The organism is Jeongeupia naejangsanensis, assembly GCF_016865585.1.
GTDB classification, from domain to species: domain Bacteria; phylum Pseudomonadota; class Gammaproteobacteria; order Burkholderiales; family Chitinibacteraceae; genus Jeongeupia; species Jeongeupia naejangsanensis.
Map to the genome: position 1 here is coordinate 1 of NZ_JAESND010000007.1, position 115,343 is coordinate 115,343.

Annotated in this window: 87 protein-coding genes and 2 tRNA genes (1 of these 89 running past the window's edge); 49 read left to right on the forward strand and 40 right to left on the reverse strand. The window is 64.1% G+C overall.

Annotation, left to right across the window (positions count from 1 at the left end; genetic code table 11):
- Window positions 1–241: 241 nt before the first annotated feature.
- The 6 genes from JMJ54_RS13450 (at window position 242) to trhP (ending at window position 9,958) form a co-directional block, all read left to right on the forward strand.
- Window positions 242–3,997 (forward strand): nitrate reductase subunit alpha, encoded by a 3,756-nt coding sequence (locus JMJ54_RS13450; RefSeq protein WP_203539075.1) that lies wholly within the window; start codon window positions 242–244, stop codon window positions 3,995–3,997.
- Window positions 3,994–5,553, forward strand: a complete 1,560-nt coding sequence (narH, locus tag JMJ54_RS13455; protein WP_203539076.1) for a nitrate reductase subunit beta — start codon at window positions 3,994–3,996, stop codon at window positions 5,551–5,553. The genes JMJ54_RS13450 and narH overlap by 4 nt, the downstream gene beginning before the upstream one ends.
- Window positions 5,554–5,564: 11 nt before the next feature.
- Window positions 5,565–6,221 (forward strand): nitrate reductase molybdenum cofactor assembly chaperone, encoded by a 657-nt coding sequence (gene narJ, locus JMJ54_RS13460; protein WP_203539077.1) that lies wholly within the window; start codon window positions 5,565–5,567, stop codon window positions 6,219–6,221.
- A 38-nt stretch (window positions 6,222–6,259) separates the two neighbouring features.
- Window positions 6,260–6,985: a respiratory nitrate reductase subunit gamma gene (gene narI / locus JMJ54_RS13465; protein WP_203539078.1), complete on the forward strand. Its 726-nt coding sequence runs from the start codon at window positions 6,260–6,262 to the stop codon at window positions 6,983–6,985.
- Complete coding sequence (locus JMJ54_RS13470) at window positions 6,982–7,719, forward strand: peptidylprolyl isomerase (protein WP_203539079.1); 738 nt, start codon at window positions 6,982–6,984, stop codon at window positions 7,717–7,719. Before narI ends, JMJ54_RS13470 begins: the two co-directional genes overlap by 4 nt.
- 877 nt (window positions 7,720–8,596) lie before the next feature.
- Window positions 8,597–9,958, forward strand: coding sequence for a prephenate-dependent tRNA uridine(34) hydroxylase TrhP (gene trhP, locus JMJ54_RS13475; protein WP_203539080.1), 1,362 nt, complete (start codon window positions 8,597–8,599; stop codon window positions 9,956–9,958).
- On the opposite strand, the gene JMJ54_RS13480 is transcribed toward trhP, so the two are convergent.
- A complete protein-coding gene (locus tag JMJ54_RS13480; protein ID WP_203539081.1) occupies window positions 9,955–11,364 on the reverse strand; it encodes an aminotransferase-like domain-containing protein in 1,410 nt (469 codons plus the stop codon). The genes trhP and JMJ54_RS13480 overlap by 4 nt on opposite strands.
- 147 nt (window positions 11,365–11,511) lie before the next feature.
- Here JMJ54_RS13480 and JMJ54_RS13485 point away from each other — a divergent pair, with 147 nt between their 5' ends.
- The 4 genes from JMJ54_RS13485 (at window position 11,512) to ccoG (ending at window position 15,561) form a co-directional block, all read left to right on the forward strand.
- Window positions 11,512–12,939 carry a cytochrome ubiquinol oxidase subunit I gene (locus JMJ54_RS13485; protein ID WP_275411113.1) on the forward strand — a complete coding sequence of 476 codons (1,428 nt, stop codon included), beginning with the start codon at window positions 11,512–11,514 and terminating at the stop codon, window positions 12,937–12,939.
- The gene (cydB, locus tag JMJ54_RS13490) at window positions 12,936–13,940 is read left to right on the forward strand and encodes a cytochrome d ubiquinol oxidase subunit II (protein WP_203539082.1); all 1,005 of its coding nucleotides are present in this window, start codon (window positions 12,936–12,938) and stop codon (window positions 13,938–13,940) included. Before JMJ54_RS13485 ends, cydB begins: the two co-directional genes overlap by 4 nt.
- On the forward strand, window positions 13,940–14,068 hold the full coding sequence (locus tag JMJ54_RS13495) for a DUF2474 family protein (RefSeq protein ID WP_203539248.1): 129 nt from the start codon (window positions 13,940–13,942) through the stop codon (window positions 14,066–14,068). The genes cydB and JMJ54_RS13495 overlap by 1 nt, the downstream gene beginning before the upstream one ends.
- A 71-nt stretch (window positions 14,069–14,139) precedes the next feature.
- Window positions 14,140–15,561 carry a cytochrome c oxidase accessory protein CcoG gene (gene ccoG, locus JMJ54_RS13500; RefSeq protein ID WP_203539083.1) on the forward strand — a complete coding sequence of 474 codons (1,422 nt, stop codon included), beginning with the start codon at window positions 14,140–14,142 and terminating at the stop codon, window positions 15,559–15,561.
- Between the two features lie 146 nt (window positions 15,562–15,707).
- Here ccoG and JMJ54_RS13505 read toward each other — a convergent pair whose 3' ends face one another.
- The 3 genes from JMJ54_RS13505 to JMJ54_RS13515 all read right to left on the reverse strand — a co-directional run bounded on the left by JMJ54_RS13505 (window position 15,708) and on the right by JMJ54_RS13515 (window position 19,308).
- Window positions 15,708–16,811 (reverse strand): AI-2E family transporter, encoded by a 1,104-nt coding sequence (locus tag JMJ54_RS13505; RefSeq protein WP_203539084.1) that lies wholly within the window; start codon window positions 16,809–16,811, stop codon window positions 15,708–15,710.
- Between the two features lie 266 nt (window positions 16,812–17,077).
- Window positions 17,078–17,554 (reverse strand): hypothetical protein, encoded by a 477-nt coding sequence (locus JMJ54_RS13510; RefSeq protein WP_203539085.1) that lies wholly within the window; start codon window positions 17,552–17,554, stop codon window positions 17,078–17,080.
- Window positions 17,555–18,018: 464 nt separating this feature from the next.
- On the reverse strand, window positions 18,019–19,308 hold the full coding sequence (locus JMJ54_RS13515) for an OmpP1/FadL family transporter (protein ID WP_203539086.1): 1,290 nt from the start codon (window positions 19,306–19,308) through the stop codon (window positions 18,019–18,021).
- Between the two features lie 993 nt (window positions 19,309–20,301).
- Here JMJ54_RS13515 and JMJ54_RS13520 point away from each other — a divergent pair.
- From JMJ54_RS13520 to JMJ54_RS19565, 5 genes are read left to right on the forward strand one after another with little or no spacing between them, the layout of a single operon-like run.
- A complete protein-coding gene (locus JMJ54_RS13520; protein ID WP_203539087.1) occupies window positions 20,302–31,587 on the forward strand; it encodes a cadherin-like domain-containing protein in 11,286 nt (3,761 codons plus the stop codon).
- A gap of 2 nt (window positions 31,588–31,589) precedes the next feature.
- Window positions 31,590–33,134, forward strand: a complete 1,545-nt coding sequence (locus tag JMJ54_RS13525; protein WP_203539088.1) for a TolC family protein — start codon at window positions 31,590–31,592, stop codon at window positions 33,132–33,134.
- A complete protein-coding gene (locus JMJ54_RS13530; RefSeq protein ID WP_203539089.1) occupies window positions 33,124–33,867 on the forward strand; it encodes an efflux RND transporter periplasmic adaptor subunit in 744 nt (247 codons plus the stop codon). The genes JMJ54_RS13525 and JMJ54_RS13530 overlap by 11 nt, the downstream gene beginning before the upstream one ends.
- Entirely contained in the window at window positions 33,864–35,207 is a 1,344-nt protein-coding gene (locus tag JMJ54_RS13535; RefSeq protein ID WP_203539090.1) for an efflux RND transporter periplasmic adaptor subunit, read from the forward strand. The genes JMJ54_RS13530 and JMJ54_RS13535 overlap by 4 nt, the downstream gene beginning before the upstream one ends.
- Window positions 35,204–37,297, forward strand: a complete 2,094-nt coding sequence (locus tag JMJ54_RS19565) for a site-2 protease family protein (RefSeq protein ID WP_203539091.1) — start codon at window positions 35,204–35,206, stop codon at window positions 37,295–37,297. The genes JMJ54_RS13535 and JMJ54_RS19565 overlap by 4 nt, the downstream gene beginning before the upstream one ends.
- A gap of 452 nt (window positions 37,298–37,749) precedes the next feature.
- Here JMJ54_RS19565 and JMJ54_RS13545 read toward each other — a convergent pair.
- Window positions 37,750–37,839 (reverse strand) — tRNA-Ser (locus JMJ54_RS13545).
- 111 nt (window positions 37,840–37,950) lie between these two features.
- Between JMJ54_RS13545 and mltF the strand changes: the two genes are divergently transcribed.
- Both mltF and gltX read left to right on the forward strand, forming a co-directional pair.
- Window positions 37,951–39,420 (forward strand): membrane-bound lytic murein transglycosylase MltF, encoded by a 1,470-nt coding sequence (gene mltF / locus JMJ54_RS13550; RefSeq protein WP_275411114.1) that lies wholly within the window; start codon window positions 37,951–37,953, stop codon window positions 39,418–39,420.
- Between the two features lie 117 nt (window positions 39,421–39,537).
- Window positions 39,538–40,944: a glutamate--tRNA ligase gene (gltX, locus tag JMJ54_RS13555; RefSeq protein WP_203539093.1), complete on the forward strand. Its 1,407-nt coding sequence runs from the start codon at window positions 39,538–39,540 to the stop codon at window positions 40,942–40,944.
- A gap of 6 nt (window positions 40,945–40,950) precedes the next feature.
- On the opposite strand, the gene JMJ54_RS13560 is transcribed toward gltX, so the two are convergent.
- Entirely contained in the window at window positions 40,951–41,445 is a 495-nt protein-coding gene (locus JMJ54_RS13560; RefSeq protein ID WP_203539094.1) for a superoxide dismutase family protein, read from the reverse strand.
- Between the two features lie 81 nt (window positions 41,446–41,526).
- On the opposite strand from JMJ54_RS13560, the gene nagZ reads away from it, so the two are divergent.
- Together nagZ and JMJ54_RS13570 are read left to right on the forward strand one after the other, a co-directional pair.
- Entirely contained in the window at window positions 41,527–43,050 is a 1,524-nt protein-coding gene (gene nagZ / locus JMJ54_RS13565) for a beta-N-acetylhexosaminidase (protein ID WP_203539095.1), read from the forward strand.
- Window positions 43,051–43,397: 347 nt separating this feature from the next.
- Entirely contained in the window at window positions 43,398–43,874 is a 477-nt protein-coding gene (locus JMJ54_RS13570; RefSeq protein ID WP_203539096.1) for a hypothetical protein, read from the forward strand.
- A 48-nt stretch (window positions 43,875–43,922) separates the two neighbouring features.
- Here the strand turns inward: JMJ54_RS13570 and JMJ54_RS13575 are convergent, their stop codons facing one another.
- The 13 genes from JMJ54_RS13575 to JMJ54_RS13635 form a co-directional block, all read right to left on the reverse strand.
- Window positions 43,923–45,314, reverse strand: a complete 1,392-nt coding sequence (locus JMJ54_RS13575) for an MATE family efflux transporter (RefSeq protein WP_203539097.1) — start codon at window positions 45,312–45,314, stop codon at window positions 43,923–43,925.
- A 174-nt stretch (window positions 45,315–45,488) separates the two neighbouring features.
- Window positions 45,489–46,355: a helix-turn-helix domain-containing protein gene (locus JMJ54_RS13580; RefSeq protein WP_203539098.1), complete on the reverse strand. Its 867-nt coding sequence runs from the start codon at window positions 46,353–46,355 to the stop codon at window positions 45,489–45,491.
- Between the two features lie 155 nt (window positions 46,356–46,510).
- A complete protein-coding gene (locus JMJ54_RS13585; RefSeq protein WP_203539099.1) occupies window positions 46,511–48,292 on the reverse strand; it encodes a glycoside hydrolase family 19 protein in 1,782 nt (593 codons plus the stop codon).
- A 457-nt stretch (window positions 48,293–48,749) separates the two neighbouring features.
- Window positions 48,750–50,048 carry a 3-phosphoshikimate 1-carboxyvinyltransferase gene (gene aroA / locus JMJ54_RS13590; protein ID WP_203539100.1) on the reverse strand — a complete coding sequence of 433 codons (1,299 nt, stop codon included), beginning with the start codon at window positions 50,046–50,048 and terminating at the stop codon, window positions 48,750–48,752.
- 224 nt (window positions 50,049–50,272) lie between these two features.
- Window positions 50,273–53,053 (reverse strand): ImpA family metalloprotease, encoded by a 2,781-nt coding sequence (locus tag JMJ54_RS13595; RefSeq protein WP_203539101.1) that lies wholly within the window; start codon window positions 53,051–53,053, stop codon window positions 50,273–50,275.
- A 383-nt stretch (window positions 53,054–53,436) separates the two neighbouring features.
- Window positions 53,437–54,117 (reverse strand): anti-sigma factor, encoded by a 681-nt coding sequence (locus tag JMJ54_RS13600; protein ID WP_203539102.1) that lies wholly within the window; start codon window positions 54,115–54,117, stop codon window positions 53,437–53,439.
- On the reverse strand, window positions 54,114–54,659 hold the full coding sequence (locus tag JMJ54_RS13605) for an RNA polymerase sigma factor (RefSeq protein ID WP_203539103.1): 546 nt from the start codon (window positions 54,657–54,659) through the stop codon (window positions 54,114–54,116). The genes JMJ54_RS13600 and JMJ54_RS13605 overlap by 4 nt, the downstream gene beginning before the upstream one ends.
- Window positions 54,660–54,742: 83 nt before the next feature.
- Complete coding sequence (waaF, locus tag JMJ54_RS13610) at window positions 54,743–55,765, reverse strand: lipopolysaccharide heptosyltransferase II (protein WP_203539104.1); 1,023 nt, start codon at window positions 55,763–55,765, stop codon at window positions 54,743–54,745.
- 2 nt (window positions 55,766–55,767) lie between these two features.
- Window positions 55,768–56,127, reverse strand: a complete 360-nt coding sequence (locus JMJ54_RS13615; RefSeq protein WP_203539105.1) for a cupin domain-containing protein — start codon at window positions 56,125–56,127, stop codon at window positions 55,768–55,770.
- A gap of 204 nt (window positions 56,128–56,331) precedes the next feature.
- Entirely contained in the window at window positions 56,332–56,532 is a 201-nt protein-coding gene (locus JMJ54_RS13620) for a zinc-finger domain-containing protein (RefSeq protein ID WP_203539106.1), read from the reverse strand.
- 15 nt (window positions 56,533–56,547) lie between these two features.
- Complete coding sequence (locus JMJ54_RS13625; protein WP_203539107.1) at window positions 56,548–57,468, reverse strand: branched-chain amino acid transaminase; 921 nt, start codon at window positions 57,466–57,468, stop codon at window positions 56,548–56,550.
- A 79-nt stretch (window positions 57,469–57,547) separates the two neighbouring features.
- The gene (locus tag JMJ54_RS13630) at window positions 57,548–58,333 is read right to left on the reverse strand and encodes a sulfite exporter TauE/SafE family protein (protein WP_203539108.1); all 786 of its coding nucleotides are present in this window, start codon (window positions 58,331–58,333) and stop codon (window positions 57,548–57,550) included.
- 43 nt (window positions 58,334–58,376) lie between these two features.
- Entirely contained in the window at window positions 58,377–59,249 is an 873-nt protein-coding gene (locus JMJ54_RS13635; protein ID WP_203539109.1) for an MBL fold metallo-hydrolase, read from the reverse strand.
- A 90-nt stretch (window positions 59,250–59,339) separates the two neighbouring features.
- Between JMJ54_RS13635 and JMJ54_RS13640 the strand changes: the two genes are divergently transcribed.
- Genes JMJ54_RS13640 through JMJ54_RS13650 form a run of 3 tightly spaced genes read left to right on the forward strand, consistent with a single transcriptional unit; the run spans window position 59,340 to window position 60,512 of the window.
- Window positions 59,340–59,666, forward strand: coding sequence for an ArsR/SmtB family transcription factor (locus JMJ54_RS13640; RefSeq protein ID WP_203539110.1), 327 nt, complete (start codon window positions 59,340–59,342; stop codon window positions 59,664–59,666).
- Window positions 59,663–60,097: a YeeE/YedE family protein gene (locus JMJ54_RS13645; protein ID WP_203539111.1), complete on the forward strand. Its 435-nt coding sequence runs from the start codon at window positions 59,663–59,665 to the stop codon at window positions 60,095–60,097. The genes JMJ54_RS13640 and JMJ54_RS13645 overlap by 4 nt, the downstream gene beginning before the upstream one ends.
- A 1-nt stretch (window position 60,098) precedes the next feature.
- Window positions 60,099–60,512: a DUF6691 family protein gene (locus tag JMJ54_RS13650; protein ID WP_203539112.1), complete on the forward strand. Its 414-nt coding sequence runs from the start codon at window positions 60,099–60,101 to the stop codon at window positions 60,510–60,512.
- 47 nt (window positions 60,513–60,559) lie between these two features.
- Here JMJ54_RS13650 and cdd read toward each other — a convergent pair whose 3' ends face one another.
- A complete protein-coding gene (cdd, locus tag JMJ54_RS13655) occupies window positions 60,560–61,132 on the reverse strand; it encodes a cytidine deaminase (protein WP_308438010.1) in 573 nt (190 codons plus the stop codon).
- Complete coding sequence (rlmD, locus tag JMJ54_RS13660; protein WP_203539114.1) at window positions 61,123–62,655, reverse strand: 23S rRNA (uracil(1939)-C(5))-methyltransferase RlmD; 1,533 nt, start codon at window positions 62,653–62,655, stop codon at window positions 61,123–61,125. Before rlmD ends, cdd begins: the two co-directional genes overlap by 10 nt.
- 114 nt (window positions 62,656–62,769) lie before the next feature.
- Between rlmD and JMJ54_RS13665 the strand changes: the two genes are divergently transcribed.
- Together JMJ54_RS13665 and JMJ54_RS13670 are read left to right on the forward strand one after the other, a co-directional pair.
- On the forward strand, window positions 62,770–65,373 hold the full coding sequence (locus tag JMJ54_RS13665; protein ID WP_203539115.1) for a GAF domain-containing hybrid sensor histidine kinase/response regulator: 2,604 nt from the start codon (window positions 62,770–62,772) through the stop codon (window positions 65,371–65,373).
- A gap of 71 nt (window positions 65,374–65,444) precedes the next feature.
- Window positions 65,445–66,347, forward strand: a complete 903-nt coding sequence (locus JMJ54_RS13670) for a polysaccharide deacetylase family protein (protein WP_203539116.1) — start codon at window positions 65,445–65,447, stop codon at window positions 66,345–66,347.
- A 40-nt stretch (window positions 66,348–66,387) separates the two neighbouring features.
- On the opposite strand, the gene JMJ54_RS13675 is transcribed toward JMJ54_RS13670, so the two are convergent.
- Window positions 66,388–66,645, reverse strand: a complete 258-nt coding sequence (locus JMJ54_RS13675) for a DUF3862 domain-containing protein (RefSeq protein WP_203539117.1) — start codon at window positions 66,643–66,645, stop codon at window positions 66,388–66,390.
- A 153-nt stretch (window positions 66,646–66,798) separates the two neighbouring features.
- On the opposite strand from JMJ54_RS13675, the gene ggt reads away from it, so the two are divergent.
- Window positions 66,799–68,532 carry a gamma-glutamyltransferase gene (gene ggt / locus JMJ54_RS13680; protein ID WP_203539118.1) on the forward strand — a complete coding sequence of 578 codons (1,734 nt, stop codon included), beginning with the start codon at window positions 66,799–66,801 and terminating at the stop codon, window positions 68,530–68,532.
- A gap of 11 nt (window positions 68,533–68,543) precedes the next feature.
- Here the strand turns inward: ggt and JMJ54_RS13685 are convergent, their stop codons facing one another.
- From JMJ54_RS13685 to map, 3 genes are read right to left on the reverse strand one after another with little or no spacing between them, the layout of a single operon-like run.
- The gene (locus JMJ54_RS13685) at window positions 68,544–68,729 is read right to left on the reverse strand and encodes a hypothetical protein (protein ID WP_203539119.1); all 186 of its coding nucleotides are present in this window, start codon (window positions 68,727–68,729) and stop codon (window positions 68,544–68,546) included.
- 11 nt (window positions 68,730–68,740) lie between these two features.
- Window positions 68,741–69,187, reverse strand: coding sequence for a GNAT family N-acetyltransferase (locus tag JMJ54_RS13690; protein WP_203539120.1), 447 nt, complete (start codon window positions 69,185–69,187; stop codon window positions 68,741–68,743).
- Window positions 69,172–69,936 (reverse strand): type I methionyl aminopeptidase, encoded by a 765-nt coding sequence (map, locus tag JMJ54_RS13695; protein ID WP_203539121.1) that lies wholly within the window; start codon window positions 69,934–69,936, stop codon window positions 69,172–69,174. Before map ends, JMJ54_RS13690 begins: the two co-directional genes overlap by 16 nt.
- Window positions 69,937–70,116: 180 nt before the next feature.
- Here map and JMJ54_RS13700 point away from each other — a divergent pair, with 180 nt between their 5' ends.
- The 4 genes from JMJ54_RS13700 (at window position 70,117) to JMJ54_RS13715 (ending at window position 74,509) form a co-directional block, all read left to right on the forward strand.
- Window positions 70,117–71,133 carry a lactonase family protein gene (locus JMJ54_RS13700; protein ID WP_203539122.1) on the forward strand — a complete coding sequence of 339 codons (1,017 nt, stop codon included), beginning with the start codon at window positions 70,117–70,119 and terminating at the stop codon, window positions 71,131–71,133.
- Between the two features lie 11 nt (window positions 71,134–71,144).
- Window positions 71,145–72,011 carry an RNA polymerase sigma-70 factor gene (locus tag JMJ54_RS13705; RefSeq protein WP_308438005.1) on the forward strand — a complete coding sequence of 289 codons (867 nt, stop codon included), beginning with the start codon at window positions 71,145–71,147 and terminating at the stop codon, window positions 72,009–72,011.
- Between the two features lie 91 nt (window positions 72,012–72,102).
- Complete coding sequence (locus tag JMJ54_RS13710) at window positions 72,103–72,549, forward strand: carboxymuconolactone decarboxylase family protein (RefSeq protein ID WP_203539123.1); 447 nt, start codon at window positions 72,103–72,105, stop codon at window positions 72,547–72,549.
- A 163-nt stretch (window positions 72,550–72,712) separates the two neighbouring features.
- Window positions 72,713–74,509: a hypothetical protein gene (locus tag JMJ54_RS13715; protein WP_203539124.1), complete on the forward strand. Its 1,797-nt coding sequence runs from the start codon at window positions 72,713–72,715 to the stop codon at window positions 74,507–74,509.
- Between the two features lie 54 nt (window positions 74,510–74,563).
- Here JMJ54_RS13715 and JMJ54_RS13720 read toward each other — a convergent pair whose 3' ends face one another.
- Both JMJ54_RS13720 and purL read right to left on the reverse strand, forming a co-directional pair.
- Complete coding sequence (locus JMJ54_RS13720) at window positions 74,564–74,851, reverse strand: GNAT family N-acetyltransferase (protein WP_203539125.1); 288 nt, start codon at window positions 74,849–74,851, stop codon at window positions 74,564–74,566.
- A 104-nt stretch (window positions 74,852–74,955) separates the two neighbouring features.
- Window positions 74,956–78,903: a phosphoribosylformylglycinamidine synthase gene (purL, locus tag JMJ54_RS13725; RefSeq protein WP_203539126.1), complete on the reverse strand. Its 3,948-nt coding sequence runs from the start codon at window positions 78,901–78,903 to the stop codon at window positions 74,956–74,958.
- Between the two features lie 224 nt (window positions 78,904–79,127).
- On the opposite strand from purL, the gene JMJ54_RS13730 reads away from it, so the two are divergent.
- Window positions 79,128–81,632 carry a beta-N-acetylhexosaminidase gene (locus tag JMJ54_RS13730; RefSeq protein ID WP_203539127.1) on the forward strand — a complete coding sequence of 835 codons (2,505 nt, stop codon included), beginning with the start codon at window positions 79,128–79,130 and terminating at the stop codon, window positions 81,630–81,632.
- A gap of 92 nt (window positions 81,633–81,724) precedes the next feature.
- Here the strand turns inward: JMJ54_RS13730 and JMJ54_RS13735 are convergent, their stop codons facing one another.
- Together JMJ54_RS13735 and JMJ54_RS13740 are read right to left on the reverse strand one after the other, a co-directional pair.
- The gene (locus tag JMJ54_RS13735) at window positions 81,725–82,228 is read right to left on the reverse strand and encodes a hypothetical protein (RefSeq protein WP_203539128.1); all 504 of its coding nucleotides are present in this window, start codon (window positions 82,226–82,228) and stop codon (window positions 81,725–81,727) included.
- A gap of 93 nt (window positions 82,229–82,321) precedes the next feature.
- A complete protein-coding gene (locus JMJ54_RS13740; protein ID WP_203539129.1) occupies window positions 82,322–83,224 on the reverse strand; it encodes an ankyrin repeat domain-containing protein in 903 nt (300 codons plus the stop codon).
- Window positions 83,225–83,419: 195 nt separating this feature from the next.
- Here JMJ54_RS13740 and JMJ54_RS13745 point away from each other — a divergent pair.
- The 7 genes from JMJ54_RS13745 to JMJ54_RS13775 all read left to right on the forward strand — a co-directional run bounded on the left by JMJ54_RS13745 (window position 83,420) and on the right by JMJ54_RS13775 (window position 88,385).
- A tRNA-Leu gene (locus JMJ54_RS13745) sits at window positions 83,420–83,504 on the forward strand.
- Between the two features lie 106 nt (window positions 83,505–83,610).
- The gene (locus tag JMJ54_RS13750; protein WP_203539130.1) at window positions 83,611–84,054 is read left to right on the forward strand and encodes a PilZ domain-containing protein; all 444 of its coding nucleotides are present in this window, start codon (window positions 83,611–83,613) and stop codon (window positions 84,052–84,054) included.
- A gap of 38 nt (window positions 84,055–84,092) precedes the next feature.
- Window positions 84,093–85,541: a sensor histidine kinase gene (locus tag JMJ54_RS13755; RefSeq protein ID WP_203539131.1), complete on the forward strand. Its 1,449-nt coding sequence runs from the start codon at window positions 84,093–84,095 to the stop codon at window positions 85,539–85,541.
- The gene (locus tag JMJ54_RS13760; RefSeq protein WP_203539132.1) at window positions 85,519–86,070 is read left to right on the forward strand and encodes a hypothetical protein; all 552 of its coding nucleotides are present in this window, start codon (window positions 85,519–85,521) and stop codon (window positions 86,068–86,070) included. The genes JMJ54_RS13755 and JMJ54_RS13760 overlap by 23 nt, the downstream gene beginning before the upstream one ends.
- A complete protein-coding gene (locus JMJ54_RS13765) occupies window positions 86,067–87,425 on the forward strand; it encodes a sigma 54-interacting transcriptional regulator (protein WP_203539133.1) in 1,359 nt (452 codons plus the stop codon). Before JMJ54_RS13760 ends, JMJ54_RS13765 begins: the two co-directional genes overlap by 4 nt.
- A gap of 240 nt (window positions 87,426–87,665) precedes the next feature.
- Window positions 87,666–88,007, forward strand: a complete 342-nt coding sequence (locus JMJ54_RS13770; protein WP_203539134.1) for a BON domain-containing protein — start codon at window positions 87,666–87,668, stop codon at window positions 88,005–88,007.
- Between the two features lie 60 nt (window positions 88,008–88,067).
- Entirely contained in the window at window positions 88,068–88,385 is a 318-nt protein-coding gene (locus JMJ54_RS13775; protein ID WP_203539135.1) for a BON domain-containing protein, read from the forward strand.
- Window positions 88,386–88,544: 159 nt separating this feature from the next.
- Here the strand turns inward: JMJ54_RS13775 and htpG are convergent, their stop codons facing one another.
- Both htpG and JMJ54_RS13785 read right to left on the reverse strand, forming a co-directional pair.
- Window positions 88,545–90,437, reverse strand: coding sequence for a molecular chaperone HtpG (gene htpG, locus JMJ54_RS13780; RefSeq protein WP_203539136.1), 1,893 nt, complete (start codon window positions 90,435–90,437; stop codon window positions 88,545–88,547).
- 184 nt (window positions 90,438–90,621) lie between these two features.
- The gene (locus JMJ54_RS13785; RefSeq protein ID WP_203539137.1) at window positions 90,622–91,767 is read right to left on the reverse strand and encodes a porin; all 1,146 of its coding nucleotides are present in this window, start codon (window positions 91,765–91,767) and stop codon (window positions 90,622–90,624) included.
- A gap of 224 nt (window positions 91,768–91,991) precedes the next feature.
- Between JMJ54_RS13785 and JMJ54_RS13790 the strand changes: the two genes are divergently transcribed.
- The gene (locus JMJ54_RS13790) at window positions 91,992–92,771 is read left to right on the forward strand and encodes a ParA family protein (protein WP_203539138.1); all 780 of its coding nucleotides are present in this window, start codon (window positions 91,992–91,994) and stop codon (window positions 92,769–92,771) included.
- Between the two features lie 42 nt (window positions 92,772–92,813).
- The gene (locus tag JMJ54_RS13795; RefSeq protein WP_203539139.1) at window positions 92,814–93,713 is read left to right on the forward strand and encodes a response regulator; all 900 of its coding nucleotides are present in this window, start codon (window positions 92,814–92,816) and stop codon (window positions 93,711–93,713) included.
- Between the two features lie 74 nt (window positions 93,714–93,787).
- On the opposite strand, the gene JMJ54_RS13800 is transcribed toward JMJ54_RS13795, so the two are convergent.
- Both JMJ54_RS13800 and JMJ54_RS13805 read right to left on the reverse strand, forming a co-directional pair.
- Window positions 93,788–94,576: an MOSC domain-containing protein gene (locus tag JMJ54_RS13800; protein WP_203539140.1), complete on the reverse strand. Its 789-nt coding sequence runs from the start codon at window positions 94,574–94,576 to the stop codon at window positions 93,788–93,790.
- A 32-nt stretch (window positions 94,577–94,608) separates the two neighbouring features.
- Entirely contained in the window at window positions 94,609–96,906 is a 2,298-nt protein-coding gene (locus JMJ54_RS13805; protein WP_203539141.1) for a DNA internalization-related competence protein ComEC/Rec2, read from the reverse strand.
- 57 nt (window positions 96,907–96,963) lie between these two features.
- Here JMJ54_RS13805 and JMJ54_RS13810 point away from each other — a divergent pair, with 57 nt between their 5' ends.
- From JMJ54_RS13810 to JMJ54_RS13830, 5 genes are all read left to right on the forward strand, one after another.
- Entirely contained in the window at window positions 96,964–98,136 is a 1,173-nt protein-coding gene (locus JMJ54_RS13810) for a UbiH/UbiF family hydroxylase (protein WP_203539142.1), read from the forward strand.
- Between the two features lie 41 nt (window positions 98,137–98,177).
- Window positions 98,178–98,912: a DsbC family protein gene (locus JMJ54_RS13815; protein ID WP_203539143.1), complete on the forward strand. Its 735-nt coding sequence runs from the start codon at window positions 98,178–98,180 to the stop codon at window positions 98,910–98,912.
- A gap of 241 nt (window positions 98,913–99,153) precedes the next feature.
- On the forward strand, window positions 99,154–99,495 hold the full coding sequence (locus JMJ54_RS13820) for a hypothetical protein (RefSeq protein WP_203539144.1): 342 nt from the start codon (window positions 99,154–99,156) through the stop codon (window positions 99,493–99,495).
- Complete coding sequence (locus JMJ54_RS13825) at window positions 99,496–99,960, forward strand: DUF805 domain-containing protein (RefSeq protein WP_203539145.1); 465 nt, start codon at window positions 99,496–99,498, stop codon at window positions 99,958–99,960.
- 302 nt (window positions 99,961–100,262) lie between these two features.
- Window positions 100,263–100,790 (forward strand): hypothetical protein, encoded by a 528-nt coding sequence (locus JMJ54_RS13830; RefSeq protein ID WP_203539146.1) that lies wholly within the window; start codon window positions 100,263–100,265, stop codon window positions 100,788–100,790.
- A gap of 115 nt (window positions 100,791–100,905) precedes the next feature.
- Here JMJ54_RS13830 and JMJ54_RS13835 read toward each other — a convergent pair whose 3' ends face one another.
- Entirely contained in the window at window positions 100,906–101,616 is a 711-nt protein-coding gene (locus JMJ54_RS13835) for a MarC family protein (RefSeq protein WP_189462138.1), read from the reverse strand.
- Between the two features lie 199 nt (window positions 101,617–101,815).
- Between JMJ54_RS13835 and JMJ54_RS13840 the strand changes: the two genes are divergently transcribed.
- On the forward strand, window positions 101,816–105,454 hold the full coding sequence (locus tag JMJ54_RS13840; RefSeq protein ID WP_203539147.1) for a phosphocholine-specific phospholipase C: 3,639 nt from the start codon (window positions 101,816–101,818) through the stop codon (window positions 105,452–105,454).
- A 55-nt stretch (window positions 105,455–105,509) separates the two neighbouring features.
- Here the strand turns inward: JMJ54_RS13840 and JMJ54_RS13845 are convergent, their stop codons facing one another.
- On the reverse strand, window positions 105,510–105,857 hold the full coding sequence (locus JMJ54_RS13845; protein ID WP_203539148.1) for a GFA family protein: 348 nt from the start codon (window positions 105,855–105,857) through the stop codon (window positions 105,510–105,512).
- A 238-nt stretch (window positions 105,858–106,095) separates the two neighbouring features.
- Between JMJ54_RS13845 and JMJ54_RS13850 the strand changes: the two genes are divergently transcribed.
- Window positions 106,096–107,706: a methyl-accepting chemotaxis protein gene (locus tag JMJ54_RS13850; RefSeq protein WP_203539149.1), complete on the forward strand. Its 1,611-nt coding sequence runs from the start codon at window positions 106,096–106,098 to the stop codon at window positions 107,704–107,706.
- Window positions 107,707–107,774: 68 nt separating this feature from the next.
- On the opposite strand, the gene JMJ54_RS13855 is transcribed toward JMJ54_RS13850, so the two are convergent.
- Window positions 107,775–108,116, reverse strand: coding sequence for a zinc ribbon domain-containing protein YjdM (locus JMJ54_RS13855; protein ID WP_203539150.1), 342 nt, complete (start codon window positions 108,114–108,116; stop codon window positions 107,775–107,777).
- A 221-nt stretch (window positions 108,117–108,337) separates the two neighbouring features.
- Between JMJ54_RS13855 and JMJ54_RS13860 the strand changes: the two genes are divergently transcribed.
- The gene (locus JMJ54_RS13860; protein WP_203539151.1) at window positions 108,338–109,042 is read left to right on the forward strand and encodes a hypothetical protein; all 705 of its coding nucleotides are present in this window, start codon (window positions 108,338–108,340) and stop codon (window positions 109,040–109,042) included.
- Between the two features lie 45 nt (window positions 109,043–109,087).
- Entirely contained in the window at window positions 109,088–109,483 is a 396-nt protein-coding gene (locus JMJ54_RS13865; RefSeq protein WP_203539152.1) for a DUF3224 domain-containing protein, read from the forward strand.
- 27 nt (window positions 109,484–109,510) lie between these two features.
- Here JMJ54_RS13865 and JMJ54_RS13870 read toward each other — a convergent pair whose 3' ends face one another.
- The 4 genes from JMJ54_RS13870 to JMJ54_RS13885 form a co-directional block, all read right to left on the reverse strand.
- The gene (locus JMJ54_RS13870; RefSeq protein ID WP_203539153.1) at window positions 109,511–110,698 is read right to left on the reverse strand and encodes a M20 metallopeptidase family protein; all 1,188 of its coding nucleotides are present in this window, start codon (window positions 110,696–110,698) and stop codon (window positions 109,511–109,513) included.
- A gap of 77 nt (window positions 110,699–110,775) precedes the next feature.
- Window positions 110,776–111,813 (reverse strand): aldo/keto reductase, encoded by a 1,038-nt coding sequence (locus JMJ54_RS13875; RefSeq protein WP_203539154.1) that lies wholly within the window; start codon window positions 111,811–111,813, stop codon window positions 110,776–110,778.
- A 66-nt stretch (window positions 111,814–111,879) separates the two neighbouring features.
- Window positions 111,880–112,803, reverse strand: coding sequence for a TraB/GumN family protein (locus JMJ54_RS13880; RefSeq protein ID WP_203539155.1), 924 nt, complete (start codon window positions 112,801–112,803; stop codon window positions 111,880–111,882).
- 97 nt (window positions 112,804–112,900) lie between these two features.
- Entirely contained in the window at window positions 112,901–113,428 is a 528-nt protein-coding gene (locus tag JMJ54_RS13885) for a hypothetical protein (protein ID WP_203539156.1), read from the reverse strand.
- A 214-nt stretch (window positions 113,429–113,642) separates the two neighbouring features.
- Between JMJ54_RS13885 and dagR the strand changes: the two genes are divergently transcribed.
- Window positions 113,643–115,343, forward strand: partial view of a transcriptional regulator DagR gene (gene dagR, locus JMJ54_RS13890; protein WP_203539157.1) — the 5' portion only. It continues 1,113 nt past the right edge of the window; the window shows 1,701 of its 2,814 coding nt (coding positions 1–1,701); it begins with the start codon at window positions 113,643–113,645; its stop codon lies beyond the right edge, outside the window.

Here is a 115,343-nt window from a genome sequence, read left to right on the forward strand (position 1 = left end):
CCGAACAGGACCGTGAAACGACTCAGCGCCGATGATAGTGCGGGTTCCCGTGTGAAAGTAGGTCATCGCCAGACTCCCAATGCAAACCCCCTGCAGCTACGCTGCAGGGGGTTTTTGCTTTGAGGTGCCGCGTGGGCGCATCGATGACTCATTCCTTGGTTTCTCTTCGATCTGCAACTAGCTTATAGATATTGTGGCCGGTGCCTAGACGGGTGCTGGTACGCGAATGCAGGGGAAAACAATGAGTCATTTTCTTGACCGTTTGAGCTTCTTCACGCTGACGCGCGAGGCCTATGCCGGTGGACATGGCGAGCTTCGTGCCGAGGATCGTACCTGGGAGGAGGCCTACCGGCTTCGATGGCAGCATGACAAGATCGTCCGATCGACGCATGGCGTGAACTGCACCGGCTCCTGTAGCTGGAAAATCTACGTCAAGGGCGGCATCGTTACCTGGGAAACCCAGCAGACCGACTATCCGCGTACCCGCCCGGGCATGCCCAACCACGAGCCCCGCGGCTGTTCACGCGGCGCTTCGTACAGCTGGTATCTCTACAGTGCCAACCGGCTGAAGTATCCGATGATTCGTGGTCGGCTGATGCGGCTTTGGCGCGAGGCCCGCAAGAGCATGGCACCGGTCGATGCCTGGCAGTCCATCGTCGCCGATCAAGAGAAAACGCAAGAGTACAAATCGATTCGCGGTCGTGGCGGGTTTGTTCGCGCCAGCTGGGAGGAGGCGACCGAGCTGGTTGCTGCAGCAAACATCCATACCATCAAGACCTATGGCCCTGACCGGATCATCGGTTTCTCTCCGATTCCGGCGATGTCGATGGTCAGTTACGCGGCCGGCAGCCGTTACCTGAGCCTGATCGGCGGTACCTTGATGTCGTTCTACGACTGGTACTGCGATCTGCCGCCTGCCAGTCCGCAAACTTGGGGCGAGCAGACCGATGTGCCCGAGTCGGCCGACTGGTACAACTCGGCCTTCATCATTGCCTGGGGGTCAAACGTGCCCCAGACGCGAACCCCCGACGCCCATTTCTTTGTCGAGGCACGGTACAACGGCACAAAGATCGTGGCCATCACGCCCGACTATTCCGAGGTCGCCAAGCTCTCGGACATCTGGCTGCATCCGAAGCAGGGCACTGATGCGGCGCTCGGCATGGCAATGGGGCATGTGATTCTGAAAGAGTACTTTGTCGATCGACAGGTCGAGTACTTCGACGACTACTGTCGCCGGCTGACCGATCTGCCGATGCTGGTGCTGCTGAAGAAAGAGGGTGATCGCCTCGTTGCCGACCGATTTTTGCGCGCCTCCGATTTTGCCGATGCGCTTGGGCAGGCCAACAATCCCGAATGGAAAACGGTCGCCTTCGACGGGACGGGCGGACGCTATGTTGCCCCGCAAGGCGCAATCGGCTATCGCTGGGGGCAGCAGGTCGAGGGCGATCTGGGCAAGTGGAATCTGGAGCAAAAGGATGGCGCCGGTGGCAACGATATCCGGCTGGCACTGAGCCTGATTGCCACACGGGACGATATCGCTTCGGTCGCTTTTCCCTACTTCGGTGGCCAGGCGCCGGCCGACTTTACTGCCAACGAGCAAGGCGGTGCGATCCTGTACCGGCATGTGCCGGTGCGGCGCCTGGCGCTGAAGACCGGCGATGTGGTGGTGGCCACCGTTTTCGATCTGATGTGTGCGCACTACGGTGTCGATCGCGGCTTGGGTGGCGAAGCGGCAACCTCGTTTGACGACAATATCGCTTATACGCCAGCGTGGCAGCAAAGCATTACCGGTGTGCCGGCGGAGCAGGTCATAGCGGTGGCGCGCCAGTTTGCAGAGACTGCCGAAAAAACCCGTGGACGTTCGATGGTGATCATCGGTGCGGCGATGAACCACTGGTATCACCAGGACATGAACTATCGCGCCGCGATCAACATGCTGATGCTGTGCGGCTGTATCGGCATCTCCGGTGGCGGCTGGGCGCATTACGTGGGCCAGGAGAAGCTGCGGCCGCAAACGGGCTGGACCGCGCTTGCGTTTGCGCTGGATTGGCTGCGTCCGCCAAGGCACATGAACAGCACGTCGTTCTTCTACGTGCATACCAACCAGTGGCGGTACGAGAAGGTCGACGTCGACGAAATCCTGTCACCGCTGGCCGATCCGAACCGCTACGGCGGCAGCATGATCGACTTCAATGTCCGTGCCGAGCGGATGGGCTGGTTGCCGTCGGCCCCGCAACTGGCGACGAATCCGTTACGGATATCGGCAGCGGCAAAGGCGGCGGGGCTTTCGCCGAAGGACTACGTCGTCAGCGGCCTCAAGGACGGCAGTTTGCGCATGTCGTGCGAAGACCCGGACGCGCCAGTCAATTTCCCGCGCAATCTGTTTGTCTGGCGCTCCAACCTGTTCGGCTCGAGTGGCAAAGGCCATGAATACTTCCTGAAGCATTTTGTCGGCGCCCAGAACGGCTTGCTTGGCGAGGATATCGGCACGACAGGCGAAGCCCGGCCGCAGGAGGTGGTCTGGCACGACAAGGCGCCGGAAGGAAAGCTGGACCTGATCACGGTGCTCGATTTCCGGATGAGCACGACCTGTCTTTACGCCGATGTCGTGCTGCCGACGGCGACCTGGTACGAAAAGAACGACCTCAACACGTCGGACATGCACCCGTTCATCCATCCGTTATCAGCTGCAGTCGATCCGATCTGGCAGTCGCGGAGCGACTGGGAGATCTACAAATCGATTGCGAAGAAGTTCTCGGAGCTGGCTGTCGGTCATCTCGGTGTCGAACAGGATGTCGTGCTGGTGCCAATCCTGCATGACACGGCGGGCGAGCTGGCTCAGCCGTTTGAACCCAAGGACTGGAAGAAGGGCGAGTGTGAACTGATCCCGGGTAAGACCGCGCCGAATATCGTCGTTGTCGAACGGGACTATCCGAATACCTACAAGCGCTTCACCGCACTCGGCCCGCTGATGAAAACGCTGGGCAACGGTGGCAAGGGCATAGGCTGGAATACCGAGCACGAGGTCGACGGGCTGGCGAAGCTCAACAAGGTCGTGACCGAGGAAGGCCCGACGAAAGGTTTGCCGAAAATCGAAACCGACATCGATGCGACCGAGGTGATCCTGTCGCTGGCGCCGGAAACCAACGGCGAAGTCGCGGTCAAGGCGTGGGAAGCACTCTCCAAATTCACCGGTCGCTCTCATGCGCATCTGGCCGATGTGCGCGAAGATGAAAAGATCCGCTACCGGGACGTGCAGGCTCAGCCGCGCAAGATCATTTCCAGCCCGACCTGGTCCGGTATCGAGAGCGAGCATGTCAGCTATACCGCCGGCTATACCAATGTGCACGAGCTGATTCCGTGGCGCACGCTGACAGGCCGGCAGCAGTTCTATCAGGACCACGCGTGGATGCGCGATTTCGGCGAAGGGTTCGTCTGTTACCGGCCACCGGTGGACATGAAAACGGTAGCCCCGCTGTCCGGCAAGCTGCCCAATGGCAATCCCGAAATATCGCTCAACTTCATTACCCCGCACCAGAAGTGGGGGATTCACTCGACCTATACCGACAACCTGCTGATGCTGACCCTGTCGCGAGGCGGGCCGATCGTCTGGTTGTCCGAAACGGATGCGAAGCAGGCCGGCATTGTCGACAACGACTGGATCGAGCTGTTCAACGTCAACGGTGCGATCGCCGCGCGGGCGGTGGTCAGCCAACGTGTCAAACCGGGCATGTGCATGATGTACCACGCGCAGGAAAAGATCGTGAATGTGCCCGGCTCCGAGGTCACCAAGCACCGTGGCGGCATCCACAATTCGGTGACGCGCACGGTGCTCAAGCCGACGCACATGATCGGCGGCTACGCGCAGCTGTCCTACGGTTTCAACTATTACGGCACCGTCGGCAGCAACCGCGACGAGTTCGTCATCGTCCGCAAGATGGCCAAGGTCGACTGGATGGATACGCCGACCGGTGCCGAAGGGGAGGGCCGAGCATGAAAGTCCGCGCGCAGATAGCCATGGTGCTGAATCTCGACAAATGCATCGGCTGCCATACCTGTTCGGTCACCTGCAAAAATGTCTGGACCAGCCGCTTGGGGATGGAGTACGCCTGGTTCAACAACGTCGAAACCAAACCCGGTATCGGCTACCCGAAGGACTGGGAGAACCAGGACAAGTGGAAGGGGGGCTGGGACCTCAAGCGCAACGGCAAGCTCAAGCTCAAACAGGGTAGCCGCCTGCAAGTGCTGCTGAACCTGTTCGCGAACCCGAACCTGCCCGAGATCGACGACTACTACGAGCCGTTCACTTTCGATTACGAATTCCTGCAGACCGCACCTGAAATGCCGACACCGCCGGTGGCGCGGCCGATTTCAGTGATCAGTGGCCAGCGGATGGAAAAGATCGAATGGGGGCCGAACTGGGAAGAGATTCTTGGTGGCGAGTTCGCCAAGCGCAGCGCCGACTACAACTTCGAGGATGTGCAGAAGGACATCTACGGCGAGTTTGAAAACACCTTCATGATGTATCTGCCACGGCTGTGCGAACACTGCCTGAATCCGGCCTGTGTCGCGTCCTGTCCGTCAGGGTCGATCTACAAGCGTGAAGAAGACGGCATCGTGCTGATCGATCAGGACAAGTGTCGTGGCTGGCGCATGTGCGTGTCCGGCTGCCCGTACAAGAAGATCTATTACAACTGGTCGTCGGGCAAGGCCGAAAAATGCATCTTCTGCTATCCGCGGATCGAAGCCGGCCAGCCGACCGTGTGCTCGGAAACCTGTGTCGGCCGGATCCGTTACCTCGGCGTCCTGCTGTACGACGCGGACCGGATCGAAGCGGCGGCCTCGGTGGCCAACCCGCAGGATCTGTACGGTGCGCAGCTGTCGGTGTTTCTGGACCCGCATTCGCAGGCCGTTCAGGAACAGGCTCGCAAGGATGGTGTCCCCGATTTGTGGCTGGAAGCCGCAACCCGGTCGCCGGCCTACAAGATGGCGATGGAGTGGAAGATCGCTTTCCCGCTGCACCCCGAATACCGGACGCTGCCGATGGTCTGGTACGTGCCGCCACTGTCGCCGATCCAGGCCCGCGCCAATGCCGGCGAGATCGGCATGCAGGGGCATTTGCCCGATGTCGACAGCCTGCGCATTCCGGTGCGTTATCTTGCCAATCTGCTCACCGCTGGCGATGAAAAGCCGGTGCAGCAGGCGCTGAAAAAAATGCTCGGCATGCGGGCGTTCTACCGAGAAAGGCAGCTCGAAGGGCGCGACAATGCGGCACTGCTGGCCGAGGCAGGGCTGACGCAGGCCGAGGCCGAGGACATGCACCGTTACCTGTCTATTGCCGACTACGAAGACCGGTACGTGATTCCGACCACGCACCGCGAGTACGCCGAAAATGCCTACCAGTTGCGTGGCGAGTGCGGCTTCTCGTTCGGCAACGGCTGTTCGGACGGCAGCAGCGAAGCCAGCCTGTTTGGCGGCAAGATGGCCGGCAAGAAGGTGATTCCGCTCAAGACCATGGGCGGCCGCGGGACCGAAAACAAGGTGGACTACTGATGGCGCCGTCGATGCGTCCAGCCACCCATGCGCTGCGCTTGCTGGGCGCACTGCTGCTGTATCCGGAACCCGGTTTGCGCGCGCTTCTGCCGGAGATCGCGGCTGAAATTGCAAACGACGGCAGCTTGCGGCGGATCGACCGTGAACGGCTCGCCGATCTTCTCGGAGAGCTGATGCGTGCGGATGGCCTGGATGCAGAGGAGGCCTACGTCGGCCTGTTCGACCGGGGGCGGGCCGCGTCGCTGCACCTGTTCGAGCACCTGCACGGCGAAAGCCGCGACCGCGGCGAGGCGATGGTGCAATTGGCCGGCGTGTACCAACAGGCCGGTTTTCTGCTCAAGCCCGGCGAGCTGCCGGATTACCTGCCGGCACTGCTGGAGTTCCTCGGTTGCCGGCCGCCGGCCGATGCGAAGGCGATCATGGCCGACTGCGGCCACCTCGTCCGCAAGATCGGCGAGGCCGTGGCCGCGAGGGGCAGCCGTTACGCGGCGATTTTCGATGCCGCACTGGTTCTGGCAGGCGAGGCCGGGCTGGACTGGGCGAAGGGTATCGAACCCGAACCGCTCGACAATGTTGACGACGACTGGATGGACACGCCCGCTTTTGCCAAGCCCGACGAGCAAGCGGCCACGTCGACGATCCGTTTCATGCCCCGACCCGGGCGCTGATTGATGGGACCGGTTCATGCCGGTGAAGGAGTCATGTGATGGATATCTGGGCCTATCTGCACCAGTTTCTTTTCGGGTTCTATCCCTACATCGCGCTGACCGTGTTTTTCGTTGGCAGCCTGCTGCGCTTTGATCGAGAGCAGTACAGCTGGCGGGCCGATTCGTCGCAACTGCTTCGGAAGAAGCAGCTGAGATGGGGGTCGAACCTGTTCCATTTCGGCGTGCTGGTGGTTTTCACCGGTCACCTGGTCGGTTTCCTGATGCCCGAACCGATCGTGCTGGCCTTCATGAACGAGCATGCGCACGAACTGTTGGCCATGGTCGGGGGGGGCGTTGCCGGCGTGGCCGCGATCATCGGCCTGTCGATCCTGATCCACCGGCGTTTGACCGAGCCGCGGCTGCGCTCCAACAGCCGCCCCTGGGACCTGCTGATCGTCGCCATTCTGTGGATACAGCTCGCGCTCGGTCTGGCGACGGTCTACTTCTCCTCGGTGAAGGTCGAGGGCTACAGTTTTCAGGCCCTGATCTATTACGTGCAGGGCATCGTGATTTTCCGGCCGAACAATGCGGACTTGCTGCTGACGATCCCCTGGGTCTACAAGCTCCACATCTTTCTCGGCCTGACGATATTTCTGGTGTTTCCGTTCACGCGGCTGGTCCACATCTGGAGCGGCTTTGCATCGGTGTTCTATTTGTTCCGACCGTTTCAGCTGATGCGCACGCGCCGTACGCGGCAGGCGCGTGGCGTACAGGGAATCAAATGACCCATTCCGAAGACGGGAGCGGTATCCGCGTCAATGGCGTCGTCGTGAACGACGATGGCATGGCGAATGCCGAAAGTGCGGCGGTGTACGAACTGCTTCGGCAGCAGGTGCTGGACCGGCAATTGCTGCCGAACGATGCCGATGACGACGCGATGGCTGCCGCCATCGAGGAGTTGCTGCTTCGCGAGGTGGCCGTGCCGCAAGTCGACGAGCAGGCATGCCGGCGCTATTTCGATGCCCACGCCGCCGACTATGTGGTGGGTGAACGGGTGGGCGTCCGGCATATCCTGTTTGGCGTAACACCGGCGGTGCCCGTGCCGGCCTTGCTGGAACAGGCGCAACGGGTACTGCAGGCGGTACTTGCCGCCCCCGAGCGGATCGGCGAGCTTGCGAGGCAGTATTCCAATTGCCCGAGCGGCGCCGAAGGCGGTCATCTGGGGCTGCTGGAGCGCGGCGACACGGTGCCCGAGTTCGAGCAGTCGCTGTTCGGCGGGCCAACCATCGGCGTGCTGCCGCAACTGGTCAGGACCCGCTACGGCTTCCACGTGGTCGTCATCGAGGCGCGCGAGGCGGGGCGGACGCTGGATTACGCGCAGGTGCAACATCAGGTTGCACAGCAGCTGCAGGCGTCCGCGCTCAAGCGGGCGTTGTCGCAATATGTGCAGGTGCTGGCCGGGCAGGCCGATCTGGCCGGCGTGACGCTGGAACAAGCCGAAACGCCGTTGCTGCGCTAACTATCCACGGTTCGACTGGCGCAAGGTGTGGGCGTGCTGTGGGTAAGCCAGGCAAGGCCTTGTTTTGTTTCGTTTATCTCCGCCTGCCTATTTTCGATGCACCCGCAACGGACTACTCACCGATTTCGTTTGCGGCAGTGTGGGCCAGCTGTGGATAGCCAATGCAAGACCTTGTTCGGACAGTCTTTTCTTGTGCTGCCTGTTTTTTGTGCAATCCGGCTGCACCGGTTACGCCGATCCTGCGAGGCGGGCTTGCACGTGGCCTGCCACAGAAACATCCCCTGAAATCCTGAACCGGGCTGTGAGAGGGTTGTGGATGAGTGCGGCAAGCTCTTGTTTTCATGATGCCTTTCCTGGCTGCCTGAAAAATGGGCAAGCCGTCGTTCCGCCGCCGTCTGGCGCGCTCGGCTTGTCCCCAGCTTCGTTCGACAAGCATGTGGAAGGGCTGTGGGTAACGTATCTACAGGGCTGATTCCGCGTGCCTTTTTCGGGCTGCCTGCACAATGTGCAGACCCCCGTCGCGGGGAGAGGCAGGCGACCCAGCCGGCGAATGGTCCACTCATCCACTGTTTTACTACAGCAACGGTGTGGGTGAGCTGTGGATCGTTGAACTATCAACTTGTTTTACAAGCGCTTTTTCTTGCTGCCTGAATTTTGGTCAATGCTCTTGCCCTGCCGAGGCGAGTGGCGATCACGCCATCACGGTTCGGCGCGATGCGCTTCATCCACGGTTTTTCGGCGCAATGGTGTGGGCGGGCTGTGGGTAGTCGATGCAAGCTGCTGTTTGCAATGTGTTTTTTGCAACTGCTCAAGGAATGGGCAATGCATGGTGCTGCGTTAGAATGGGCGGCTTCCCGTTCCACTGTGGCGTTCCATCATGCTGCTCAAAGCCCCCGAACTGCTCCTGCCTGCCGGTACGCTGGAAAAAATGCGCGCCGCTTACGATTTCGGCGCCGACGCGGTCTACGCCGGCCAGCCGCGCTACAGTCTTCGCGCGCGCAACAACGAGTTCCGGCTCGAGCAGATCAGGCAGGGCATCGACGAGGCGCACGCGCGCGGCAAGAAGTTCTTTGTCGCCAGCAACATCCTGCCGCACAACGCCAAGGTCAAGACCTACCTCGCCGACATGGAACCGGTGATCGCGATGCAGCCCGACGCACTGATCATGGCCGACCCGGGCCTGATCATGATGGTGCGCGAGCGCTGGCCCGAGCAGGCGATCCACCTGTCGGTGCAGGCCAACACGGTCAACTACGCAGGGGTGAAGTTCTGGCAGTCGCTGGGGCTCGAGCGGGTGATCCTGTCGCGCGAACTGGGCCTCGACGAGGTCGAGGAAATCCGCCAGCGTTGTCCGGACATCGAACTCGAAGTCTTCATCCACGGCGCGCTATGCATTGCCTATTCGGGCCGCTGCCTTCTGTCCGGTTATTTCAATCACCGTGATCCGAACCAGGGCACCTGTACCAATGCGTGCCGCTGGGATTACAAGATGAGCGACACGCAGGCCGACGACGCCGGTGACGTGCAGCCGGTGAAGATCGACTTCGATTTCAATCATGCACTGGGTGAAGCCGAGCAGTCGTTCGCCGCTTGCGGCGGTGCCGAGCGCCATCCGCTGGCCGACAAGACCTATCTGATCGAGGAGGCGAGCCGGCCCGGCGAGCTGATGCCGATCATCGAGGACGAGCACGGCACCTACATCATGAACAGCAAGGACCTGCGCGCGGTGCAGCACGTCGAGCGGCTGGCGAAGATCGGCGTCGACTCGCTCAAGGTCGAGGGCCGCACCAAGTCGCTGTACTACGTTGCCCGCGCGGCGCAGGTCTACCGGCGCGCCATCGACGATGCCGTCGCCGGCAAGTCGTTCGATCCGGCGCTGCTGGCCGATCTCGAAGGGCTGGCCAACCGCGGCTATACCGACGGCTTCTACCAGCGCCACTACACCCACGAGGCGCAGAACTACCTCGACGGGCACTCGAAGGCCAAGCGCAGCCAGTTCGTCGGCGAGGTGAAATCGGTCGTCGACGGCTGGGCCGAGATCGAGGTGAAAAACCGCTTCGAAGTCGGCGACGAGCTGGAAATCATCCACCCGTCCGGCAATCAGGTCATTACGCTGACTGCGCTGCGCGGCAAGGACGGCGAGGCGCTGGCTGCCGCGGCCGGCAACGGCGTGCATGCGAGCATGCCGCTCGACGCGCGTTTCGATGGCGCGCTGATCGCCCGGCTGTTGCGAGACTAGGCCCCGGCGGCAAGCCGGCCCAGCGTCGCCATGCCCTGTTCGAACGCGGCCGACCACGGCGAGCCGTAGTTGAGCCGCAGGCAGTGGCGGTAGCGGCGACTGGCAGAAAATATCGGTCCCGGCGCGATGCTGATACCGTGCTCGATCGCACGGCGATGCAGCGCCAGCGTGTCGAAGCCTTCGGCGAATTCGACCCAGAGGAAGTAGCCGCCGTTCGGTCGCGAGACGCGCACCCCGGCGGGGAAGTGCGCGACCAGCGCGCGGTTCATCTCGGCCAGCTGCGATTCGAGCGCGTAGCGCAGCTTGCGCAGGTGCTTGTCGTAGGCGCCGGTGTGCAGGTAGTCGGCCAGTGCCACCTGTGCCGGTACGCTCGCCGACAGCGTCGTCATCAGCTTCAGCCGCTCGATCCGCTGGCCAAAGCGGCCCGGCGAGACCCAGCCGATCCGGTAACCGGGTGCCAGCGTTTTCGAGAACGAGCTGCAATGCATCACCAGCCCCTGCGTGTCGAAGGCCTTGGCCGGCAGCGGCGCATGCTTGCCGAAATACAGCTCGCCGTAGACATCGTCCTCGATCAGCGGGATCTGGTGACGCGCCAGCAGCGCGACCAGCGCCTTTTTCTTGTCCTCGGCCATGCTCGCGCCGGTCGGATTCTGGAACGAGGTCATGAACCAGCAAGCCTTGACCGGATGGCGTTCGAGTGCGCTGGCCAGCGCATCGAGATCGAGTCCGTCGCGCGCGTGGACCGGGATTTCAAGCGCCTGCATCCCCAGCCGCTCGATCGCCTGCGTCGCCGCGTAAAACCCCGGTGATTCGATCGCGATCACGTCGCCGGGCTGGGCGACAGCGGCCAGGCACAGGTTCAGCGCCTCGAGCGCGCCGTTGGTGATGACGATCTGCTCGGCCGGTTGCGGCATGCCGAGGCCGAGGTAACGCAGCGCGATCTGCTGGCGCAGCGCGGCATGGCCGGGCGGCAGGCTGGCGACGGTGTCCCACGGATCGATGAAGCGTGACGCCGACGCCAGCGACCTGGCCAGCCGCGGCAGCGGAAACAGTGTCGGCGAAGGGAAGGCCGAGCCGAGCGGCAGGATGGACCGGTCGCCGACGGCACCGAGCACCGAAAACACCAGTTCGCTGATGTCGACCGGTGCCGACACCTGCGGCGGTTGGCCGAGGCCGGGCTCGGGCGGCAAGGGCTGGCGGGCGCCGGCGACGAAGTAGCCCGAGCGTTCGCGTGCTCGCACGAGGCCGCTCTTTTCCAGCAAGTAATAGGCCTGGAACGCCGTCGACGGGCTGACCCGGTACTGCGCCATCACCTTGCGGATCGACGGCAGCCGCGTTCCCGGCGCCAGCCGGCCGTTGCGGATGTCGGCGGCGATCAGTTCGGCGATTTCCTCGTAGCGTTTCATGGCGTTCCGGCCGCGGCCCCGTTCATCTGATACGCAAAAATATCATTTTTCTGATTCTGTTACCGATTGGCTACGCTGGGAATACTGGGAACACGGCCCGGTAGGTGCCCGGCGCCGCCGGGAGGACGCGGGGCGACGGGAGTGTTTATGAGTACCCTGACCGCGGTCGACCTGGCGCGCATCCAGTTCGCGTTTACCGTCTCCTTCCACATCGTGTTTCCGGCGATCAGCATCGGGCTGGCGAGTTTCATTGCCGTGCTCGAAGGGCTGTGGCTCAAGACCGGCAAGCCGGTCTACCTCGACCTGTGCCGGTTCTGGTCGCGCGTGTTCGCGGTTGCCTTCGGCATGGGCGTCGTGTCCGGCGTGGTGATGAGCTATCAGTTCGGCACCAACTGGAGCGTGTTCTCCAACTTCGCCGGCAGCGTCACCGGGCCCTTGCTGACCTACGAGGTGCTGACGGCGTTTTTCCTCGAAGCCGGCTTCCTCGGCATCATGCTGTTCGGCTGGAACAAGGTCAGCCCGCGCGCGCACTTCGGTGCGACGCTGATGGTCGCGACCGGCACGCTGATCTCGACGTTCTGGATTCTGGCGTCGAACAGCTGGATGCAGACACCGGCCGGTTTCGACATCGTCGACGGCCGCGTGGTGCCGACCGACTGGTGGGCGGTGATCTTCAACCCGTCGTTCCCGTACCGGCTGGTGCACATGACGCTGTCGGCCTTCGTTGTCACCGCCCTGCTGGTCGCGGCGACGGCGGCGTGGCATCTGATGCGGCAGCGGCGCGATGCGGCGATCAAGACCTCGTTCGCTATGGCGCTCGGCATACTGGTGATCCTCGCGCCGCTGCAGGCTTTCGTCGGCGATCTGCACGGGCTCAACACGCTCAAGCACCAGCCGGCCAAGCTCGCGGCGATCGAGGGCATCTGGGAAACCGAGCAGGGCGGTACCGCACTCAACCTGTTCGGCATTCCGAACATGAAGGAGGAGCGCACCGACTACGCGCTGGCGATCCCGCATCTGGGCAGCCTGATCCTGACGCATTCGTGGGACGGCGAAATCCGCGGCCTGAAGGAGTGGCCGCCGGAAGACCGGCCGAACTCGCTGATCGTGTTCTGGAGCTTCCGCATCATGGTCGGCCTCGGCCTGCTGATGATTGCGCTGGGCGGGCTGTTCCTGCTGCTGCGCTGGCGCGGCCGGCAGTTCGACAGCCGCCTGTTGCAGCGTTTTGCACTGTGGATGGGCCCGAGCGGCTTCATCGCCCTGCTGGCGGGCTGGGTAACGACCGAGGTCGGCCGCCAGCCTTGGGTGGTGTACGGGCTGCTGCGCACCGTCGATGCGGCATCGCCGGTGTCGTACCAGCAGGTCAGCGTGTCGCTGCTGATCTTCGTGATCGTCTACTTCCTCGTCTTCGGGACCGGCATCTATTACATGCTCAAGCTGCTGCGCACCGGACCGGTGGCGGGCGAGCACACGCCGGACGGCGAGCGCGAGCCGATCGGCCAGACCGCGACGTATTCGGGCCGGCGCCCGCTGTCCGGCGCCGACGACCTCATCGATGAAGGAGCACAGCAATGATCGACATCACCCTGGTCTGGGCCGGCATCATCGCGCTCGGCGTGTTCATCTACGTGATGCTCGACGGTTTCGATCTGGGCATCGGCATTCTGTTTCCGTTCTTCCCGAACGAGGCCGACCGCGACGTGATGATGAACACCGTCGCGCCGGTTTGGGACGGCAACGAAACCTGGCTTGTGCTCGGTGGCGCCGGGTTGTTCGCGGCGTTTCCGGTCGTGTATTCGGCGGTACTGTCGGCACTGTATCTGCCGCTGGTGCTGATGCTGGTCGGGCTGATCTTCCGCGGCGTGGCATTCGAAATCCGCGCCAAGGCGACGCGCACACGCCACCTGTGGGATCTGGCCTTCATCGCCGGCTCGGTGCTGGCGACGTTCTGCCAGGGCGTGGCGCTGGGGGCCTACATCCAGGGCATCAAGGTGGTCGGCCGCGAGTTCGCAGGCGGCGGCTTCGACTGGCTCAGCGCGTTCAGCCTGTTCACCGGCTTCGGCCTCGTGGCGACCTATGCGCTGCTCGGCTGCGGCTGGCTGATCATCAAGACCCAGGGCGAGCTGCAGCGGCGGATGATCGTGCTGATGTCGCCGCTGACGTGGCTGCTGCTCGGCGCGATTGCCGTCGTCAGTGTCTGGACGCCGCTGCGCGAGCCGGCCGTGGCGGCACGCTGGTTCAGCCTGCCCAACTTCTTCTGGCTGGCGCCGGTGCCGCTGGCGGTGCTCGGCTGCGCATGGGGCATCCGCCGGGCGCTGCGGCAGGGGCGCGACTATGCGCCGTACTTCCTGGCGCTGGCAATCGTCGCCCTCGGCTATTGCGGCTTTTTGATCAGCATCTGGCCGTATCTGATTCCGCCGGCGGTGACGCTGTGGGACGCCGCCGCACCGGCAAGCAGCCAGTCGTTCACGCTGGTGGGCGCGCTGATCATCATCCCGGTCATCCTCGCCTACACCGCGCTCGGTTACTGGGTGTTCCGCGGCAAGGTCCGCGCCGACGACGCGGGGTACCACTGATGCGCGCCGCCGAACGCCGGGGCCGCTGGCGCGGCGCGCTGTGGTTCGTCGGCCTGTGGCTGGCCGGCGTGCTGACGCTGACACTCGTTGCCGGCTTCTTCCGTCTGCTGATGCGCTGGGCGGGCTAGGCCACGCGGTCCGGTTCACCCGGCAGCACTCGCCAATCACACACGAATAAATACAACCCGTCGGGTACGAGATGAGCAAAACCATTCCCATCGTTCAGGTGCCGGCCGAGGCCGCTTACGAGACGACGGTCAACGTCGCCGGCCGCCGCAAGATCCACGCACGCATGGCGCACGGCTTCTGGAGCAACTGGCGCATCGCGGCGGTGGTCGCGACGCAACTGTTCTTCTATCTGGTGCCGTGGTGGCAGATCGACGGCCAGCAGGCGCTGCTGTTCGATCTGGAAACCTTCCGTTTCAACGTCTTCGGCATGGTCTGGCTGCCGCAGGACCTGATCTATCTGGCTGCGCTGCTGATCTTCTGTGCGGTCGCGCTGTTCGCGTGGACGGCGGTGGCGGGGCGGCTGTGGTGCGGGTTCACCTGTCCGCAGACCGTCTACACCGAGATGTTCATGTGGATCGAACGCTGGGTCGAGGGCGAGCGCAACGCGCGGATCAGGCTCGACCGCGCGCCGCCGTCCGCCGGCAAGGTCGCCCGCAAGGCGGTCAAGCACGGGCTGTGGATTGCGCTGGCCCTGTGGACCGGCTTCACCTTCGCCGGCTACTTCACGCCGATCCGGCCGCTGTGGCAGGCGACGCTGGCATGGAGCGTCGGCGGCTGGACGACGTTCTGGATCCTCTGCTACGCGCTGATCACCTACGGTCACGCCGGCTGGCTGCGCGAGCAGATCTGCCTGCACATGTGCCCGTACTCGCGCTTCCAGAGCGCGATGTTCGACCGCGACACCTTGGTCGTCAGCTACGACAGCCAGCGTGGCGAGCCGCGCGGCGGCCGGCGCAAGGATGCCGACTTCGCCGGCGACGGGCTGGGGTCGTGCGTCGACTGCACCGTCTGCGTCCAGGTCTGCCCGACCGGCATCGACATCCGCAACGGCCTGCAGTACGAATGCATCGGCTGTGGCGCCTGTATCGATGCGTGCAACGACGTGATGGACAAAATGAGTTACCCGCGCGGACTGATCCGCTTCACCACCGAGCACGCGCAGGCGGCCGGCGCGGGCAGGGCGACCATCGCCCGGCGGATGTTGCGGCCCAAGGTGCTTGCCTATGCGGCGGTGCTGTTCGCCGTGGCCGGCACATCGGCGATCGGCCTCGTGAATCACCAGCCACTCAAGCTCGAGATCGCCCGCGATCGCGGCATTCTGTCGCGCACCGCCGAGAACGGCGATGTCGAAAACGTCTACATGCTGACGATCCAGAACGTCGACGACCGGCCGCACCGCTACCGGATCAGCGCGGCCGGCTTACCCGGTCTGCAGATGCCCGAACTGGCACCGGTCGCCATTGCCGCCGGTGGCAGCGAAACGGTGTCGCTGCACCTGAGCATGGCGGAGGACCGTGTGGCGGCCGGGCGGCACGAGATCGCGATCGGCGTCGCCTCGGTCGATGATCCGGCGCTGCACGTCAAGGAGAAGACGACCTTCTTCGGTCGTTGAGCACGGTGGTCCGGCTTGAATCGCCGACCATGAAAAAGCCCCTGCATTCGGAAGAAGGCAGGGGCTTTTTCATGGCGTCGTGCGGCGTCGAGGCTGCCTGACGACCGTTGCACGGCACCCCGAGAAGGCGGTGCCATGCCGGTGGTTTACTCCGGACGCGCCTCGGCTGATTCACCCTCGGCCGGTTCCTGCAGTGCAACCCAGCGCATGAAGATGATGTAGCCCAGCGACAGCAGTACTGCACCGACGAACATCCCCAGGATGCTGGCGGCGACCATGCCGCCGAGCGCGCCCAGCAGCACCACCGGCATCGGTGCATCGACACCGCGGCCCAGCAGGATCGGCTTGAGCACGTTGTCGGCCATGCCGCCGATCACCAGCAGGATCGAATACACCACTGCCATCACGGTGCCGTAGTCGCCGCTCATCCAGATGTAGGCAATCACCGGCAGCGAGATCAGCAGGACCGGCAATTGTGCGATGCCCAGGATCAGTACGACGACGGCCAGCGCACCGGCGAACGGCACCTGCGCCACCATCAGTACAAGGCCGATGATCAGGGCCTGGATCAGCGCCACGCCGATCACGCCCTGCGCAACGGCGCGGATCGTATTGGTCGACAGCACGACCATGCCGTCGCCGTGTTCGGCACCGGCCAGCCGGCGGCCGATGGCGGCCATGCTCTGCGCGCCCGCCTCACCGTAGGCCATCATTACGCCGGCAATGATCAGCGCAAAAACGAACTTGAGGATGTCGCCACCGATACCGGCCACGAAGCCCAGCGCCGACTTCGACAGGTCGCCGATCTTCGGCTGCATCGAATGGATCAGCCCCGGCAGGTCCGTCGCGGCCATGTGCCAGACCGAGTAGATCTTTTCGCCCACCAGTGGCCAGGCGGCAATCCGCTCCGGCGGCAACGGCAGGTGCAGCGCGTTGTTCTGCACCGCATGCACGGCACCGGTGACCGAATCAGCCAGCGAACTGGCGAGCAGCGCCACCGGAACGATGATTAGCGCGAAACCGCCGATCACGATGGCCGTCGAAGCCCGGCCTTCACCCAGTTTGGGGGCCAGTTTCCGGTGCAGCGGATACAGCGTGACGGCCATGATCATCGCCCAGAGGATCAGCGTCAGAAAGGGCGAAAAGATGCGGTAGCACACCACCACCATGGAAATGATGAGTGCCGCCTGAATCAGCACATCGAGCAATTGCCGCGAAAACAGCTTGCCCAGTTTTTTGGGGTCGAACATGGAATCTCCGAGTTTTATGGGTATGGGTTTGTTATATCACCGTCGCATTACGAATGCGGCAGCGTTGCTGCAGGTCGGCGAAATCGAGTGGAAAGGACGATCCGGTGCTGCGCGAAGACACCGGGCCCCGGCAGCTGTACGGCTAAAGAGACCGTGTGGTGGCGGGCGGCTCAAACGCGGCAAGCCCGGCCCGGTCGTGCCGGGGCATGCGTCAGATCATTGTGGCCCGAAGGGCGGGTGGGGCTCGCCTTGGCCTGCGGCGAGATTTAGTGCGGCGGGTTCACGACCACATACTGGACGTTTGTGCCCGAGTACTGCGGCTGGTAATAGGTGTTGCCGCATTGCTGGTAGGTGATCCCCGAATACGGATACGGCGCGCAGTTGGGCGGCAGGGTGCGGGTGATCGAGCCGATCACCGCGGCAGTCAGCCCAACGGCCGCCGTCACGCCCACGGCGGTCGCGATCGGATGGTAGTCATCGTCGTCGTACCAGCCGTTGTGATGGTTATCGACATCGACGTGCACGTTCTGGTTGACGTTGATGTTGCGGTTCACATTGTGGTTGATGCTGGTGTTGCGAACATGGTTGTTGTTCACGCGATTCACGTTGGTCCGGGTGTTATGAACACGATTGTTGTTCACGTGATTCACGTTGGCCCGGCCGTCACGCGCCTGAGCCAGTTGCGGTACGACCAGCGATGCAGTCATCAGGGCGAACATCAAGGTGGAAAGGGGACGTTTCATGAGGGGCTCCTTTGCGTGCCGCGCCTGGGCGGCTGCTACCGCATTCGGCACGAGCGGATGGGCATCTCCTTCGGAAATTGCCTATTGCGCTGGTTATGACGAGATTTGAAACACCTTAACATGTGGCAGGCATGGCCAACTGTGAAATAGTTGCAATTTGCAACAATATAAGGCGATGCTGTTATTACGGATGCAACCAGTGTGCCAAATAGAAACGGGGTGCATGAATTGTGTATGAAATGCTTGAAGCACTTGGCCAGGAAACAGGCGTGCAGGCACGAATTCACCATTCGTATTTTGTTTCGCAATAGCGCGAATAAAACCTGCCAATGCACGAATATCGGGTATTGAACGCCGGCAACGAGCCGGCGGATTGCTGGCGGGTGTTCTGCCATCCGGAACGCCATCGGCATGCGCCGACGGCGTTCCGGGGAAGCGCACGTGCATCGAAGCGGAGCCTGGGCTCAGTTGAAGCTGTGCGCGTAGTTGACGGAGAGGAAGTAAAGGTGGCCGGTATCGAATTCGCCGTTGAACAGCGGATTCTGCACCGCGCTGCCCTGCATGCGCAGGTATTCAAATGCGGCGCCGACGCTGGACTGGGCGTCGAGCTTGTATTGCGCACCGACGCCGAAGCGCCATTCCGCGCCGGTCGGGATCGTCAGCGAGGTATCGGACTGGCTGGCGTAGATCGACGAGTCGTAAGCGATGCCGCTGTCGAAACGCCACTTCTCGTTCGGCCGGTACTGGACGCCCACTGCCGCGTGCCAGGTGTCCTGCAGCTTGTTGCCGCTGCTGACCTCGTTGCCCGCGGCTTCGATGGTGCTGTCGCCGAAACGCGACCAGTCCTGCCAGCCGAGGTTGCCCATCACCGCCCACTGGTCGTTCAGCTCGTGATAGCCGCTGAACATCACCTGCTGCGGCGAGTTGACCATCGCGGCCAACGGCAGGGCCCATGACCGGTTGATGTTCGCCGCGCCGATCGAGTGGTTGAACGACAGCTGCGGGTCGATGGCGAAGTCGTACCTGGTCTCGCTGGTATAGGTGAGGCCGAAGCGCGTGCGTGCATCGAGGTCGTACAGCAGGCCCAGATGCGCGTTCGCCGCCCAGTCGTAGTCCTTTTCCTTCTGCTCGCCACCGGCCGCATCACGATTCAGCGCAAAGTAGCCATAGCTGATGCCCATGCCGGCACCCACCGACCATTGATCGTTGACGCGGTAGGCCACGGTCGGCTGGACATTGAACGCGATGATCCCGGCGTCCTTGACGAAACCCGAGCCCGCCCAGTCGCCGTAATGCGCGGCGAGGCCGAAATTGCCGTAGGCGCCGATACCGACCTTGAGCCGGTCGTCGATCGAGTGACTGTAGAACACGCTGGCCGACGGCAAAGGCGACAGTACGTTGCCCGGGTTGTTGCCATCGAGCAGTGCGTCGTCGGACATCGAATACTCGCTGTTGCCGAGCAGCAGCTGCGTGCCGACGCTGATCTGGTCGCCGGCCAGATGCGTCATGCCCGCCGGGTTGCCGAGAATGGTCGTGGCATCCTGTGCGCGAGTCGCCTGGCCGGCCCCGGCCAGACCGATTTCAGGTCCGCCGGTTTCGTAGAACAGGAGGCCGGCTGCGCCTGCCGATGCAGCGCTCAGGCCAAGGCTGGCTGCTGCAAGGACAAGCGCGCCGTTCCGCCGTGCCGGCTTGCACAGGCGGTCCAGCGTGGTTGATCCACGCTTGGGTGAAATGCGGTCATGGGCAAGGCGCATGAAATGGGTTCCCCGGTGTAGGTGATTGACGGGCTGTGCACGCAATCAACAGTTTTGAATATGGTTCTGGCCGGTGTCGTTACCGTGCTTCCCGTTTGGTGACCGACCGCGGGCATGGCGGATTGCACTACCGGTCGCATCACGAAAGCCCGCGGCGCCGGTCAATGCCGAATCAAGCGATGCTGCCGGCAGGATAGGGTGCGTCCGGTTTTTTTCGGCGGGTGGCGATCAGCAGATCCAAGGGACTGCGTCGCCGCGCGTGTCGACCGTACGATTGGATCGTGCGTCATGAGCGGTGGAGCGATTTCGCCGGCAAGCCGTGGCGGATACTAGTCATTTGATGCCGGTGTTTCTATCCAGAAAGCGAAATGCAGCCATCGTGTTTTTTGCCAATGCAGCCGGATGCCATCAATGTGCCATTTCGGTTTTTCGCGCACAGCTGCTGTCGATATGGCCTGTCAAAATTCTTTCGCGAGCGGCGGGAGAAGGTATCCGCTGATGCTACCGGTGCTGTCGAACGATTGTTTTTGATCATCCGAATCGATCCGCCTGCACGTGACGGGGGTGTGGGGCATGGCACGTTATGCACTAATCAGCAAATGTTGCCTGAGAAGGGAATATGCAAATACGATTGTTTTTGAGGATTTCTTTTTTCATGTCCTCCCATTTATATTAAATGCCAGATGCGCCGTCGATTCCTATGCCATCCATTGCGATGGATATTACCTTTGTTTTATTTTTTTCTGGATCCGTTCATGTTGTCAAAACCGGTGCTTCTTATGCGGAATTTGGAGTTGATGGCAATGTTGTTTCTTGATCTTTTTATATTTTTTCGCCATTGCATTTGCGTGCAATCATGTATTGTATTTTCAATTAACGTATGCTATATGCTTAGTCTGCTTTGACCAAAATCGTGTGGAGATCGTCGTGGAATCTGAGGCAAGCCGGACTGGCAAGCGAGCCGCGCGTATTTTGCGGCCGACGACATTGGCGATGGTGCTCGAGCCCCGCATCCTGTTTGACGGCGCCGCCGCAGTGGCCGTCGATCAACAGCACCACGCCGGTGGTGATGCGGCGGCCGTCACCCGGCCGGCCGCCGTGGCCGAACCGCGCGATGTACCGGCATCCGCACCGTCGCCGCGCAATCTGGTGGTGATCGACGCACGACTTGAAAACCGCGATGCATTGCTGGCGCAATTGCCGGCTAATAGCAAGGCCATCATCGTCAACATTGGCGATGATGCGCTGGCGGCAATCAGCCAGGCCCTGACCAGTCTGGGCAAGGTCGATTCGATCCAGATCTTCTCGCACGGCAGTAGTGGTCAATTCGATCTGGGCAATCGCGTCTTTACCAACGACGTTGTACGCCAATCGGCCGACACGCTGGCCAGCTGGCGCGCGCAACTCAATAGCGGTGCCGATATCCAGCTTTACGGTTGCAATATCGGCGCCGGCGATGCCGGCCGCACGCTGGTGCAATTGCTCGCCAAGGAAACCGGGGCCGATGTCGGCGCCTCGAGCGACGATACCGGCAATGCTGCTGCTGGCGGCAACTGGACGCTGGAAGTCAGAAGCGGGGATGTCGACAAGGCACTGGCGCTGAGCGACCGGGCGCTGGCGAGCTTCAGCGGCCTGCTGGCCGATGCAAGCCCGACGGTCGGCTTCACCAGCGGCGGGACCGACACGCTGATCGGCGACCAGCTGACGTTCACGCTCAATTTCACCAACCCGTCGACGCAGGAGGGTTACGCGCCCTACATCGACCTGTTCCTGCCCAAGACCGGCAAGGATGGCGACGACGGCGTGTCTTTCGTCGCGGCGTCGTACCTGGGCCAGAACATCCAGACCTATGTGCTGACGTTCGACGCCTCGGGCAAGGCAACGCACCCGCTGGCCAAGGACAACCTCGGTCAGTCGATCGTACTCAACGCCGCCGATTACGGCATGCGCGCCGGCGATCAGGTGGTGGTGCTGCAGGTGCCGTTCAGCAGCATCGGCAAGGATCAGCCGATTGTCGGCATCCAGGTAACTGCCGCACTGAGCAATCTGGCCGATACCGCATACGACAACAGCGGCGCGGGCGGTCCGGATCTGGTGATCAAGGCGCGTGCGGGCTTCCAGTACGGCAACGACTCGGCCAACAACCCGACGGTCGACCCGAGCCGGATCGAGCAGACGCTGCACAGCTTTACCGTGCATCCGACGCTGGTGACGCTGACGCAGTCGGTCGACATGCCCGAAGGCGAGACGCCGACCGGCCCCAACTACGTGCATTCGGAAACCGTGACGGTCAGGCCGGCCGATGGGCAGACACTGAGCAACGTCACGGTTACACAGACCGTGCCCGATCAGGTTCAAGTGACGAAGATCGACCCGGGCCCGGGCGGCAAGCTGACGTCGGTCACGCTGAGCAATGGCGTAAAACTGACCGATCCGGCCTTGATCGATGCCGCCATCAATTCGGACACGGTGTTCATCAGCAGTTATACGGTCAGCTACGCCAGCCTGAGCGCGCCGGGCAATATCGTGGTGCAGTTCTACGTGCCCGAAAGCGACAACGGTGGCTCGGCCGTACTCGACGCCAACACCGGCAGTTCGCGCACGATCACCTTCGGCACGCCGCAGGCCGCCGGCAAGTGGCAGCCGCTGGACCCGCGCGACCGGCTGGCTTCGGGCGATCCGGTCGATTTCACCGGCAGCGGCACCGGCAACAACGCGTCGTTCGTGGCCAAGTCGATCACGCTGCACAAGGTCGCGGCCATTCAGGTTGATACCGGCAGCGCCGGGCTGACGCCGGGCGATACGCTGAGCTATTCGTTGCAGCTGGCGATCTCGGACTACTTTGCCTTCGGCGGCAACATCCTGAATCAGGGTGAATTCAAGATTGTCGATACGCTGGCTGACGGCCAGACGCTGACCGGTACGCCGACCTTCAGCTATGTGGTCGACGGCGTGACCAAGACGGTCAACCTGATCTACACCAGCTCGACCGACGCCAATGGCGTCACCACGATCACCTTCGATATCAAGGCATCGCTCCGTCAGGCGCGGCAGGCGGGCGCACTGGTCGGCGATCTGGCGTTCGATGATGTGCTGCAAGGCGCAACCGGCGCACTGATCGCGTACACGGCGGTCATCGCACAGAGCTACACCGGCAATTACACCCAGAAGGAAATCAACGAGGGCGACGCGGTCGGCAACAACGCCAGCGTGTCGGCCACGGTCCTGCTGGACCGGCTGAATCTGTCCGGCAGCGCGCAAACCGACGGTTCGTCGACTACGGTGACGATCCCGACGAGCACCATCGACATCGACATCGACAAGGTCAACGGTGGCGCACCGCCGGCCAATGGCGAGCTGCGCCCCGGCGATCTGGTTACCTTCGACCTGAACTACGATCTGGTCACCGGCGACTACGAGCACCTGACACTGACGGCCTACCTGCCGCTACCGCTGTTCGACGTGTCGACGATCAACTGGAGCAACGGCAGCGGTGCCGGACAGTGGGAGCTGGTCGGCGGCCCCGGTGGCAACACCAATCTCGGTCCGTTCACGGTCCGTTCCGGCCCCGGCAACTCGGTCATTTTCGATTTCGGCGACTATGCGATCAACGCGGCCCAGGGCAGCAAGATTGCGCTGAAATTCACGCTTCGCGTCGGCGACGCGCCGTTTGCCGACCAGCGCAGCCTGGCCGTGCTGGCGCAGTCGAACCAGCAGACCACGATCAATCACACGCCGCTGATCTCGTCCGACGCGGTGACGATCCAGTCGATCGCCGAGCCCAGTCTCGACGTGCGCCACGGCGTCGTCAGCAGCAGCAACGGCACGATCACCGGTACGACTGGCAGTTGGGGCGCCCCGGGATCCGGCGGTGCACCGTTCACCGGCAGGATCACCGACCTGACGGCGGTCAACGGAGACATTACCGGTATCGATGCCGGTGACAGGCTGCGCCTGGCGACGGCGATCGAGAACTCCGGCGGCGGCAATGCGTTCGACGTGACCGTGCGGATCGACATCCCGGCCGGCCTGAGCTTCGACGGCGGCTCGCTCGCCGCGGCCAATCTGAAAATCTATCGCGGTGACGGCACGCAGCTGCAGCTGGGTGTCGATTACAGCGTGTCCGGCAACGTCATCACCTTCCTCGATGCCGGCGGGCAGGGCAGCCTGCTGGCCGGCCGCGCCGGTACTGCGGCCGATACCGACGGCAGCAATATCGTCGTGATCAGCTACGACGTGCGCGCCGACGCAGCGATTGCCGCCGCGGCCACGCTGGAAAGCGCGGGTGCGGTGACGAACTACGCCAGCGTCAACAACGGCAAGGATTTCGCCCCGGTCGACGTGATCGACAAGGCCGGCGAGCAGGTCGCCTCGCCGTCCGTTCGCGTCGTCTTCGGCGGCGGCAGTCTCGACAACGGCGATTCGACCGCCAGCCACACCACAGGCAGCAACCTCGTCATCGGCGAGGGCATGGATTACGACATCGTCGTGACGCTGCCCGAAGGCGGCATCCAGAACCTGCGGGTCGAGGACCTCATCCCGCCGGGCATGCGGCTCGATACCAGCTACAACGGTGTCGGCTATGCGCTGATCACCACCGCCGCGGGCAGTGCGGCGCTGAGTGCCGATTTCAACGGCAACGTCACCGTCGGCAGCATGACCGGTGTGTCCGGCACGCTGGGGCAGGATGGCGTCGACGCACGCTGGACCTTCAGCGCGGCGACGACCAGTGCCGACAACGTGGTCGGCAACAACAGCTTCGTGATCCGGATCCGGCTGATCGCCAACAACGTCAGCGGCAATCAGGCCGGCGTGACCCACGGCAACGACGTCCGCGTCGTGTTCAGCGATCCCGATGGCGACACCGCCGGCGGCACGGCCACCGACCGCACCATTGCAGCTTCCGGCAGCAAGCCGACGGTCACCATCGTCGAGCCGACCCTGCAGGTCAGCCAGACGACCCTGGTGACGGCACCGGCGATCGGCGTCGACGCCGGCGACAAGGTCGAGTACGTCCTGACGATCAGCAACGGTACCGCGGGCTCGGACTACGATGCCTTCGACATCCGGCTGAACGACGTGCTGCCACCCGAGCTGATGAACTATCAGCTGATCAGCGTCAGCTACGCCAATGGCGCCACCAACAACGGCAGCGTCGATTTCGAGATCGTCAACGGCGTGCTGCGTACCGTCAGCGGCGCCAACATCGACATCGTCAAGGGCGGCAGCATCACGCTGCGTTTCTCGGGCATCGTCACTTCGGCCGCCGCAAGCGAAACCGCCTTCAGCAACACCGCCTCGGTCAGCTGGACCAGCCTGAACGGCAGCAACAATGCGGCAGCGGACCCGGCCGGCGAACGGACCGGTGCCGACGGCACACTGAACAGCGGTGCGCTCAACGACTACACCGTCAACAGCACCTATACCCAGCGGATCGCCCAGGCACTGCTGGTGTCGCGTGTCGGCGGGCTGGGCGATACCGCCGCGCCGTCGCCGACCGATGCCGACAGCGAGAATGTCGCGGTCGGCGAAATCATCCGCTACCGCGTCGTTTCGCTGGTGCCCGAAGGCCAGACCGACGATTACAGCATCCGCGTCACGCTCGACAAGGGCCTGAGTCTGGTCGAGGGCGACAGTACGGTGCTGCTGGCCTTCATCGCCAACCAGCTCGGCATTTCGTCCGACCAGCTCAACCTGACGACGTCCGGGACGCTGAACCTGACCGGTAACCAGACGCATGGCGCGGCCGCGATGATCGACCCGCAGCTGGCCGGGGCCAAACCGGCCGCGGTGCTCAACGGCGCCTACATCGAGGTGACGACGGATGCGCAGGGACGGCAGGTCATCACTTTCCATCTGGGCACGCTGATCAACCGTGATCAGGACGCCGACTTCGAAGGCCTGTCGCTCGAATTCAACGTCCGGGTCAACAACGTCGCCGACAGCAGCGCCATCGCCGCGCCGCTGGCGGTGCAGTTCCGGGATTTCTCCGGTAGTACCAGCCTGTCGCCGGTGGAAACGCTGCACGAAAAAGTGGTCGAACCGAACTTCGGTCCGCTCGACAAGACCGTCACCGCCTTCGATCCGAAGCCGGGTACGAGTACCGGCAATGCCACGGTGACGTTGAGCTTTACCCAGACCGGCAACGCCGATGCCTACGACGTGGTGCTGACCGACAGCTACCCGCAGGGCAGCAACGCCACCGGCGTGCGCGTCGAAATCAACGGCGTCCAGTACGACATCAACGGCACGGCGATTCCGCCCGAGTACGGTTTCAGCGCCACGGTCAGCGGCAACGGCGTGTCGGTGCATTTCGACAAGCTGGCTGCCGGTACATCGGTCAAGTTCGTCTACCAGATCGATCTGCCCAATGCCACGACGATTGCCAGTACCGATGCGCGACTGGCGTGGAGCAGCCTGCCCGAGTCGTTCACGCAGTGGGGCGGTTCGTCGGTCGGCGCCGATGGCAGCGCCAGCGGCGAGCGCAACGACAGCGGCGGCGTCAACAACTACGTCCGCGTCGACGGTGCCGGTCTCGGGATTGTCAGCGGCACTTTGTGGAACGACACGCAAAGCGCGACCGGCAGCGCGGTGCCGGACGGCCCGGGGCTGGCCGGCGTGACGGTCAAGCTGACGTGGGCCGGTGCCGACGGCGACATTTCGACCAGCGCCGACAATCTGGTCTTCACGACCACGACCGACGCTTCGGGCAACTACCGCTTCGGCGTGCTGCCGCAGGGCACTTACCAGATCGACGTCGACACCAGCACGGCGCTGAGCACCGGCAACTTCGGCGATCTGCGCGTGCGCATCGACAACGACACGTCGACGCCGCTGGGGCAGATCAGGATCCTGCTCGGCGATGCGGCGAGTTCGCAGGCCAACGTCGGCTATGTCGAACAGAATGACGCGCCGGTCAATCACCTGACCACGACGACCGCGTCGGGCAACGAAGACACGCCGATCGCGATCACCGGGCTGAGCGTCAGCGACGTCGACGTCGACTCGGGCGTCGCCGCCAATTCGCGCGACATGCAGATCACGCTGACCGTGGTCAACGGCACGCTGTCGCTGGCGGGCACCGTCAACGGCCTGACGATCAATGGCGCCGGTACCAAAACGCTGGTGCTGACCGGCCACACCGACGTACTGAACGCTGCGTTGGCGTTGCTGCGCTATCAGGGTGACCTGAACTTCAACGGCAGCGATACGCTGACCATCGTCACCGATGACCTGGGCAACTTCGGCGACGCCAACGGCAACGGCACGCCGGGCGAAGCCGCCGACCGCCTGACCGATACCGACACGCTGGCGATCACCGTCATCGCCGTCAACGATGCCCCGGTGGCCAACAACGACAGCGCACAGGCGGTCGAGGCCGGCGGCCACGACAACCTCAAGGCGGGGGTCAACCCGAGCGGCAGCCTGCTCGCCAACGACACCGACGTCGATATCGCCACCAATCAGGACGTGCTGCGCGTGAGCAGCGTCGGGACCGGCGGAGCGGCGCAGACCACGGTGGCCGATGGTGGCTCGCAAACCATCCAGGGCCTGTACGGCAAGCTGATCGTCCAGTCGGACGGCCGCTATACCTATGTGGTCGACAACTCGCTGCCGGCCGTGCAGGCCTTGCTGCCGTCCAGTCCGCCGTTGACCGAAACGTTCGACTACACCATTGCCGACAAGGCCGGTGCGACCTCGGGCGCGACGCTGACCGTGAGCATCCAGGGCGCCAACGACGCGCCGCTGGCTGGCGATGATGTCGGCGAGGCGATCGAGAAGGGCGGCACCAACAACGGTAGCGGCGGCCAGGACGCAAGCGGTAACGTGTTCGTCAACGATACCGACCCGGATGCCGGTGACGGCCGCAGCATCTTCGCGCTGACCAACATGCAGCCGGACGAAGTCACGGCGGTCGCCGATCTGACCCTGATCGGCAACGGCACCTCGGTCGTCGTCGTCGGCAAGTACGGCACGATGACGCTGAATGCCAACGGCACGTACACCTACGTGATCGACAACGCCAATGCCGACGTACAGAAGCTGAACACCGGGGACGTGCTGGTCGAGCATTTCACCTACCTGCTGCGCGATACCGGCGGCCTGCTGAACTACGCCCGGCTGGACATCACCATCAAGGGCGCGAACGATGCGCCGGTCGCCACCGACGACAGCAACGATGCCCAGGTCGCGGCGACCAATATGCCGGGGCAGGAACTGAACGCCTCGGGCAATGTGATCAACCAGCCGAGCCATCCGGACACCGGTTCGGGCACCGGCGTCGACAGCGATATCGACAACACGCGCGCGCAGCTGACCGTCAGCGGCATCCGTGTCGGCGCCGAGGGCGATGCCGGCAGCCTGACTGCGGTCACGGCGGGCACGACATCGGCCAACGGCACCGAAATCGTCACTACCTACGGCAGCCTGCGCATCGGCGCCGACGGTTCCTACGTGTTCGATGTCGACAGCAGCAATACCGAGCTGCAGAACCTGAGTGCAGGGCAGACCAAGACCGTGGTCTACACCTATGCGGTTCGCGACCCGGGCGGCCAGACCGATCTGGCGCAGATCGTCATCACCATTCACGGTGTCAACGATCCGCCGGTGGCACAGAACATCGGCGCGATTGCGATCGAGGCCGGCGGCGAAGCCAACGGCACGCTGGGGATCAATCCGGGAGGCGACGCCACGGCGAGCAGTTTCGACCCGGATGGCGACCCGATCACCGTCTACGGTGTCCGGACCGGCAAAGAGGCCGACGGCCTGCCGGTGATCGACGGTAGCGGCGTGGGTGGTACCGGCGTCGTGGGCCTGTACGGCACGCTGACCGTCGATGCCAATGGCAACTACAGCTACGTCGTTGACAACAGCAACCCGACCGTCCAGGCGCTGCGTGGGCTGAGCAACGATCTGGTCGAATACTTCACTTACACGATCGGCGACGGCAAGGGCGGTTTCGACTCGGCGACGATCGTGATCCTGATCGCCGGCAAGAACGACAATCCGGTCGGCGTGGTGGACACGGCAGAGGCACGCGAGGCCGGTGGCGTCGGCAACAATGCACCGGGTGTCGATCCGACCGGCAATGTGCTCGGTAACGATACCGATGTCGACAGTGTCTCGAGAGGCGAAACCAAGGCGGTGCTCGATGTCCGTACCGGCAGCGATGCCGCCGGCGGCACCGTCGGTACGCTGGGCACCGAGCTGCGTGGCCAGTTCGGCTGGCTGACGCTGAAGGCCGACGGCAGTTACAGCTATCGCGTCGACAACAGCATGCCGGCGGTACAGGCCTTGCTGGCAAGCTCGACGCCGCTGGTCGATACCTTCGGCTATACGGTCATCGACACCGACGGCGCGCACGGCCAGGGCAGTTTCACCACGCTGACGATCCGGATTTCCGGTGCGAACGACGCCCCGGTGGCGCAGAACGACGACGCCAGGGCGGTCGAGGCCGGCGGCGTCAACAACAACATTCTTGGTGTCGATCCGACCGGCAACGTGCTGGTCAACGACAGCGACGTCGATACCGCCGCCAACGGCGAAACGATGACCGTCTCGGGGGTGGCGTTCGGCAGCAGGAACGGCACTGTGGGCGTGGGGCTGGCCGGGGACTACGGCACGCTGACGCTTGGTGCCGACGGCAACTACCGCTACGTTGTCGACAACGACAACGCGCGGGTCCAGGCGCTGCGCCTGGCCGGGCAGACGCTGACCGAGGTATTCACCTACACGATCCGCGATGCTGCTGGCGCGACCAGCACGGCAACGCTGACGGTGACCATCGAAGGCCGGAACGACAACCCGGTTGCGCTCGACATCGGCATGCCGACGATCGAGGCGGGCGGCACCTTCAACAACGCGATCGGGGTCGATGCGATCGGCAACGTGATGAGCAACGACAGCGACGTCGATGCCGGTGACTCCCGCGTGGTGACCAATGCCCGAAGCCTGAACCTGTCCGGCAATCTCGGTTCCAGCGTCGGCAGCACCGGCCCGGTCTCCGTGGCCGGGCAGTACGGCACGCTGACGATCAGCGCCGACGGCAGCTATCACTACGTTTTGAATAACGATCTGGCCGCGGTCCAGGCCTTGAAGCCGGGCGACCAGCTCAACGAAATCTTCGAGTACCAGATCGTCGATGCGGCCGGTGCGCCAGCTACGGCACGGTTGCTGATTCCGATTCACGGTGCGTGGGACGCGCCGGTCGGCGTCAACGACAGTGCACTCGGTGTCACCGACAATGGGGAGTCGGTCGCGATCAACCCCAAGGGCAATGTGCTTGGCAACGATACCGATGTCGACGCCAACGACATCAAGCTGGTCAGCGGCATCCGCGTTGGCGCCGAGGCCGATGGCGGCACGCTGGATTCGGTCGACGCAGGCGTGGCGACACAGATCCAGGGGCTGTACGGTACGCTGTTCATCAATGCCGACGGCAGCTACGAGTACAAGATCGACACCAACAACCCGACCTTGCTGGCGCTCAAGCCGTTGCAGACGGTCAGGGACGTGTTCACCTATCAGGTCAAGGATGGCGGTAGCCTGCGCGATCTGGCGCAATTGACGCTGACCATCATCGGCCGCAACGATGCGCCGAACGCCGAAAACGACGCGGCACAGGCGATCGAGGCTTCCGGCGTTGCCAACGGTCAGGCCGGCGTGAACCCCAGCGGCAATGTGCTCGGCAATGACACCGATCTGGAAGGGGACAAGCTGACCGTTGTCGATATCCGTACCGGTGAAGCCGGTGGCAGCGGCACCACCGGCAGCGTCGGCACGGCGCTCAAGGGGCGCTACGGCACGCTGACGATCTCCGCCGACGGCAGTTGGCATTACGAGGTCGACAACACGCTGCCCGAGGTCGAAGCCCTGCGCGTCAGCGGCCAGACGCTCGAAGACGTGTTCACCTACACGATCAACGACATCTGGGGCGCCGACGACAGCGCCGAGCTGCGGATTACCATCGACGGTCGTAACGACACGCCGGTAGCGCGCGACGATCACGCCACGGCAGTCGAGGCAGGCGGCGTTGCCAACGGCAGCGCCGGCGTCGACCCGAGCGGCAACGTGCTCGACAACGACAGTGATGTCGACAGCATCGCCAATGGCGAAACCAGGCAGGTCGTGCGTTTCATCAATGACGCGGGCAGCAGCAGCGATGCCGGCACCGGGCTGAACGGCCGCTACGGCCGGCTGACGCTGAACGCCGACGGCTCGTACACCTATGCGGTCGACAACGCCAACGCGGCGGTTCAGGCGCTGCGGGCCAGCGATCAGCCGCTGTCGGACGTGTTCGTTTACGAGATGCGCGATGCGGCGGGCGCAACGGTGACGGCGCGGCTGATCGTCAGCATCCAGGGCGCCAACGATGCCCCGGTGGCACGCGATGATGCAGGCCTGGCGGACGGTGACAAGCCGTCGCCGCAGGGGACCGGCAACGTGCTGCCGAACGACAGCGATGTCGATGCCAACGATGCGCTGACCGTGGTCAAGGTCCGTACCGGCACCGAAACCGGGCAGGGCAGCGACGGCGTGGTTGGCCAGGCATTGAAAGGCCGCTACGGCACCCTCGTGCTCAACGCCGACGGCAGCTACCGCTACGACATCGACATGAGCAACCCCGAGGTGCTGGCCGCTGCCGGCTTCGGGCCGCTGCTGCATGACGACTTCACCTACACGATCAGCGACCAGCTGGGCGCGACCGACCAGGCAACGCTGGTGATCCAGCTGGTGATCCCGGCGCCGTATGTGCCGCCGCCGGACGTCAATCCGACTGGGCCTGATGGTGACCAGTACTACCGGCCGGTTGACGAGCTCGGCGACCGCAACGGCCAGTTGCCCGATGTCGATCCGGGGGTGTTCGTCACGCCGGTGGTGCGCGATGAAAACATGGAGCACCTGATCGATTCGCGGCCGTTGAACGCGACGTCGATCAACTGGCTCACGCCGGAAATCCAGAGCGCGTCGATCGGCGCCAAGCTGGGGCAGGTCAACGGCCAGTTCGTGACCCAGGCGGTGCGCAGCAGCCAGCGGCTCAGCGACCTTGATCTTGCATGGATGACCTACCGCCACGGCCGCACCTCGCTGAGCGCCGACGGCCTGCTGGCCGACCCGTCGATCTATGCGCCGTTGCGCGAGCATCTGGCCGACGCGCCGGCACCGCAACCGGAAGTACCAGCCGCGGCGAAGACGGCCAGCGGCTTCAAGGCGCAGCTGCGCCAGGCCGCCCAGAAACTTCATGTGGATCAGCACGCGAAAAACGCGAACAAGGGATGAATGTGAGAAAACCCGCAGCTAAAACACTGAGCATCATCATTGCGACCACGCTGCTGTCGGCCTGCGCGAGCTTCGAGCCGAAGCCGGCGAGCAAGGACGAGAGACAGCAGCGCGTCGTCGACGACCAGCGCCTGATGTACGCCAATCAGGAGCCGGTGACAGGGACGATTACTTTTTATGAGGCTGCCGCACGCGCGCTCAAGTACAACCTCGACTACCGGCTCAAGCTGATGGAAAGCGCGCTGGCGGCCAATCTGCGTGACGTTTCCAACTACGAAATGCTGCCCAAGCTGGTGGCCTCGGCCGGCCGGACCGGTCGAAGCAACGACTCGGGCGGTACGTCGATCGGCATCGAGGACGGTCAGGTCAGCCTGCGGCCGTCGACATCGGAAGAGCGCTACCACAACCTCAGCGGCCTGACGCTGAGCTGGAGCGTGCTGGACTTCGGCATTGCCTATTACCGCGCGCAGCAAAAGAACGACCAGATCCTGATGGCCGAAGAGCGCCGCCGCAAGGTCGCGCAGAACGTGCTGCAGGATGTGCGCAACGCCTACTGGCGTGCCTTGTCGGCGCAGCGGCTCAAGCCCGAGGTCGATGCCCTGTTGCTGCAGACCCAGAAGGCACTGGCCGCGGCGCGCGATGCCGAGGCCAAGGGCTTCCTGCCCAAGCAGGAGGCGCTGGCCTACCAGCGCGCCTTGCTCGACTCGGTCTATCTGCTGACCGTGCGGCGTCAGGATCTCGAATTCGCGCAGGCCGAGCTGGCCGCGCTGATGTCGCTGCCGCCAGGCACGAAAATGGTACTGGCCGAGTCTGTCGAGCAGGCGTTGCCGACCTCGGACGTCGATGTCGCCGAGCTGGAGCAGCTGGCGCTGGAAAGCCGCCCCGAGATCATGGAAGAGTGGTACCGCAAGCGCCTGAACCAGACCGACATCGACATCGCCAAAATGCAGTTGTGGCCGAACATCGGCGTCGACTTCAGCGGCCAGTACGACTCGAATGCCTATCTGTACAACAACAGCTGGTCGCAGGCCGGCGTGCGTGTGTCGCTGAACCTGCTGCAGCTGCTGCAGCTGCCGTCGCTCAACGCCGCGCAGCAGGCGCAGGCGCAGACCGATGACACGCGCCGCATTGCCTTGTCGATGGCGGTGCTGACCCAGGTCCGGATCGGTTCGCTGCGCTACCAGCTGGCCTCGCAGGAGCTGGAGTTCGCCAACGACAGCCTGCGTGTCGATGCCAACCTGCTCGATTACGCCCGTGCGGCCAAGTCGACATCGATCGGCAACCAGCTTGAAGTGATCCGTGCTGAAGGGCGCTATCTGCTGTCGCGCTACCAGCGCGAAGCAGCCTATTCGAGTGCGCAGGCCGCCTGGGGCCGCCTGTTCAACTCCGTCGGTTTCGATGTCCTTCCCGAAACCATTGATCAACAGGATGTAAAAACGCTCGCCAATGCCATTCAAGCTACCGTCACCCAGCAACAACTCCGTCGCCCGGAATACCTCCTCAAAACCAACGCCAGTGGCATCGAGGCGGTGCCGGTTGCCCGGTAAGCTGATCGCGCTGCTGGCCGTCGCGGCCAGCGCCGGTGCGTTCGCCGCCAAGCCGGCGGTACCGGAAGATCCAAATGCGATGCGGGTGCTGCTGGCGCCGGTGCTGGAAACGACCTTGTCGAGCCAGATGGCCGGCACGCTGGGCACGCTGAATGCCTCGCTGGGGCAGACCGTCGGCAAGGGCGCGACACTGGTGTCGCTCGGCTGCGGTGAAATTCAGGCACGGGCCAGTGTCGCCAAGGCCGAGCTGAACATGGCCAGGCAGAACTTCGTGGCCAAGCAGGGCATGCACGCGCTGAACGCAGCGGGGGACATCGAGGTGGCCAACGCACGTACCGAGGTCGAAAAAGCCACCGGTGCGCTGGCGCTCGTGAATGCGCAACTGGGCTATTGCAAGGTCGCGGCGCCGTTCGGTGGCCGGATCGCCAAGGTTTACGTCAAGCCCTACCAGACCGTGGCGGCCGGTACGCCTTTGTTCGATCTGGTCAGCGATGGCGCGCTCAAGGTGCGGCTGAATGTGCCGTCGACGCTGCTCAAGAAGCTGAAAAAGGGCACGGCACTGGACGTGACCATCCACGAAACCGGCAAGACCTACCCGGCCAAGGTCAGTGCCGTGAACGCCCGCGTCGATGCGGTGGCACAGACGGTCGAACTCGAGGCCCGGCTGAACGCTGCGTACCCCGAACTGGTCGCCGGCATGAGCGGCGTGGCGCAACTCGCGAACGCGCAATGAACGAATCGTTGCCTCACCCGCAGCTGCTGCTGAGCCTGGACGCGGTGCGCGACCGGGCGCTGGCGGCGCCGTCGCTGGACGCGCTGGCGTTCTCGATGGCGAACGATCTCTATCCGTTCCTGCAGTTCTATCAGGCGGTCGTCTTCGCCGAGCACGAAGGCGGGCGGCTGGAGCTGCTCGCCGTATCCGGTCTGGCCAAGCCCAGCGAAGACTCGCCCTATCTGGTGTGGCTGATCCGGGCCGGGCGCTTTCTGGCGACGCAGCTGAATGGTGATGCGCCGGTATGGCTGGCGCGCGACCGGCTGGCGCTGGACGACGATCTGGCCGAGGGCTGGCAGGAGTGGTGGCCGGCCGGCGCCTGGGTGCTGCCGGTGCTCGATCGTGATGGCCACCGGCTTGGCCTGCTGTGCGTCCTGCTCGACGAAGCACCGCCGGAAGCCTTTCCGGGCCTGCTGACCGGGGTGCGGCTGACGTGGTCGTATTGCTGGGCTGCGCTGAGCAAGCGGCGGCGACGTTTCCGGCTGCGGCTGAGCAAGCGGCAGTACACGATTGGCGCGGTGGTGCTGGCGGTGATCATGGCCTTGCCGGTGCCGCTGACCGTGCTCGCGCCGGCCGAAGTCGTGTCGCGCGAGGCGCAGGTCATCAGTTCGCCGGTCGACGGCGTGGTCGAACGGATGCTGGTGCGGCCGAACCAGCAGGTCGAAGCCGGTACGCCTTTGTTCGCGCTCGAGGAAACCACCTTGCGCAACCGCGTCAGCGTGCTGGAAAAGCAGGTCGCGGTCGCCGATGCCGAGCTGATGGCTGCGAGCCAGCGCGCCTTCGACAACGCGCAGAGCAAGGGCGAGCTTGCGGAGCTGGGCGGCGTGGCGCAGCAGCGCCGGGCCGAACTGGCTGCCGCCACGGCGCAACTGACGCGCAGCCAGGTCAAGTCGCCCAAGGCCGGCGTTGCGGTGTTCAGCGACGTCAACGACTGGCTGGGCAAGCCGGTGGTGACCGGGGAGCGCATCCTGTCCGTGGCCGATCCGGGCAGGCCGGCGATGCGGATCGAGCTGCCGGTCGCCGACGCGATCGCGCTGGAACCCGGTGCCGAGGTCACGCTGTACCTGACCGCCTACCCGCTGACGCCGCTGCACGGCAAAGTGCTCGAAACCAGTTATCAGGCCAAGCCCAGTGAATCGGGCGTGGTTGCCTATCCCTTGCTCGCCAGCATCGACGGCGCACCGGCGCACGCGCGCCTCGGCCTGCACGGCACCGCCAAGCTTTACGGTCAGCGGGTCACGCTGGCGTACTACCTGCTGCGCAGGCCGCTGGCGGCGGTCCGCGCCTGGACCGGCTGGTGATCGGCTCGTCGCCGGAAAACCTGCCGGTCTTGCCGCTGCGTGAAGACCTGAAGCTGATGCCGGCGCCACCAAACCGACACGGCGAGCCGGGCTGGGTGATTCAGGACGTCGTGCTCAACCGCTTTTACCGGATCGGCTGGTTCGAGTTCGAGTGCCTGTTGCGCTGGGGCGAAACGCCGGCGCAGATCTGCGAGTCGATCGCGACGCAAACGGCGCTGAATCCGGACGTCGCGCAGGTCGTTGCTTTTCAGCAGTTTCTCGAGCGAAACCAGCTGCTGCGCAGCGCGAATCCGGCAAAAGGGAAGGGCGACGAGCGGCTTCCCTGGCTCAACTGGAACTGGTGGCTGCACCACTATCTGTTCTTCCGCATTCCCTTGTTGCGGCCGCAGCGCATGCTGGGGCAGCTCGCAGGCCGGCTCGACTGGTTGTTCAGCCCGTATGCCGCGGCACTGGTGATCCTCGCCGGGCTGACCGGCATCGTGCTGGTGCTGCACCAGTGGGACACGTTCACTTCGGCGGTGGTCGAGTCGTTCTCGGCCGAGGGCGTGCTGAGCTTTGCCGCGGCGCTGATCGTCGCCAAGACCCTGCACGAGCTGGCACACGCGCTGGTCGCGACCCGGCTTGGACTGAAAGTCGCGCATATGGGCGTCGCCTTTGTGGTGATGTGGCCGATGCTGTACACCGATACCGGCGAAAGCTGGAAATTGCCCAATGCCCGGCAACGGCTGGCGGTCGCGTCGGCCGGCATCCTGTGCGAACTGGCGCTGGCCGGGCTGGCAACGCTGGGCTGGGCGCTGAGCGATCCGGGACCGTGGCGCAATGCCTTGCTCTATCTGGCGACGACCAGCTGGGCGCTGTCGCTGGCGCTGAACGCCAGCCCCTTCATGCGTTTCGACGGTTACTTCATCTTCTCGGACCTGCTGGACTTCCCGAACCTGCACGAGCGGGCGACCGCACAGGCCAAGGTTTGCTTGCGGCGCGTGCTGTGGGGCATGGATGAAGCGTGGCCGGAGCCGTTCACGCCACGCCGCCGCGCTGCGTTGATCACGTTTGCCTACATCACCTGGCTCTACCGGCTGGTGCTGTTCCTCGGGATCGCCGCGACGGTGTACTTCTTCTTCTTCAAGCTGCTTGGGCTGTTCCTGTTTTTTGTCGAAATCACCTGGTTCATCATGATGCCGATCGGGCGCGAGCTGAAATACTGGTGGCAACACCGCAAAGCCATGCTGGCCAGCCGCCGGCGCGGCTTCTGGGGGCTGCTGGTCCTGTTGCTGATCCTGATCGCCGTGCCGTGGCGCACCGAAATCCACGGCAACGGCGTCGCCCGCGCCGAGCACCAGCTGCGGGTGTTCGCACCGTTCCCGGCGCGGCTGCAGCAGGTGCATCCGGTCGGCAAGGTGGTCGCCGACGACCTGCTGGTCGAACTGGAAAACCCCGACATCGATTCGCAGGTCTGGCGCTCGGAAGCCGAGTTGCAGGGCTATCTGGCGCGCATGGCCGGCTTGATTGCCGATGCGGCCGGGCTGGAGCAGCAGGCGTCGATCCGCCAGCGCATCAACGTCCAGCTGGGCGAGACCGCCGCAGCGCGCTCGGAAATCGCCCGGCTCAAGCTGAAGGCGCCGTTTGCCGGCATCTGGCAGGACGTCGATCCCGATCGTCGCCCCGGGCAGTGGATCGGTTCGAAGGAGCCGGTCGGCATCCTGTTCGATCCCGGCCACTGGCAGGTCGACGGCTATATCAAGCAGGACGATGTCGACCGGGTGCGCCCGGGCGATCCGGTCAGGTTCTACCCGGTCGGCGTTGCCAGACCGATGCATGGCCGGGTGCTGGCGGTGAGCCGGACCAAGGTGCGCCAGCTGTCGCATCCGGTGCTGGCATCCCGCTACAAGGGGCCGATTCCGGTATCGGGCGAGCGCAACGAACTGGTGCCCAATCCGGCGGTCTTCCATGTCCTGATCCAGCTCGATACGCCGCCGCCGGCCTTGCGCGAAACCGCCGGGCAAATGCAGATCGAAGGCGAGCGGCGCAGCTGGCTGGTCGAGGGCGGCTTGCACCTGCTGGCGGTGCTGTATCGCGAGAGCGGCTTCTGATCCTCACGCGCGTGCTTTCCACGGCCCATGCGTGACGGAGCCCGCTCCGGCCACCATGCGCTGAATCCGGTGTTTCTTTCTGCCGCCGGTCCGGGGCGGGTGGCTTCGGATGCGCCCGTCTTGGCTGTTAGGGCAACCACCGTGACCGATTTCCCTGACGCGGTGCAAATCACGATCTATGCTTCGGAAGCTTCGTTTTCGTTAGTGCACATCGTCAGACCGGCAGGGTGCGGAACAGCCCCGATCGCCGTTTTCCGTTGCAACGGGCTTGCGGATGGCGATCCGGGGTGCACCGCTCGTCTGTTGATCAACGGCGGGTGGCGATGACGGAATCGGGGTTCTGGAGTGCAGGACGCCTGTCGAAGCATCCGGGGCAGCCGCGCCGGCGTGGTGTACCGGGAAGGCTGGAAATGAAAAACCCCTGACAGAGTCAGGGGTTTTGTATGGGGTCTTGGCGGAGAGGGTGGGATTCGAACCCACGGTAGGCTTGCACCTACGCCTGATTTCGAGTCAGGTACATTCGACCACTCTGCCACCTCTCCGGCAAGAGAGACGCAATATACACGGCTTTTTGAAAAATGCAAAGTCTTTACGTTTGTGTTGCTGAAAAACTGTAGGCAGAATGCACGCCAACAGCATTATTCTGGAGCGGCATGAAGAACTGGTTGATAGCTTTGGCAACGGTAGCCCTCGTGGGGTGTGGCGATATGCCCGCCAACACAGCACCACAAGCGGCCTCTTGGATTGAATCGCGCGAATTGGTTGTCCTCGTGCAGAACGGTCCGACGACGTTCTACGTCGATGCAGAGGGGCATTACGCTGGGCTTGAATATGATCTCGTAACGCGTTTCGCGTCCGAAAACGGACTCAAGGTGCGCTTCGTGGTCGAACCAAACTACGCAAAGCTCTTCGAGCGGCTGCAGCGCAATGAGGCGCATCTGGCCGTTGGTGTTCATGAGAGCAATGGCGAGCAGGGCATCGGTTTCGGCCCTGCCTACCAGTCGGTCCGTCCGGTACTGGTCTATCGCAACAAGCAGACCGAACAGGCTGCTCTGAACGCGATCAATGGCGGCGCGGCGATTTCGACGATGCCGCAGTACGTGAACGTACTGAACCAGCTCAAGGTGAAATCGCCTTCGCTGACCTGGAATGTCGTTGAAGCCGGGGACAGCGAGGAACTGGTCGAAGCCGTCGCCCAGGGCAAGATCGATTACGCGGTCATCGGCTCGCAGGTCGCCGAGCTGGCACAGAAGTACTACCCGCAAGTGGCGATTTCCGAGAAAAGCGGCGCGCCACAGCAACTGGCGTGGGCCATGCAGGACGGTGACACCGAGCTGCAGGCCAAGCTGAAGCAGTTTTTCGGTGAAATCAACGCCGACAAATCGCTCGCCAAGCTGCTCGACCGCTATTACGGCCATGTCGACCGCATTGCTCCGCCGGATTCGGTCGCCTTCCTGAACAAGCGCAACAGCGTGTTGCCGCGTTACGAGCAATGGTTCAAGAAAGCCGCCGCCGAAACCAATCTCGACTGGCGTCTGCTGGCTGCACTGTCGTACCAGGAGTCGCATTGGGACCCGAACGCGGTGTCGCCGTTCGGCGTACGCGGACTGATGATGCTGACCACCGATACCGCGCAGCGGATGGGCGTCGATCGCCTCAACCCGGTGCAAAGCATCCAGGGTGGCGCACGTTATCTGGCGATGTTGCGCGACGGTCTGCCCGACGACATCCCCGAGCCGGATCGCACCTGGCTGGCGATGGCGGCGTACAACGTCGGTCTAGGCCACCTGCTCGATGCGCGCGAACTGGCGCGCCGGCAGAACAAGAACCCGGACAGCTGGGCCGACATCAAGACGACATTGCCGCTGCTGCGCGATCCGAAGTACTACAACACCGTGCGCTTCGGCTATGCCCGTGGTGGCGAGCCGGTGGCCTACGTCGAGACGCTGCGCAGTTTCTACGACATTCTGGTGCGTTTCGAAGAGCCGGCCCAACTGGCCGAGCCGCGACTGGCGGCCAATGTCGAAGTGCAGAATCCGGCCAACCGGGTGCTGCAGATCAACAATCGCGTGGTCAGCGCCAAGCCGGCCAAGGCGAAGCCGGTGATGACCGCCGCGCTGTGATGCGCGTTTCCGTTCCAGTGTGAATCCGCCGGCCGCATGGCCGGTTTTTTCTGTCCGCTGCAAGGGCAGGCGGCTGCGGGTAAAATGACGCCTTTGCGATTCATACCAGCTGCCGCCATGACTGCTCCGACTTCCGCCATCCGCACCCGTTTTGCCCCCAGCCCCACCGGCCTGCTGCATATCGGTGGCGTGCGTACCGCGCTGTTCTCCTGGGCCTACGCCCGCAAGCACAAGGGCGTTTTCGTGCTGCGCATCGAGGACACCGACCTCGAACGTTCGACGCCGGAATCGGTTGCCGCCATCATGGACGGCATGCACTGGGTCGGCCTCGGTTACGACGAAGGCCCGTTCTACCAGATGCAGCGGATGGACCGGTACAAGGCCGTCATCGCACAGATGCTCGAATCCGGCCACGCCTACCACTGCTACTGTTCGCGCGAGGAACTCGACGCGATGCGCGCCGAGGCCGAGGCGCGTGGCGAAAAGCCGCGCTACGACCGCCGCTGGCGCCCGGAAGAAGGCAAAACCCTGCCGGAAGCCCCGGCCGGCGTTTCGCCGGTAGTGCGTTTCCGCACCCCGATCGATGGCGTCGTCGCCTGGGATGACGCGGTCAAGGGCCGGATCGAGATCGGCAATACCGAACTCGACGACCTGATCATCGCCCGCCCGGACGGTACGCCGACGTACAACTTCTGCGTGGTGGTCGACGACTGGGACATGCAGATCAGTCACGTGATCCGCGGTGACGACCACGTCAACAACACGCCACGGCAGATCCACATGTATCAGGCGCTGGGCGCCACGGTGCCGGTGTTCGCCCATCTGCCGATGATCTTCAACGATCAGGGCCAGAAGATGAGCAAGCGCCGCGATGCGGTCAGCGTCGTCGATTACGACAAGATGGGCTTCCTGCCGGAAGCGCTGCTTAACTATCTGGCGCGGCTGGGTTGGGCACACGGTGACGACGAGTTCTTCACCATGGACCAGTTCGTCGAGTGGTTCGACCTAGCCAACGTCAGCCCGAGCCCGAGCCGCTTCGACCGCGACAAGCTCCTGTGGCTGAACGCGCAGCACATCAAGGCCGCCGAGCCGCAGCGGCTGGCCGAGCGCGTCGCCGCCTTCCTCGCCGACAAGGGGGTCGAGACTGCTAACGGCCCGGCGCTGGCCGAGGTATGCGTGCTCTTGAAGGACCGCAGCCAGACGCTGGTCGAGATGGCCGATCAGGCCGAATACTTCTACCGTCCGCTGGTGCCGACTGCCGAGGTTGCCGAGAAGCACCTGACGCCGGAAGACGAAGCGCGTCTCGGGCTGTTCGCCGAAGGCGTCGCCAGGCTCGAAACCTGGGATCAGGCCAGCCTGTCGCAATTCATCAAGGATTTCGTCAAGCAGCAGGGCGTGAAGATGCCGCAGGTCGGCATGCCGCTGCGTGCCAAGGTGTTCGGCACGACGAGTACGCCGTCGGTGGATGCCGTACTGGCACTGATCGGCCGCGAGGAAGTCTTGCGCCGCCTGACGTCCAACTAAAACGCGCTAGCTGATGATGCCGCAGGCAATCCGGGCGCCGGAGTTGCCTGCCGGCTGACTCTTCAGGTCATCGGCGCCGGCATGCACGATCAGCGAGCGGCCCAGCAACTGGTCGAGCCGTACGCCCTTGATGGTGAGCGACGTCGACACGCGGCCGTCGGCGCCGGCAACGACGTTGCCGAGATCGCCAAGGTGATGGTCCTGCGCATCCGGACTGCCGTGCAGGTGCTTGTCGGGATTGAAGTGTCCGCCGGCGCTGGATGCGTCGGGGGCCGAGCAATCGCCTTTTTCATGCACGTGAAAGCCGTGCTGCCCCGGTGTCAGCCCGCTCAGCGTCACGTCGAGCAGGAGCGTATCGCCGCTCTGTCGGAAACTGACCTTGCCGGTCGTGGTCTGTCCGCTGGTGGGCAGCAGGGTGGCCTGTGCGGTCTGGGTCGACGAGGGCATCAGCGAGCAGGCGCTCAGCGTCGCAACGGCGGTCAGCATTAGGGCGTGGCGCATGGCAGGCTCCGGTGGCGCGATCGAACGCCGATCATTTCGATGTAGCCTTACGACGCGGTCGCGGCAAGCAGGAGAAGACGAATGACCTTACAAGAGCAGATCGGCCAGTTGCTGATGGCCGGTTTCGACGGGCTGGCGCCATCGCCGGGCATCGAGCGTCTGATCCGCGAACTGCGCATTGGCGGCGTGATCCTGTTCCGCCGCAACGTCGACAATCCGGCGCAGGTTGCCGCGCTGTGCCGCCGTTTGCAGGAAATCAATGCCGAAGTCAGCGATGCACCGCTGCTGATCGGCATCGATCAGGAGGGCGGCATGGTCATGCGCATCGAGGACGGCATGACGCCGTTGCCGTCGGCGCTGGCGTATCAGGCCGCAGGCTCGGTGGACGATTGTCGCGAGCTGGCCCGGATCGGCAATGCCGAGCTGGCCGCGCTCGGCATCAACATCAATTTTGCACCGGTGCTGGACGTGAACAACAACCGCGCCAATCCGGTCATTGGCGTGCGCGCGTTCGGCGAGGACGTCGAGACGGTCTGCCGTTACGGGCTGGCGGCACTTGAAGGCATTCATGCGGTCGGGCTGGCGGCCACGGCCAAGCATTTTCCCGGGCATGGCGATACCGATACCGATTCGCACCTCGGGGTGCCGCGCGTTGGTCACGCGCGTGCGCGGCTTGATGAAGTCGAACTGGCGCCGTTCCGTGCGGCGATTGCCGCCGGTATTGATGCGGTGATGAGCTCGCACGTGGCGTTTCCGGCGGTCGAGCCCGATCCGGATCTGCCGTCGACGCGCTCGCGTGCCGTGATGACCGGCCTGCTGCGCGACGAACTGGGTTTCAAGGGGGTGGTGTTTACCGACTGCCTGGAAATGGACGCAATCGCCAAGGGGCCGGGGGGGACCGTCGGCGGTGCGGTCGACGCGTTCAGGGCCGGGGCCGACGTCGTGCTGATCTCCCACCGCGAGGATCGGCAGCGGGGTTTTCTCGCCGCGCTGACGGCGGCGGTCGAGGCCGGGGAGGTTGATCCGGTACAGGTCGAGGCATCGGTGGCACGCATTCTGACACTGAAGCGGCGCCTGCCCGATTGGCGTGCGCTGCCGGCCGATCCGGCGCCGAAGCTGCGAACCGGAGCGGCACTGGCGCTGGCCGAACGGGTACAGGCGCAAGCCGTGCGCCGGCAGGGCCGCGGTATCGATCCGGCCAGACCGGTTCTGTTGCTGACGTTCGTGGTACGTACACGGACCGAGATCGACGAAGTGGCCATGGGCAAGGCCGTGCTGGTGCGTGACACGCTGGCGACGCCGCTGCTGGCGGCCGGCGTGCGGGTCGAGGAAATCGCGCTGCCGCTGTCCCCCGATGCCGGCGAGATTGCAGCGGTACTGGCACGCGCCGCCGTGGCCGAACAGATCGTCTGCGTCAGCTACAACGCGGTGCTGCAGCCGGCGCAGCGGGCAGCAATCGGTGCCTTGCCGGCAGAGCGTTTGTGGCTGGTGGCGGGGCGCTTGCCCTACGATACCGATCTGGTCCCGAATGCGGCGGGCCGGCTGGCGGCGTTCGGCAACCGGCCGGCGATGCTCGCCGCGATTGCCGGGGCCTTGCTGCGCTAATCAACAGGGCGCCGATGCGTCCTGCTCAGGCCCGTTCAGGCCGACGCGGGATCGTGAACGGCGTGCCTTGCCTTCATCGTGCCGTCAAGGTGGTCTTATCGCTGCTGAAAACATCGCGCTCTGCCGATGCGTGGCCGGACGCATGGACAAGCCGGTCAACGAGAAAATGGCGCCATATGGCCGCTGTTTTCCGACAATGATCTTTCTGCGACTGCAGCTGCGCTTGTCGACATTGAACGTACCCCATTCAAGTGGTCTGATCATCGATGAGCGGCTGGTCTGGCTGGCTCGGGCGCCGGAATCGTTCGGGTATACTGGGCCCCCCTGTTTCAGCCGAACGTCCTCCGATGCGTGCTCTGCTTGCCCTGATGCTGAGTTTTACCCTGTGCGGTGCCTTTGCCGAGGACGCACCATTGCCGTTCGATGACCCGTCCGCCTTGCCGCCGCCCGCCGCCCGCGCGGCGCCGCAGGCCAGGAAGGCCTCCGTCCAGGCCGAAAGCACTGCGCGCAGCAAGCCGGCTTCGTCCCGTCATCACAGCAAGGCGACGACCAAGCGCAGCCAGACGAAGCATCACGCAACCAAGGCGTCGGGCAAGTCGCATGGCAGCAAGGCCGGCCGCCAGAGCGCGAAGTCGCACAAGGCCACCCAGGCACACAGCCGCAGTGCGAAGAAAGGCAGTTCGGCAAAGACCTCGGCGGGCAAGCGGGCCAGCTACAAAAACACCAGCAAGAAGGCCCAGCACTCGTCCGCGAGTGCACGAACAGCCAAGCCGCACACCAAGACCGCATCCAAGCACAGCCAATCGGCACACAAGAAACACTGAACCACCACCTTCGCAAGGTCGGTTCGATGACCGCGCCTGCCTGACTCGTCAGCCGGGCGTGCCCAGCTGGACGCGGCCGAGGCTCGGGATCACCGATCTGATCCAGAGGCTGCGGTGGATGCGCCGGGTCGTCAGCACGGCCTTGACGACGTCTTCGAGCATGACCAGCACGAAGACCGCCGGCAGCGGGAGCGCGAAGTAGAAGGCGCCCAGCAAGGCCAGCGGAATCCCGACGCACCATTGGCCGATCACGTCGATCTTCAGGCCGGCGCCGACATCACCACCGCTGCGCAGCACGCCGCTGATGCCGACGGCGTTGATGGTCTTGATCCAGAACGTGATGACCATGACGACGTACACCTGCATGGCAACGGTGTGTGCCGCGCCTTCGAGGCGGAAGACCTGCAGCAGCAGCGGCATGGCCAGCAATAGCGCCATGCCCAGCAAAACGGATGTGCCGATGCTGATGCGCAGGTAAAGCCAGCCAAGGCGCCGGGCCTGCGCAAAGCGGCCCTGTCCCAGCCTGTGTCCCAGCAGGATCGACGTTGCCGTCGCCAGCCCCTGTTCGACCGCAATGCTGACGGCCTCCAGCGGCGTCAGCGATGCCATGATGGCCAGCTCACGGGTGCCGATCCGGCCGTAGATCGCGCCGTAGGTAAAGATGCCCAGCGACCAGACCAGACCGTTGACCGTCGCAGGCACCGCGATGCCCAGATAGTGGCGGGCAAAGCCGGGCGGCAGTGCCGCAAGATCACGCCAGCGGGGCAGTAGGCCGGGCTTGCGCAGCGCGATCCAGGCCAGTACCAGCGCGGCTTCGAGCGCGGTACTGATCAACGTGGCCCACGCCGCGCCCATGATGCCCAGCGCCGGCAGGGGACCGGCCCCGTTGATGAGGAGGACGCACAGCACGACATTGGCGACGACGCCGATCAGGCTGAGCTTCGTCGCCGTGCCGGCGTGGCCGCAGACCCGCAGGCCGATGCCCAGCACCGTGCTGACCGCCATGAAGGCGAAGGCGCCAGCGAAGATGCGCAGGTAGCCGGTGGCGTTGGCGATCACTGCCGGATCGGTACTCGCCAGCCGGATGATGGCCTCGGCAAAAAAGCCGAAGCCGATCGCAACCGGCACGAGGATGAAGACCACCGATAGCAGCAGCCCTAGCCCGATCGAACGGCGCAGGCCGTGCAGGTCACCTTGGCCGGCATACTGCGCGCCCAGTACGCTGCAGCCACTGGCGAGCCCCGCCAACGCGACCATCCCGACCATGACGGCCTTGCTGGCCAGACCGACCGTCGCCACGGCGACCTCGCCCAGATTGGCGGTGAGCACGATGTCGGTGATGTTGCGTGCCGACATGAACAGCAGTTGCAGCATGACCGGAATCGCCAGTGCATAGAATTCGTGCAGCGCCAGCCGAAGGCGCGGGCTGATCGTCAGCATGCCGCGTCCTCTGGCTGTTGCACCGGCGCGTGCAGGATTCGGCTTGGGCATGGGGTGGCCTTCGGTGTGATCGGTCACCGGAGGCTGCCATGCCGATTCCTTGCTATCAACGGATCGGCCATTAAGTGGAATACACAGTATCGGAACAGGGTATCCGGGAGCCGGGGATGGGGGCTAGCCTGCGTCGGGGCGGTGAAAGCTCGTGCGGAATTCGCCGGGTGACATGCCCTTGCTGGCCCGGAACTGCCGGTTGAAATGCGAGAGGTTGCGGTAACCGGTGTCGTGGGCAATGGTGGCGATCGGCTTGGTCGAGTCGATCAGCTCGGCGCAGGCGCGGCCGATGCGCAGCCGCGCGACGTATTCCGAAATACTGGCCCGGGTGTGCTGGCGAAAAGCCCGGCACAGGCTGTTGACGGTGAGGTTGGCCAGCGTGGCCAGCTGCCGGAGATCGATCGGCTCGCGGTAGTGGGTGGTCAGGTAGTGCGTGACCCGGGTGATGCGGCTTTCACCGTGGCGATCGGGCGCACCCGAAAATGCCGCCGAGGACAGCTGTACCGGCTGATCCGATTTCAGCACGTCCAGCACCTGCAGCATCAGGATCAGCCGCGTCATCGGTGTCGCGTCGTCCATGTGCGCGATCAGCGGGCGTATCCGTTCGAGCGCGGCATCGCTGAACTTCAGCCCGCGTCCGGCATCGGCCAGCCAGCGCAGCAGCGGCTGGAATTCCGGGCAGGTAGCGCACAGGCGCTCGATCCATTCGTGCGTGAACCAGATGACCCGCACCGCAATCAGCCGGTCTGCCGCGACGGCCTGCACCGCCCAGGTGTGCGGCAGGTTGGGGCCGGTCAGCACCAGATCGCCGCCATCGCAGGCACCGATGTGGTCGCCGATGTAGCGGCTGCCGCTGGCATTCAGCACCAGCGACAATTCGTACTCGGGGTGGTAGTGCCAGTTGAACGGCAAGGCCGTCTGCGCGTTGCGCTGGAAGAAGGTCCACGACTCGCCGTTGTCTGCGGTGATGACTTCGAAATTCGCTTTCATGCGGGCCCGTGACGTTTGGACCGGCGGTGCACTCGCCGGGATATTCGGGCGATTCTATACGGACCGGGCAGAACGCTGCGCATGTCGCGCCACAGCAAGGATGGACGAAAAAAACGGGGGCCGAAGCCCCCGTTGCCGCTGTACTCAAGCGTGATTTACTTCAGTGTCACGCCCCAGTTCTTCTCGACGCACTTCACGTAGTTGCCTTCGATCAGCGCGTTGTACGGGGTCTGGTAGCTGACCAGCATGCACTGGTTGTCGCCGCCGACGTTCCAGTTCTTTTCCCAGTAGATGTTGTACGCCGCCGAGCTGCCCGGGCCGAAGCGCTGCATCGTCGCGCAGCTCAGCTGTTCCTTGCTGTAGTCCCAGCCCAGTTCGCGCGAGAACTCCTTGTAGTAGTCGATCCGGTTCTGCGCTGCCTGCTTCTCGGTGCCGAGACCGCATTCGGCGTTGATGATCTGGATCGTCGTCGCGAAGTTGTTGCCGGTACCGGCAGCCTGGTCGGTCTGGTTCGGTACCCAGGTGCCGTCGATCACGTGCAGCATCGATGGCTTCGGCGGTTGCGGGTAGACGAAGAAGAACGTTGCGCTGGCGAGGTTGAGCCAGGTCGACGCGACGAGGTCCGGTTCGTTCAGCAGCTTGAACTGGTCGCCGTTGTACATCGCCTGCGAGAACGGGCCGTAGTTGTAGTTGTACGAAAGCTGCTTGGCGCCGCGGCCGAAGTACTTCTTCCAGCTGCCGTCGGCGTTCTTGCCGCAGGTCCACACGGTGTTGAAGACCGGATCGGCGCATTCGGTGTTGTAACCGCAGCTCGGGCCGGTTTCATCGCAACCCATCTCGCGCAGGTACTTCAGCGCCTGACGCCATTCGGGCACGGTGTCGTTCTTGTTGTGGTCACCGGTTTCCTGCGCGAAGTGCGCGAACATCGTCGCCAGACTGTGGCGGCAGATCGCATCGGCGTCACGGCCGTCCTTGTAGTCGTCGCAGATCGCCGGGAACTTGGCGTTGGCCTGCAGGAAGCGCTGATAGGTGTAGCTCGGCTCGCGGCGCGGGAACAGGTATTCCCATTTGGCTTCGGGCAGGATCCGCTCGATGCGCTTCACGTTGACCGGATTGTCGGCCTTGCCCGGTGCGACGGCGTCGACCACGGCGTTCGGCGCGGTACGGATCGAGGCCTTGATGGTGCGGAAGAAGTCGTTGTTGGTCAGCTCGACCTCCTTGGCCTCGGCCTGGGCCTTGGTCGGGACGCCGCCGGGTGCCGGCGTCGGCGTGGGCGTGCTGCCACCGGTCGAACCGCCGCTGCAGGCACCGGCATCAACCCAGACGCCGCCCTTGCTCGGATCGTCGCCCTTGGTCCACCACTTGGCGCTGTAGTTGTGGTTCAGATAGCTGGCGCTGGCGCCGCCGCTGTACGCGGTGCCGGCATCCCATGCGGCGACGCAGGCCGTGCCGGCCGGTGTCGGCGCGGGCGTCGGAGCGGGTGTCGGAGCGGGCGTCGGAGCGGGCGTCGGAGCGGGCGTCGGTTTCGGTGTCGGCGCAGGCGTTGGAGCCGGTGTCGGTTTCGGTGTCGGCGCAGGCGTTGGAGCCGGTGTCGGAGCCGGTGTCGGAGCCGGTGTCGGAGCAGGTGTCGGAGCAGGTGTCGGAGCAGGTGTCGGAGCAGGCGTCGGAGCAGGCGTCGGAGCAGCTGTCGGCGCCGGTGTCGGAGCAGGTGTCGGCGTCGCGCCGCCGGCGTTGCCGATCAGTTCCCACGGGCCCCATTGTTCGGCGCCGGGCGTGTTGCCCTGCGTCCACCACTTGGCTTTCCAGGTTTTACCTGCGTAATCGACCGACTGGCCGGCGGTATAGGTGGCCTTGGCATCCCAGGCCGGGGCGGCATGGGCCAGTTGTGCAGCAAACACTGCGGCCACGGCGAGCGCGGCGATTTTCGGGTAGTGCATCTCGACTCCATCGTTATATGTGCGGCGTCGGGACCGGATCGGGCCGTGCCACAGTGGTCATACGAAAAGCATGGCGATGGTATCACCGTGATCGCACTACATTTTTCGGTGCCCGGCGTGTAAGCCGGCTGCTGAATCAATGAATCCGCTGCATACAGCGTTGCCTGCTTCCAGCCCGGCCCGTGACGGAGAGGCCGGATTGGCCTTGCAAAACAAGCTGGTATCAAGGTCGGGGGGAGGGGAATACCTGTGATGCCAAGGTGTCCCGGCGGGACTGGCACCGATGAGGACGCGGATCCGGGGACCCGGTGGTAGCCGACATGCGTCAGCTTCGACATGGCAAACGGTAGTCGGCCGGCGCCGACAACATGGTTGGTTTACGGGCTGCTGAATATTTTTCTGACTTCAAAAGAAAGAAAGCCGGCAGTGCCGGCTTTTTCCTTTGTGCTGCGTGGACTTAGCCGGCGATGCGGGCCAGTTCGGCAAAGTAGGTCGGGAAGGTCTTGGCCGTGCAGTTCGGGTCGAGAATCCGGATCGGCACGCCGCCGAGCGCCACCAGCGAGAAACACATGGCCATGCGGTGATCGTCATAGGTGGCGATTTCGGCATTTGGTGTCAGTGCGGTGGGCGGCGTCACGACGATGTAATCCTGGCCTTCCTCGACGGTGGCGCCGACCTTGCGCAGCTCGGTCGCCATTGCGGCAAGGCGGTCGGTTTCCTTGACGCGCCAGCTCTCGATATTGCGGATCGTCGTGGTGCCGTCGGCGAACAGCGCGGCGACGGCAATCGTCATGGCCGCGTCGGGAATGTGGTTGAGGTCGACATCGACGGCCTTCAGTCTGCCCGAGGCCGGCGGTGCGACTTCGATCCAGTTCGGTCCCCAGCTGACCCGGGCGCCCATCTGCTCCAGCGTTTCGGCGAAGCGCTTGTCGCCCTGGATGCTCTCGGCACCGACGCCTTCGACCCGCAGCGCCCCGCCCTGCGCGGCGATCGCGCCGGCCGCGAGGAAGTAAGACGCGCTCGACGCATCGCCCTCGACGAAGACCTCGCCCGGGCTCACATAGCGCTGGCCGCCGCGGATGAAGAACTCCTGCCAGTTGCGGTTTTCCACGGTCACGCCGAACTTGGCCATCAGGTTCAGCGTGATTTCGATATAGGGCTTGGAGATCAGCTCGCCGACCAGCTCGATGGTGACGTCTTCGCCGCTCAGCGGCAGCGACATCAGCAGGGCGGTGAGGAACTGGCTCGAGACATTGCCCTTGACCGGAATACGCCGGCCGGCGCCGATCTGGCCCGGGTGGATCGCCAGCGGCGGAAAGCCTTCGTTGCCGAGGTAGTCGATTTTCGCACCGGCCACGCGAAGCGCATCGACCAGATCACCGATCGGACGCTCGTGCATCCGGGCGACGCCCTTGAGCGTGTATTCACCGCCGGCCATGGCCAGCGCGGCCGTCAGCGAACGGACTGCGGTACCGGCGTTGCCAAGGAAAAACTCGCCCTGTTTGACCGGAAAGACCCCGTTGCCGCCCTGGACGGTGAAATCACGCGTGTCGCCTTGCTGGCGGCAGGCAATCCCGAGCGCATCGAGTGCTTCGAGCATGCGCTGGGTGTCGTCGGAACCGAGCAGGCCGCGGATCAGCGTTTCGCCTTCGGCGAGGGCCGCCAGCAGCAGAATGCGGTTGGAAATGCTCTTGGAACCGGGGATTTGCACGGTGCCACGGACGTGGGCGATCGGGTCGAGGTCGAGGAATTCCATGTTCAGGCAGGCAGGATTGGGGGAAACCCCGATCATAGCGCGGCGACGGCCGTTTCGGCGACCGTTGCCGGGGCTAGGCAAGGAACTGAAAACGTCCCGAGGCGAGGGCAAGGATGGGGGCTTGCCGAAATGGTGGCGGACTTCTGCCGAAGGGACTTTGCAGACAAAAAACGGGGAAACGCCAGTTGGCGCTTCCCCGGTACCGGCATGGCGAAGGTCGCGGCTCAGAACGGCCAGACCGGGCTGCTTGCGGTCATGTTCACTTTGCGCGCCGTGCCGTAGTTGTTGCTGCTGGTATTGGCGTAGAAGAAGGCCGGCTCCTGTGCAAAACCGTAGCTCGCGACCTGGCTGGCGGCGGCGGTGGAGTACTTGATGCCCCACAGGTCGAAGGTCGGGCGCTGGTCACGCTGGGTGATCCACGACAGGGCGATCAGCATGTTGTCGTTGCCGTCGACATTCGGGCGGGTGGCGTACTGGCTGTAGCCGAGCCTGTCCTTGTTGGCCGCCCAGTCCGCATTGCCCAGCAGGCGCGCGTGCAGGTAGAGCAGGGTGTAGATGTCCCAGGCCTGCGCGGCGTTGTTCGTGCGCTCCTGCCAGTAGTGTGCCCACTGCACGTAGAACGCCATGCGGGTGCCGTTTTGCGCCGCGTAGCTGGTGTCACCCCAGATGGCCTGGTAGGCGGCGTCGACCGGGCCGGACTGGGCCCTGGCGGTCGCGATCAGGTTGAAGGCGTCGCGGTACTGCACGCGGGTGGGATTCAGGTCGACGGCCATTTCGCGGTACATGCGCCACATCTTGTGCAGCGGGAAAATGTTGTTCGAGACCTCGCCGCTGCTGGCGCTGCCGTAGATGCTCAGCGTACCCAGCTGCAGGTTGTGGCCCAGCTCGTGGCTTTCGCCCCAGCCTCGCGGCAGCAGCCCCCAGGTCTGGTCGTACGGGTTGCCCGAGCAGCCGGCACCGCACTGGGCGTAGACGTCGACGTTGATGTGCTGCGTGCCCGGCTGCCGGTGCATCGTCGTGTCGGTGCAATCCCAGCCCTTGCTGCTGCAGAACGATGCGACCGCCGTCGGCAGCGTCTTGCCGCTGCGCGCAAAACCGGCAAAGCCGTAGGCGTCGTCGAAGAACAGGTTGACCATTTCGTCCAGATACCGGTTCATGTCCCCCCCGTAATCGCTGCCGTTGATCACGTCGCGCAGTTTGTCGGTACGTGCATGCGCCTCCATGCCGGGCATCTTGATCTCGGCCCAGTCGGACCGGGAGCTGGTCAGCGCCGAAACAAAGGCAGTGCGGTCGCTGCCGGCGGTGATGTCGAGGAAAGGCTGCCTGGCAACGCCGCGCAGCTTCAGCCTGACCACCTGACCTGGCGTTGCACCGCTGTATTGCAGCTGCAGCAGACCGCCGTAGGGCGTGACCACCGGCACGGTGGTGCCGGTCGCCAGCGGCATGGCCGGGCTGGCGAGCATGCGTGGACGGGTATAAGCGCTGCCGATCTTGGTCGACGATCCCCGCTGGGTGTTGATGCGCAGCGCCGTGGTGGCGGCGCCGGCGTCGAGCACGGTGACCTGCAGCGGCTGACCCGGCATGGCCATGCGGCCGATGGCGGTGAAGCCGCCGGTATCGCCGAGGGTGACGCTGACGGTTTCATCGCTGGTGCTGACCGGCAGATTTGCACCGTTGGCGCTCATGAAGGTGCCCAGATCGTCCTGCCGGCCACCGGCAGTGCGCACATAGCTCACCCAGGCATCGGCGATCATGGCCTGCTGGAAGGCGACCGGGTTCTTCTGTTTGTCGAGCGGATAGACGATCTGCTTGCGGGTCACGTCGGCCCAGAGCGTCAGCAAGCGCAACAGGGTCGTGTCCGGCGTGGCAAACAACGCTCGGGCGCTGCTGTTGTAGGTATTGATCTGGGCGCGGATCAAGCCGGTGGGCGTGATCACGTCGTCGTTGAAGCCCGGGGCATCGCCGCAGCTGCTGTCGCTGCATTTGCGCCAGTCATAGTCGCTGCGCAGCGTGTTGGTCGCCAGACGGGAGAGCATCGGCAGAATGCCGCCGAACTGGTCGCTGGCCCTGGCGTTGGCCGCGTCGCTGCGGCCCGCCGCAACCTTGTCGCCGGACCAGTAATTGCCGCCGTAGCCGCCCAGATCCAGCGACATGGCGTTCAGCATCTGCCGGCCGGACTGGCTGTCGCCCCAGCCATTGGTGTGCAGGTAAAGCACCGGTTTGCCGGACTTGAGCAGCGCGCGGGTCCGCGCGGTCAGGGTCGTGTCGGCCGCCACGCCCGAGCCGACGATCACCAGCGACACGCGTGCGGCGCAGGCGCTGTCGGCCAGCGCATCACAGCCTGCGTCCCTGGCCGTGACCCCGGCCTTGTTGAGACTGCCGATGGCGTTGCCGGCGGAAAGGCCGGCAAGGCTGACGTCGATCGACGCCGGCAGTGCCGTTTCGGCGTTGCCGGTCACCAGCCAGGACAGCACCCGGCCGAAGGCCGGCGCATGGGTGAGGGTGCCGGCACGGAACTGGTCCAGCACGTTGGTGCCGTAGCCGGCACCGCGGCTACCTTCGGCATTGCTGATGCTCGCCAGCATCTGGCCGCCATCACCGACGATCAGTGGCTGGGCCAGTTCGGGATTGACGGGCAGGATGAACTGGCTTGAGGTGCCGGGGGTGTATTCGCTGCTGACACCGCGCTGCAGCGACCGGGTCAGCAAAGCTTGGGCGTTCGACAGCGACAACGCCCGGTTGTAGGCCTGGACGATGATGGGCAGCGGATCATTCAGCGCTGCTGGATCACCACTGGCGACCGCCGCATCGATTGCGCTGACGACTGCCGGCGGGGGTGTGGGCACCGGCGTCGGGAGCGGGCCGCCCGTTCCGCCTTCACCGCCGGTCGCTGTATTGCCACCACCGCCGCCGGCGCTATCTCCGCCGTCTCCACCGCCACCGCCACCGCCGCAGGCGGTCAGCGCGGCGACCAGCAGCACCCCCCAGACTTTGCTCCATCCCATGAATCAACATCCCCGATATTTATAATTGAAAACTTGATTGACTAAAAATGCGCGCATCATAATATCAGCGAATACTGAAATAGCCGTTCGTACCGGACGGAGCGCCGTTCGGCTCATCGGGAGGCCCGGTCCGGTCATGGCGAAAAGCCGCAAAGTGATTGCTGGGGGCATCGCCGCTGGGCAGCTCGGCTGGCTTGGGAGGGGGGCGTTCCGACGATGGTCGCCGTATTGCTGCGCCGAGTGGCAGTTGCGACAACACCGCTGCCAATGCGGCGTTGCAGGCTGGGCGCTGGATGGACCTGCAGACGGGGGAAGGTTTTTGGATTGCACTTCAGCGAGAGGATTCGGACGAATTGCCCGTGCGCCCGAATCCCCGGGGCATGCTAAATGCTGAGCATTTTGCCCGAATACAGCACCGGCCCGGTCGGCTGGCCGGTCGGCGAGCCACCCGGCGGTTCGAGGCTGACCGCGAGCGCGGGAATCAGCCCGGCCTGCGTTTTCAGTTCGATCACCGTTTTGCCGTCCGGCGCGATCAGCCCGAGCGAGCGCGGTTTGCCGCCGTCGGGCAGGGCCCACAGTTCCAGTGCTTTTTGCGCCGAGACCTGACGCAGATCGTTCAGCGGCTTGATCTTCAGTCGGCCGTCGCGCGTGGCGCTGGCCAGCAGCGCAATCTGCGCTTGCGGATCCTGCAGTACGGCGAGGTACTGGGCTTCGGCCCCGCGCTGCACCAGCACCGGGTAGATCACCACGCCGGCGAGCAGCATTGCGGCGAAGCCACCGGCCAGCGTGCGCCAGAGCACCAGCCCGCGCCAGCTCCAGGTCGGGACGGGCTCGCGCGCCCGGAGCCGGTCGGCAATGCCGCGCCAGACACGGGGCGGCGGGGCGACTTCGGGCAGGGCGTTGGCGAGCGGCAGCAGCCGCGCCTCCCAACCGGTGACGGCGCGGCGCAGGTTGGCATCGGCGTGCATCAGCTTTTCGAAGCGGCGGCGGGCCGGCCCGCGCAGGCTGCCGAGGACGTACTGGCCGGCTAGCCGGTCTCGCAATTGCGGGTTGAAGGTTCTCATCCCAGGCATCCTTTCAGCTTCTCCAGACCGCGCCGGACCCAGCTCTTGATCGTGCCGATCGGCTGGCTCAGGTGCTGCGCGACTTCGCTGTGGCTGAGTCCTTCAAAGAAGGCCAGCGCAATGGCCTGGCGCTGATGGCCCTCCAGCCCCTTCAGGCAACCGGCCAGCTGCGCGCTCGATTCCTGTGTCAGCAGCAAGGCCATCGGCCCGGGCGCATCGTCGGCCCAGCTTGCGGCAAAGTCGTCGTCGGGGGCGGGTACCTCGAGGTTCGGCCGGTCGAGCCGGTCGAGACAGCGGTTGCGGACGATGCGCGTCATCCAGGTCATCGGCTGGCTTTTCAGCGGATCGTAGCGGCCGGCGTGCTGCCAGATGCTGACATAGCACTCCTGCAGCACCTCTTCGGCCCAGTCCCTTCTGCGCAATATACGGAGCGCAACGGCAAACAGTTTCGCCGAGGTGAGCCGGTACAGCGTTTCGAGCGCGCGCTGCCGGCCGAGACTGCACTCGCCGAGCAGGGCGTTCAACTGGTCTGGAGGTGGCATGCGCGCGTCCGTGTCGTGGGTCTGACCAATATAGTCAGTTTTGCACGCATGCCTCCCGAAGCCGGGATGCCGCTGGCGGTGCCTTAGCCGACGGGTTTGATCGGGATCAGCCGTTCGACCGCGGCATCAACGCGATCGGCATCAAGCTGGTTCAGGCAGTTCATGTGTTCGAGCGGACAGGTGCGCTTGAAGCACGGCGAGCACGAGAGCTGCAGAGAGACGATTTCGGCGTGTTCGGTCAGCGGTGGGGTAAAGCCCGGACTGGACGAGCCGTAGACCGCCGCCAGTGGCACGTTCAGCGCCGCGGCAACGTGCATCAGCCCCGAGTCGTTGCAGACCGCGACGGCGGCCAAGCTCATCAGGTCGATCGCTTCGGCGAGGCTGGTCTGGCTGGCGAGGTTGATCACGCCGGGCGCCAGCGCGGCGATCTCGCCGGCGATCCCGGCGTCCTTGTTCGAGCCGAACAGCCAGACCTGTTCGCCACGTGCCATGCGTTTCCTGGCGAACTCGGCGAAGTGGCGTGCGGGCCAGCGCTTGGCCGGGCCGTACTCGGCACCCGGGCAACAGGCGACGATGGGTTTGGCGGTATCGAGGCCCAGTTTGGCCAAGGTCGCCGCACGCGCGGCCGGGTCGATCTTCAGCTGCGGATAGTGGTGACCGGCCGGCAGCGGCGCGCCATCGGCCACCGCGAGCGCGACAAAGCGCTCGACCATTTTCGGATAGCGGTCCTTGTCGAGCCGGCGCCAGTCGTTCAGGAGTCCGTAACGCGACTCGCCCAGCCAGCCGGTGCGGACCGGAATGCCGGCAAAGGCCGGCACCAGCGCGCTCTTGAGCGAGTTCGGTAGCAGGATGGCCTGATCGTAGCCGCGGGCCTTGAGCGTGCGGCCGATGGCCCAGCGCTTTTTCAGCGCCAGCTCGCCATGGCCGAACGGGTTGTCGATCGCTTCGCGGATTTCCGGCATCCGCGCGTGCACCGGCCGCGTCCACGCCGGCGCGAGCACGTCGATGGCGGCGCCCGGATGCTGGCGTTGCAGTTCGGCGTACAGCGGTTGGGCCATGATGGCGTCGCCGACCCAGGCGGGGGCGACGATCAGGATTTGCTTCATCGTTAACAGCTCTCGGTGTGGGGCGCGGGGATGCGGTCATTGTGCGAGGGCGGTTGCGAGACCACAAGAAAGCGCGCGTCGATGTCGCCGCGATTGCAGACCTGATGGGCCTGCGTCGGGGCGATGTCCAGCCCCTGCCCGGCGGTGACGCGGTGTGTGACGCCGTCGACCTCGATCGCCAGTTCGCCGGCCAGTACGTAGAAGAACTGCCTTGCCCGGGCGTGGGCATGGCGCACTTCACTGCCGCCGGGCGGCACGCGCTCCTCGATCACCGACAGTCCGGTTTGCTTGACCAGATGCCAGCCGTCGCATGCATCGCCCCAGCGGTAGTGTTCTGCGTTGCTTGTATCGATCACGCGCATGATGCGTCCCCAAAAAGATAAAGCGGCGCATTGCGCCGCTTCAGACCTTGCTTCGTCCTCTGAAACCCGGTCGAGTGGGCCGGCGAGCCAAAGCAGATCGTTTGCACCCGAAGCGCCGAAACCGGAATGGACATCAAAGTCCATGAGGATTCTGGGCACCGGACGAAAGCGAGCTGCGCAGGCGCAGCGGCTCGATCGAGCGGGTTAGTGGCCCTTGATCACTTCGCCGGCCTTGAGGCGATAGTGCGTGCCACAGTACGGGCACAGGCCTTCGCCGGTCTTGCTCAGGTCGATGAACACGCGCGGATGCGAGTTCCACGACACCATGTTCGGCATCGGGCAGTGCAATGGCAGATCGTGTGCGGTGACTTCGATCTGGGTCTGGGTGTTTTCGTGTTGTTGCATCTTGGTGTTCCTGAATCAGGCCAGCGTCAGCCATTCGGCGCGTTTGGCGTCGCGGCCCTGGACGATGTCGAAGTAGCGCTTCTGGATTTCGGCGGTGATCGGGCCGCGCGTGCCGGCACCGATGGCGCGGTTGTCGAGTTCGCGGATCGGTGTCACTTCGGCGGCAGTGCCGGTGAAGAACGCTTCGTCGGCGATGTAGATTTCGTCGCGGGTGATGCGCTTTTCGATGACCTGCAGGCCCATCTCGGTCGCGATCTCGAACACCGTGTTGCGGGTGATGCCGTCGAGGCACGAGGTCAGGTCCGGCGTGTACAGCTTGCCCTTGCGCACGACGAAGATGTTTTCGCCGGAACCCTCGGCCACGTAGCCGTCGACGTCGAGCAGCAGCGCCTCGTCGTAGCCGTCGCGGGTCGCTTCGGTGTTGGCGAGGATCGAGTTCATGTAGTTGCCGTTGGCCTTGGCCTTGCACATCGTGATGTTGACGTGATGGCGGGTGAAGCTCGAGGTCTTGACGCGGATGCCGCGCTCGATGCCTTCGGCGCCCAGATATGCGCCCCACGGCCAGGCGGCGACGATGATGTGCACGTCGTTCGCCGGCGGTGCAACGCCGAGCTTGCCCGAGCCGTAGAAGGCCATCGGGCGCAGATAACACGACGCCAGCTTGTTCTCGCGGACGACGGCGAGCTGCGCTTCGTTCAGTTCTTCCTTGCCGAACGGCAGGTTCATGCCGAGGATCTTGGCCGAATTGAACAGCCGGTCGGTGTGATCCTGCAGGCGGAAGATGGCCGCGCCCTTGTCGGTTTCGTACGCGCGTACGCCCTCGAATACGCCCATGCCGTAGTGCAGCGTATGGGTCAGTACGTGCGTGGTCGCTTCGCGCCACGGGACCAGTTTGCCGTCATACCAGATGACGCCGTCGCGGTCGGCCATCGACATAGGTGTTCTCCTGCGAATTCGGGGGACGTAAAGGTGAAAATTGTAGCTGAAAAGCACGGCTGTCAGCGAGCCGGCTGTATCAGCGAGGCCACCATGTCGCGGCCAGCATGCCCAGCGCCACGGCAAGCAGCACCAGCGCGAAGCCGCGCTGGACCCGCTGCGGGCTGACGCGGGCAATCAGGCGCCGGCCGGTGATCATGCCGGCGACGGTTGCGATGAGAAAGGGCAGGGCAACGGCCAGCGGCAGCGCGCGGCCCTGCCACAGCGCTGCGGCAATGCCGCCGCAGCCGACCAGTGCAATGACGAAGAGCGAGGTCGCAACAATCGCGTGCATGCCCAGATTGCTCAGCCGGCGCAGCGCCGGAACGATGATGAAGCCGCCGCCGACGCCGAGCAGGCCGGTGGCGAAACCCGCCAGTGCGCCGACGACGGTGATCGCTGCTGCAGTCGCGGGCGTCCAGACCAGTCGGCCGCTGTCGGGGTCGACCCGGCAGGGCGGGTACGCGCGATCGTCATCGTGCCTTGGCAGGAGCAGCCGGCCGGCAACGGTCAGCATCACCAGCGCAAACGCCGTTTGCAGCGCGGTGTGGGGCAGATGACGTGCGGCGGCCTGACCGGCTGCGGTCAGCGGGATGCCGGCCAGGGCCATCACCAGCGCCGCGCGGTAGCGCACCAGCCCGCGGCGGAAGCCTTCGAGTGCGCCGGTCGCCGCGCCGCCGGCAACGGCGAGCAGCGCCACGGGTGCAGCCTGCTGGACGCTCCAGCCCAGTCCTGCCATCAGCGCCGGTACCGCGAGTATGCCGCCGCCGGCGCCGCTGAGACCGAGCACAAGGCCGATCAGCAGGCCGAGCACGACGACGGTCATGCGCGGCCTCCGCGCCGGTGGGCGGTGGTCATCGGTGCCTGCCTCATTGCGGGTCGAGCGGAATTTTCAGGTACCGCGTGCCGTTTTGCTCCGGCTCCGGCAGGGCGCCGGCGCGGATGTTGACCTGGATGGCCGGCAGCATCAGTGCCGGAACGTCGAGCATGGCGTCGCGTTGCCGGCGCAGTGCGACGAAGGCATCGCGGTCGATGCCGCCGCCGATATGGACGTTGGTCGCGCGCTGTTCGGAGACGGTACTGGTCCAGCGCGGTGTTCTGCCTGCCGGTGCGTAGTCGTGACACATGAACAGCCGGGTTTGCGGCGGCAGCGCGAACAGGCGCTGGATCGAGTCGAACAGCGTGCCGGCGTCGCCGCCGGGGAAGTCGCAGCGGGCGGTGCCGACGTCGGGCATGAACAGTGTGTCGCCGACAAAGACCGCATCGCCGATCCGGTAGGCGACGTCGGCCGGTGTATGGCCCGGTACGAACAGCACCTCGGCTTCGAGTTCGCCGATGCGGAAGGTGCCGCCATCGGCAAACAGCCGGTCGAACTGGCGGCCGTCGGCCGGAAAGGCGTTACCGAGATTGAAGCGCGCGGCAAAAAACTGCTGCACGGTGCCGATCTGCTCGCCGATACCGATGCGGCCGCCCAGTCGCTCGCGCAGCCATGCCGCTGCAGACAGATGATCGGCGTGGGTGTGGGTTTCGAGTATCCACGCCAGCGTGAGCTTGTTGGCAACGAGGCAGTCGATCAGACGCTGTGCCGAATGGCTGCCGGTGCGGCCGGCGTTGGCGGCGTAATCGAGAACCGGATCGATGATCGCGGCCTGGCCGCCGATCCGGTCGTAGACGACGTAGCTGACCGTGCCGGTCACCGGATCGTGAAAACCTTCGATGTTCGGGCCGGGCGCGTCGTTCATGGTTGCCTCGCAGTGGTGTCCAATAATATATAAAACAATATAATATTATTTGGTATGATGTGTCCATCAGGTGAACCGGATACGACGACCATGAGTGCCGCCCCCCCCGAACTCGAACGGATGCGCAGTGCCGCCAGCGAGGCAGTGGATCTGCTGAAAACACTCGCCAATCAGGACCGCCTGCTGCTGCTGTGCCGGATGTCGCAGGGCGAGCGCAATGTCGGCGAGCTTGAGGCCGATCTGGACATCCATCAGCCGACGCTGTCGCAGCAGCTGGGGGTGTTGCGGCGCGCCGGTCTGGTCACGACGCGCAAGGATGGCAAGCAGGTCTATTACAGTTTGGCCAATGCTGCGGCGATCGCGGTGATTGGCACGCTCTACCAGCAGTTCTGCGGCAACGAGGAGGCCCGATCATGACCATAGACTGGAGTGCATTTACCCCGTGGAGCGCGCTGATCGGTGGCGCGCTGATCGGTCTGGCGGCCAGCCTGCTGGCGTTGGGCAACGGCCGGGTTGCCGGCATCAGCGGCATCGTTGGCGGGCTCCTGGCGCCGCAGCGTGGCGAAACGGCATGGCGGCTCGCCTTCGTCGGCGGCTTGCTCGCTGCGCCATGGGCGTACCGGCTGGTCGCGGCGATGCCGCGGCTGCGGTTCGACAGCAGCTGGGGCGTGCTGATCGTTGCCGGCCTGCTGGTCGGTTTCGGCTCCCGGCTCGGTTCGGGCTGCACCAGCGGCCATGGCGTTTGCGGCCTGTCGCGGCTGTCACCGCGCTCGTTCGTCGCAACCTTGACCTTCATGGCGGCCGGCTTCGCGACCGTGTTCGTCGTTCGTCACCTGATCGGAGCGTGACATGCTGAATCTGAGTGCATTGCTCGCCGGCTTGCTGTTCGGCCTGGGGCTGATCGTGTCGGGGATGGCCAATCCGGCCAAGGTGACCGGCTTTCTGGATCTGGCCGGGCGCTGGGATCCGTCACTGGGCGTGGTGATGGCCGGTGCCATCGGTGTCGGGCTGGTCGGCTTCGGTCTGGCGAAACGCCGGACCGTATCGCTGCTTGGGGCGCCGATGCAGCTGCCGGCGTCGACGGCGATCGACGCCAGACTGATCGCTGGTGCACTGATGTTCGGTATCGGCTGGGGACTGGCGGGCATCTGCCCGGGGCCGGCGCTCGTGGCGTTCAGCGCTGGTGCGCCGCAGGCGCTGGTCTTCGTACTCGCGATGCTGATCGGAATGGCCTTGCACCGGATCACGGCCGGTCGGCGCTGAGTGTGCTGCGGCGTTGCCGCACGCAGCGACTGTAGCAACGACGACGGTCAGATCACCACGTCATCCTGTTCGCCGCTGCCATTCGGATCGAGATGGAAGGCGCCGGGCAGCAAGGCGCCGGCAGTGGTGACGTCGGTTTCGCCGCGCAGATTGGTCAGCACGACTTCGAGCGACGGTGTTCCGAGCTCGATCATCACCTGCCGGCAGGCGCCACACGGCGCGACCGGACCGTCGGTGTCGGCGACGACGGCGATCGTCGCGAAGTCGCCCGGCCGGCAGCCTGCGGCGACGGCCGCAGCCAGCGCGCTGCGTTCGGCACAGAGGCACAGGCCGTACACGGCGTTCTCGATATTGCAGCCATGAAATACCCGGCCGTCGTGAGTCAGCACGGCGGCACCGACAAGGAAACGAGAATACGGTGCGTAGGCTTTCAGCCGTGCCGCCTTCGCTTCGTCGAGCAGTTGGTAGCGGTTCATTGGACGCTCTCCCTGGTCCGTCGTTGACTGGATGAGGTCAGCATATCGCTGACGGCGATACGCTGCGGGGTAATGTTGCCATGGCCGGAAACGACAATGCCCGCGATGCGGGCATTGTCGTTTCCGGTGACGCCTTACTGTGATTCGCCGTCCGGCACCACGCGGTTGGCGAGGTAATGCGCGCGGCGCGCTTCCTTCTCGATCAGCTTGGCGGCGCGGGCTTCGGCCAGCTCGGCTTCCTTCGCGGCGCGCTTGGCCTTCGCGAGTTCGGCGGCGGCCTTCTGTTCGGCCTTCACCGCTTCGCGCAGCGCGGCTTCGGCCGCTTCCATCGCGGCGACTTCCTCGCGGCTCATCCCCGGGCCGGTCTTTTCGAACCAGGCGATCGATTCGACGTGCGCGGTGTGCGGGAACATGTTGATGACGCCGGCGGCCTTGAGCGTGTAGCCCTTGACGTTGACGAGCACGTTGGCGTCGCGCGCCAGGGTCGACGGACTACAGGAGACATAGACGATGCGCTTCGGGCCGTGCTCGGCGCTGATGGCCTTGACCAGATCGATGGCGCCGTCGCGCGGCGGGTCGATCAGCATCTTGTCGAAGCGGCCGAGCTTGGTCAGCCATTCTTCGGTCATCTCGAACAGGTTGGCGACGGCGAAGTCGGTCATGTGATCGAGCTGGTTGTGGCGCGCGCCCTCGAACGCGCGCTCGACCAGCTGCTTGCTGCCTTCCATGCCGAGCACCTTGGCGCCGCGGCGGGCGATCGGCAGCGTGAAGTTGCCGAGGCCGCAGAACATGTCGGCGATCACTTCGCCCGGCTGCGGATCCAGCATATTGATCGCGCGCTCGACCATCACGCGGTTGACCGCGTGGTTGACCTGGGTGAACTCGGTCGGCTTGAACGGCATTTCGATGCCGTACTCGGGCAGCGTGTAGCTGAGCATCGGCGCATTTTTCGGATACAGCGGGTAGGCGGTGTCCGGGCCCTTCGGCTGCAGCCAGATCTGCACGTTCCACTGATCGGCGTAGGCCTTGAAGTGCGCTTCGTCGTCGGCCGTGATGTCGACCATATTGCGGAACACCAGCACGGTGACGTTCTCGCCGACGGCGACTTCGATCTGCGGCATCTGCGTGACGATCGACAGCTTGGCGACGAGGTCACGCAGTGCCGGCAACTGCTTCGCGACATGCGGTACCAGCACGTGGCACTCGGTCATGTCGGCGATGTAGCGCGAGCGCTTTTCGTGGAAACCGACCAGCACGCCGCCCTTCTTGGCAACATGGCGTACCGACAGGCGGGCGCGGTGGCGGTAGCCCCAGGCCGTGCCGTAGATCGGCGGCAGGCTGGTCTCGGCGTCGACATGGCCGATGCGCTCGAGGTTGTCCTCGAGAATGCGCTGCTTGGCGGCGACCTGTGCACCGAACTCCATGTGCTGGATCGAACAGCCGCCGCAGACGCCGAAGTGCGGGCATTTCGGCGTGGTGCGCATGAAGCTCTCGTTGTGGATCTCGAGCGCCTGGGCGTTTTCGAAGTTGGGCTTCTTGCGGTAACTCTGGAAGCTGACCGTTTCGAACGGCAGGGCGCCGTCGATGAAAATCGTCTTGCCATCGACGTGCGCGATGCCATGACCTTCGTGGTCGAGTGATTCGATGCGGGCAGTGGGATGCGACATGTTGCGTAAATGGCAGGAAAACCGCCGATTATACCTGCCCGTACACAAACGGCGCGGCCGTCTGGCGTGGCTTGTTTATGATGACTCGGCGATAACTTTGTGCGTATGTAAGCAATGAGTCGAAAATCATATCTTCAGTTTGATGCACTCGTTCAGGCAGACAGCTGGGAGCTGTTTTCGCTTGCCGTCGTCGACGCCACCCTGAACGCGTTCGATGCGTCCCGCGTTTTCCTGATCCTGCCCGACGTCGGCGAGCCGCGCGTCCATGCGCAGGCGGTGGCCGGCCAGCGTGCGCTGTCGTTTGCCGAGCCGCAATTGCCCGAAAGTTTCTTCGGACTGCCGGTCGATGAACTCGAGTGGCAGCTGAACAAACCGGAAATCTCGATCCGCCCGATTGATTATCAGGCGGCGGAAATCTGGGACGACACAAGCTGCAACGGCCAGCACCGCTACCGCCTGCTGCTGCCGCTGGTATCGCAGGGGCGGCTGGCTTGTGTGCTCTATGTCGAGTTCACGTCGCTGGCGCCGACCGAAGGGCTCGTCGGTTCGGCCTCGTTCCGCCGCGAGTGCGAGGCGCTGGCGGCGCTGGTCGCCGAGCGCTGGACGACGGTGCTCGACGGCCAGAGCCGTTCGCTCGACGAAATGACCGGCAGGCTGCAAGCCAGCCTCGCGCGGGCCGAGGATTACCGCGGCCTGCTGCAGCGGCTGCATCAGGTGACCTTGCGACTGGCCGAAGCGCCGGATCTGGATGCGCTGTACCACCGCGCGGTGACGCTGGGGCTGGCCGAACTCGACATTGACCGGATGGCGATTTTCGAGGCGAACGACGAGCGCAACGAAATGCGCGGTACCTACGGCACCGACAACAACGGCGAGGTGATCGACGAGCGCTGGTTCATCAGCCCCTTGCCGCAGCACAAAATGCTCGACGAAAGCCGGCGCCGTCCCGGCGAGGTGGTCGTCAACGAGGATGCGGCGCTGTACTACGACAAAATCGTCGTCGGCCGCGGCTGGAACGCGATGATCGGGCTGTGGATCGATGACAGGATGATCGGCTGGATCGCCGCCGACAACTTCCTGCGCCGCAGGCCGCTGCAGCCCTACCAGCGCGAAGTGCTCAAGCTGTTCGCGTCCATCGTCTCGCAGTTCATCGGCAACAAGCAGGTCGAGGCCGAGATGCTGGCGCTGAACGCGCGGCTGTCGCAGCAGACGCAGGAACTGGCCAGCGCGCGCGACGAGGCCGAAGCGGCCAGCCACGCCAAGAGCGCCTTTCTGGCGACGATCAGCCATGAAATCCGCACGCCGCTCAACGGCATGCTCGGCTTCCTGCAACTGCTGGGCGATACGCCCCTGACGCTCGATCAGCGCGATTTCGTCGAGACCATCGCACAGTCGGGCGATACGCTGATGTCCCTGATCAACGACCTGCTCGACTATTCGAAAATCGAATCGGGCAAGTTCACGCTCGAGTCCAGACCCTTCGACCTGAGGGTCGTCACCGCCGAGGTCTGCACCATGCTGGCGGCGCGCGCGGCCGAGAAGCGGCTCGATCTGCTGCTCGACGTCAAGCAGGTCGCCGATCCCGGGTATCTGGGCGATGCGGTCCGCTTCAAGCAGGTGCTGGTGAACCTGATCGGCAATGCGCTCAAGTTCACCGACCGGGGCCAGGTGAGCGTGCAGTTGTCGACCGGCGAGGAGGGCGAGCTGCGGGTGGTCGTCACCGACACCGGTCAGGGTATCGCCAGCGACAAGCAGTCGTCGCTGTTCCAGCGCTTTTTCCAGGCCGAGTCCGGGTCGACGAGGCGGCATGGCGGGACCGGGCTGGGGCTGGCGATCAGCAAGCTGCTGGTCGAGCTGATGGGCGGGCGGATCGGCGTGCATACGGTGCCCGGTGCCGGTTCGTCGTTCTGGTTCACCTTGCCTGCCAATGTCTCCAGCCACGCCAGCGGCTGGGGAGCGAACTGGCTGCCGGCCGGTGCCGATACCGCTTTTCTGGCAGGCCGGCGCTTTGCCTGGCTCGGCCCGAGTACCTATCGCCGCAATATCGAAGCCTTCCTGTGCGACTGTGGCGTCGAGTGGGTCGATCCGCACTCGGCGCAGCTGGTCATCGCCGACGAGGCCTATGCAACGGATATTCCGGCCGACAAACATCGATTGCTGCTGTGCTGGAGCGCCGGGGTCGTCGCCCGGCCCGGCGAGCGCAGACTGAAGAAACCGGTCATCGGTTACGGGGTGCTCATCCGCCAGCTCTACGCGCTGCTGGTGCATCCGCTGATGCTGGAAGCGCGGCCGCTGAGCCTGCAGCCCGAGCCGATGCCGTTGCGACGCATCCTGCTGGCCGAGGACAGCCCGGTGAACCAGCGGGTGATCGAAGTGTTCCTGAACCGGCTCGGCCACGAGGTGGCGATTGCCGCCAACGGCGCCGAGGCGCTCAAGCTGGCCGCGAGCCAGCGGTTTGATCTGGTGCTGATGGACTGGCAGATGCCGGTGATGGACGGCATCGAGGCCACCCGGCGTTTGCGTGCCGATCCGGTCAGCCGGCACTGGCCGATCATCGCGCTGACCGCCAATGCCAATCAGGACAGCGAGCAGATGTGCCGCGATGCCGGCATGAATGCCTTCCTGCCCAAGCCGGTCGATCTCGGCCGGCTGCAGTCCCTGCTCCGCGAGCTGCTGGGCAAGACCGAACCGGTGGCTTGGCACGCCTTGCCCAGTTGAATCCGCCGCACTGATTTGGCAGGCCGACGCGCGCATACTGCCCGCACCGTTCCGCATTCAGGAGTCCCGCCATGACCTTGCAGCAAAAACTCGGTTTCGATGCCGATGCCCGTGTGTTGATCCTGCACGCCGACGATATCGGCATGTGCCAGGCCACGGTGTCGGCCTGGGCCAGCCTCGTCGAGTTCGGCCTGATGACGTCGGCGTCGTCGATGCCGGCCTGCAGCTGGTTTCCGTCAACGGCGCTGGCTGCCAAGCCGCTTGGTCAGCGGGCCGACCTGGGCGTGCATCTGACGCTGAACTGCGAATGGGACCACTACCGCTGGGGACCGATCACGCGTACGACGCCCGAGGACGGATTGACCGGGCCGGAAGGCTATTTCCATCCGCTGGCCAAACCGACGCACGAACACGCCCGCGTTGACGCGGTCCGGACCGAACTCACCGCGCAGATCGACAGGGCGATTGCCGCCGGCGTCGAGCTGACCCACCTCGATTCGCACATGCTGACGATGTTCAGCCCGGCGCTGCTGCCGGTCTACCTTGATCTGGCGCACCAGTACCGCTTGCCGCCGCTGATTCCGCGCTGGAGCGCGGCCGACATCGCCGAATGGTGCGTGCTTGATCCGGCGGTGGCCCAAACGATGCATGAACAACTCACGGTACGCGAAGCTGCTGGCGAAACGGTGCTGATCGACAGCTTCAATGCGCTGCCGTTCGACGAGGCCTTCGAGCTGGAAGAGCGGCGCAGCTGGGCATTGAAGTGGCTCGATACACTCGAAGCGGGCGTGCATTGCCTGGTCGGTCACCCGGCCGACGATACACCGGAGCTGCGCGCGATTGCCGCCGACTGGCGGGTCCGTACCGGTGACCGGGCACTGTTTGCCGATCCGCTGTTCCGCGATGCCATCGCCGAGCGTGGCTTCAAGCTGATCGGCCTGCGCGAGATCCGCGACGCGGCCTACCCGCGCTGAACCCGATGTACTGCACGCAAGCCGGCGTCGTGACGCCGGCTTATTTTTTTTCGAGATTCTTGGTCATGACCTTGCCATTGATGAACTGGATGGCAATCGTCGTATCGCCACCTTGCCAGGTCGCGCTTTCGCCGCTGATCCCGAACACGCTGCCGCCGTCGGTGCTTTTGGGATCGCCCAGCAGTTTCACGACGTCCTCGCGTTGCATGCCGGTGGTGATTTTCTGGTAGTTCTCGCTGGTGACCTTGGAGCAGGCGGTCAGTGCGAAAGCAAGCAGCAGGGCGGTGATCAGGCGCATCTGGGATATCCGTTTAGGGCTGGGCAGCGCGCTACCTTAGCAGATTGGCGTGCTTCCGGTTGTGGGTCGCATCACCTGCCGTACGGGTAAGCGGCTATAAAACGTCCAGTCAGCCTGCTGCTAGCATGAACCACCGTTTTGCGGAGGCGCAGCATGAAGCACAGGGGATGGCTCGGCAGTATTCTGATGATGGCGGCGCTTACCGCGCTGGCCAGGCAGCCGGTGGCAACCGGTCATGGCGGCGCGGTCGCGACGATTTCCGATCCGGCCAGCAAGGCCGCGATGGAGATCCTCAATGCCGGCGGCAATGCGGTCGATGCCGCCGTTGCCGCTGCCGCAGCCCTGGGTGTGACCGATCCGTTCAGCTGCGGTGTCGGCGGCGGCGGTTTCATGATGATTTACTCGGCCAGGGACAAGCGGGTGATTACCATCGATCACCGCGAGTCGGCGCCGCGCTCGTTCAGCCCGACGGTGTTCCAGAAGAACGGCAAGGCGCTCGAGTGGGACGACGTGGTGCCCAACGGCATCGCCGTCGGCGTTCCCGGCACGGTACGCGGCTGGGACGAGGCCTTGCGTCGCTATGGCACGATGAGTTTTGCCCAGGTCCTCAAGCCGGCGATCCGTATTGCCGAACAGGGGTTCAGGATCGAACCGAACTTCAACCGCATCACCCGGCTGAACGAGGCCAAGTTCGCCCGCTTCAGTTCGACCAGCAAGCTCTACCTCAAGGACGGCAAGGCGTTGCCGGTCGGTACGCCGTTCAGGAATCCGGACATGGCGCGGACTTATCGCGCCATTGCGAAGGGCGGCGTCAACGCTTTCTACGAAGGCCCGATCGCGCAGGCCGTCGTCGATGCGGTCAATCTGCCGCCGGCGACCAGCGGTACCAGGGTGATGGCCGGGGCGATGACGCTGGCCGATCTGCAGGACTACGAAGCACGGTTCCGGCAGCCCATCGTCTCGACCTACCGCGGCTACGAGGTCTACGGCATGCCGCCGCCGTCGTCGGGCGGGATTGCGATTGCCGAGGCGCTGAACATTCTCGAAACGTTCGACTTTTCACGCATGACGCGCGTTCAGGCGCAGCACCTGTATCTCGAGGCCAGTCGGCTGGCCTTTGCCGACCGCAATGCCTATGTCGCCGACGCCGAGTATGTCGACGTGCCGGTGGCCGGGCTGATTGCCAAGGATTTCGCCCGAGAGCGCGCCAAGCTGATCGATCCGAAGCGGGACCGCGGCCCGGTGACGCAAGGCGATCCCTTCGCCTTCCAGCAGGACCCGTCGGTGCCGTTGCGCCCGGCGCCCAAGCGCGCGCCCGAACCGGCCCACACCACCCACCTGACGGTCAGCGACAAGCAGGGCAATATCGTTGCCTACACCTTCACGATCGAGGACTGGGGCGGCAGCGGCATCGTCGTGCCCGGTTACGGTTTCCTGCTCAACAACGAAATGACCGACTTCGACTTCAGCGGCCCGGCGCCGAACGTACCCGAAGCCGGCAAGCGTCCGCGTTCGAGCATGAGCCCGACCATCGTGTTCAAGGACGGTAAGCCGGCGTTCACGCTGGGCTCGCCGGGTGGTTCGACCATCATCACGACAGTACTGCAGACGATTTTCAACCACGTCGACCTTGGCATGCCGCTGGCCGATGCGGTGGCCGCGCCACGGATGTCGCAACGCAATCGTGACAAGGTGGAGGTCGAATCGCTGCTCCGTTTCATCGGCAGCGACGAAGCCCGCGCACTGGAGGCCTATGGTCATGTGTGGGACGAGAGCGACCAGATCGGCGCCGCGAATGCGATCGGCTTCAATGACGACGGCAGCGTCACGGCGGTCAGCGAGCCCAAGCGCCACGGCGGGGGGAGTGCCATCGTCCAGCGCAGATAGCCGCTGGGACTTCAGGCAAAAGAGAAGGGCGGGAAAACATCCCCGCCCTTTTTCATGGCTTGCACCGCTTGCCGCAGTGCCTGTTTTGCATCGCGCCGCCTGACCTTTTCGGTCTTTTCATGCGCGCCGGCCTTGCGCTGACCGGCCGCGACCGCGAACGGATTGCGCGGTACCAGGGTGTTGCCGATTTTCTTCATGGATGTGTCCTTCAGATTGCGTTGCTGCCACGCCGCAGCATACCGACGATGTTCAAACCTCGCATCAGATAGCCGGCGTAGCGCTCGGCCAGCGCGGTGGGCATGGTATCCGCTTCGATGCGGGTAAAGCCGATCTGGCCGTAGAAGCCTTCGAGATGGGCATAAGGCAGGCAATAACACGACCGGTCCATCATCGTCGCAAGGGTGTGCAGCATCGCGGTACCCAGACCGCTGCGTTGATGTGCGGGATGAATCTGCATGCCACGCAAGCACCAATCGTCGTCCAGCGGTGACAGCCGGACGACGCCGACGATTTCGTCGCCATCCCTTGCCAGCAGAACGCGATCCGTTGCCGCAATCGCATCGCCGCCGTAGCCGCGGGCGTCGTAGAAGCGCTGTGCTTTGTACAACTCTTCCGCGGTGGCGAAGGCGATGGTGTGCGTCAGCTGTTGGGCCACGGCGTGAGGATTTCGAAGCCGTCGTCGGTCACCGCGATCATGTGTTCCCACTGCGCCGACAGCGAGCCGTCGCGCGTGACCACGGTCCAGCCGTCGGCCAGTTGGTGCACGTCCGCGCCACCGGCGTTGATCATCGGTTCGACCGTGAACGTCATGCCCTTCTTCAGCAGCAGCCCGGTCCCGGCGCGGCCGTAATGCAGCACTTGCGGGTCTTCGTGGTAGATCTTGCCGATGCCGTGGCCGCAGTACTCGCGGACGACCGAATAGCCGGCCGCTTCGGCCAGCGTCTGGATCGCGTGGCCGACGTCGCCGAGGCGGGCGCCGGGGCGGACGGCGTGAATGCCGGCCATCATGGCATCGAAGGTGACGTCGGCAAGCCGTTTTGCGGCCGGGCTCGGTGTGCCGGCGAAATACATCCGGCTGGTGTCGCCGTGCCAGCCGTCCTTGATCACAGTGACGTCGATATTGACGATGTCGCCGTCCTTGAGGATGTCGCGCGGGCTGGGAATGCCGTGGCAGACGACCCCGTTGATCGAGGTGCACAGGGTCTTCGGAAAACCGTGATAGCCGACATTGGCCGGCGTGGCCTTCTGCTTTTTGGTGATGTGTTCGAAGCAGCGACGGTCGAGTTCCTCGGTCGACACGCCGGGAACGACATACTCGCCGATCATTTCCAGCACTTCGGCGGCAAGCTGGCCGGCGACGCGCATCTTGGCGATCTGGACTTCGGATTTCAGGCTGACGGACATGCGGTTTTCCTTGCTGTACAACCGCCATTGTCCCACAGCGCCCCGGACAAGGCAGCCGGTTGCGACCGATTCCCGTTCAGTGGCAATGCGTGGCGGATCGGCGACGCATCGGCGGGCGAGGCCCGCAGCCCGGCGCGCATTCCGTAATATGACGTTTTTGTGCACGTTGACGAGATGCCCATGAACGGTCAGCCCCGCGTTTACATTGGCTGCTACGGCGATGCCGAGCAGGCAACGATCCATGCTTTCGCTTTTGATGCCGACCATGGCCGCCTGCTGCCGCTGCAGCAACTGGCCGGGGTGGGCAATGCCTCGTATCTGCTGCCGGCCGACGACCGCCTGTATGCGGTCAGCGAAACCGCGACCGGCGAGGTGGTGGCGCTGGCCGTCGACGCCGATGGTCGGCTGAGCGAGATCAATCGCGTCTCCAGCGGGGGCGACTCGCCGTGCTATCTGGCCAAAACCGGCAATGCCCTGCTGGTGGCCAACTACTTCGGTCACAACGCCGCCTTGCTGCCGCTGACTGTCGAGGGCCAAGTCAGGAAGATCGTCAGCGAAGTCCGCCATCAGGGTGCCAGCGGTGTCGACGTCGAACGGCAGGATGCACCGCATCTGCACAGCATTACCCCAAGCCCGGACGGTCGGTTTGCACTGGTGTGCGATCTGGGCCGCGACGAAATCGTCGTTTACCGGATCGACGGGCAGCAGCTGTTGCCGCATGGTGTGGTAAGTACCGCGCCCGGCGACGGTCCGCGTCATCTGCTGTTCGACGCGGCGGGGCGATTCGTCTATGTCGTTGGCGAGCTGACCAGCACCGTACTGGTCTACGCCTGGCAGGATGGCGCGCTCGTACATCGCCAGACCATCTCGTCGCTGCCGGCCGGTTTTGCCGGTGCGAATACCGGCGCCGAATTGCAGCTCAGCCCGGATGGTGCCTTCCTGTACGCGTCGAACCGGGGGCATGACAGCATCGCGACGTTCCGGGTAGCCGATGGCCTGCTAGAGGTAGTGGGCCAAACGCACTGCGGCGGACAGATGCCGCGCAATTTCGCTTTGTCCCCCTGTGGCGGCTGGTTGCTGGTGGCGAATCAGGCCAGCGGCAATCTGGCACTCTTTGCCCGCGCTGCCGATGGTGTACTGACACAGGCCCCGCTTGATGTGCAGCTCGACCGGCCGGTCTGTGTGAAGTTCGCCTGAGTGAACGCGCGGTGAGTGACCCGCTGGCCGAGTTCCAGCAGCACCGGGCGAGGCTGTTCGGCCTCGCTTACCGGATGCTCGGTACGCGTCACGACGCTGACGATGTGCTGCAGGATGCCTGGCTGCGCTGGCAGTCGGGACGGCCTGCGGAACTGGTTTCAAGCGAGGCGTGGCTGGTGACGCTGGTGACCCGCCTGAGTATCGATCGCCTGCGCCAGGCCAGGCAGGAGCGGGCGGTGTACTCGGGGCCATGGCTGCCCGAACCGGTGGCCGAGCCGATCGAGCCCCGCTCGCCGGCCGACGTGCTCGAACACTACAACGACGTCTCGATCGCCTTCATGACCCTGCTCGAACGGCTCGGCCCCGACGAGCGCGCGGCGTTCCTGCTGCGCGAGGTGTTCGACACCGACTACGCCGAAATCGCGGTGATGCTGGACAAACGCGAGGACAGCTGCCGCCAGCTCGTCAGTCGTGCCCGGCAGCGGATCGAGGCCGATCGGCCGCGCTTTGCCGTCAGCCGCGATGCGCACCGTGCGCTGCTGGCCCGGTTTGCCGCAGCGGCGCACAGCGGTGACGTCTCCGAGCTGGCACCGCTGTTCAGCACCGATGTGGTGCTGGTCGGCGATGGTGGTGGCAAGGTGTTCTCGGCATTGCGGCCACTGCTTGGCCCGGACCGGCTGGCGATGCTGTTCCATGCCATCGCCCGGCGCAACGGCGATTGTTGCCGGTTTGTCGAGACCGAGATCAACGGCGAGCCCTGTCTGGCACGTTACGTCGATGGCGTGCTCGACACGGTCTACTGCTTCGTCACCGATGGCGTGCAGATCCGCGAGGTCTACGTATTGCGCAATCCGGACAAGCTGGCCGGTCTGTACTGATTTTTTTTCGCCGCACCTGTCACAAACGAAAGGGCAGGGACGTCTTGTTGGTGAAGCCTCCATTCGGAGGACCCACAACAGGAGCTGTCCCATGTCTGCCCGTCTCAACTATCGCGCCCTCGCACCCAAGGCCCACCGCGGTTTCGTCGACACCAGCATCGCACTGGGCGAATCGTCGCTCGGCAAGGTGCTGATCGACCTCGTCTACCTGCGCGTTTCGCAACTGAATGGTTGCGCCTACTGCGTCAATCTGCACGGCAATGACTTGCTCAGGGCCGGTGAATCGTTCGCACGCGTCAACAGCGTCTCCGCATGGCACGAAGCGCCTTTCTATTCCGAACGCGAACGCGCCGCGCTGGCTTGGGCCGAGTCGGTCACGCTGATCCGCGAAACCCGCGCAGCAGATACCGAGTTCGATGCACTGAAGGCGTTGTTCAGCGAGCAGGAAATTGCCGAACTGACTTATGCGGTTGCGCTGATGAATGCCTTCAACCGGATGGCGGTGGGCATGCGGATGCCGGTACCGATGGAGGGTTAGCTGACGAGGCCGGCGCTCGCCGACCGTATTGATGACGTTGGAATGCGTGCGAATGCAGTGTTGTGCCTATGTGCTGTCAATGGTGTCAGTCGTTACATCTTTCTTCAATTGAAAGTAAACTTGCCGTCGTTTTGACGATTACTTTTCAAATACTGGTGGAAAGATGCAGCAATTGAAGCGTGGTGTGGTGGTGGCTCTGGCAGCGGCGGGGTTGTTGTCGGCGTGTGGTGGTGGCGGTGGCGGGAGTGACTCCGGTTCGACACCGACGCCGACGCCATCACCGTCGGTCAAGACACTGAGCGGCACCGCCGCGACCGGCGCGCCGATCGTCGGTACGCTGACGATCAAGGATGCGACCGGCAAGCTCAAGGATGTCGTGATTGCAGCTGATGGCAGCTACAACATCGATGTCAGCGACATGACTGCGCCGCTGATCCTGCGAGCGAAGGGAACCGTTGCCGGCCGTACCGTTACGCTGTATTCGGCGGCAATGAGCGCCGACCTGAACAAGACGGTCAACGTCACGCCGTTTACCGATTTGATCCTTGCCAATGTCGCCGGTGGCTTGGCCGAAGCGCTGTTCAACGGGGCCGGGAGCAAGAAGCTCACCGACGCCGATCTGGCTAGGCAGCAGCAAATCCTGCGGGACCGTCTGTTGCCGGTACTGAAGAAGCTCGGACTGGCCGACAGCATCGACCTGCTGCATACCGTGTTCAAGGCCGACAAAACCGGCCTCGATGCTGCGCTGGACATCCTCAAGGTCGATATCGATCCCGATACGCTGGTCGCGACGATTCGCAATACGCTGACAGGCGATACGGTCAAGGATGACGTGAGCAGCCAGACCGACACTGGTGCGCTGCCCGAGCCGCTGGGGGACCTGACCCAATCGCAGAAGGACCTCGTCGAACTGCAGGCGGCGTTCAAGAACTATGTTGCATTGTTCAATCAGGGCGACACGCCTTCGGTCCGAGAGCAGCTGGCAGCGCTGATTGCCGATGACTATCTCGACAACGGCGACCGCAAGCAGGACGTACTGAATGCACTGGCCAAGGGCGACCAGCTCGGTGCCAACTTCGATTTGCTCAGCGTGGATGTGGCGAAGGCCAAATACTGTTTCCGGTATTCGATCGATGATCACAAGAGTACGGAGCCGGGCTCGAACAGCAATTGCGCCCTCAAGGCGCTGGACGGCAAGTGGCGGCTGGCCGGCAATGGCCGTCTGGTGGAAATCAGTGTGGGTTCCTTTGCATACTGGTTCCCGGCCAGAAACACCGTGTCCAACGGTGTCAGCGTCGGAATCAGGGATGCGCATAACCTTGCCCGTTATGCGGTGGCGACCGGTCCGGGCTTCCCTGATGGCGGGGTGGCACTGGTCAACAATGCACCGTCCAACGACTGGTACAAGTTCGAAAACCAGGCGTATGGATACGACATCCTGGACTCAGGATTCGGCCTTGATCTCGGCAAGGTGGTGAAGGGCGGTGTTTACACTGTGACCCTGTATGCAGAGAAGGGCGCGCCTCAGCCGTTGGCGGTGTATCAGGAAAAACTCGACGTTGCGCCACTGCCGGACGACATCGTCAAGCTCATCCCGGCCCTGCGCTTTCCGAGCATTACTTCTCCGAAATCGGTCAGTGATGTCAGTGGTGCTTCGTTCACGTTGTCGTGGACCTTGCCGTCACGGAGCAAGACACGCTGGGCGCAGGTTCTCGCCGGCATGGAGGATTTTTACGTTTTCTATGGCGATGAAGGCCGGACTGTAACCAGCAAGCGCTTCGATCGCGTCAGCGCCAAGCCGGTGATGACAGGAACGGCGTGGGTGCAGGTTGTCGACAAGGACGGACGCCACTTTGGGACGACGCAGGAGTTGACGGGCGGGGCGGTCAACAATCAGCTCAGCCGCAGTGCAAAGCCGGCCGGCGTGCTGGCTGTCGGGGCAAATCGCGCGGCACCCTGATTCAAGCGCTGACGTAAAAAAGCCGGCGTCAGCCGGCTTTTTTACGTCCCCGTATCAGAACCGCACATCTGCGTATTCCTCGCCCTTCTTCTTGAACACGCTGGCGGCAAACGGGCACAGCGGCAGGATTTTCATGCCGTTGGTGCGGGCATGCGCAACCGCAGCGTCGACGAGCTGGTAGCCGACACCCTGTCCGCCGTAGGCAGCATCCACGTCGGTGTGGTCGATGATGAAACGGTCGTCGCCCAGCGGCGAGTAGGTCATTTCGGCTGCGACCTTGCCGGCGTCGACGGCGACGAAGCGGTGGTTGGCGGGTTCGTGAACGATGGTTAACGTGGCCATCCTTGGCTCCGGTGTGAAGGGAAAGCGTTCAGCCTAGCATGACGGCAGCAACAAAAAACCGGCCAGAAGGTCGGTTTTTTTTCATGGTGCGGTGGGTACGGTGATCAGCCGACCCACTTGCGCGCGTTGCGGAACATCCGCAGCCATGCGCCGTCCTCGCCCCAGTTCTCCGGATGCCACGAGTTCTGCACGGTGCGGAACACGCGTTCCGGGTGCGGCATCATGATCGAGAAGCGGCCGTCGGCGGTGGTGACGCCGGCGATGCCTTGCGGGCTGCCGTTCGGGTTCAGCGGGTAGGTCTCGGTGACCTTGCCGCCGTGATCCACGTAGCGCATCGCGACGATGGCCTGCTTGATGTCGCCCTGCTGGCTGAAGTTGGCAAAGCCTTCGCCGTGGCTGACGACGACCGGGACTTGCGTGCCGGCCATGCCGCCGAAGAACAGCGACGGCGAGTCGGTCAGTTCGGCCATGACGAAGCGCGCTTCGAACTGTTCGCTCTGGTTGCGGGTGAACTTCGGCCATGCCTGCGCGCCCGGGACGATGCCCGAGAGGTTGGCCATCATCTGGCAACCGTTGCAGACGCCGAGGCCGAAGGTGTCGGCGCGGTTGAAGAAGGCTTCGAACTCGCTGCGGGCACGATCGTTGAACAGGATGGACTTGGCCCAGCCTTCGCCGGCGCCGAGCACGTCGCCGTAGCTGAAGCCGCCGCAGGCAGCGAGGCCGGCGAAGTCGGCCAGCGAGACGCGGCCGGCGATGACGTCGCTCATGTGCACGTCGGTCGCGGCAAAGCCGGCGCGGGTGAACGCGGCAGCCATTTCGACGTGACCGTTGACGCCCTGTTCGCGCAGGACGGCAACGCGCGGCTTGGCGCCGGTATTGATGAACGGCGCGGCGATGTTGTCCGACGGGTCGAACGACAGTTTGGCGAACAGGCCCTTGTCACCCTTGGCGTCGAGCTGTGCGTATTCCGAATCGGCGCAGGCCGGGTTGTCGCGCAGGCGCTGGATGCGCCAGCTGGTTTCCGACCACGCCTTGTGCAGCGCGACGCGGCCTTCTTCCAGCACCAGACGGTTGCGCTTCTTGATCTTCAGCTTGTCGTCGTGGTTCAGCGTGCCGATCACGTGCAGTTCGCTGCGAATGCCGACGTTGGCGAACGCGGCGATTACCGCAGCGGTGTCGCTGCGCTTGACCTGCAGCACGGCGCCGAGTTCTTCGTTGAACAGCACGCCCATCATCCGGCCGTTTTCGGCGCGGGCGATGTCTTCCGGCGTCAGTTCGTCTTCCTCGCGACCGCGGCGACGGCGTTCGATGCACAGCTCGTCGATTTCCAGCGTCACGCCGACATGGCCGGCGAACATCATTTCGCTGACCGTCGCGAACAGACCACCGTCCGAACGGTCGTGGTAGGCGAGGATGCGGCCATCGGCGTTGAGCTTCTGCACCGTCTCGAAGAACGACTTCAGGTGCGGCACGCTGACGACGTCCGGCGCCCACTGGCCGACCTGCTTGTACACCTGCGCCAGCGCCGAGCCGCCGAGGCGGCATTTGCCGTCGCCGAGGTCGATCAGGATCAGGTCGGTGTCGGCCTCGTTCTTCAGTTGCGGCGTCAGCACGCGGCGCACGTCGGTGACCGGGGCGAAGCCGGTGATCACCAGCGACAGCGGTGCAGTGACCTGTTTGGCCTCGTCGCCTTCGGACCAGACGGTCTTCATCGACATCGAGTCCTTGCCGACCGGGATCGACACGCCCAGCTCGCGGCACAGCTCGAGGCCGACGGCCTTGACGGTGTCGTAGAGGTTGGCGTCTTCACCGGGGTGGCCGGCCGGCGCCATCCAGTTGGCCGAAAGCTTGACGTCGCCGAGCTGGGCGATCGGCGCGGCGGCCAGGTTGGTCAGTGCTTCGGCGACGGCCATCCGGCCCGAGGCCGGACCCGAGATCAGCGCCAGCGGCGTGCGCTCGCCCATCGCCATTGCCTCGCCCAGATAGGTGTCGTAGCCCATCGCGGTGACCGCGACGTCGGCGACCGGCACCTGCCAAGGACCGACGAACTGGTCGCGCGCGGTGAAGCCGCCGACGGTACGGTCGCCGATATTGATCAGGAAGGATTTGTCGGCCACGGCGGGTAGCTGCAGCACGCGGTAGGCCGCTTCCTTCAGGTCGATGCCCGACGAGTCGAACACCTTCAGTTCCGGCTTGACCCGGGTGACGTCGCGGGTCATTTTCGGCGGCTTGCCGAGCAGCACTTCCATCGGCATGTCGACCGGCTTGTTGCCGAAATGCGGGTCTTCGACGACCAGCTGTTTTTCGTCGGTAACGCGACCGATCACCGCGTACGGGCAACGTTCGCGTTCACAGATCGCTTCGAACGCCAGCAGGTTGGCCGGCGAAATCGCCAGCACGTAGCGCTCCTGCGATTCGTTCGACCAGATTTCCTTCGGGCTCATGCCCTTTTCTTCGATGTTGACCTTGCGCAGATCGAACACGGCTCCCTGGCCGGCGTCGTTGACGAGTTCGGGGAAGGCGTTCGAGATACCGCCCGCACCGACGTCGTGGATCGACAGTACCGGGTTGTTTTCACCCTGCTGCCAGCAGCGGTCGATGACTTCCTGCGCGCGGCGTTCGATTTCCGGGTTGCCGCGCTGGACCGAATCGAAGTCGAGGTCGGCCGCGTTGGCGCCGGTTGCCATCGAGCTGGCGGCGCTACCACCCATGCCGATCAGCATGCCCGGGCCGCCGAGCTGGATCAGCAGGCTGCCGTCGGGCAGGCCGTGCTTGCCGACGTGCAGCGCGTTGATGTTGCCCATGCCGCCGGCGATCATGATCGGCTTGTGGTAGCCGCGACGCTCGCCGCCGAAGTCTTCCTCGAAGGTACGGAAGTAGCCGGCGATGTTCGGGCGGCCGAATTCGTTGTTGAACGCAGCGCCACCGATCGGGCCTTCGATCATGATGTCCAGCGCCGACGCGATGCGGTCGGGCTTGCCGTAGGCCGGGTCTTCCCAGGGCTGGACCGCGCCGGGGAGATTCAGGTTCGACACGGTAAAGCCGGTCAGGCCGGCCTTGGGCTTGGAGCCGCGGCCGGTTGCGCCTTCATCGCGGATTTCGCCGCCCGAGCCGGTTGCCGCACCCGGGAAGGGCGAGATCGCGGTTGGGTGATTGTGCGTTTCCACCTTCATCAGGATGTGGGTGGTTTCGTCGTGGTAGGCGTAATCGGCGCTGCCCGGCTGCGGGTAGAAGCGGCCGATCTTTGCACCTTCGATCACCGACGAGTTGTCCGAGTACGCGACCACGGTGCCGGCCGGGGCGGCCTTGTGGGTTTCGCGGATCATGCCGAACAGGCTGTACGGCTGCGCTTCGCCGTCGATCACGTAGTTGGCGTTGAAGATCTTGTGGCGACAGTGTTCGGAGTTGGCCTGCGCGAACATCGTCAGTTCGACGTCGGTCGGATTGCGCTGCAGGCGGGTGAAGTTTTCAACCAGATAGTCGATTTCGTCGTCCGACAGGGCCAGACCGAACTCGACGTTGGCTTTTTCCAGCGCCGGCTTGCCGCCTTTCAATACATCGACGGTCGCCAGCGGCTTCGGCTCGAAATGGCGGAACAGCTCGTTGCCGGCGTCCAGCGTTTCGAAGACCTGTTCGGTCATCCGGTCGTGGATCAGCGGCAGCAGCAGGTTCTTTTCGGCCGTCGACAGCGGTGCGCCGTGCTTGCTGGCGTAGACGGCAATCCCGCGCTCGATCCGCGCGATCTTGCCGAGACCACAGTGCTCGGCGATATCGGTCGCCTTGCTCGACCATGGCGAAATTGTGCCCAGACGCGGGAGGACCAGCAGCAGCGCGCCGACCGCCTTGGCCGGCTCACACGGTTCGCCGTAGTGCAGGATGCGCGCCAGCGTGGCCTGTTCCTTGTCGTCCAGCGGTGCCTCCACTTCCGCGAAGTGCCAGAACTCGGCGTACAGGTCCGCTTGAATGCCGTTTTCGGCCAGCGCGGTGCGCAGTTTATCGAGCCGGAAGGCGGAGAGCGCGGTGCCACCGCGCAGCTGGAGAACGTCTGCCATGTCGTAAGGTCCGGAAATCATGGGTAAAAATCGGAGGCGCAATTGTACCGAAAAACGCGCTTTCCCGCTTTGCGCTGCGCCGTCCGTCTGGCGGTATTTTCTCTGGTTGTTGCATGTCAGGAAAAGCGCCTATCGGCCGTTGTTCTACTTAAGAGTTTGCTTCTACACTGTCGGCGTCGGGTGGCACAGACCACCGTCTTACGAATCGGAAAGAGGAAGAGAAGATGACTCAGCCCGCAGGCAAGCAACTGGCTTTGCAATGGCAGTGCATCACCAACGGTCACAACGGCGACAACTTCGTTGCCGAGCTGACACTGAGCAACCACGCAGCCGCACCGCTGGCCGGCGAAGGTTGGGCGATCTATTTCAACACCTGCCGCAAGATCAAGGCCGAAGGCATTGAAGGTGGTGTTGCGATCGAACAGGTCAACGGTGACCTGTGGCGCATGGTGCCGACGGCCGACTTTGGAATTCTTTCTAGTGAAGAAAGCAAACGGATCCGTTACGAGGGCTTGTTCTGGGTAATCCAGGAAACCGACGCACCGCTGGGTTTTTACATCGTTTACAACGACGGCACCCCGCAGGCGCGCGCCGAAGCCATCGGCGACCCGCGCATCCTGCCGTTCGTGACCGAAGGGCAGCGCAACCGTTCGGCCAACGACAAGGTGCCGCTGGTGACGCCGGCGACGCGCTTTGCCGATAACGAAAAGCTCACGCTGCTCGCCGCCGATGCCGTCGGCAAGATCACCCCGACGCCGCTCGAGTCGCGTCTGGGCGGCGGCCAGTTCGTCATCGATGCCGGTACGATCATCGCGCATTCGGATGCATTGAATGCCGAGGCGGCTTTCCTGCAGTCGGCACTGGCCGATGCCGGCGTGCAGGCGCAACGTGCTGCGGCCGGTCGCGGCATCGTGCTGCAGATCGGCGCCGTGCACGTCGCCGAGACGGGGGCGCCGGCCGAAGCCTATTCGCTTGAAATCGGCGCCGACGGTGTCGTGATTACCGGCGCGTCGAAGCACGGGGTGTTCAATGGTATCCAGAGCCTGCGCCAGCTGCTGCCGGTCGATGCTTTCGTGAATCCGCTGCCGGCCCTGGCCGTGCCGTTCGGCCGCGTCGTCGATGCACCGCGCTTTGCCTATCGCGGCCTGCATCTGGACGTGGGCCGCAACTTCTCGTCCAAGCAAAGCGTGCTGCGCCTGCTCGAATGCATGGCGCTGTACAAGCTCAACCAGTTCCATTTCCACCTGACCGATGACGAAGGCTGGCGTCTGGAAATCCCGACGCTGCCGGAGCTGACCGAGATCGGCTCGGGTCGTGGTTATACCGCGACCGAGACCGATCATCTGGTGCCGTGCTTCGGCTCGGGCGCCGAGGTGGAAGGCTCGAGCGGTACCGGTTTCTACAGCCGCGCCGATTTCATCGAGATCCTCAAGTTCGCGACCGCGCGCCATATCGAAGTCGTGCCCGAGTTCGACGTGCCGGGCCACGCACGTTCGGCGATCAAGGCAATGAACGTCCGCTACGAGCGTCTGAAGGCCGCCGGCCAGCTCGAAGCCGCCGAGCAGTACCTGCTGACCGACTTTGCCGACCAGTCCGAATACGAGTCGGTGCAGCTGTGGCGCGACAACGTGATCTGCATCGCCCGCGAAGGCGCGTACAACTTCATCGAAACGGTGATTGCCGACGTCAAGGCGATGTACGCCGAGGCCCAGGCGCCGTGGACGACGCTGCATACCGGCGGCGACGAAGTCCCGCACGGTGCATGGGAAGCATCGCCGATCTGCCAGGCGTTCATGAAAGAACACGGCATGACGACGATCCAGGAGTTGCAGGACCACTTCCTCGCGCGTTATCGCGACATCCTGAAGAAGCATGGCCTGACCTTCGGCGGCTGGGAAGAGATCGCGCTGAAGAAGGAAACCGTCGACGGCGTCGTGCATCACGGCCCGAATCCGAAGTTCGTCGATGCCAACTTCCGCCCGTACATCTGGAACAACGTCTGGGGCTGGGGCCAGGAAGACTTTGCCTACCAGCTGGCCAACGCCGGCTACAAGGTCGTGCTGTGCAACGTGACCAACCTGTATTTCGATCTGGCGTACGAGAAGGATCCGTCCGAGCCGGGTTACTACTGGGGCGGCTTCATCACCACGCGCAAGGCCTTCGAGTTCTGCCCGCTGGACATCTACACCACGGCAACGGTCAACCTGTTCGGCCATGATCTTGGCGATTCGCTCAAGGACAAGGCCAAGCTGACCGCGCAGGGCACGGCCAACGTGCTCGGCATTCAGGGCGAGCTGTGGGCCGAGAACATCCGCGACGCCGGCCGCCTCGAGTATCTGGCCATGCCGCGGCTGATCGCACTGGCCGAGCGGGCGTGGGCGAAGGACCCGGGCTGGACCTTCGTCGCCGACAAGGCCGTGCGCGATGCACGCATGGACGCCGACTGGAACCAGTTTGCCAACCGTCTCGGCCAGCGCGAACTGCCACGTCTGGACGGTCTGGTCGGTGGTTACGGCTACCGCGTGCCGGTGCCGGGCGCCGTGCTCGACGGCGGCAAGCTGATTGCCAACGTCGAAGCACCGGGCTTCGTGCTGCGTTACACCACCGACGGCAGCGAACCGACCAACGCGTCGGCGCAGTACGCCGGTCCGGTGGCGGTGTCCGGTACGGTCAAGCTGGCCGCGTTCACCACGACCGGCCGCCGCGGTCGCGTCGTCAGCGTAGGCTGATCGCCGCCGATCCAGCAAAAAACCCCGCGTATGCGGGGTTTTTTTATTGGCGCTGAAACGGCCGGTATCCGGCCGGTTCGACCGCGCCAGCGTCAGCTGGCCAACTCAACCAAATGCAGTTCGATTTCGACGTTTTCGTCCGAATGGCGGATCTGTGCCAGCAGCACGGCGTCGACGAAGTTGGCGAAGCGGCGTAGAAGGATCGAGTTCGCCAGTGCCGGCACCATCTCGTTGCGGAAGCCCGAAATGTAGCGCAGCGCGCCGACGCAGTTCTCTTCGAGCTCGTCTTCGTACTCGCCGAGCAGATCCTTGATCGCCTTGCGGATTTCCTTCACTTCCTTGAACAGGTCGCTGGAAATGTCGCACAGGTCGGTGAAACGCAGCGCGACGTCGATGTGGCCGCGGCCGGCAATGCGGCGGGCCAGCGTGCGCGATGCCTCGCACAGCCGGTCCAGGTCGTGGTCGGTCAGCTGCACGTCGTCGAGCGGGAAGTATTCATGCACCGCGGCCAGTGCCTGGCGGATGCCTTCGCCGGTACGCAGCGCTTCGGGGAGCGCACTGCTGGCGCGCGCGGTGATCTTGTAGGTTTGGGCCATCGTATTCTCCTGTTCCTGGCGGTGCCGGCGCCCCTTTTTCTGCAATGACGGGCTGCGGCTGTGCAAGGCTACACCATCAGGATGATCGAGGTACTAACGGCGCTCGCGCTGGCGTACAGACTGTGTCAACAGCATCAGTTCGCACAGGCGCTGCTGACCGGTTTGCGCCGCGATCGAGTAGGGCGTGCTGCCGTCGCGGTGCCGGGCGTCGGCGTCGGCGCCATGGTCGAGCAACCGTACGGCCACGTCGGTATGCCGGTTGGCAACGGCCTTGTGCAGGGCGGTCCAGCCATCCGGGGTGCTCATGTCGACGCGGGCGCCGGCGGCGATCAGCCGCTTGACGATGAGGAGGTGGCCACGGCTGGCGGCCTGGATCATTGCCGTAAAGCCGCTGTGGCTCTCGGCGTTGACGTTGGCGCCGCGGTTGACCAGCATGTCGACGACCGGGTCGTAGCCGTTCAGTGCCGCCCAGTGCAGTGGCGTGTAACCGCCGCGATCGCTGGCGTGGATGCTGGCGCCATGGGTCAGCAACCATTCGGCCGAGGCGACGCTGCCGTCGAAGCTGGCGCGCATCAGTGCCGTCCAGCCATTGTCATCGGCACCGTCGATCTGGACCCCGGCCTGGAGGTAAAGCTGCAGCGTTTCAGGTGAATTCAGCCCGATGCTGCGGTGAAAATCGCCGACGGTTGCGCGCAGCCCGCGTTGCTCCAGCGCGTCGACCGCCGCTTCGCGCACGTGATCCCAGATGCCATCGGTGTCGGCCGGTTTGCGCATGATCTCGTCGTGGGCATTGCCGAATGTCATCAGCTCCATGCCGATCTCGGCCGGAAAGCCCTGACGGTCGGGACGGTCCATGATCATCAGCGATTCGAGATACTCGTTGATCGCCTCGCTGCCCCACAGCTCGACCAGCCGGTTGGCGATACGCGGATAGCGTTCGATCAGATGGACAGGGCTGCGGTGGGCTTGTCCATGTTGTTCCAGCAGCGCATGCAAGGGATGTGTCATGACGAAGGAAGGAAGGGGCCGAACGCTTATTTAATAGTGATTATGCCTCCGGGCACAAGGGCAGCATCACCATCACTTTTTTCGATCCCGCGCTGGACAGGCGGTAGGCGCTGACGTATATTCCCGTCTCTCGCAAGGCGCACCATCCTCAGCGCTGCGAGTGTTGCAAAATCGATTGTGAATGCCGACATGGTGAAATTGGTAGACACGCTATCTTGAGGGGGTAGTGGCTTCGGCTGTGTGAGTTCGAGTCTCACTGTCGGCACCATTCAGATCGATACCGAGCCGAAGCGCATGCTTCGGCTTTTTTGTTGTCCGCGCGCGGTGCAACTACAGTCGACTGTATAATCGAATGCTGATTGACGGAGTGCGACGTGAACACACCGGATGAGCTTGGATTTCATCGCGAACTGCAGGGCAGCCAGATCGATACCGCTTGGTTTTCGCCGCGTGGCGAGCCGCGCTATCTGCTGAACTGGCGTGTGTCGCTGGTCTATCAGGATGCCGGCAAGCGGCAGACTTTCCGTGGCCGCGTGTTCGATCTGTCCCGTACCGGCTTCAGCCTGCTGTCCGATCACAATCTGCCGGTGTCCGATCAGGTCACCGTGCTGATTTCCGTGCCCCCGATGGCAGCCGGCCAGCGGCCACGCATTCTCGAAGTGAAAAGCCGTGTGCTCTATACGGTGCTGTCGAGCGAATTCCAGCAGTTCCGTGTCGGCGTGCGCTTTCTCGATTTCAAGGCCGATGGTCGTCGTTATCTCGATGCCAATCTGGCAACGCGCGTCCCCGCACCTGTGTCAACCCGGCGCAGCGAATGACGCGCTAGACTTGGGGCATTGCACCACCCGCGTCTGGCATGCCCACACTGACCAAACCTTCCTTCCGTCAATTGCTGCTGCTGGCCTTCGTGCTCACCGCCGTGCTGCTGAGCGCGACCTCGCTGCGGGCGCTGTCGACGCTGCAGCGGGTTGCGACGCAGGCCAGAACGCTGTCCGACGCGGCGGTACGGCAGACCGAGGCGGTCGAGCGGCTGAACGAGCGGACGCAGCTGTTCGAGCGCAGCCTGCGCCAGTACCTGGTCCTTGATGACGCCAGTTTCCTGATGCGTGCACGGCAATCGAACCAGGATGCCGCCGACGCGGTGCGCTGGCTGCGCACGCATGCCGGCAGCGAACCCGCCCTGATCGCCGCGCTGCAGGACTGGGCGCAGATTGGCGGGATGGTCGAGGCCGGACTGGCTCGGGATGCGATCCACGACCAGCGCCGTCAGGCCGTGCTGTTCGAGCATATTGCCCGGCTGCGCAGCCTGAACGAGCAGATCGCGCAGGAGAGCCGCCACGAACTCGACCGCCGCAACAGCGCCTTGCTCGACGCGCTGGACCACGAGCGGCAGACGATCGCGATCATGGTCGCGGTTGCGGTCGGGATCGCGGCTCTGATCGCGCTGGCGCTGGCCGGCTGGCTGGCCCGGCCGCTGGCAAAGATCGAATCGGCGATCCACCGGCTGGGCGAAGGCCGGCTCGATACGCCGATTGCCATCCGGCGCGGGCCGGCCGATCTGCGGCGGCTTGGCGTCCAGCTCGACTGGCTGCGCCAGCGTCTGGCCGAACTGGACGCCGAGAAAACCCGCTTCGTCAGTCATGTTTCGCACGAACTGAAAACGCCACTGGCCTCGCTTCGGGAGGGCGTAGCCCTGCTGGAAGACGAGGTGCCGGGTGTGCTCAACACCGGCCAGCGCGAAGTCGTCGATATCCTGGCAAGCAATGTCGCCGCGCTGCAGCGGCAGATCGAAGACCTGCTGCGTTACCATTCGATGCAGTTTTCCGCGCGGGCGCTCGTACGTACGCCGCTGGACCTGACGGCGCTGATCGGCTCGGTCATCGAGGCGCAGCGGCTGCACTGGCTGGCGCAATCGCTGACGGTCGCGCTCGACGGCGAAGCACCGGTTTACCGTGGCGATGCCGACCGGCTGGGCGCCGTGATCGGCAACCTGCTGTCGAATGCCATCCGCTTCAGCCCCAAGGGCGGGCGGATCCGCTTCGTGCTGGCGTATCGCGATGCCACGACGATGATCGACTGCATCGACCAGGGGCCCGGCGTGGCGGAGGCCGACGCCGAACGGATCTTCCAGCCCTTTGTCCAGGGCGAACGTCAGCCCGGTGGTGCCCGTCGTGGCAGCGGGCTTGGGCTGTCGATCGTCAACGAATACCTCGCCGCCCATGGCGGCGACATTGCCCTGTTGCCCAGTGCGCAGGGCGCCCATTTCCGGATTGAATTGCCCGATGAAACGACTGAAACGACCTGAACTGCTATTCGTCTTGCTGCTGGCGGCCTGCGTCAGCCCGCCCGAATCCAGGCCGAAGCCGGTGGCATCGGCGCCGGTGGCCAAGGCGGTTGCCAGCGAGGTGGCGGTGATCACTGCGCCGGACTGGCGTGGACTGTTCGAGTATGCGGTGTCGTTGCGGGTGCGCGCACCGGCTGACCTGAACCGCGAAATCGCCCGGCTTGCTGCCGAGCAGGGAGAAGCTGCGCAGGTGCAGCGTGCCATGGCGTACGCGCAGTTGCGCGGTAGTGGCGACCTGACGCGGGCAATCGGTCTGCTGGATGCCATGCAGAAGAGCGGCACGCCGCAAGCCGAAGCGCTGCGACCGCTGGCCCAGTGGTTGTCGGCCCAGTACGCCGATCTGCGCCGGCAGGATGCGGAGGCCGACAAGCTGAACCAGCAGTTGAAAGATGCGCAACGACGCGCCAATGACCTCAACGACAAGCTCAACGCGCTCAAGGCAATCGAGCATGGCCTGCCGCTGAAACCTGCCGGCAAGGCGACGCCATGAGCGGCGCCTCATTGCTGCTGGTCGATGACGACGTCGACCTGCTCCGACTGCTGTCGATGCGGCTGACTGCCGCCGGCTATCGCGTCAGCACCGCCGAAACCGTGCAGGCCGCGCTGGCGCAGCTGGCGGTCAGTACGCCGCAGCTGGTGATCAGTGACGTCCGTCTGCCCGATGGCGACGGGCTGGCGCTGTTCGGCGAGATTCGCGCCCGCCTGCCGGCGCTGCCGGTGATCCTGCTGACGGCGCACGGCACGATTCCGGATGCGGTCGACGCAACCAGCCGCGGCGTGTTCGGCTATCTGACCAAGCCCTTCGACAGCAAGGTTCTGCTCGACAAGGTCCGTCAGGCGCTGAGCGTGTCGGCGGCGACGCCGGAGGCCGGTGACGAAGCGTGGCGCAGCGACATTGTCAGCCATTCGAGTGCAATGAGCGAGTTGCTCGGCGAGGCGAAGCTGATTGCCGCCTCGGACGCCAGCGTGCTGATTCGCGGGGAGTCGGGAACCGGGAAGGAGTTGCTGGCGCGCGCGATTCACAAGGCCAGCCCGCGTGCGGCCAAGCCGTTCGTTGCGATCAACTGCGGCGCCATTCCGGAGGCCCTACTCGAGTCCGAGCTGTTCGGCCACGTCAAGGGCGCCTTCACCGGGGCGGTCAACCACCATCGCGGCCTGTTTCAGGCCGCCGACGGCGGCACGCTGTTTCTCGACGAAATCGGCGACATGCCGCTGGCCTTGCAGGTCAAGCTCTTGCGCGTGCTGCAGGAGCGCGCGGTCCGGCCGGTCGGCAGCAGCGAGTCGGTGCCGATCGATGTGCGCATCCTCTCGGCGACGCACCGCGATCTCGACGCGGCGATGGCGGATGGCGAGTTTCGCGAGGACCTGTATTACCGGCTCAACGTCGTTGCGCTGACACTGCCGCCGCTGGCCGAACGGCGCGAGGACATTCCGCTGCTCGCCAACCATCTATTGCAGCGGCTGGCCGAAAAATACGCGAAGCAGCTCAACGGTTTCGCGCCGGACGCGCTCGAAGCGCTGTCGACGGCGGCGTGGCCCGGCAACGTACGTCAGCTGTTCAATGCGATCGAGCAGGTTTGCGCGCTGTGTACGGCGAGCATCGTGCCGCTGGCACTGGTGCAGCGGGCATTGCGCCAGCCATCGGCCGAGGTGCTCAGCTACGCGGAGGCCAAACGTCGTTTCGAGCTCGATTACCTGACCCGGCTGCTGAAGCTGAGCGACGGCAACGTCGCCGATGCCGCCAAGCTGGCCGACCGCAATCGCACCGAGTTTTACCGGTTGCTGCAAAAGCACGGGCTGAATGCCGCGATGTTTCGTGGCGCGAATGATGGTGTCGCCGACTGACGACGCGACAAAATTCATTCGAATCAAGGGCTTGATCCCCGGTCCTCTTTTCCCGTCGGGTAAAAGCGACAAATCTTCATCCCCGGCTGGCGCGCCTTGGTGCCGGCCGGGGGTGATGTACTTGTATCTCCTTGTTTCATTGGTGTTTTCCATGGCTGGCACGGTGTGTGCTGATGGCTTTGTACCGGCATCGTCACGATGACCGGCCAGAAAAACACCAACAACAACTGGAGAACCCCCATGCACAAGTCTCTCATTCTGACCGGATTGCTGGCCCTGGTGCCGGCTTCCGCAGTGATCGCGGCCGAAACTGCGGAAAGCACAAGCGGCACAGTGGAGCAGATCGGCAAATCCGGCGGCGCATTTGTCGATGATTCCATCCTCACCGGGCAGGTCAAGGCCGCGTTGTTTGGTGATCAGGCGCTGTCGGTGCTGCAGATCAAGGTGACGACCCGGCAAGGGGTGGTGGTGCTGTCCGGTACGGTGGACAGCGCCGAGCAGCGTGCCAAGGCCATCACGATTGCCGCTGGCGTGTCGGGCGTGAGGGATGTCCGCAGCGCGCTTGTCGTGCAGCCGTCCTGAGTTCCCCGCTTCGAGCGCTGCGGCCTGCGGCGCCAAACTGAATTCGTCCAAGGAATTGTCGTGAAAACCCGAACCAAGACCGTCCTGATTGCCAGCCTGCTGTCGCTGGGCCTGTATGCGCAGATGGCGCTTGCCGCCAGCCAGAACGTGCAGTCCGATGCGCAGATCGCGCAGGCGGCAAACACTGCATTGCAGCAGAACAAGCAGCTCAAAGCCTTCGGCCTGCGGGCCGTGAGTGACAGGGGCGTGCTGACGCTGCAGGGAACGGTGGATACGCCGTCGACCGGTGCGCTGGCCGTGTCTGTGGCATCGGGCGTGGATGGTGTCCGGGACATCCGCAGCGACATGCGCCTGCCGGGTGGACCGCTGAAAATCTGATCCGCTCGGCCGGCAAGCGATGTGCGCCCAGCAATGGCTGTTCGTACCGCAGGCCGGATCTCCCGCGCTAGGGCGGCGCCGGCAACATGACCGAGTCGCGCCGGACCCGCAAAACAAAAGGCTGCCTGCTGGCAGCCTTTTGCATGTCGGACGTCGTGCTTAGTGCTGCATGGCCAGCATCAGGCCGTTCAGCCGCTTGACGAAGCCGGCCGGGTCGTCGAGCTGGCCACCTTCGGCAAGCAGTGCCTGATCATAGAGCAGGTGGGTCCAGTCGCCGAAGCGCTCGCCTTCCAGCTCGGACTTGAGCTTTTGCACCAGCGGGTGTCCCGGGTTCAGCTCGAGGATGGGCTTGGCACCGCCGACATCCTGGCCGGCCGACTTCAGCAACCGTTCGAGGTTGGCGCTCATGTCATGGTTTTCGACCACGAGGCAAGCCGGGCTGTCGGTCAGCCGGGTGGTGACGCGGACATCCTTGATCTGGCCGTCGAGCGTGGTCTTGACCTTGTCGAGCACGGTCTTGAACTCGGTTTCGGCGGCTTCCTGCTGCTGCTTCTCGGCCTCGTCGGCGAAGGCATCGAGCTTCAGCTCGCCCTTGGCGACCGATTGCAGTTTCTTGCCTTCGAATTCGGTCAGGCTGGATGTGAACCACTCGTCGACGCGGTCCGACAGCAGCAGGACTTCGATGCCTTTCTTCTTGAAGACTTCAAGATGCGGGCTGTGCTGTGCGGCGGCAAAGGTGTCGGCGGTGATGTAGTAGATCGCGTCCTGGCCTTCCTTCATCCGGCCGATGTAGTCGGCGAGGCTGACGTTCTGTTCGCTGCCTTCGTTGGCGGTCGACGCGAAGCGGGCGAGGCCGGCGAGGCGGTCCTTGTTGGCGAAATCCTCGCCAATGCCTTCCTTCAGTACCTTGCCGAATTCCTGCCAGAACACCGCATAGTCGTCCGGACGGTTGTCGCGCAGGTCTTCCAGCAGGCCGAGCACCTTCTTGACGCAGCCGGTACGGATCGCGTCGACGTCACGGCTTTGCTGGAGGATTTCGCGCGAAACGTTCAGCGGCAGGTTGGCCGAGTCGATCACGCCGCGTACGAAGCGCAGGTATTGCGGCATCAGTTTTTCGGTGTCTTCCATGATGAAGACGCGCTTCACGTACAGCTTCACGCCGTGGCGACGCTCGCGTTCGTACAGGTCGAACGGCGCCCGCTTGGGGATGTACAGCAGCTCGGTGTATTCCTGGCGGCCTTCGATGCGGGCGTGGCTCCACGTCAGCGGCTCGTCCCAGTCGTGCGAAACGTGCTTGTAGAAATCCTTGTACTGCTCGTCGGTGATCTCGCTCTTGCTGCGGGTCCACAGGGCGTTGGCCTGATTGACGGCCTCCCATTCGCCGGACGACGGCAGGGCTTTGCCTTCGTCGTCGTGTTCGGCGGCTTTCTGCATCAGGATCGGCAGATTGATGTGGTCCGAGTAGCGGGTGATCACGCTGCGCAGGCGCCAGTCGTTGAGGAACTCGTCCTCGCCTTCCTTCAGATGCAGCACGATCTCGGTGCCGCGACCGGCTTTCTCGACGTCTTCCAGCGTGTATTCGCCGTCGCCGAGCGATTCCCAGCGCGTTGCGTGGGTTTCGCCGGCCCGGCGTGTCGTCAGCGTGACCTTGTCGGCGACGATGAAGGCCGAGTAGAAGCCGACGCCGAACTGGCCGATCAGGTGCGAATCCTTCGCGGCGTCGCCGGTCAGCTGGCTGAAGAATTCCTTGGTGCCCGAGCGGGCGATGGTGCCGATATTGGCGACCACTTCGTCACGACGCATGCCGATGCCGTTGTCGGCGATTGTCACGGTGCGGGCGTCCTTGTCGAACGACACCCTGATGTTCAGCTCGCCGTCGCCTTCGTACAGGTCGGCATGCTGGGTGGCTTCGAAGCGCAGCTTGTCGCACGCGTCCGAGGCGTTGGAAATCAGCTCCCGCAGGAAGATTTCCTTGTTCGAGTACAGCGAGTGGATCATCAGCTGCAGCAGCTGCTTGACCTCGGCCTGAAAGCCCAGTGTTTCCTTGCTCATGGATTCTCCTTGCTAATGGCGGTCGGGGGCGGGGCGCTATCGCGCTGCGCTTCATCCCGGAGTGGGGAGAACGTGGGGGCAGGATGCCCCTTTTCAAGGCAGGGTTAATACCGGCGGCACCAATGCAAAAACGGAGCCCGAGGGCTCCGTTTTCTGACGCTTCGTTCTAACGATCGGGGATCGATTAGAAGTAGGTACGCACGCCAACGATACCGCGTTGGGTGTCTTCACCGGCCGAGGTCGCGCTGTAGTTGTACAGGTCGTCGTCGGCGCTGTAAGCCGAGTTCGCGTCGTTCTTCACGTAGCGGTATTCAGCGTACGCAAAGGTGTTCTTCGACATGTGGTAGTTGTAACGAGCCGAGAACGCTTGGGCGCCCGAATCCGACGGTGCATCGCCACCCTTCAGGTCGTCCAGGTAGGTGTAGCCGACGTAAACGTCATGGCGACCCTGGTTGTACGACAGCATCAGGTTGTACATGTTCTGATCGTAATCTTCGCCAGCGTTCAGTGCAGTGCCACCGTAGGTAGCGCCCGAGGTGTTCGGGGTGAACTGCATGTACTTGTAGCCGCCGGTGATGCCGAAGCCGTTCTGGAACTTGTACTGCACGCCAACGTAAGCGGTCTGGCTGTCGGTATCGTTCGAACCGCCGTTCAGGCTGTCGCCGTACTGGTACGAACCATCGGCTTGCTGCAGCGAAGCGCCGGCAGTCACGTCCTTGGTGCCGTCGAAGCCTTGACGAGCCTGGTAGCCGCCCAGAACCTTCAGGCCGCCGTTGGTGTAGGTACCAGCGACGTCGTAGCCGTTGCTGCTCGAGTTACCGGTGCTCTGGTTTTCGAGGATGTAGTCGGCCGACAGCTGGAAGCCGCCGAACACCGGGCTGGTGTAGCCGACGATGTTGTCCGGACGTTGGGTCATGCCGCGACCGTAGTCGGAGAAGAACCAGTCTGCACCGGTGTCGCTGTACAGATCATCGGTCAGCGCGTAAACGCCCGAACGGAACTTACCAACGCGCACGGTACCGAAGTCGCCTTCCAGGCCGCCGTATGCATCACGGTTGCCCCACTGGCTGTTTGCGGTGTAGCTCGAGCCGGCGTTGATGTTGTTGATTTCCTGGTTCAGGGTCCAGATGAAGTTCATGCCGTTGTCGAGCTTGTCACGGCCGCTGAAATCGATCTCGCCTTGGTACTTCACGGCACCTTGGGTGCTGTCGCCGGTGTCACGTGCTTGAACACCGAAGTCAGCCTTACCGCTGATGGTTACTTCTGCCTGTGCAAGGCCTGCGGCGCCGAATGCCAGAGCGATGGCGAGAGCTGCATGCTTCATTTTCATTTGGTTTTTCTCCTTCGAGGGAAAGGGTCTTTGCACTTCGGTTCGAAACGCCCGAACCACGACGAGCAGTCTACGAATCCTGCGAAAGCGAATCCGGTAACTATTTCCACTATTGAATCGGTAATTATTACTGCCTGGTCCGGAGCCTTGTTCCCTTACGTGCGCGCGAGAGTGCGCGTGCTATATTTGCCTCGGCGCAATCGGCGTCATGGCGGGATTCAGCGATGCTTCGTCGGGTGGTCTTCAACCAGAAAGGGGGCGTGGGCAAGTCCACGATCTCGGTCAATCTAGCGGCGGCGGCGGCGCAGGCCGGGCGGCGCGTGCTGGTCGTCGACCTCGATCCGCAGGGCAATGCCAGCCGTTACCTGCTCGGTGACGCGCTGGAGTCCACGACGCCCACGCTGGCCGGGTTCTTCGATCAGGTGCTCAATTTCAGCCTGTACGCCAAGCCCACCTCGGCTTTCGTCCACGCAACGCCATTCGCCGGACTGTCGGTCATGGTGTCCGATCCGGAAATCGCCGAACTCGAAAGCAAGCTGGAATCGCGCCACAAGATCTACAAGCTCAAGGAAGCACTGGCCGAACTGGCCGACGATTTCGACGAAGTCTGGATCGATACGCCGCCGGCCTTGAATTTCTTTACACTTTCGGCGCTGATCGCTGCTGATGGCTGCCTGATCCCGTTCGATTGCGATGCGTTCTCGCGTCAGGCGCTGCTGTCGCTGATCGGGCGTGTCGACGAGATTCGTGCCGATCACAATGCCGGCCTCGCCATCGAAGGCATCGTCGTCAACCAGTACCAGCCGCGTGCGAGTCTGCCGGTGCGCATGGTCGAGGAACTGGCCGAGCAGGGCTTGCCGCTGCTGCCGACCCGCTTGTCGAGTTCGGTCAAGGTGCGCGAGTCGCACGAGCGGGCAGTACCGCTGCCGTTTCTCGATGCACGCCACAAACTGGCGCTCGAATTCACCGCGCTCTACGCCGATCTGGCCGGCGCCCGCGCCTGACGGGTATGCTGGCCGGAAAGCTCATGCCTCTGGGAGAGTAGATTGCCTCAGCAAGATGCCCGCATCCTCGTCGTCGACGACGAACCGTTCAATCTGGAAATCCTCGGCGAGCACCTGACCGACGTCGGCTACGAAGTCGTCACCGCCGAAGACGGCGAGGCCGCGTGGTCGCTGCTGACGCACGATCGAGATTTCGACACCATCCTGCTCGACCGGATGATGCCGCGCATGGACGGCATGGCCTTGCTGGCGCGGCTGAAGCAGTCCGAAATCAGCCATATTCCGGTCATCATGCAGACGGCCGTCGGCGCGGCCGAAAACGTCCGCGAGGGCCTGGCCGCCGGCGCGTATTACTACCTGATCAAGCCGTTCCAGCGCGACATGCTGCTGGCGATCGTGGCCGCCGCAGTGAAGTTCTACCGCGAAAAGCGCCAGCTCGAATCGCAGCTCGAGGCGCAGGCGTCGACGTACCGGCTGCTCGAGCGCGGCGAGTTCCGTTTCCGCACGCTGGACGAAGCGCGGCAGCTGACGCTGCTGCTGTCGAACGCCTGCCCGGAGCCGCAGCGCGTGGCCGTCGGCTTGTCCGAGCTGCTGGTCAACGCGGTCGAGCACGGCAATCTGGGTATCAGTTATGCCGACAAAACCCGGCTGTTGCAGCAGGGACGCTGGCAGGAAGAGGTCGAGATCCGGTTGGCCAGCGCCGATTTTCGCCGTCGCAACGTCCATGTTGCATTCGAAAAACGTGCCGACACACTGGCCTTCACGATCACCGACGAAGGCGAAGGTTTCGACTGGCAGCCCTTCCTCGAGTTTTCGCCCGAGCGCGCGTTCGACCCGCACGGCCGCGGCATTTCGATGGCCCGGATGCTGTCATTCGACAGCGTCGAATATCAGGGCTGCGGCAACGCGGTGATCGCCCGGGTGCGCATCGCCGACGATTGAGTACGCTGCTTTGCCGGCCCAGGGCCAACAAAAAACCCCGGCTGCTGCCGGGGTTTTTTGTTTCCGCTATCGGCTCAGTCCAGTATCTCGACCGGCATGCCGACTTCGATGTGGCCGGCCGATTCGGCAAGGGCGTGCTGTCCGAAGAGCACGCCGCCTTCGCCCTTGCGCCGTCTGGCCAGCGTCCGTAGCGGCTCCTGATCGGACGATTTTTCGCCGGTATCGGGGTCGACGGTCGTGAACACGCAGCGCTCGCACGGTTTGACCATGCGCAGCACCACATCGCCGATGCGGATGCGCTGCCAACCGTCTTCGGCGAACGGCACCGCATCGTCGACGACGAGGTTCGGCCGGAAGCGCGCCATCGCGAAATCCTGACCCGCCCAGTCGGACAACTGCCGGCGCGAGCTTTCTCCGATCAGCAGCAACGGATAGCGATCGGCAAACGACAGCGGCAGGTCGGGGCGATGCTTGACGCGCCGCTGGCTCTCCTGACCGGTGTATAGCAGGCGCGCTTCGGTGCCGAGAAAATCGGACAGCCAGCGGTCGGCTGCGACCGGGCCGTGCCACGCGCCGAACTCATCCTTCCACACCTGCGCCGGATGCGCCTGATCGAAGGTGTCCCGCGCCACGCGCAGCGTCGGCATGCCCGGTGCATTCAAGGTCAGCGCGCCGGCATCGACGTCGGCGCGGATGCGTACCATCTGCGGCCAGTCGCGCCCGGTCATGAAGCGGCCGCTGTGATCGGCGATCAGCCAGGCTCGGTCGTCCGGCAATCCGCTGGGATCGATGGCACTGTGCATCAGCGTTTCGCTGTGGATCGATTTCACCGGATAGCGGTACAGCGCGGTCAGGATAGGCATGGTGGACTCGGTAGGTTCAGATGCCGACTGTATCAGTCACCGGGATTGTCGGGGAGTGACAGTGCGTCGCTACGATCAGCCGACCAGTACGCCTGATGGTCCGCACGCCAGCGCCGGGTCTGGACTGCCCGGCCGACATCGAGCGTGATCGCGCCGTCGTCATCGGTGCGCAGCACCCTGGCACCGGCGTCGGCATAGCGCTCGACGATGCTCGGGTGCGGGTGATGAAAACGGTTGAGGTAGCCGGCCGAAAAAACGACCCACTGCGGCGCAGTCGCATCGATCAGGCTTTGCGACGATGACGAACGGCTGCCGTGGTGCGGCGCGACGACGAGATCGGTTGCCGGCAGGCCGCGCGACACGAGTTCGAGTTCCTCGTTGCGACCAAGATCGCCGGCGAGCAGCAACGCATGGCCCGAAGGCGTGCTGATCCGGAGCGTGCAGCTGCTGGCATTGTCGCTGGCCTGGGCAACACCGGCGGCGGGCCACAGCACGTCGAAGCGTACGCCGTCCCACTGCCAGCTTTGGCCGGCGGTGCAGCCGACATGGCGTGTTCCCAGCTGGCGCGCCGGGTGATCGGCCGGCAGGGTCGAGTGCAGCAGCGCGGTGCCGAAACCTTGCAGGACGGCTTCCGCACCGCCGCTGTGGTCGTTGTCGTTGTGCGATACGGTCAGCAGATCGAGCCGGCGAATGCCCAGCGCACGCAGCGTTGGCAGAAGGGCGCGGTCGGTTGCCGCGGGCGGGCCGGTGTCGTACAGCAGCGTATGTGTCCGCGTCTGCACCAGAACCGCCAGTCCTTGGCCGACATCGATGACCGTGGCGCGGAAAGTACCCGGTTCGCGCAAGGTCGACGCTGGTACGGCCAGCGGCAACAGCAATACCGGTGCATACAAGCGCCCGGCCACCCCGCGTGGCGATAGCCAAAGCACGACGCCAAGAGTAGCCGGTAGCCACGTCCAGAACGGGGGTGAGGCCATGGTCAGCACAGGCGCATGCGCGCACAGCTGCAGCCAGCGATCGGTAAGCGCGAAAGCGCACTCGGCCAGCCAGGGCAGGGTGCCAGTCGGGTCGAGCACGCCGACCAGCGAGAGCGGCGTGACGATCATGCTGACGAGCGGAATCGCCAGTGCGTTCGCCAGTGGCGAAATCAGCGGCAACTGCTGGAACACCAGCGCCAGAATCGGGAAGCTTGCCAGTGTCGCGATCCATTGCGCCGCGACCCAGCCGTGCCAGCGCGGCGATTCGCCCAGCGTCGCCGCACCGGCGTACAGCAGGGCGCCGACGGTGAGGAAGGACAGCCAGAAGCCGACCGACAGCGTGGCAAACGGGTCGATCAGCACGACGACCCCGAGCGCCAGCAGCCAGGTGAGCAGCGGCGCGCTGCTTTGACCGCGCCACAGGCCGACGGCGGCGATCAGCAGCATCAGCAGTGTCCGTTGCGTCGGCACGCTCAGGCCCGACAGCATGCTGTAGCCGAGTGCCGCCAGCACGCCGGCCACCAGCGCCGCGCGTTGCGCCGGTATGCGCGCAACCAGCCGTGGCATGCGGCGCCAGCCGGCGTTGACCAGCGCACCGAGCAGCGTGGCCCAGAGCGTGATGTGCAATCCGGACACGCTGATCAGATGTGTCACGCCGGTGGCGGCGAAGCGCTGCCACTGCTCCTTCGGTACACCACCCTGATCACCGACCGCCAGCGCGACGATGACGCCTGTGTAAGGGGCGTTGCCGAGCTGGTGCAGCAGCCGGTTGCGCAGCGCTTCGCGCAGCCGGGCAATGCCTGCCTGCCACGCATGGCCGGGCAGGCGTTCGGCTGCCTTGACGCTGGCGGTTGCGCCGATGTTTTCGCCCAGCAGCCAGCGCTCCAGATCGAAGCCACCGGGATTGGCCAGACCGTGCGGCCGTTTCGGTTTGAGCGTCAGCCGCCAGCGCTCGCCGGCTTGCGGCTGCAGCCGGTCACCGTAGCTGCTGACCTGAACGCGCGCAGGCAGTCCCGGCGGATCGCTGTTCGTGACGGCAAAGGTGAAGCGCCAGCCGTACTGTCCGTGCTGCGGCAGGTCGGTAATGTAGCCGTCGGCGACGGCGGTGCGCTGCTCCAGCCCGGCCGGCAGCCGGTCCGCAAGCCGCCATTGGGCGCGCAGGTCGGCGTAGCCGAAGCCCAGACCGAGTGCGAGAACCAGGGCGGCACCCGGTCGCCACCGGGCCGAACCGAGCAGCGGCACCAGCGTGATGGCCATGACGAACAACGGCAGCCAGAGCGGCGGCAGCGCGGAAAGGGGCTGCAAGGCGCAGACACCGGCAACAAAGGCGACGAGGATCAGGCAAGTAGGCACGCATCAGCGTAGATGCGGCATTTCGTTCAGGCAAACCGGCCTGCTACACTCTGCGCCATGCACTACGACGCAGACATTCTGATCATCGGCGGTGGCCTTGTCGGCACCGCACTGGCGGCCGCGCTGGCGCCGAGCGGGCATTCGGTGTTGCTGCTCGAAGGCCGTACGCCGCAAACCGAAACGCCGAGCGCGCAGTGGGACAACCGCGTGTATGCGATCAGCCGCGCCAGCGAGAAGCTGCTGCGCGGCATTGGCGCGTGGCAGCGGCTCGACATCGACCGGATCCAGCCGGTGTCGCAGATGCAGATCACCGGCGATGACGGCCGCAGTGCGCTGAAGTTCGATGCGCTCGACGCCGGTATCGACGCGCTGACGACCATCCTCGAAAGCGGCAATCTGCAGGCCGCGCTGTGGCAGACCGCGCTGGCGGCGCCGAATGTCAGCGTATTGGCGCCGGCCGAGCCGGTTGCGTTTGCCCATGACGCCGACGGTGTTACCGTCTCGCTCGCCGATGGCCGCGTGCTGCGCGCACGGCTGGCGGTCGGCGCCGATGGTGCCAACTCGTGGCTGCGCCGCAGCGCCGGCATCGACAGCAGTGCACGCGCCTACGAGCAGTGGGGCGTGGTTGCCAATTTCGAGACCGAACGCCCGCATTACGGCGTGGCGCGGCAATGGTTCTTCGACGACGGCATCCTCGCGTGGTTGCCGCTGGCCGGCAAACGGATGTCGATCGTCTGGTCGTGCTTCGAGGCGCGCAAGGATGAATTTCTGGCGCTGCCCCAGGCCGAACTCGACGCCAAGGTGGCTGCGGCCGGTGGCCGGGCACTGGGTGAACTGCATTGCATTACCCCGGCGGCGGCGTTTCCGCTGCGGCTGACACATGTGCGCGAGCTGGTCCGCGACGGCGTCGCGCTGGTCGGCGACGCTGCGCATACCGTGCATCCGCTGGCCGGGCAGGGCGTCAACCTCGGTTTCGGCGACGTGGCCGAGCTGGCGAAGCTGCTGGCTGCTACCGATGTCAGCCTGCTCGGCGACCGGCTCAACCTGCGCCGTTACGAGCTGGCGCGGCGCGAAGCGATTTACCTGATGCAGGGCGCGTGCGACGGCCTGCAGAAGCTGTTCAACAACCGCAACCCGATTTTGAAAACGCTGCGAAACGCCGGGCTGGGCCTGACCGATTCGCTTCCATGGATCAAGCAGCAGTTGATACGTCACGCGATGGACGCGTGAGTCACCACGCGATCGACGTGTATACCCACAGAGGAAACCGTATGAAGTTGAACCGCATCACCAAGAGCCTGGCCGTCATCGGCATGGTTGCGCTGACCGCGTGCTCGGCACAGGCCGATTCGAAGACCGACGTGAAGCAGATCCGCCAGAAGCTGGCGTCGACGCTGCAGGGGCGTGAAATCACGGCGGTGAACCCGAGCCCGATCAAGGGCGTGTACGAAGTCGTCATCGCCAACCGCCAGATCGTCTACACCGACGCACAGGCCAATTTCGTCATCGTCGGCGACATGGTCGACGTGGCCAAGAAGGAAAGCGTCACCGAACGCCGCATGGCCGAGCTGATGAAGACCGACTTCAGCAAGCTGCCGATGGATCAGGCGATCAAGGAAGTGCGCGGCAACGGCGCACGCAAGCTGGCGGTGTTCTCCGATCCGGACTGCCCGTTCTGCAAGCGCCTGGAGCAGGAAAGCCTGAAAGGCATCGACAACGTCACCATCTATACCTTCCTGTTCCCGCTCAACATCCACCCAGATGCCGAGCGCAAGTCGAAGCTGATCTGGTGTGCCGACGACAAGGCGGCCGCGTGGAGCAACTTCATGAACAACGGCAAGTTGCCGGAAGGTAAGTCCGACTGCGCCAGCCCGATCGAGAAGAACTTGGTGCTGGGCGAGTCGCTGGGCATTACCGGCACGCCGGCGCTGATCTTCGGCAGCGGCCGCATCGTCTCCGGCGCGATTCCGCGCCAGCAGATCGAACAGCTGCTCGACGCCAAGTAAGCCACGGTAGCTGCGACGAAAAAAGCCCACTGATTCAGTGGGCTTTTTTTGTGTTCGTGACAACAGATTCAGCGTCGCCGTGCGTGGCGAGCGCAGGGTACCGTACACTCGTAGACAGCAATTTAGTAAACTAATAGAAAGAGTGTGGCGTTCATTTTTAACTTTCGAACGTATCGCATATTTTTATACTCCCTTGTATTCACCTTGTGACATACACCATTTCCTTAGTGTGTTTGCCAAAATGAAAATAACAATTAATCACTTCTTTGTGCTTTGCCTAGTCTTGTTGGTAATAACTGGTGTGATACAAGTTTTCGCAGAAAAAACCATTGAAAGCTTCACTGGTTCCGGCTTCATTGTGGGTATTTTGGCAATCGTTATTGCTGGTTTTCGTCTACAAAGCAATTTGAACTCATCTCAGCCGGAATGCACGCCTGATCAAAAAATTACAGAGATACTTCAAGAGAACAAATTAAAGGACGAACATAATCTTCAGCGTTATCTACCTGCAGGGTTGCTATTCCTTTCTGGTGTCATCTGGATTGCCTTGATGCAAGCGGTTCGCTACTTCTTTAGAGCGTAGGTGCTGCACCGTCTTATAGGGAAATCATGCTTGGTGCTTCGTTCTGAACGAGGGATAAATGCCGGCTGCCTGTCTCTTTCTTTAGATTGGTTTACGAAACTAATGATCCATGGGGTGGATATGAATTATTATATAAAAGCACTGAGAAATTTTGCAAACTTCAAGGGCAGATCCACTCGAAGAGAGTACTGGATTTTTGTCTTGTTTAATATCATTGTTTCTATCGTGATAATGATAGTGGCAGGAGTTGTAGGTAGCGTATTGGGGTATGGGAAAACTTTTTCTGATATGGTTAACGGAATTTACAGCTTGGGTATCCTTGTTCCTGGCTTGGCGGTGGGTGTTCGGCGATTGCACGATATTGGAAAGAGTGGTTGGTGGATTGTTGTCCCGTTTTTGAATCTTATTTTCTTTTGTTTTGCTGGTGATCCAAATGAAAATGAGTATGGGCTACCTTCTCGATAGTCCTGAAGTTGCAGTCGCCTTGGCAGTCTAATGGTCAGGGTTTAATTCCCTCTGTGTTCTGCTGCCTGTAGATTGATCTGGGTAAAATGAAGCCCGACGCTCAATTCATCACTTTATGGATTGTTGAGTAATGCGCTATCGTCGGACGCGTCTGGAGTAGGTACTTACTTCTTCACGGCCAATCCAGCTGCCCACTGCCAAGACGTGCTGATCCACCATGTTTTCGGGTGAATGTCGGTGTTGGCTTCATTTTATTTGGCCAAATTTACGTGCTGGTATATAGAAAATAGGATTTATTTCTGATGAGTTCAGATTTGCAGGTTCAGCATTTCACGACAGGCTGGCGTCTTGTCTTCCTGATGCAGCTGATGCTGCTCGGCGTTTGCGTGTGGATGTCCTGGGATGTTTACCATGATCCGTATGGCGGGTTTTATCAGGATTTGCCCAGCATTGTTCTGTTCAATTTCTGTTTCTTTCTCATGAGTTTTGTGATTGGTGCCGGTCTTGGTGTTCAGCGAGTCCGGCTGGATCGGGGGCGGGAGAAACTGGCTTATGCCAATCATTCGACTTGCCATCGCTGGAAGGAAGTAGATGTTGCTGACGTCCAGCGTGTTTCCATACGCTCTGCCACACGCACAATGGATGCACTGGTGGACTCGCTGCTTGTCGTCGTCCGTTCTCACGAACCTGGCACGCCGCAGTATGGCGTGACATTGCTGGATTCCCGAGTCACGCCCACGAACAAGCAAAGCCATTCGCCGCTGTTTGTCGCGGTCATGGATTTCATCAGGGAGTCGAATCCGGATGCCGAGATTCCTGCCTTGCAGTAGCCCACTGCATTGTCCTCCTTGAGGTCAGGCTCCAGGCCTGAGCCACAACTATCATTTCGGTAAACCGCATGCAGGTTCGCATGCCGGTTCCCGATCTTGTCTATGCGTTGTGTAGTTACCGCTTCAGCAAAGCTGGCGCCGAATGCGCAACAAAATCCGCCAGCAGCGCACTGGCGCCATCCCAGACGATCTGCACGCCGAGGCAGAACAGGATGAAGGCCGAGAGCCGCAGGAAGACGATGGTGCCGGTGCTGCCCAGCATCCGCATGATCTTTTCCGCGTAGCGATAGCAGAAGTACAGCGAGTAGGCGACCAGCGCGGTGGCGATGATGCTGGCGATCGGCATGTCCAGCCGGTGCAGCAGGCCCGGGCCCTTGAGGCCGGCGCCGAGGGTGATGGCGACGGTGATGGTGCCGGGGCCGACGGTGATCGGGAAGGTCAGCGGATAGAAGGCGCGCGAGCGCAGTTCCTCGTTGCTGTGTTCCAGCGCTACTGCCTGTTCTTCCAGCTTGCGGTTGCTGTTCTTGCCTTCGTCCGACAGCAGTTTCCAGCCCGCCGCGGCGACCAGCAGGCCGCCGGCAACGCGGATGATCGGCAGCGAGACTTCGAAGAAGTCGAGCACATAGCTGCCGGTGAACATGCTCACCAGAATCAGGAAGAAGCTGTAGATGCCGACGCGACGGGCAAGGATGGCTTTTTCCTGCTCGTTGTACGCCGTGGTCATCGACAGGAAGATCGGCGCGTGCCCCGGCGGATTCAGGATGGGCATCAGTGCGGCGACAACCAGCAGGATGTTGCCGAGGAAGGCGGTGATCGTTTGCAGCATGCAGCAAGCTCCGGGAGCCACGGCCGGGCGCGCCGGCAATGCCCCGATTGTAGTGCCGTCAGCCAGTGCCGTGCTGCGGGTTTCCCCATGTCATCTAGATGTCGTGACAAATTCACCAAGTGGAAAGCTGCGATTCATATTCGCCGTGCACAGTGCGCTGCCTCCCGTTAGAGGGGGCGACACAACAACGGAGAGAGAGATGAATCGTCGCAACTTCCTCAAGTACGGCGGGGTCGGCGCTGCGCTGAGCGCGCTGCCGCTCAGCCTGCAGAAGGTGCTGGCCGCCGGCACGCCGTCGGGCGGCAGCCTGTCGTCGGTGGCGCACGTGGTGATCCTGAGCCAGGAGAACCGCTCGTTCGACCATTACCTCGGTACGCTCAACGGCGTGCGCGGCTACAACGATCCGCATCCACTGCGCCTGCCCGACGGCAGCAGCGTGTTCGCGCAGAAAAGCGCCGCGGGCCAGGCGATCTGGCCGTTCCGGCTCAACAGCGCCACCACCAGCGGCCAGTGCATGGTCGATGTGACCCATGACTGGGCCACCGGCCGGCAGGCGTTCAATAGCGGGGCGATGGACAAGTGGATTCCGAACAAGGGCAATTACGGCATGGCGTATTACAGCCGCGCCGATATCCCGTTCCACTACGCGCTGTCCGACGCGTTCACCACCTGCGACCACTATTTCTGTTCGGCCGACACCAGCACCAACCCGAACCGGCTGTTCCTGATGTCGGGCAGCAACGGCGCCGGACTGTGGGCCAATGGTGCGTCGATGAACAACGACGAATCCAAACCGTTCACCTGGATGACCTACGCCGAGCGGCTCGAAGCGGCGGGCATCTCGTGGAAGATGTACCAGGAGGCCGACAATTACGACGACAACGCGCTGGCGTGGTTCGCCAACTTCAAGAACGCGGCGACGACGTCCAACCTCTACAAGCGCGGCATGACGCGTTTTGCCCGCACCCAGTTCGCGCAGGACGTCGCCAACGACACGCTGCCGGCGGTGAGCTGGATCATCGCCCCGGCGGCGCTGTCCGAGCACCCGAACCACAGCCCGAACGGCGGCGGCGATTACGCCAAGATCTTCCTCGACGCGCTCGCCAGCAACCCGGCGGTGTGGGCCAAGACGGTGTTCATCTACACCTATGACGAAAACGGCGGCATTTTCGATCACGTCGTGCCGCCGATTCCGCCGGCGGGTACGACCAACGAGTGGAGCGGCGGCTATCCGCTCGGCCTCGGCCACCGGATTCCGACCTGGCTGATTTCGCCATGGAGCGTCGGCGGCTGGGTGCACAGCCAGACCAGTGACCATACCTCGACGCTGCGTTTCCTCGAACGCTTCACCGGCGTGCAGGAGCCGAACATCAGCGCGTGGCGCCGCAGCGTCTGCGGCGATCTGATGGACGGTTTCGACTTTGTCGCCAGCGGTTACGGCTTCCCGTCGACGCTGCCGAACACCACGAATCTGGCCAGCGATGCTGCATTTGCCTGCGCCAACCTGCCGGCCGCACAGCCGAACGGCGAGGTCGCTGCGCCGAACATCGAAAACGGTGGCGCGCGGCCGTTGCGGCCGGTGGCGGTGCAGCCGAATGTCGATGCGTCGGTCGATCCGGCGACGAAGAAAATCACGCTGACCTTGAGCAACGGCGGAACGCAATCTGCGGCGTTCGACATCCACGGCTACGGCGCGCTGACATTCGCGCCGGTGTTCGCCACCGTCGGCAGCAGCGCGCAGACCCATGTGTTCGACGCCAGCGCCGTTGCCTCCGGCAAGTTCGATCTGGCCGTGCACGGCCCGAACAGTTTCTACCGCCGCTTTGCCGGCAACGTGCTGCCGACCGCTTGGCAGGGCGGGGCGTATCCGCAGGTGAGCGTGACGCCGAACCCGGCCGGTGGCGTCGTCGCCATCACGATCCAGAACCGCGCGCCGGTGGCGATCACCGTCAACGTCGACGACTATCTTGCCGGCGTGCGCACGCCGCAGACCATCGCCGCCAACGCCAGCCTGACGCTCAATCTGGCGACGCGCAGTAACTGGTACGACTTCATGCTGCTGGTCGGCGGCGACACCGGCAATGTCTTCGTCTACGAGTACTGCGGCCACATCGAGGGCGGCAACAGCATGACCTTCCCGGGGCGCGTGGCGATTCCGGGCGTCAGCCCCACGCCGACACCGGCGCCAGGCCCGACCCCCACACCAGCCCCTGGCGCCGGCTTCACCGCTGCGCTTCTGAGCGGCATGACGCATTACTACCGGCTGGAAAACGCCGGTGCCGACGACGTCGGCGGCTCGGCGCTGAGCACGGTCGGCCCGGTGGCCTACGGTGCCGGTGGCAAGTTCGGCTCGGCGCTGACGCTCGACGCCAAACAGGCCGCAGCGGCCTTCCTGCCGTTCGACATGGCCAAGGGTCCGGCCAGCTTCACGCTCGGCTTCTGGGTGAAGATGCCGGCCGGCATGACGACCGAAACCAGCGTGATGGCCAACAAGGACTGGGCGACCGGCAAGAATGCCGGCATCTCGATCGGCACCACGTCCGACGGCCGCTTCAAGTTCAACATCGGCGACGGCACCAACCGTGCCGACGGCTATATCGCCATGGTCACCGGTGCGTGGGTCTATGTGGCGATCGCGCTCGATACAGCCAGCAAGAAACTCGTCTGCTACGCCAGCAACGCCGCCGGCACGGTCTCGACGACGACGGTGAGCTACAGCAACGTCACCGGCAACATCGTGCCGAGCTACAACCGCTGGGCGTTGAACGAGGATGGTCGCGGCGACTATTACAGCCGCTTCCCGACCGAGCGCTACGTGCTGGCCTTCGACGATCTGGCGGTATGGAACCGCGCGCTGGCGGCGAGTGACATTCAGGCGATCGCGTCGGCCAGCCAGCCGATCGACAGCCTGCGCACCACGCCGACACCGGCACCTTCGGCATGGAGCAGTGCGCTGCTGACCGGGCTGGCGCATTACCACCGTTTCGACGCCGACGGCAGCGACGACGTCGCGGCCAGCACCGCGACGATCACCGGCACGGCGACGTATCCGGCGTCGCAGTACGGCAACGGCATCCGCCTCGACGCGCTGCAGGCCGCTGCGGCCTTCCTGCCGTACGACGTCAGTGCCACCAGCAACGCGTTCACGATGGGCCTCTGGGTGAAGATGCCGTCGGGCATGGGCACGAACATGACCAGCATCGTCGCCAACAAGGACTGGGCGACCGGCAAGAACGTCGGCATCTCGATCGGCGGTTCGGGCGACGGGCGCTTCAAGTTCAACGTCGGCGACGGCACCAACCGTGCCGACGGCTATCTGGCGATGCCGCTCGACACCTGGTGCTACGTGGCGATCTGCGTCGACAAGAGCGCCAGAACGATGCGCTGCTACGCCAGCCAGTCCGCCACCGACGTGCGCGAAACCGTGCTCGGCTTCAGCAACGTCACCGGCAACATCGTCCCGAGCTACGGCCGCTGGGCGCTGAACGAGGATGCGCGAGGCGACTACTACAGCCGCTATCCGGTCGAACGCTTCGTGCTGGGCTTCGATGACGTTGCCGTGTGGACACGGGCGCTGAGCATCGACGAGATCAAGGCGATTGCCGCATCGGGCCAGCCGATCGCCAGCCTGCGTGGTGGTACGCAAGCAACGGTCGCGACGATGTCGCTGAACGCCGCGGTCTGCGCTGCACCGTGGGCCGGTGCAACGACCTACGCGGCCGGCGAGTCGGCCAGCTACAACGGCCGCAATTACCGCGCCAAATGGGTGACGCAGGGCGAAGTGCCGGATCGCAACAGCGGCAGCGCCCGGCCGTGGGAAGACCTCGGCGCCTGCTGACCCGGCCGGAGCAAAAGAAACACCCCGCAATGCGGGGTGTTTCTTTTTGTCGGGGTTACTTGCTGCGGCCGTCGTACGGGTGGACCTGCACGCTGGCGAGGTCGATGCCCTCGATGCAGCGGATGTTGATTGCGGCAATGGCGTTGCCGGCCGGGTCGACCCCTTCGCCGAACGGGCCGCAGCCGCAGTGCGGACAGAAGTGGTGCTTGATCACGTGCTTGTTGAAGGTATACGTGCCGATGTCGGCTTCGGGCGTCAGCAGCCTGACGCTGGCGCGCGGTACGAACCAGAGCAGGTGGCCGCGACGCTGGCAGATCGAACAGTTGCAGTCGATGACCGAACCGATTTCGCCATCGATTTCGAGGGCAATCCGGCCGCAGTGGCAGCTGGCGCGATGGATCATGGTTGTTCCTTATGTTGGCGACATGGCGGTCATGTTTTTATAGCGCGTGGCGCGCGCGCCGTTCCCACCCTGCCGTCCATCCTTTGCCTATCTCGATGTCATCAGCGCGGTGCCGACGCGGTTATAATCCGCCCGTAAGTAAGAAAATTACAAATTACTAATATTTTTGACCCGCGATCTGCCACGAGCAGCTCAAACCAAGTCAAACCGCCTCATCAGGGGGGCGCAGGAGCAAAGCATGAAATTGTCTACCCGTCTGGGGCTGATCGTCGTTTGTGCGGTCGTCGGCCTCGTCATCATTGCCGGGTACGCCCTGCAGACCATCCGCTCGACCATGCTGCAGGAGCGCCGCGCCGAAATCCGCCTGCTGCTCGATCTGGCGGCGAACCAGATCCAACACTTCCAGGCGCTGGAGCAGAGCGGCAAACTGAGCCGCGAGGACGCCCAGGCACGCGCCATCGAAGCGACGTCGGGGCTGTCGAAGGGTGACGACTACGTGTTCGTGCGCAGCATGGACGCGAAGATGCTGGTTCACCCGAACCCCAAGCGTGTCGGCAAGGTCGACTTCGGCTCGAAGCTGCCTGACGGCCGAACCACGCATCAGGCCTATCTCGAGGTGCTGGCGAAAGGCGATTTCGGCTACACCGACATCGTGACCAAACGCCCCGGCAGCGAGGTCGAGGTGCCGAAGATCAACGGCGTGATCAAGGTGCCGGGCTGGGACTGGATCGTCGGTTTCGGCGTGTTTACCGACGACATCGAGCGCGCCTACTGGCACTACGCGCTGAACTTCCTGATCATCGGCCTCATCGTGCTGGCCGTGGTCGTGACCGTTGCGGTGATGATGTCGCGGCGCATCTACGGCCGCCTCGGCGGCGAGCCGGACTATGCCACCGAGGTGGCACAGGCGATCGCTGCAGGCGACCTGAGCCGCCGCATCGACGGCAAGGTGGCGCCGGACAGCCTGCTCGGCGCGGTGGCGACGATGCAGAGCAGCCTCCGGAAAATGATCGAAGGCATCCAGCAGGGCGCCGGCAGCCTCGGCCAAGCGGCCGCGAGCCTGTCCGGACAGATGACGCAGATCAATCAGGCCGCGCGCCAGTCGTCCGACGCGACCGCGGCCACGGCGGCGGCGATCGAGCAGATGTCGGTCAGCGTCGACCAGATTTCGGAAAGCGCCCGCGAGACCGAAGGCAATTCGTCGCGCTCGACCGAGCTGGCGACGCAGGGCGAATCGCTGGTCAACAATGCTTCGGCCGAAATCCAGCGTGTTTCCGCCCGGATCGGTGAAGCATCGGTGCTGATCTCCGGCCTCGTAGAGCGCTCGCGCGAGATCGACGGCATCGCCGCCGTGATCAAGGACATCGCCGACCAGACCAATCTGCTGGCGCTGAATGCCGCGATCGAGGCGGCACGTGCCGGCGAGCAGGGCCGCGGCTTTGCCGTGGTGGCCGACGAGGTGCGCAAGCTGGCCGAGCGCACAACGCAGGCGACCGGCGAGATCGCCGCGATGACGCAGGCGATCCAGGCCGATACCGGTTCGGTGGTCCACAGCATGGACGAAGTGAAGCCGCAGGTGGCGCGTGGCGTCGATCTGGCCGGTCAGGCCGCCGAAGCGCTGCGCGAGATCAGCGCCGGATCGGCATCGACACTGGGCAAGATCCGCGACGTCGCCAACGCCACGGCCGAGCAGAGCGTCGCCAGTGCCAGCGTGGCCAGCAATGTCGAGCGGATTGCCAATATGGTCGAATCGTCGGCCGACTCGGTCGCTGCGGCCAACCGCAATGTGCAGCAGCTCGAGGCACTGTCGACCGAGCTGAAGAATTCGGTATCCCGTTTCCGGCTCTGATCACGCCGGCAGGCCACAAAGAAAAACGCACATCCGGGGATGTGCGTTTTTTGTTGGGCGCAAGGCGTTCAGGCTTTCTTCAGAAAGCAGGCCTTGAGCATGAACTGGCCGGCATCGAGTTTGCAGTCGACCTCGTGGTCACCGTCGCCGACGAGACGAATGCTTTTGACCTTGCTGCCCTGCTTGAGCGTGATCGACGAACCCTTGACCTTCAGATCCTTGATCAGCACTACCGCATCGCCATCCTGCAGCACCGTGCCGTTGGCATCGCGCACCACGCGGGCCTCGTCATCGGCGGCGCCCGCAGCCTGCGGATTCCACTCGTGGCCGCAGTCGGCGCAGACGTAGTTGCTGCCGTCCGGGTAGGTGTTTTCCATCGCGCATTGCGGACAGGCGGGAAGGGTCGACATGGCAGGGCTCCGGTTCGTTGCAAGCCCGGCAGTATAGCGGGCGATGTGGCCCGGCCCTCCGGCACTATGTACGCCGCACATGGCGGCTTCGGGTTGCCGGAGAGCGGAAACAGGCGCGGGAACGATCGGGAATGTCGTTTTACCGTCATGACGATTGGCTAAACCGGCGAATCCGGCTATTCAGGAGATCGGCTGACCTGCTGCGCAAGGGAGGAGGGTGCATGGAAGTGGAGAAATACATCGACGGCGCGGACGACGCGACCGTTCGCAGGGTGTTGCAGGGCTTGCTGAAGGGGTTCCTGACCCCCGCCTTTGGCGCCCTGCCGAAGAACGAGGTCGAGCTGCTGTTCCTCGACGCGCTCGCGCAGATCGATGCAATCGATACCGATCCCGAGCTGTACGAGCTGGTGTCGAAGCTGCGCGTGACGCGTGCCAAGGCGCGCGGACTGATCTACGCCCGCGAACTGCGGCGCTCGTCCGTGGACGAGCTGGATGCGAAGGTGAAGGCGTTGCTGAAAAAGCCGCTGATCCAGAAGGATGGCGAAGCCTTCGTGCTTGAGGTCGAAAATCCGCTGGTATCCGATCACCTGCGTGCCAAGGTGAAGCAGCTCGGCTATCTGTCGGACGGCTCGTTCTCGCCGAGCATCGTCAAGCTCGGCCTTGACGCGATCTCGGCGCTGGCCGAGTCATCGGTGGCCGAAGCGGACAAGGAGTCGCTGCGGCTGGCGCTGGTGGCGGCCGGCGCGCCGGATACTTCGCTCAGGGGGATCTTCAAGGCCGCGATCAGGAAGGTGGCCAGCAAGGTCGCGGCCGATACCGGCGAGGCGCTGATGGACAAGGTGTCGGACTACCTGTCGCCGCTGATCGATGCGAGTGTCGACGCGATTCTGGAAAGGGCCAGTGACCTGTTCGACGGCGACGACTGACGGCGACGACTGACGGCGGCGACGACCGGCGATGGATTCAAGGAGATGGACATGCACGCAAGCGGGACATTCGAAGTCGAGCTGAAGGGGCTGGAGCTGCACGATCCGGCCGACGGGACGCTGGGGCGGCGGGCGATCGACAAGCGTTTCAGCGGTGATCTGGTGGCGACCAGCGTCGGCGAGATGCTGTCGGCCGGGACTGCCGTTGCCGGTTCGGCCGGCTATGTCGCGATCGAGCGGGTCAGCGGCATACTGGCCGGCCGCAGCGGCAGCTTCACGCTGCAGCACAGCGGAACGATGAACCGCGGCGTACCGCAACTGCACGTTTCGGTGGTGCCCGACTCCGGGACCGGTGAACTGGCGGGGCTGAGCGGGACGCTGGCGACCCGCATCGCCGATGGCCGGCATGATTACGATTTCGACTACCGCTTCGACACCTGATGCTTCGATGTCGGGCCGATAGCGGGGTCAGCGCTGCGTGGCGAAATGCGCGAGCAGATCGAGCGCGGTTTGTGCCAGCCAGGCCGCGCCAAGCGGCAGGGCGGCTTCGTCGACGATCATTTTCGGGCTGTGCAGCGAGTAGGGGCTGCGCTCCGCGCCCTGCGTGCCGAGCAGGGCGAAGCACGACGGCACGGCTTGTGCGGTGAACGAAAAATCCTCGCCCCCCATCAAGGGCGGCAGGTCGAGCAGTGCGCCATCGCCGAGCACCCGCCGGGCGGCATCGCGAGCCACGGCCGAGACACCGGCGTCGTTCATCGTCACCGGATAGCCGTTGGCGATCCGGCAATCGATGGTGGTGCCGTGCATCGCGGCGGTGTGTTCGCAGATCGCGGCGATGCGGGCGTGCACATGGGCACGGGTGTCCATGTTCAGCGTGCGGATGGTTCCGGTCAGCCGGACCGATTCGGCGACGATGTTGGTCGCCGATCCGCCCTGGATCGTACCGATGCTGACGACGGCGGTATCGGTCGGGCCGACGTTGCGCGCGACGACGGTCTGCAGCGTGGTGACGAGCTGCGCGGCGATGACGATGGCGTCGATACCGGCCTGTGGTGATACGCCGGCATGTGCGGCCCGGCCGTGAACGATGATCTCGACCTCGTCGCTGGCGGCCATCACCGCGCCGTCGCGGATGCTGATCCGCCCGGTGGGGATGACCGGCACCTGATGCAAGGCGATCGCCGCGCTGGCGCCGACATGCACGCCTTCCTTGACCATCCGTTGCCCGCCGGACCAGCCGTTCGGATCGTTGTAGCAACCTTCCTCGGCCGGCTGGAACACGAAGCGCACGGTGCCGGCAAAATCGGCGTCGAGCAGCAGCCGGGCCGCGCCGAGGCCCATCGCCACGTGGGTGTCGTGGCCGCAGGCGTGCATCACGCCGGGGGTGGTCGACGCATACGGCAGGTCGGTGTCTTCCTGGATCGGCAGTGCATCCATGTCGGCGCGGATGATGACGGTCGGGCCCTCGCCTTTTTTCAGCTCGGCAACGACGCCGGTGCCGGCGATCCCGCCGCGATAGGGCAGGCCGAGGGCGACCAGCTGGGCGATCACCCGTTGCGCCGTGCGCGTCTCGCGATAGCCCAGCTCCGGATGCTGGTGAATATCGCGGCGGATGGCGACGATGTCGTCGCGGAGGGCTTCAGCTTGGGCGCGCATGGTGGATTCCTTTCCGCTGGTCTTGGAGGTCAACGCTTCAGCCGGCGAGTGCGCGGGCGCAGGCACCGGATGAGCGTTTACAGGGCGGGGCTGTGATACTGACGGTATAGCTTTTCGATGCCGGCTTCGAGTTCTCCGGACAGCACGATGTCGCTGGCGCCGATGTTTTCGGTCAGTTGCGCCAGCGTCGTCGCTCCGATGATGGTGCTGGCGACGAACCAGCGGCTGTGGACGAAGGCCAGCGCCAGCTGCGCCGGGCTCAGGCCGTATTCGAGTGCGAGCTGCGCGTAGGCGGCGACCGCATCGTCGACGAAGGGCTTGCGGTAGCGCGAGCCGAAGGCCGGGAAGCGCGTCAGCCGGCCGTCGGCCGGGGCATCGGCGACGTATTTGCCGCTCAAAAGGCCGAACGCCAGCGGGCTGTAGACCAGCAGCGACACCTGCTCGCGGTGGCAGGCTTCGACCAGACCGGTCTCGAAGGTCCGGTTGATCAGGTTGTAGACGTTCTGGATCGTTTTGATGCGCGGCAGGCCGGCGGCATCGGCGGCCGCACCCCATTTGGCCACGCCCCAGGCGGTTTCATTCGACGTGCCGAGGTAGCGCACCTTGCCGGCGGTGACGAGTTTCGACAGCGCTTCGAGCTGCTCGTCGATGTCCGGCGTATCGGGCTTTTCGTCGGCCGGATCGTACTGGCTGGTGCCGAACATCGGCACCGCACGGGCCGGCCAGTGCACCTGATAGAGGTCGATGTAGTCGGTCTTGAGGCGAGCGAGCGAGGCATCGCAGGCCGCAACGATCTGCGCGGCATTCAGCTGCGGGCCGCCGCGAATCCAGTCCATACCGCGGTTCGGGCCGGCCACCTTGGTGGCGACGACGACCTGGTCACGTGGCTGCTTCACCAGCCAGTTGCCGACGTATTCTTCGGTGCGTCCCGCCGTGTCGGCCCTGGCCGGTACCGGGTACATTTCCGCCGCGTCGATGAAGTTGACGCCGGCCGCGCGGGCGGCATCGAGCTGTGCGTGGGCGTCGGCTTCGCTGTTCTGTTCGCCGAAGGTCATCGTGCCAAGGCAGATCGACGAGACCTTCAGGTCGGTGCCGGGCAGGGTGCGGTAATGCATCGCCATTCTCCAAAACGCGGAAAGCCGGCGAGCCGGCTTTCCAGAGTGATTTGCTGACAGAGACTACTACTTGCGCTTGCGATCGTCGATTGGCGTCAACGTGTAGCCCTGCTTTTTCAGCTGGGCGACAAGGCCGGTCTTGCCCGGCAGATGCAGTGCGCCGACGGCGATGAAGCTGCCGCCCTTGGCCAGTTGCGCCTGCATGCGTTCGTTCATCCGGTCGTTGCGGTCGTCGATCAGCGTCTTCTGCTTCCAGTCGTTGAAATAGGCCTGATCGGCGGCAGGCAGGGTCACTTCGTCCTTGTCGGCGAAGCGGACGATGCCTTCGACATCGCGCTGGACGTACATCGCGATCAGCTTCTTGTAGTAGGCATCGAGGTCGGGCTGCTGGTCGATCAGCGCGTACAGCAGCGTCTTCTGCTTGTCGGCCGGAATCGTTTCGAACACCGAGGCCTGTTCGGAGATCGTTTCAAGGCCGGTGTATTCCTTGCCGCCTTCGATCGCCATCTTCGCCAGCATCAGGTCGAGCGGCAGGTCACCGGCTTTCTTTTTCGGCACCATCAGCAGCATCGCGGCAGCCCACGGCCGCATGCGCTTGGCGGCGACCTCCGGGTAGTCGCGCGCGGCGAGTTCGGGCAGCAGCTTCTGGTAGTGCTTGCTGTCGATCTGGTTGGCGAGCAGTTCGCCTTCGGGCATCAGCACGCGCTTGGCGAAATCCATCATGCCGTTGAAGTCGATGCGGACTTCGGTGGTGACCGTGTCGGCGTCGTCGAAGGCTTTCTGCACCTGCGGCGACAGCTTCGTGACCTTCGGATCGCTGACGTGGGCGGTGCCGAACAGCCAGGACGGCTTCTGGACGCCCGATTTCTCGATCTTCCACAACACGGCGCGCGGAAAGGTATCACCCTTGGCGGCGGCCAGCGCCGGCAGCGGGGCCAGCAGCGTGGCGGTACAGAGTGCAGCTATGAGCGGGCGAAGGCGGGCAAACATCCGGCGGGTCTCCAGTTTTGTACGGGCGCGTGCCCTTGGTCGACCGCCAGTATAAACATGCTCGGCCCGCGGCTGAAACGCCGCCTTGCCGGCGTGGTCATTCCAGCCCGGTCAGTACCTTCACGGCCTGGACGAACTCGTCGGCGTACGGGCCGGCCTTGCGCGATTCGCGCAGTGCCATGTTCCAGCGGGCGATGGCGTTGCGCAGTGCCGGCGTATCCGAGACGGCCTCGATCTCGCTGATCAGCCCGCGCCCCATCAGGCCGAGGAAGGCCTGGGTGCTTTCGGTCATCAGCTCCTTGGCCTTGACGATGCGGATCGGGTCCAGCGCCTCCACCGGGCGGGGTTGCTGCGTCGCAGCCGGTCTGGCCGGTGCCGGCGGAGCGGGGGCGGCAGTGGGCTCCGGGGTGGGTTGGTCATCGTCGCTGGCGATGCACCCGGCGTGGCCGAGCTCGGCCAGCAACGGCGCCAGTTCTGCATGGCCAAGGACAGCGGCGATGTCGGCCAGCGAGCGCTGCCCGTCGATCAGGATCAGCAGCCGCCGCGCTCTGGCCGTCAGACCGAGATTGCGGGAGTCGATTTCGGCCTGGCCTAGCGCGGTCTTGCGGTACACGAGGGTCGACATGCGAATGTGTCCCGGACAGTGGAGCCGGCGAGCGTAGCAGCGGCGTGTTTCAATCCTGCGACGCCGTACCGGTCTAACCCCAATGGCAGCGTGCCCGTCCGCCGTGCTACCTATGACTCTTGAACAAGCGGCCGTCGTGCTTGCTGTTGGCCGCGATCAAGGTTGATGGATGCGCATGCGTGCATCATCGCAAGCAGACTCAGCGGATGGTGATATGGCGTTACGCAGAAAGGACACGATTTACCTGGAGCTCGAGCGTTTGACGCGCCAGCTCAAGGCCTCGGCATTGCGTGCCGGTGGCGGCATCGATGCCGAAACCATCGGCTACAACCTCGGCATCGCGCGCAATTCGGTCAGCAAGGACCTGACCGAGCTGTGCAGCGAGGGCAGGGTCATCAAGATCAAGAGCAGGCCGGTCCTCTTCCTGCACCGTGCCGCCTCGGCCGAGTTGCTCGGCTGCGACCTCGATCCGGCGCGGAACGAGGTGCGCGAGCTGGCGGAGCTGCTGGGCGCCGCTGACGAAGTCGTCGAAGCGGACCCGTTTACCGCGCTGATCGGTCACGACCAGAGCCTCAGGCAGGCGGTCGAGAAAGGCAAGGCGGCGGTGCTGTACCCGCCCAACGGGCTGAACGTGATGCTCACCGGCCCGTCGGGCGTCGGCAAAACCTATTTCGCCGAGCTGATGCACGGTTTCAGCGACTACGCGCGCGATACCGCCGTGCCTTTCGTGTACTTCAACTGTTCCGAGTACTTCAACAATCCGGAGCTGCTGACGTCGCACCTGTTCGGCCACCAGCAGGGCGCGTTCACCGGCGCAGGCGCGGCCAAGGACGGGCTGGTTGCGCGGGCCGAAGGCGGTTTCCTGTTTCTCGACGAAGTCCACCGGCTGCCGTTCGAAGGCCAGGAAAAGCTGTTTTCCATCCTCGACAAGGGCGTGTACCGCCGGCTCGGCGCCAGCGACAAGGAAATCAGCAGCAATGTCCGGCTGATCTGCGCGACGACCGAGAACATCAAGTCGACCCTGCTGCGCACCTTCCTGCGCCGCATCCAGGTGGTGATCGACCTGCCGGCGCTGTCGGCGCGCTCGTTCGACGAGCGTCTGGAAATGATCGTACGCTTTTTCCACGCCGAAAGCCGCAAGACCGGACTGACGCTCAAGGTAGCCAAGCCGCTGCTCGGCGAGCTGCTGTGCCGCGAGTACGAAGGCAATATCGGCGAACTGAAGAGCGACATCCAGTTCATCTGTGCCCAGGCCTACGCCAACCAGTTCGGCAATCGCAGCACGGTGCTGAGCGTCGACGAAGCGCAGCTCGACGGCAAGGCCGCGCACTACGACATCCGCACGCGGCTGACGCTGGACGAGCTGGTCGGTGGCGACTGGCTGTCGATCGCGCCGAGCGACGTGAAAAAGCTCGAGCGCACCGCGCTGATGCCGGCCGAGCGCAAGGATGCCGATCTCTTCTACGCTTTTCTGGCCGACGAATACACGCAGCTGCAGCACAGCAACATCCCGGCCAACGAGATCAGCCTGATCCTGCGCAAGAAGCTGCAGACGGTGTTCGAGCACAAGATCCACCACGCCGCGGCCGAGCCGCTGCCGACGCTCGACGGCGTCTACGGCCTGCAGCTCGAACAGAAGATCAAGCTGCTGACGAGCTTCATCGACGGACTGACCGGCTACAAGATGAGCGACACCGTCGCCGGCCATTTGCGCAACCACCTGATCACGCTGCTGGCCTATGTGAAGAAGGGCAAGGTGCCGGGGCTGTATTCGGCCAACCTGATTCCGGATGCGGCCAAGGCCGAGTACGAGAACGCGCGGCTGGTGTGCAAGAAGATCGAGGACACCTTCCTGATCGCCTGCCCGTCGGCCGAGCTGATCTTCATGTGCCTGCTGCTGGCCGAGCTGAAATCG

Excerpts from the sequence above, each read along its gene's own strand:
- ccoG (WP_203539083.1), top strand. The coding sequence starts at position 14,140 with ATGAGCAAAACCATTCCCATCGTTCAGGTGCCGGCCGAGGCCGCTTAC.
- JMJ54_RS13880 (WP_203539155.1), bottom strand. The coding sequence starts at position 112,803 with ATGTTTGCCCGCCTTCGCCCGCTCATAGCTGCACTCTGTACCGCCACG.
- JMJ54_RS13575 (WP_203539097.1), bottom strand. The coding sequence starts at position 45,314 with ATGCTGACGATCAGCCCGCGCCTTCGGCTGGCGCTGCACGAATTCTAT.
- JMJ54_RS13800 (WP_203539140.1), bottom strand. The coding sequence starts at position 94,576 with ATGCCTATCCTGACCGCGCTGTACCGCTATCCGGTGAAATCGATCCAC.
- JMJ54_RS13840 (WP_203539147.1), top strand. The coding sequence starts at position 101,816 with ATGAATCGTCGCAACTTCCTCAAGTACGGCGGGGTCGGCGCTGCGCTG.
- JMJ54_RS13730 (WP_203539127.1), top strand. The coding sequence starts at position 79,128 with ATGACTCAGCCCGCAGGCAAGCAACTGGCTTTGCAATGGCAGTGCATC.
- JMJ54_RS13650 (WP_203539112.1), top strand. The coding sequence starts at position 60,099 with ATGCTGAATCTGAGTGCATTGCTCGCCGGCTTGCTGTTCGGCCTGGGG.
- JMJ54_RS13600 (WP_203539102.1), bottom strand. The coding sequence starts at position 54,117 with ATGAGAACCTTCAACCCGCAATTGCGAGACCGGCTAGCCGGCCAGTAC.
- rlmD (WP_203539114.1), bottom strand. The coding sequence starts at position 62,655 with ATGTCGCATCCCACTGCCCGCATCGAATCACTCGACCACGAAGGTCAT.
- JMJ54_RS13830 (WP_203539146.1), top strand. The coding sequence starts at position 100,263 with ATGAGTTCAGATTTGCAGGTTCAGCATTTCACGACAGGCTGGCGTCTT.
- JMJ54_RS13485 (WP_275411113.1), top strand. The coding sequence starts at position 11,512 with ATGAGTACCCTGACCGCGGTCGACCTGGCGCGCATCCAGTTCGCGTTT.
- JMJ54_RS13585 (WP_203539099.1), bottom strand. The coding sequence starts at position 48,292 with ATGCACTACCCGAAAATCGCCGCGCTCGCCGTGGCCGCAGTGTTTGCT.
- JMJ54_RS13560 (WP_203539094.1), bottom strand. The coding sequence starts at position 41,445 with ATGCGCCACGCCCTAATGCTGACCGCCGTTGCGACGCTGAGCGCCTGC.
- JMJ54_RS13620 (WP_203539106.1), bottom strand. The coding sequence starts at position 56,532 with ATGCAACAACACGAAAACACCCAGACCCAGATCGAAGTCACCGCACAC.
- JMJ54_RS13665 (WP_203539115.1), top strand. The coding sequence starts at position 62,770 with ATGAGTCGAAAATCATATCTTCAGTTTGATGCACTCGTTCAGGCAGAC.
- htpG (WP_203539136.1), bottom strand. The coding sequence starts at position 90,437 with ATGAGCAAGGAAACACTGGGCTTTCAGGCCGAGGTCAAGCAGCTGCTG.
- JMJ54_RS13855 (WP_203539150.1), bottom strand. The coding sequence starts at position 108,116 with ATGTCGACCCTTCCCGCCTGTCCGCAATGCGCGATGGAAAACACCTAC.
- aroA (WP_203539100.1), bottom strand. The coding sequence starts at position 50,048 with ATGGAATTCCTCGACCTCGACCCGATCGCCCACGTCCGTGGCACCGTG.
- JMJ54_RS13820 (WP_203539144.1), top strand. The coding sequence starts at position 99,154 with ATGAAAATAACAATTAATCACTTCTTTGTGCTTTGCCTAGTCTTGTTG.
- purL (WP_203539126.1), bottom strand. The coding sequence starts at position 78,903 with ATGGCAGACGTTCTCCAGCTGCGCGGTGGCACCGCGCTCTCCGCCTTC.
- JMJ54_RS13520 (WP_203539087.1), top strand. The coding sequence starts at position 20,302 with ATGGTGCTCGAGCCCCGCATCCTGTTTGACGGCGCCGCCGCAGTGGCC.
- JMJ54_RS13480 (WP_203539081.1), bottom strand. The coding sequence starts at position 11,364 with ATGAAACGCTACGAGGAAATCGCCGAACTGATCGCCGCCGACATCCGC.
- JMJ54_RS13885 (WP_203539156.1), bottom strand. The coding sequence starts at position 113,428 with ATGTCGACCCTCGTGTACCGCAAGACCGCGCTAGGCCAGGCCGAAATC.
- JMJ54_RS13755 (WP_203539131.1), top strand. The coding sequence starts at position 84,093 with ATGCCCACACTGACCAAACCTTCCTTCCGTCAATTGCTGCTGCTGGCC.
- JMJ54_RS13580 (WP_203539098.1), bottom strand. The coding sequence starts at position 46,355 with ATGAAAGCGAATTTCGAAGTCATCACCGCAGACAACGGCGAGTCGTGG.
- narJ (WP_203539077.1), top strand. The coding sequence starts at position 5,565 with ATGCGTCCAGCCACCCATGCGCTGCGCTTGCTGGGCGCACTGCTGCTG.
- map (WP_203539121.1), bottom strand. The coding sequence starts at position 69,936 with ATGTCCGTCAGCCTGAAATCCGAAGTCCAGATCGCCAAGATGCGCGTC.
- JMJ54_RS13715 (WP_203539124.1), top strand. The coding sequence starts at position 72,713 with ATGCAGCAATTGAAGCGTGGTGTGGTGGTGGCTCTGGCAGCGGCGGGG.
- narI (WP_203539078.1), top strand. The coding sequence starts at position 6,260 with ATGGATATCTGGGCCTATCTGCACCAGTTTCTTTTCGGGTTCTATCCC.
- JMJ54_RS13605 (WP_203539103.1), bottom strand. The coding sequence starts at position 54,659 with ATGCCACCTCCAGACCAGTTGAACGCCCTGCTCGGCGAGTGCAGTCTC.
- JMJ54_RS13535 (WP_203539090.1), top strand. The coding sequence starts at position 33,864 with ATGAACGAATCGTTGCCTCACCCGCAGCTGCTGCTGAGCCTGGACGCG.
- JMJ54_RS13845 (WP_203539148.1), bottom strand. The coding sequence starts at position 105,857 with ATGATCCATCGCGCCAGCTGCCACTGCGGCCGGATTGCCCTCGAAATC.
- JMJ54_RS13630 (WP_203539108.1), bottom strand. The coding sequence starts at position 58,333 with ATGACCGTCGTCGTGCTCGGCCTGCTGATCGGCCTTGTGCTCGGTCTC.
- JMJ54_RS13595 (WP_203539101.1), bottom strand. The coding sequence starts at position 53,053 with ATGGGATGGAGCAAAGTCTGGGGGGTGCTGCTGGTCGCCGCGCTGACC.
- narH (WP_203539076.1), top strand. The coding sequence starts at position 3,994 with ATGAAAGTCCGCGCGCAGATAGCCATGGTGCTGAATCTCGACAAATGC.
- JMJ54_RS13835 (WP_189462138.1), bottom strand. The coding sequence starts at position 101,616 with ATGCTGCAAACGATCACCGCCTTCCTCGGCAACATCCTGCTGGTTGTC.
- JMJ54_RS13510 (WP_203539085.1), bottom strand. The coding sequence starts at position 17,554 with ATGAAACGTCCCCTTTCCACCTTGATGTTCGCCCTGATGACTGCATCG.
- JMJ54_RS13760 (WP_203539132.1), top strand. The coding sequence starts at position 85,519 with ATGAAACGACTGAAACGACCTGAACTGCTATTCGTCTTGCTGCTGGCG.
- nagZ (WP_203539095.1), top strand. The coding sequence starts at position 41,527 with ATGACCTTACAAGAGCAGATCGGCCAGTTGCTGATGGCCGGTTTCGAC.
- JMJ54_RS13495 (WP_203539248.1), top strand. The coding sequence starts at position 13,940 with ATGCGCGCCGCCGAACGCCGGGGCCGCTGGCGCGGCGCGCTGTGGTTC.
- JMJ54_RS13700 (WP_203539122.1), top strand. The coding sequence starts at position 70,117 with ATGAACGGTCAGCCCCGCGTTTACATTGGCTGCTACGGCGATGCCGAG.
- trhP (WP_203539080.1), top strand. The coding sequence starts at position 8,597 with ATGCTGCTCAAAGCCCCCGAACTGCTCCTGCCTGCCGGTACGCTGGAA.
- JMJ54_RS13785 (WP_203539137.1), bottom strand. The coding sequence starts at position 91,767 with ATGAAAATGAAGCATGCAGCTCTCGCCATCGCTCTGGCATTCGGCGCC.
- JMJ54_RS13765 (WP_203539133.1), top strand. The coding sequence starts at position 86,067 with ATGAGCGGCGCCTCATTGCTGCTGGTCGATGACGACGTCGACCTGCTC.
- JMJ54_RS13790 (WP_203539138.1), top strand. The coding sequence starts at position 91,992 with ATGCTTCGTCGGGTGGTCTTCAACCAGAAAGGGGGCGTGGGCAAGTCC.
- JMJ54_RS13870 (WP_203539153.1), bottom strand. The coding sequence starts at position 110,698 with ATGCGCGCCCAAGCTGAAGCCCTCCGCGACGACATCGTCGCCATCCGC.
- JMJ54_RS13710 (WP_203539123.1), top strand. The coding sequence starts at position 72,103 with ATGTCTGCCCGTCTCAACTATCGCGCCCTCGCACCCAAGGCCCACCGC.
- JMJ54_RS13875 (WP_203539154.1), bottom strand. The coding sequence starts at position 111,813 with ATGCATTACCGCACCCTGCCCGGCACCGACCTGAAGGTCTCGTCGATC.
- JMJ54_RS13770 (WP_203539134.1), top strand. The coding sequence starts at position 87,666 with ATGCACAAGTCTCTCATTCTGACCGGATTGCTGGCCCTGGTGCCGGCT.
- JMJ54_RS13670 (WP_203539116.1), top strand. The coding sequence starts at position 65,445 with ATGACCTTGCAGCAAAAACTCGGTTTCGATGCCGATGCCCGTGTGTTG.
- JMJ54_RS13640 (WP_203539110.1), top strand. The coding sequence starts at position 59,340 with ATGAGTGCCGCCCCCCCCGAACTCGAACGGATGCGCAGTGCCGCCAGC.
- ggt (WP_203539118.1), top strand. The coding sequence starts at position 66,799 with ATGAAGCACAGGGGATGGCTCGGCAGTATTCTGATGATGGCGGCGCTT.
- JMJ54_RS13685 (WP_203539119.1), bottom strand. The coding sequence starts at position 68,729 with ATGAAGAAAATCGGCAACACCCTGGTACCGCGCAATCCGTTCGCGGTC.
- waaF (WP_203539104.1), bottom strand. The coding sequence starts at position 55,765 with ATGAAGCAAATCCTGATCGTCGCCCCCGCCTGGGTCGGCGACGCCATC.
- JMJ54_RS13675 (WP_203539117.1), bottom strand. The coding sequence starts at position 66,645 with ATGCGCCTGATCACCGCCCTGCTGCTTGCTTTCGCACTGACCGCCTGC.
- JMJ54_RS13735 (WP_203539128.1), bottom strand. The coding sequence starts at position 82,228 with ATGGCCCAAACCTACAAGATCACCGCGCGCGCCAGCAGTGCGCTCCCC.
- JMJ54_RS13470 (WP_203539079.1), top strand. The coding sequence starts at position 6,982 with ATGACCCATTCCGAAGACGGGAGCGGTATCCGCGTCAATGGCGTCGTC.
- JMJ54_RS13450 (WP_203539075.1), top strand. The coding sequence starts at position 242 with ATGAGTCATTTTCTTGACCGTTTGAGCTTCTTCACGCTGACGCGCGAG.
- mltF (WP_275411114.1), top strand. The coding sequence starts at position 37,951 with ATGAAGAACTGGTTGATAGCTTTGGCAACGGTAGCCCTCGTGGGGTGT.
- cydB (WP_203539082.1), top strand. The coding sequence starts at position 12,936 with ATGATCGACATCACCCTGGTCTGGGCCGGCATCATCGCGCTCGGCGTG.
- JMJ54_RS13505 (WP_203539084.1), bottom strand. The coding sequence starts at position 16,811 with ATGTTCGACCCCAAAAAACTGGGCAAGCTGTTTTCGCGGCAATTGCTC.
- JMJ54_RS13515 (WP_203539086.1), bottom strand. The coding sequence starts at position 19,308 with ATGCGCCTTGCCCATGACCGCATTTCACCCAAGCGTGGATCAACCACG.
- JMJ54_RS13570 (WP_203539096.1), top strand. The coding sequence starts at position 43,398 with ATGCGTGCTCTGCTTGCCCTGATGCTGAGTTTTACCCTGTGCGGTGCC.
- JMJ54_RS13625 (WP_203539107.1), bottom strand. The coding sequence starts at position 57,468 with ATGTCGATGGCCGACCGCGACGGCGTCATCTGGTATGACGGCAAACTG.
- JMJ54_RS13860 (WP_203539151.1), top strand. The coding sequence starts at position 108,338 with ATGGAAGTGGAGAAATACATCGACGGCGCGGACGACGCGACCGTTCGC.
- gltX (WP_203539093.1), top strand. The coding sequence starts at position 39,538 with ATGACTGCTCCGACTTCCGCCATCCGCACCCGTTTTGCCCCCAGCCCC.
- JMJ54_RS13810 (WP_203539142.1), top strand. The coding sequence starts at position 96,964 with ATGCACTACGACGCAGACATTCTGATCATCGGCGGTGGCCTTGTCGGC.
- JMJ54_RS13815 (WP_203539143.1), top strand. The coding sequence starts at position 98,178 with ATGAAGTTGAACCGCATCACCAAGAGCCTGGCCGTCATCGGCATGGTT.
- JMJ54_RS13850 (WP_203539149.1), top strand. The coding sequence starts at position 106,096 with ATGAAATTGTCTACCCGTCTGGGGCTGATCGTCGTTTGTGCGGTCGTC.
- JMJ54_RS13615 (WP_203539105.1), bottom strand. The coding sequence starts at position 56,127 with ATGCGCGTGATCGATACAAGCAACGCAGAACACTACCGCTGGGGCGAT.
- JMJ54_RS13635 (WP_203539109.1), bottom strand. The coding sequence starts at position 59,249 with ATGAACGACGCGCCCGGCCCGAACATCGAAGGTTTTCACGATCCGGTG.
- JMJ54_RS13720 (WP_203539125.1), bottom strand. The coding sequence starts at position 74,851 with ATGGCCACGTTAACCATCGTTCACGAACCCGCCAACCACCGCTTCGTC.
- JMJ54_RS13865 (WP_203539152.1), top strand. The coding sequence starts at position 109,088 with ATGGACATGCACGCAAGCGGGACATTCGAAGTCGAGCTGAAGGGGCTG.
- JMJ54_RS13645 (WP_203539111.1), top strand. The coding sequence starts at position 59,663 with ATGACCATAGACTGGAGTGCATTTACCCCGTGGAGCGCGCTGATCGGT.